The 115343-nt window shown below is 69.7% G+C and carries 92 protein-coding genes and 1 riboswitch (2 of these 93 running past the window's edge); of the genes, 18 read left to right on the forward strand and 74 right to left on the reverse strand.

Features of this window, described 5'->3' with window-relative positions; genetic code table 11:
• Positions 1-287, forward strand: partial view of a LysR family transcriptional regulator gene (locus BM013_RS13845; RefSeq protein ID WP_093127920.1) — the 3' end only. Its footprint begins 631 nt before the window's first position; only the last 287 of its 918 coding nucleotides appear in the window; the start codon falls outside the window, past its left edge; the stop codon is at positions 285-287.
• A gap of 6 nt (positions 288-293) precedes the next feature.
• On the opposite strand, the gene BM013_RS13850 is transcribed toward BM013_RS13845, so the two are convergent.
• The 3 genes from BM013_RS13850 to alr are packed head-to-tail and all read right to left on the reverse strand — an operon-like array spanning position 294 to position 2839.
• Positions 294-911, reverse strand: coding sequence for a hypothetical protein (locus tag BM013_RS13850; protein WP_093127922.1), 618 nt, complete (start codon positions 909-911; stop codon positions 294-296).
• Between the two features lie 16 nt (positions 912-927).
• Complete coding sequence (locus tag BM013_RS13855; protein WP_093127925.1) at positions 928-1710, reverse strand: hypothetical protein; 783 nt, start codon at positions 1708-1710, stop codon at positions 928-930.
• 28 nt (positions 1711-1738) lie between these two features.
• The gene (gene alr / locus BM013_RS13860; protein ID WP_093128125.1) at positions 1739-2839 is read right to left on the reverse strand and encodes an alanine racemase; all 1101 of its coding nucleotides are present in this window, start codon (positions 2837-2839) and stop codon (positions 1739-1741) included.
• A 179-nt stretch (positions 2840-3018) separates the two neighbouring features.
• On the opposite strand from alr, the gene lplT reads away from it, so the two are divergent.
• The 3 genes from lplT (at position 3019) to BM013_RS13875 (ending at position 5796) form a co-directional block, all read left to right on the forward strand.
• The gene (lplT, locus tag BM013_RS13865) at positions 3019-4323 is read left to right on the forward strand and encodes a lysophospholipid transporter LplT (protein WP_093127927.1); all 1305 of its coding nucleotides are present in this window, start codon (positions 3019-3021) and stop codon (positions 4321-4323) included.
• A gap of 72 nt (positions 4324-4395) precedes the next feature.
• Positions 4396-5295 (forward strand): DMT family transporter, encoded by a 900-nt coding sequence (locus BM013_RS13870; RefSeq protein ID WP_093127929.1) that lies wholly within the window; start codon positions 4396-4398, stop codon positions 5293-5295.
• Between the two features lie 9 nt (positions 5296-5304).
• Entirely contained in the window at positions 5305-5796 is a 492-nt protein-coding gene (locus BM013_RS13875) for a glutathione peroxidase (protein WP_093127932.1), read from the forward strand.
• 22 nt (positions 5797-5818) lie between these two features.
• On the opposite strand, the gene BM013_RS13880 is transcribed toward BM013_RS13875, so the two are convergent.
• The 3 genes from BM013_RS13880 to BM013_RS13890 all read right to left on the reverse strand — a co-directional run bounded on the left by BM013_RS13880 (position 5819) and on the right by BM013_RS13890 (position 10325).
• On the reverse strand, positions 5819-6283 hold the full coding sequence (locus BM013_RS13880) for a hypothetical protein (RefSeq protein WP_093127934.1): 465 nt from the start codon (positions 6281-6283) through the stop codon (positions 5819-5821).
• A gap of 5 nt (positions 6284-6288) precedes the next feature.
• Positions 6289-7230 carry an OmpA family protein gene (locus BM013_RS13885; protein ID WP_256221492.1) on the reverse strand — a complete coding sequence of 314 codons (942 nt, stop codon included), beginning with the start codon at positions 7228-7230 and terminating at the stop codon, positions 6289-6291.
• Positions 7231-7295: 65 nt separating this feature from the next.
• A complete protein-coding gene (locus tag BM013_RS13890; protein WP_093127936.1) occupies positions 7296-10325 on the reverse strand; it encodes an ESPR-type extended signal peptide-containing protein in 3030 nt (1009 codons plus the stop codon).
• Between the two features lie 274 nt (positions 10326-10599).
• Between BM013_RS13890 and BM013_RS13895 the strand changes: the two genes are divergently transcribed.
• From BM013_RS13895 to BM013_RS13905, 3 genes are all read left to right on the forward strand, one after another.
• The gene (locus tag BM013_RS13895; RefSeq protein WP_093127939.1) at positions 10600-11358 is read left to right on the forward strand and encodes a response regulator transcription factor; all 759 of its coding nucleotides are present in this window, start codon (positions 10600-10602) and stop codon (positions 11356-11358) included.
• Entirely contained in the window at positions 11358-12740 is a 1383-nt protein-coding gene (locus BM013_RS13900; protein WP_093127941.1) for a FecR family protein, read from the forward strand. Before BM013_RS13895 ends, BM013_RS13900 begins: the two co-directional genes overlap by 1 nt.
• Before the next feature lie 62 nt (positions 12741-12802).
• Entirely contained in the window at positions 12803-15244 is a 2442-nt protein-coding gene (locus tag BM013_RS13905) for a CHASE2 domain-containing protein (RefSeq protein WP_093127944.1), read from the forward strand.
• 46 nt (positions 15245-15290) lie between these two features.
• Here the strand turns inward: BM013_RS13905 and BM013_RS13910 are convergent, their stop codons facing one another.
• The 9 genes from BM013_RS13910 to BM013_RS13950 form a co-directional block, all read right to left on the reverse strand.
• Positions 15291-15737 (reverse strand): hypothetical protein, encoded by a 447-nt coding sequence (locus BM013_RS13910; protein WP_093127946.1) that lies wholly within the window; start codon positions 15735-15737, stop codon positions 15291-15293.
• A gap of 89 nt (positions 15738-15826) precedes the next feature.
• On the reverse strand, positions 15827-17059 hold the full coding sequence (gene glcF, locus BM013_RS13915; protein WP_093127947.1) for a glycolate oxidase subunit GlcF: 1233 nt from the start codon (positions 17057-17059) through the stop codon (positions 15827-15829).
• A gap of 20 nt (positions 17060-17079) precedes the next feature.
• Complete coding sequence (gene glcE, locus BM013_RS13920; RefSeq protein WP_371280052.1) at positions 17080-18249, reverse strand: glycolate oxidase subunit GlcE; 1170 nt, start codon at positions 18247-18249, stop codon at positions 17080-17082.
• Entirely contained in the window at positions 18249-19751 is a 1503-nt protein-coding gene (locus tag BM013_RS13925) for an FAD-linked oxidase C-terminal domain-containing protein (RefSeq protein WP_093127949.1), read from the reverse strand. Before BM013_RS13925 ends, glcE begins: the two co-directional genes overlap by 1 nt.
• Before the next feature lie 162 nt (positions 19752-19913).
• A complete protein-coding gene (locus tag BM013_RS13930) occupies positions 19914-20798 on the reverse strand; it encodes a LysR substrate-binding domain-containing protein (protein ID WP_093127950.1) in 885 nt (294 codons plus the stop codon).
• 16 nt (positions 20799-20814) lie between these two features.
• Complete coding sequence (locus BM013_RS13935) at positions 20815-21747, reverse strand: SMP-30/gluconolactonase/LRE family protein (RefSeq protein ID WP_093127951.1); 933 nt, start codon at positions 21745-21747, stop codon at positions 20815-20817.
• 198 nt (positions 21748-21945) lie between these two features.
• A complete protein-coding gene (locus tag BM013_RS13940) occupies positions 21946-23388 on the reverse strand; it encodes an ammonium transporter (RefSeq protein WP_093127953.1) in 1443 nt (480 codons plus the stop codon).
• Between the two features lie 29 nt (positions 23389-23417).
• Positions 23418-23756, reverse strand: coding sequence for a P-II family nitrogen regulator (gene glnK, locus BM013_RS13945; protein WP_007833403.1), 339 nt, complete (start codon positions 23754-23756; stop codon positions 23418-23420).
• 67 nt (positions 23757-23823) lie between these two features.
• The gene (locus tag BM013_RS13950) at positions 23824-24696 is read right to left on the reverse strand and encodes a TorF family putative porin (protein WP_093127954.1); all 873 of its coding nucleotides are present in this window, start codon (positions 24694-24696) and stop codon (positions 23824-23826) included.
• Between the two features lie 219 nt (positions 24697-24915).
• On the opposite strand from BM013_RS13950, the gene BM013_RS13955 reads away from it, so the two are divergent.
• A complete protein-coding gene (locus tag BM013_RS13955; RefSeq protein ID WP_093127956.1) occupies positions 24916-26478 on the forward strand; it encodes a YifB family Mg chelatase-like AAA ATPase in 1563 nt (520 codons plus the stop codon).
• Between the two features lie 9 nt (positions 26479-26487).
• Here BM013_RS13955 and BM013_RS13960 read toward each other — a convergent pair whose 3' ends face one another.
• From BM013_RS13960 to tssJ, 8 genes are all read right to left on the reverse strand, one after another.
• On the reverse strand, positions 26488-29040 hold the full coding sequence (locus tag BM013_RS13960) for a P-loop NTPase fold protein (protein WP_093127957.1): 2553 nt from the start codon (positions 29038-29040) through the stop codon (positions 26488-26490).
• 24 nt (positions 29041-29064) lie between these two features.
• Positions 29065-31689 (reverse strand): hypothetical protein, encoded by a 2625-nt coding sequence (locus BM013_RS13965; protein ID WP_143098274.1) that lies wholly within the window; start codon positions 31687-31689, stop codon positions 29065-29067.
• 117 nt (positions 31690-31806) lie between these two features.
• Positions 31807-33861 carry a serine/threonine protein kinase gene (locus BM013_RS13970; protein ID WP_093127961.1) on the reverse strand — a complete coding sequence of 685 codons (2055 nt, stop codon included), beginning with the start codon at positions 33859-33861 and terminating at the stop codon, positions 31807-31809.
• Positions 33862-33919: 58 nt separating this feature from the next.
• Positions 33920-34633 (reverse strand): type VI secretion system-associated protein TagF, encoded by a 714-nt coding sequence (gene tagF, locus BM013_RS13975; RefSeq protein WP_093127962.1) that lies wholly within the window; start codon positions 34631-34633, stop codon positions 33920-33922.
• A 1-nt stretch (position 34634) separates the two neighbouring features.
• Positions 34635-38303, reverse strand: coding sequence for a type VI secretion system membrane subunit TssM (gene tssM, locus BM013_RS13980; protein ID WP_093127963.1), 3669 nt, complete (start codon positions 38301-38303; stop codon positions 34635-34637).
• Complete coding sequence (locus BM013_RS13985; protein ID WP_093127965.1) at positions 38303-39688, reverse strand: DotU family type VI secretion system protein; 1386 nt, start codon at positions 39686-39688, stop codon at positions 38303-38305. Before BM013_RS13985 ends, tssM begins: the two co-directional genes overlap by 1 nt.
• Positions 39689-39696: 8 nt before the next feature.
• On the reverse strand, positions 39697-41076 hold the full coding sequence (gene tssK / locus BM013_RS13990; protein ID WP_093127966.1) for a type VI secretion system baseplate subunit TssK: 1380 nt from the start codon (positions 41074-41076) through the stop codon (positions 39697-39699).
• Positions 41077-41239: 163 nt separating this feature from the next.
• Positions 41240-41758, reverse strand: a complete 519-nt coding sequence (gene tssJ / locus BM013_RS13995; RefSeq protein ID WP_093127967.1) for a type VI secretion system lipoprotein TssJ — start codon at positions 41756-41758, stop codon at positions 41240-41242.
• Between the two features lie 130 nt (positions 41759-41888).
• Between tssJ and BM013_RS14000 the strand changes: the two genes are divergently transcribed.
• The 3 genes from BM013_RS14000 (at position 41889) to BM013_RS14010 (ending at position 45394) form a co-directional block, all read left to right on the forward strand.
• A complete protein-coding gene (locus BM013_RS14000; RefSeq protein ID WP_093127968.1) occupies positions 41889-42296 on the forward strand; it encodes a TssQ family T6SS-associated lipoprotein in 408 nt (135 codons plus the stop codon).
• 127 nt (positions 42297-42423) lie between these two features.
• Positions 42424-44580 (forward strand): type VI secretion system-associated FHA domain protein TagH, encoded by a 2157-nt coding sequence (gene tagH / locus BM013_RS14005; RefSeq protein ID WP_093127969.1) that lies wholly within the window; start codon positions 42424-42426, stop codon positions 44578-44580.
• Positions 44573-45394: a PP2C family protein-serine/threonine phosphatase gene (locus BM013_RS14010; RefSeq protein ID WP_256221493.1), complete on the forward strand. Its 822-nt coding sequence runs from the start codon at positions 44573-44575 to the stop codon at positions 45392-45394. The genes tagH and BM013_RS14010 overlap by 8 nt, the downstream gene beginning before the upstream one ends.
• Before the next feature lie 13 nt (positions 45395-45407).
• On the opposite strand, the gene BM013_RS14015 is transcribed toward BM013_RS14010, so the two are convergent.
• The 28 genes from BM013_RS14015 to BM013_RS14150 all read right to left on the reverse strand — a co-directional run bounded on the left by BM013_RS14015 (position 45408) and on the right by BM013_RS14150 (position 80986).
• Positions 45408-45788 carry a DUF4150 domain-containing protein gene (locus BM013_RS14015; protein ID WP_093127971.1) on the reverse strand — a complete coding sequence of 127 codons (381 nt, stop codon included), beginning with the start codon at positions 45786-45788 and terminating at the stop codon, positions 45408-45410.
• A gap of 15 nt (positions 45789-45803) precedes the next feature.
• Positions 45804-46466: a DUF3540 domain-containing protein gene (locus tag BM013_RS14020; protein WP_093127972.1), complete on the reverse strand. Its 663-nt coding sequence runs from the start codon at positions 46464-46466 to the stop codon at positions 45804-45806.
• Positions 46467-46521: 55 nt separating this feature from the next.
• On the reverse strand, positions 46522-47571 hold the full coding sequence (locus BM013_RS14025) for a pentapeptide repeat-containing protein (protein WP_093127974.1): 1050 nt from the start codon (positions 47569-47571) through the stop codon (positions 46522-46524).
• Positions 47572-47590: 19 nt separating this feature from the next.
• The gene (locus BM013_RS14030) at positions 47591-50209 is read right to left on the reverse strand and encodes a DUF2169 family type VI secretion system accessory protein (protein ID WP_093127975.1); all 2619 of its coding nucleotides are present in this window, start codon (positions 50207-50209) and stop codon (positions 47591-47593) included.
• A 7-nt stretch (positions 50210-50216) separates the two neighbouring features.
• Entirely contained in the window at positions 50217-50579 is a 363-nt protein-coding gene (locus BM013_RS14035) for a hypothetical protein (RefSeq protein WP_143098275.1), read from the reverse strand.
• Between the two features lie 71 nt (positions 50580-50650).
• Complete coding sequence (locus BM013_RS14040; RefSeq protein WP_093127978.1) at positions 50651-53020, reverse strand: type VI secretion system Vgr family protein; 2370 nt, start codon at positions 53018-53020, stop codon at positions 50651-50653.
• A 32-nt stretch (positions 53021-53052) separates the two neighbouring features.
• On the reverse strand, positions 53053-55809 hold the full coding sequence (tssH, locus tag BM013_RS14045; RefSeq protein ID WP_093127980.1) for a type VI secretion system ATPase TssH: 2757 nt from the start codon (positions 55807-55809) through the stop codon (positions 53053-53055).
• Entirely contained in the window at positions 55806-57020 is a 1215-nt protein-coding gene (tssG, locus tag BM013_RS14050; RefSeq protein ID WP_093127981.1) for a type VI secretion system baseplate subunit TssG, read from the reverse strand. Before tssG ends, tssH begins: the two co-directional genes overlap by 4 nt.
• Positions 57017-58909, reverse strand: a complete 1893-nt coding sequence (tssF, locus tag BM013_RS14055) for a type VI secretion system baseplate subunit TssF (RefSeq protein ID WP_093127982.1) — start codon at positions 58907-58909, stop codon at positions 57017-57019. The genes tssG and tssF overlap by 4 nt, the downstream gene beginning before the upstream one ends.
• A 142-nt stretch (positions 58910-59051) precedes the next feature.
• Positions 59052-59579: a type VI secretion system baseplate subunit TssE gene (gene tssE, locus BM013_RS14060; RefSeq protein WP_093128130.1), complete on the reverse strand. Its 528-nt coding sequence runs from the start codon at positions 59577-59579 to the stop codon at positions 59052-59054.
• 8 nt (positions 59580-59587) lie between these two features.
• A complete protein-coding gene (locus BM013_RS14065) occupies positions 59588-60415 on the reverse strand; it encodes a type VI secretion system accessory protein TagJ (protein ID WP_256221494.1) in 828 nt (275 codons plus the stop codon).
• A gap of 160 nt (positions 60416-60575) precedes the next feature.
• Positions 60576-61058 carry an Hcp family type VI secretion system effector gene (locus BM013_RS14070; RefSeq protein WP_093127985.1) on the reverse strand — a complete coding sequence of 161 codons (483 nt, stop codon included), beginning with the start codon at positions 61056-61058 and terminating at the stop codon, positions 60576-60578.
• 47 nt (positions 61059-61105) lie between these two features.
• Positions 61106-62614 carry a type VI secretion system contractile sheath large subunit gene (tssC, locus tag BM013_RS14075; protein WP_093127987.1) on the reverse strand — a complete coding sequence of 503 codons (1509 nt, stop codon included), beginning with the start codon at positions 62612-62614 and terminating at the stop codon, positions 61106-61108.
• A 37-nt stretch (positions 62615-62651) separates the two neighbouring features.
• A complete protein-coding gene (gene tssB, locus BM013_RS14080; protein WP_093127988.1) occupies positions 62652-63221 on the reverse strand; it encodes a type VI secretion system contractile sheath small subunit in 570 nt (189 codons plus the stop codon).
• 81 nt (positions 63222-63302) lie between these two features.
• Positions 63303-64400, reverse strand: coding sequence for a type VI secretion system protein TssA (gene tssA / locus BM013_RS14085; protein WP_093127990.1), 1098 nt, complete (start codon positions 64398-64400; stop codon positions 63303-63305).
• 150 nt (positions 64401-64550) lie between these two features.
• Positions 64551-65732 (reverse strand): fumarylacetoacetate hydrolase family protein, encoded by a 1182-nt coding sequence (locus BM013_RS14090; protein WP_093127991.1) that lies wholly within the window; start codon positions 65730-65732, stop codon positions 64551-64553.
• 90 nt (positions 65733-65822) lie between these two features.
• The gene (locus BM013_RS14095; RefSeq protein ID WP_093127993.1) at positions 65823-69587 is read right to left on the reverse strand and encodes a molybdopterin cofactor-binding domain-containing protein; all 3765 of its coding nucleotides are present in this window, start codon (positions 69585-69587) and stop codon (positions 65823-65825) included.
• A 154-nt stretch (positions 69588-69741) separates the two neighbouring features.
• Complete coding sequence (locus BM013_RS14100; RefSeq protein WP_093127994.1) at positions 69742-70242, reverse strand: (2Fe-2S)-binding protein; 501 nt, start codon at positions 70240-70242, stop codon at positions 69742-69744.
• Complete coding sequence (locus BM013_RS14105; protein ID WP_256219898.1) at positions 70220-71380, reverse strand: ABC transporter substrate-binding protein; 1161 nt, start codon at positions 71378-71380, stop codon at positions 70220-70222. The genes BM013_RS14100 and BM013_RS14105 overlap by 23 nt, the downstream gene beginning before the upstream one ends.
• A 73-nt stretch (positions 71381-71453) precedes the next feature.
• On the reverse strand, positions 71454-72179 hold the full coding sequence (gene pncA / locus BM013_RS14110) for a bifunctional nicotinamidase/pyrazinamidase (RefSeq protein WP_093127997.1): 726 nt from the start codon (positions 72177-72179) through the stop codon (positions 71454-71456).
• A 37-nt stretch (positions 72180-72216) separates the two neighbouring features.
• Positions 72217-72948: an ABC transporter ATP-binding protein gene (locus tag BM013_RS14115; protein WP_093127998.1), complete on the reverse strand. Its 732-nt coding sequence runs from the start codon at positions 72946-72948 to the stop codon at positions 72217-72219.
• Positions 72945-73766: an ABC transporter ATP-binding protein gene (locus BM013_RS14120; RefSeq protein ID WP_093128000.1), complete on the reverse strand. Its 822-nt coding sequence runs from the start codon at positions 73764-73766 to the stop codon at positions 72945-72947. Before BM013_RS14120 ends, BM013_RS14115 begins: the two co-directional genes overlap by 4 nt.
• Positions 73763-75700 carry an ABC transporter permease gene (locus tag BM013_RS14125; RefSeq protein WP_093128001.1) on the reverse strand — a complete coding sequence of 646 codons (1938 nt, stop codon included), beginning with the start codon at positions 75698-75700 and terminating at the stop codon, positions 73763-73765. The genes BM013_RS14120 and BM013_RS14125 overlap by 4 nt, the downstream gene beginning before the upstream one ends.
• 159 nt (positions 75701-75859) lie before the next feature.
• Entirely contained in the window at positions 75860-77065 is a 1206-nt protein-coding gene (locus BM013_RS14130; protein WP_093128002.1) for an ABC transporter substrate-binding protein, read from the reverse strand.
• Between the two features lie 66 nt (positions 77066-77131).
• A complete protein-coding gene (locus BM013_RS14135; RefSeq protein WP_093128004.1) occupies positions 77132-77716 on the reverse strand; it encodes an amino acid synthesis family protein in 585 nt (194 codons plus the stop codon).
• Between the two features lie 61 nt (positions 77717-77777).
• Positions 77778-78422 (reverse strand): amino acid synthesis family protein, encoded by a 645-nt coding sequence (locus tag BM013_RS14140; RefSeq protein WP_093128005.1) that lies wholly within the window; start codon positions 78420-78422, stop codon positions 77778-77780.
• A gap of 21 nt (positions 78423-78443) precedes the next feature.
• Entirely contained in the window at positions 78444-79361 is a 918-nt protein-coding gene (locus BM013_RS14145; RefSeq protein ID WP_093128007.1) for a UPF0280 family protein, read from the reverse strand.
• A 2-nt stretch (positions 79362-79363) separates the two neighbouring features.
• On the reverse strand, positions 79364-80986 hold the full coding sequence (locus BM013_RS14150) for a 6-hydroxynicotinate reductase (protein ID WP_093128008.1): 1623 nt from the start codon (positions 80984-80986) through the stop codon (positions 79364-79366).
• A gap of 338 nt (positions 80987-81324) precedes the next feature.
• On the opposite strand from BM013_RS14150, the gene BM013_RS14155 reads away from it, so the two are divergent.
• From BM013_RS14155 to BM013_RS14165, 3 genes are read left to right on the forward strand one after another with little or no spacing between them, the layout of a single operon-like run.
• Positions 81325-82098 carry a ferredoxin--NADP reductase gene (locus BM013_RS14155; protein ID WP_093128010.1) on the forward strand — a complete coding sequence of 258 codons (774 nt, stop codon included), beginning with the start codon at positions 81325-81327 and terminating at the stop codon, positions 82096-82098.
• 19 nt (positions 82099-82117) lie between these two features.
• A complete protein-coding gene (locus tag BM013_RS14160; RefSeq protein WP_093128011.1) occupies positions 82118-82882 on the forward strand; it encodes a TetR/AcrR family transcriptional regulator in 765 nt (254 codons plus the stop codon).
• Positions 82828-84027, forward strand: coding sequence for an amidohydrolase family protein (locus BM013_RS14165; protein ID WP_093128013.1), 1200 nt, complete (start codon positions 82828-82830; stop codon positions 84025-84027). The genes BM013_RS14160 and BM013_RS14165 overlap by 55 nt, the downstream gene beginning before the upstream one ends.
• Before the next feature lie 23 nt (positions 84028-84050).
• Here the strand turns inward: BM013_RS14165 and BM013_RS14170 are convergent, their stop codons facing one another.
• Genes BM013_RS14170 through metH form a run of 4 tightly spaced genes read right to left on the reverse strand, consistent with a single transcriptional unit; the run spans position 84051 to position 90193 of the window.
• On the reverse strand, positions 84051-84461 hold the full coding sequence (locus tag BM013_RS14170; RefSeq protein ID WP_093128014.1) for a GtrA family protein: 411 nt from the start codon (positions 84459-84461) through the stop codon (positions 84051-84053).
• On the reverse strand, positions 84458-85447 hold the full coding sequence (locus BM013_RS14175; RefSeq protein ID WP_093128016.1) for a glycosyltransferase: 990 nt from the start codon (positions 85445-85447) through the stop codon (positions 84458-84460). Before BM013_RS14175 ends, BM013_RS14170 begins: the two co-directional genes overlap by 4 nt.
• Positions 85444-87333, reverse strand: a complete 1890-nt coding sequence (locus BM013_RS14180) for an ArnT family glycosyltransferase (RefSeq protein ID WP_093128017.1) — start codon at positions 87331-87333, stop codon at positions 85444-85446. The genes BM013_RS14175 and BM013_RS14180 overlap by 4 nt, the downstream gene beginning before the upstream one ends.
• A 52-nt stretch (positions 87334-87385) precedes the next feature.
• Entirely contained in the window at positions 87386-90193 is a 2808-nt protein-coding gene (metH, locus tag BM013_RS14185) for a methionine synthase (RefSeq protein WP_093128019.1), read from the reverse strand.
• A 22-nt stretch (positions 90194-90215) separates the two neighbouring features.
• A riboswitch (S-adenosyl-L-homocysteine riboswitch) is annotated at positions 90216-90291 on the reverse strand.
• Between the two features lie 199 nt (positions 90292-90490).
• Here metH and BM013_RS14190 point away from each other — a divergent pair.
• Both BM013_RS14190 and BM013_RS14195 read left to right on the forward strand, forming a co-directional pair.
• Positions 90491-91447 (forward strand): esterase/lipase family protein, encoded by a 957-nt coding sequence (locus BM013_RS14190; RefSeq protein ID WP_256221495.1) that lies wholly within the window; start codon positions 90491-90493, stop codon positions 91445-91447.
• An 11-nt stretch (positions 91448-91458) separates the two neighbouring features.
• Positions 91459-92400 (forward strand): lipase secretion chaperone, encoded by a 942-nt coding sequence (locus BM013_RS14195; protein WP_093128022.1) that lies wholly within the window; start codon positions 91459-91461, stop codon positions 92398-92400.
• 23 nt (positions 92401-92423) lie between these two features.
• On the opposite strand, the gene BM013_RS14200 is transcribed toward BM013_RS14195, so the two are convergent.
• Positions 92424-92861, reverse strand: coding sequence for a PACE efflux transporter (locus BM013_RS14200; protein ID WP_093128024.1), 438 nt, complete (start codon positions 92859-92861; stop codon positions 92424-92426).
• A 101-nt stretch (positions 92862-92962) separates the two neighbouring features.
• Between BM013_RS14200 and BM013_RS14205 the strand changes: the two genes are divergently transcribed.
• A complete protein-coding gene (locus tag BM013_RS14205) occupies positions 92963-93886 on the forward strand; it encodes a LysR family transcriptional regulator (protein ID WP_093128025.1) in 924 nt (307 codons plus the stop codon).
• Positions 93887-93904: 18 nt separating this feature from the next.
• Here BM013_RS14205 and BM013_RS14210 read toward each other — a convergent pair whose 3' ends face one another.
• The 16 genes from BM013_RS14210 to BM013_RS14285 all read right to left on the reverse strand — a co-directional run bounded on the left by BM013_RS14210 (position 93905) and on the right by BM013_RS14285 (position 110256).
• Positions 93905-94633, reverse strand: a complete 729-nt coding sequence (locus BM013_RS14210) for an SH3 domain-containing protein (RefSeq protein WP_093128027.1) — start codon at positions 94631-94633, stop codon at positions 93905-93907.
• Between the two features lie 224 nt (positions 94634-94857).
• On the reverse strand, positions 94858-95910 hold the full coding sequence (locus BM013_RS14215; protein ID WP_093128029.1) for a homocysteine S-methyltransferase family protein: 1053 nt from the start codon (positions 95908-95910) through the stop codon (positions 94858-94860).
• Between the two features lie 95 nt (positions 95911-96005).
• Positions 96006-96830 (reverse strand): N-formylglutamate deformylase, encoded by an 825-nt coding sequence (hutG, locus tag BM013_RS14220; RefSeq protein WP_093128031.1) that lies wholly within the window; start codon positions 96828-96830, stop codon positions 96006-96008.
• Between the two features lie 7 nt (positions 96831-96837).
• A complete protein-coding gene (locus BM013_RS14225) occupies positions 96838-98220 on the reverse strand; it encodes a formimidoylglutamate deiminase (protein WP_093128032.1) in 1383 nt (460 codons plus the stop codon).
• On the reverse strand, positions 98217-99452 hold the full coding sequence (gene hutI, locus BM013_RS14230) for an imidazolonepropionase (protein WP_093128034.1): 1236 nt from the start codon (positions 99450-99452) through the stop codon (positions 98217-98219). Before hutI ends, BM013_RS14225 begins: the two co-directional genes overlap by 4 nt.
• 48 nt (positions 99453-99500) lie before the next feature.
• Positions 99501-100082: a HutD/Ves family protein gene (locus BM013_RS14235; RefSeq protein ID WP_093128035.1), complete on the reverse strand. Its 582-nt coding sequence runs from the start codon at positions 100080-100082 to the stop codon at positions 99501-99503.
• A gap of 151 nt (positions 100083-100233) precedes the next feature.
• A complete protein-coding gene (locus BM013_RS14240; RefSeq protein WP_093128037.1) occupies positions 100234-100902 on the reverse strand; it encodes an amino acid ABC transporter permease in 669 nt (222 codons plus the stop codon).
• A 15-nt stretch (positions 100903-100917) separates the two neighbouring features.
• Entirely contained in the window at positions 100918-101670 is a 753-nt protein-coding gene (locus BM013_RS14245; RefSeq protein WP_093128039.1) for a transporter substrate-binding domain-containing protein, read from the reverse strand.
• A gap of 47 nt (positions 101671-101717) precedes the next feature.
• Entirely contained in the window at positions 101718-102461 is a 744-nt protein-coding gene (locus BM013_RS14250; protein WP_093128041.1) for an IclR family transcriptional regulator, read from the reverse strand.
• 144 nt (positions 102462-102605) lie between these two features.
• Positions 102606-103442 carry a phytanoyl-CoA dioxygenase family protein gene (locus BM013_RS14255; protein WP_093128131.1) on the reverse strand — a complete coding sequence of 279 codons (837 nt, stop codon included), beginning with the start codon at positions 103440-103442 and terminating at the stop codon, positions 102606-102608.
• Positions 103443-103468: 26 nt separating this feature from the next.
• The gene (gene hutU, locus BM013_RS14260) at positions 103469-105196 is read right to left on the reverse strand and encodes a urocanate hydratase (RefSeq protein WP_093128043.1); all 1728 of its coding nucleotides are present in this window, start codon (positions 105194-105196) and stop codon (positions 103469-103471) included.
• 28 nt (positions 105197-105224) lie between these two features.
• Positions 105225-106784: a histidine ammonia-lyase gene (hutH, locus tag BM013_RS14265; protein WP_093128044.1), complete on the reverse strand. Its 1560-nt coding sequence runs from the start codon at positions 106782-106784 to the stop codon at positions 105225-105227.
• A 60-nt stretch (positions 106785-106844) separates the two neighbouring features.
• Positions 106845-107582, reverse strand: coding sequence for a histidine utilization repressor (hutC, locus tag BM013_RS14270; protein ID WP_093128046.1), 738 nt, complete (start codon positions 107580-107582; stop codon positions 106845-106847).
• Between the two features lie 7 nt (positions 107583-107589).
• Complete coding sequence (locus BM013_RS14275; RefSeq protein WP_256221496.1) at positions 107590-108399, reverse strand: ABC transporter ATP-binding protein; 810 nt, start codon at positions 108397-108399, stop codon at positions 107590-107592.
• A complete protein-coding gene (locus BM013_RS14280; protein WP_177225473.1) occupies positions 108396-109307 on the reverse strand; it encodes an ABC transporter permease in 912 nt (303 codons plus the stop codon). The genes BM013_RS14275 and BM013_RS14280 overlap by 4 nt, the downstream gene beginning before the upstream one ends.
• Positions 109288-110256: an ABC transporter substrate-binding protein gene (locus BM013_RS14285; protein ID WP_093128049.1), complete on the reverse strand. Its 969-nt coding sequence runs from the start codon at positions 110254-110256 to the stop codon at positions 109288-109290. The genes BM013_RS14280 and BM013_RS14285 overlap by 20 nt, the downstream gene beginning before the upstream one ends.
• Before the next feature lie 309 nt (positions 110257-110565).
• Here BM013_RS14285 and recQ point away from each other — a divergent pair, with 309 nt between their 5' ends.
• A complete protein-coding gene (gene recQ / locus BM013_RS14290) occupies positions 110566-112458 on the forward strand; it encodes a DNA helicase RecQ (RefSeq protein WP_093128051.1) in 1893 nt (630 codons plus the stop codon).
• Between the two features lie 57 nt (positions 112459-112515).
• Here the strand turns inward: recQ and BM013_RS14295 are convergent, their stop codons facing one another.
• Complete coding sequence (locus BM013_RS14295) at positions 112516-113718, reverse strand: nucleoside hydrolase (protein ID WP_093128053.1); 1203 nt, start codon at positions 113716-113718, stop codon at positions 112516-112518.
• 182 nt (positions 113719-113900) lie between these two features.
• A protein-coding gene (locus BM013_RS14300) for a S41 family peptidase (RefSeq protein WP_093128054.1) crosses the window boundary here: on the reverse strand, positions 113901-115343 show its 3' portion. It continues 183 nt past the right edge of the window; 1443 of the gene's 1626 nt are visible here — the last part of the coding sequence; its start codon lies off the right edge, out of view; its stop codon occupies positions 113901-113903.

Raw genomic sequence — 115343 nt, forward strand, 5'->3', positions numbered from 1 at the left:
AGGACGGGGAGCCGGACGCCGAGGTCATCGTACGCGGGCGCTACATCTCCAACCACAGCGAGGTGCGGCTCGAAGCCGCGCTGGCCGACCTGGGCGTGGCCTGCGTGCCGGCGTTCATGGCGCGCGAGGCGCTCGATGCGGGCGAGGTGGTGCGCGTGCTGGCCGGCTGGGCGTTCCAGGGCAACTACCACGGGCATGCGTACATCCTGTACCCGCCGAACCGCTTTACCGCGCCCAAGTGCCGGGTACTGGTCGACCACCTGCGCGAGGCGCTGGCAGGCGGCTGAAGCCGTTCAGCCGCGCAGGGCTTCGGCGCGCAGCAGCAGGTCGTTGGCTTCCTGCGCGTTGCGCTTGTCGAGCCGCGCGGCCCACGCCCTGAAGTGATCGAGCTCGCCCAGTGCGGCGTCGAGCGCCAGCACGTTGCGCCACTGCATCTTGCCACCCAGGCACCAGCTGTCGTCGCCGGCCACCGCGTCCCTGGCGGCCGCCATGCCCGCGAAGCGCTCGAAGAAGGGCACGGCCATGCCGCGGACCGCGGTGGCCATCTCGGACACCAGGGTGGCGTCGGGCGGCGTGCCGATGTGGACGCTCCAGTTGCCGCGGCCCGGCCCGGGCATCGGCAGGTTCTTCATGGACGCGCGGTTCAGCGAGTACTGCACGATGTGCGGGCCGGCCTGCAGCCCGAGCTGCTTCGCCACGGCCTTCGCGGTGCCGTAGCTGCAGCCGAAGTGAAAGGCGACGTCGACAAAGGGCGAGTGGCGCATCGCGCCGCCCAGGGTGACGAGGTTCTCGCCCGCTTCGGTGGCCGCGCGCAGTTCGAGCGCGGACTTGTAGAAGCGGTAGCCGGGCCCGAGGGCCTCGGCGAGTTCGGCGCCCAGCGCCTGCAGGTATTTCTTCGCGTCGCCCGACATGCAGCGCGTGGCCCCTTCAGTGCGTCTTCAGCAGCACGCGCACCGCCTCGGGCAGCGAGTGGACCTGCGGCATGAAGTGGTCGAGCAGCGCGCCCAGCGCCACCGCGCAGACCACCGCGCCCAGCAGCGGCTTCCAGGTGAGCCGCACCGCCGCCATGAGCCAGCCTTCGCGCGCCACGCGCACCGCGGCGCGCGCCGACACGTACGAGAACGCCACCTCGATCGCCACCGCCAGCAGCGCGTCCCAACTGAAGTACAGCAGCACCAGCGAGCCCGCGCCCAGCACCACGGCCGTGCAGAGCAGGAAGATGGCGACCACCGGCACGACGATGACCGCGCCTTCGTCGGCGGCGCCCGCCACGTCGAGCGCGCCGCTGGCGATGTCGGTCAGGCCGCTGCCGCCCTCCCCGCCACCACCGCCGCCACTGCCACCACCGCCGCTGCTTTCACCGGAGTTCACGTGGCTGTGCGAGCCGCCACCGCTCCGCCCACTGCCGAAGTCCATGTCGGGCGCGTCGAGGTCGGCGTTCAGCTCGCGCCCCTCGACCAGCCGTTTGGCCCACCAGCGCAGCACCAGCAGGTAGCCCAGGTAGCCCACGCCCAGCGTGAGGAAGTAGCGCACCGCCAGCGAGTCGACGTGCAGCAGGTGCATCTGCAGCGCCGACACGCACCACATCAGCAGCAGCGTGAAGCTGCCGATCAGGATGCCGTGCGTGCGCAGGCTGTAGTTGCGGTGCAGGTCGCGCTCGACCTGCGTTTCCCAAAGGCGCACGGAGCGCCAGTTGGAGAGGACCTTCATTCGCCGGTCAGTCGCCCGTCATTCACCGTCATTCAACGTCGGCAGGCGCGAACGGCACGCGCTGCGCCACGGCGCACATGAGTTCGTAGCCGACGGTGCCCGCCGCGCGTGCCACCTCGTCGATGGGCAGCACCGCGCCGGTCTTCGCGGACTTGCCCCACAGCGTGACCTCGCTGCCGAACTTCGCGTCGGGCACGCCGGTGAGGTCGACGGTGATCATGTCCATGCTCACGCGCCCGACCATGCGGGTGCGCGCGCCGTTCACCAGCACCGGCGTGCCGGTGGTGCAGTGGCGCGGGTAGCCGTCGGCATAGCCGACCGCGGCGACGCCGATGGTGAGCGGGCCGTCGGCGGTGAAGCTGGAGCCGTAGCCGATGGTGTCGCCGGCCTTCAGCGTCTGCACCGAGATGAGCTGGGTCGCGAGTGTCTGGGTCGGCTGCAGCTGCCAGTGCGCCGCGTCGTGCTCGGGGAAATCGGGCGCGCTGCCGTACAACACGATGCCGGGGCGCACCCAGTCGCCGCGCGTGATGTCGGCGTGGCGCAGCGTGGCGGCGCTGTTGGCAATGGAGCGCTCGCCCGGCAGGTCGCGCGTGACGCGCTCGAAGGCCTCGACCTGGTGGGCGATGCCGCGCGTGCCGTCGGCGTCGCTGAAGTGGGTCATGAGCGAGATCTCGTCGACCTGCGTCAGCGCGTTCAGGCGGGTCCAGGCGGAGCCGAAGCGCTCGGGCGTGAAGCCCAGGCGGTTCATGCCCGAGTTCATCTTGAGGAACACGCGCTGCGGCTTGAGCGTCTTGTGGGCGGCGAGCATGTCGATCTGCTCGTCGCAGTGCACGGTGTGCCACAGGTCCAGCCGCGAGCACAGCTCCAGGTCGCGCGCATCGAACACGCCTTCCAGCAGCAGCACCGGGCCGCGCCAGCCGAGGGCGCGCACGCGCTCGGCCTCGGCCAGGTCGAGCAGCGCGAAGCCGTCGGCGCCGCGCAGGCCCTCATAGACCCGCTCGATGCCATGGCCATAGGCATTGGCTTTCACGACCGCCCAGACACGGGCGTCGAGGGCCGAGCGGCGCACCCGGTCGAGGTTGTGGCGGAGGGCGTCGGTGTGGACGGTGGCGAGAATGGGGCGCGGCATGGTGCTCAGCGAGGGTTCGGGGAAAATGCAGACCACGTTTTAGCATCTTCGGGAATGGGGTCGAACACCGTGGGGATGCCCAATTTGACGTCGCACCCCCGTGCTATAACCGCCCATTCGCCCACCACGCGACACTTTTTCACTACCGCCAGCAGACCCTCTGGCCAGCCAGCCCATCGATGAAGCGCGGTTTCTACACGATCATGTCGGCCCAGTTCTTTTCGTCACTGGCCGACCAAGCGCTTTTCGTTGTTGCCGTCGACCTCATGCGAAGTTCCGGCGCGCCCGAATGGCAGCGCGCCGCACTGGTGCCGATCTTCGCGGTCTTCTATGTGGTGCTGGCGCCGCTGGTAGGCGCCTTCGCCGACGCCTTGCCCAAAGGCAAGGTGATGTTCATCAGCAATGCCATCAAGGTGGTCGGCTGCCTGATGATGCTGTTCGGCTCGCACCCGCTGCTGTCCTATTCCATCGTGGGGCTGGGCGCCGCGGCGTACTCGCCGGCCAAGTACGGCATCCTGACCGAACTGCTCCCCGCTTCCCAGCTGGTGAAGGCCAACGGCTGGATCGAGGGGCTGACCATCGCCTCGATCCTGCTGGGCATCGTGCTCGGCGGCTCGCTGGTGGGGCATGCCGTTTCCAGCAAGCTGCTGGCCTTCGACTTCCCGTTCATCGACACGGGCATCGACTCGCCGGCCGAAGCCGCGATCTCGGTGCTGATCTTCGTCTACGTGCTGGCGGCCTGGTTCAACACCCGCATCCCGCACACCGGCGTGGAAATGCGCCCGCTGCGCTCCAACCCCGAGCACGGCATGGTGCGCAACATGGTCGCGCTGCTGCCCGACTTCTGGCACTGCAACTCGCGCCTGTGGCGTGACCGCCTCGGCCAGATCTCGCTGGCCACCACCACGCTGTTCTGGGGCGCGGGCGGCAACCTCAAGTACATCGTGCTGGCCTGGGCCTCGCTGGCGCTGGGCTACAACACCACCCAGGCCTCGGCGCTGACCGGCGTGGTGACCATCGGCACGGCCGTGGGCGCGGTGGTGGCGTCGATGCGCATGCGCCTGGACATGGCGACCCGCGTGATCCCCATGGGCATCGCGATGGGGCTGATGGTGATCTGCATGAACTTCATCGGCAACGTCTGGCTGGCGGTGCCGTTCCTGATCATCCTGGGCGGCCTGGGCGGCTTCCTGGTGGTGCCGATGAATGCGCTGCTGCAGCACCGCGGCCACAACCTGATGGGCGCCGGCCGCTCCATCGCCGTGCAGAACTTCAACGAGCAGGCCTGCATTCTCCTGCTGGGCGGCTTCTACAGCGTGTGCACCGGCCTGGGCCTGTCGGCCTACGGTGCCATCAGCGCCTTCGGCCTGGTGGTGGCGGGCTGCATGTGGCTCATCAAGCGCTGGCACGAGAACAACCTGAAGAAGTATCCTGAAGAGGTCGAGCACCTGCTGGCCATTGCCCGCAGCGACAAGCATCACTGACCTCGCGCGCCCGCGTTGGTGAAACGCCTGGCGCTTCCAACGCGTCCGGCCCCCACCCTTTTCCAACGCCCCATGCCCGCGCTCGCCCTGATCTTCAACGCCTTCGTCTGGGGCGTCTCGTGGTTTCCGTTCCGCCAGATCGCGAGCCACGGCCTGCATCCGCTGTGGACCACCTGCCTGATCTACCTGGCCATTGCCGTGCTGATGGGCCTGGTGCGCCGCAACGCCTGGAAGGGCTTCGCGGCGTACCCGATGCTGGTGGTGCTGGGCTTGGCGGCCGGCTTCACCAACGTGGGTTTCAACTGGGCCGTGACGCAGGGCGACGTGGTGCGCGTGGTGCTGCTGTTCTACCTGATGCCGCTGTGGAGCGTGCTGCTGGGCTGGCTGCTGCTGGGCGAGCGCCCGTCGGGCGGCGCGCTGGCGCGCGTGGCGCTGGCGCTCACCGGCGTGGTGGTGGTGCTGAAGGCGCCGGGCACCGACTGGCCCGTGCCCTCGAGCCTGCCCGACTGGCTGGGCGTGGCGGCGGGCTTCGGCTTCGCGGTGACCAACATCGCGCTGCGCCACCTGCGGCATGCGCCGGGCGAGTCGCGCGCGCTGGCCATGTTCTGCGGCTGCACCTTCCTGGCGGGCACCGCGGCGCTTACCGGCACCGCGATCGGCGCGATCGATTCACCGATGCTCGCGTCGCCGGGCTGGCTCGGCTGGGCCGCGCTGCTGGGCACCGGCTTCGTGATCGCCAACGTGTGCCTGCAGTACGGCGCGGCGCGGCTGGCGGCCGCCGCCACCTCGGTGATCATGCTGTCGGAGGTGCTGTTCGCCAGCATCTCGTCGGTGGCGCTGGGCGCGGCCACCATGGACCCGCGCATCCTCGTGGGCGGCGCGCTGATCGTGCTGGGCGCGGTGTGGTCGGCGTTTGCGCGAACGACCGTGCGCGGCGATGATCGCGCCTCCAGCGCCACTTCCGCTCACTGAGGACACCCCATGACCACCGTCTACGACTTCGAAGCCAACCAGATCGACGGCAAGCCGGTGAAGCTCTCGGCCTTCAAGGGCCAGGTGCTGCTGATCGTGAACACGGCCAGCAAGTGCGGCTTCACGCCGCAGTTCGCCGGGCTGGAGGCGCTGCACGAGAAGTACGCCGGCCAGGGCCTCACGGTGCTGGGCTTTCCGTCGAACCAGTTCGGCTCGCAGGACCCGGGCAGCAACGAGGAAATCGGCGCCTTCTGCACCAAGAACTACGGCGTGAGCTTTCCGATGATGGAGAAGATCGACGTCAACGGCGGCAACGCCGCGCCGCTGTACCAGTGGCTCACCAAGGAAAAGCCGGGCCTGCTGGGCAGCACGGCCATCAAGTGGAACTTCACCAAGTTCCTGGTCGGGCGTGACGGCACGGTGCTCAAGCGCTACGCGCCGCTGGACACGCCCGCCTCGCTCACGCGCGACGTGGAAGCCGCGCTGGCCGCCGCCGGCTGACACCTCGGCGACCTCGGCGACCTCAGCGCCGGTTCGCCGGCCCGGTGCCCGTCACGCGGCGCTCCCACAGGTCGAGGTCGTTCAGCCACCACAGCAGCGCCGGGTCTTCCACCGGCGAGGTCAGCAGCTGGTACACCGGCGGCGCGCGCATCGCCGCCGGCAGGCGGTGCAGGCATTCCATTTCCGACGGATGCACCACGTACAGCACCGGCAGCCGCCGGCCGGCCGCGTCGTTCACGTCGAACAGCGACGACACCGTCTTCAGCGCGCCGGCGTGCAGCCCCAGCACCACGGCGTCGAACTGGTGGCCCGCCTGGATCGCCTCGATCACGTCGCGCATTTCCTCGAACGCGACGTGGTCCGCGCCGACGTTCGACAGCGAGTTGCCGGTGCACAGGCGCTGCAGCGCGTCCGAGTCGACCAGGGCGACGCGGCAGACCAACTGAGTCCAGCCGTTCATCGCGTTCATGGCGTTCGTTGCGTTCATGGCATTCATTGCGCTCGCGCCCCCGCGGCGACGGCGATCTCCACGCGCCGGTTGGGCTGCAGGCAGCGCAGCAGGGCGGGCGATGCGAGCGTGCTGCGGGTGCCGCGGCAGTCGACCACCAGCGGCTCGCGCTTGCCCATGCCGACCGTGCGCACCCGCTTGCGCTCGATGCCTTGCTGCACCAGCAGGTCGCGCACGGTGTTGGCGCGCTCCAGCGAGAGCGCGTCGTCATAGGCATCGCTGCCGAGCCGGTCGGTGTGGCCTGTCACGACGATGGCATCCTGCGCGCCGGCGTCGCGGCGCAACTCGTCGGCCAGCCGCTCGAGGCGCGCGCGGCCCGCGGGCAGCAGGTCGGTGAGCGATGCGCCGTCGAAGCGGAACAGGCCGTCGGTCGCGAGGGTGCGCTTGCGCGGGGTGCCATCCGTTGTGGCGGCCACGGTGGGCACGGGCGCAACGGCAGCAGCGGCAGTGGGAATCGGCACCGCGGCCGGCGGTTGCGCCAGCAGCGCGCAATCGGGGTCCTTCCACCATCCGCCGGTGGACAGGCCTTCGCTGTCGAAGCGCACCATGTACTGGCAGGTCACGTACGCCGGGCTGTTGCTTGTGCCCATGCCCGGGCCTCTGCCCATGCCCGGGCCTCTGCCCATGCCGTTCCCCGTGCGGAAGTGGAAGAGGTAGTTCCACTCGCGCACGCCCCACAGGCTTTCGCTGAAATGCGGCCAGCCCAGCAGACCGCGCATCTGGTCCTTGCCCATGCCGGGGCGGATGCGGTCGAACACGCCGGCGCCGGGAAAGGCGCCCTGCTTCCACCGGGCACTGTCGGCCGCGGGAAAGTCCGCGGGCTTGGGCGCCGCCGGCTGCGCCGCCACGGCGCGCGCCTGGGCGCCCTGGTCGATGGCCGCGCCGGGCGTGGCGCAACCCTGCATCGCCGCCACGAAGGCAGCCATGGCCACCATGGCTGCGGCCCGCCTCGTCGTCGCGTTCGTCATCTGCTTGCGCATCGCTGCCCTGTTCAATTGAAGACCCACTCGGCGCCGACCGTGGCGGCCGCGCCCGCGCGGCTCACGCCCACGCCGCCGGTGAGGCTCCATGCGTTGTTCTCGGAGGTGCGGCGAAAGCTCACGCCCACCGCGCTTTCGCCCTTGAAGGTGCCGTAGCCGATGCGCATCACCGTCTTGCCGGGCACGTAGGTGCCGGGCATCTGCACCGCCATGGCGGCGGCCACGCCGGCGTAGGCGTTGCGCGCCACGGTGCGCAGGTCGCTGCCGAGCGCGTTGACGCGCGCGTCGGTGTAGGCCGTGCCGGCGGCGCTGCTCTGGTTGAGCTGCTGCACGTTGACGGCGTCGGTGGGCGCCACGCCGTTCGCCACGTTGTGCACCGCGACCGGCCCGCTGGCGCCGCCGTTGCCCATGGTCACGCTGGTGTAGTCGACCGTGCCGTCCACGTGGGTGTCGTAGCGCACCGCGCCTTGCTGCACGGCCTGCAGCTGGCGCACGTTCACCGCGTCGGTGGCCTGCGTGCCGCCGGCCACGTGGGTGATCTGCCGCTCGTTGCCCGCGGAGCCCACCGACACGCCGCCCTGCGTGGACAGCACCGAGACGCTGGAGAACAGCTCCTTCTGCCCGTTCATGCCCGCGCGGTCGGCCACGGCGCCGTTGCCCAGCGCCACGGCGTTGCCTGCCGCGGCGGTGGCGACCGCGTTGGCGCCCAGCGCGATGCTGCCCGCGCCGACGGCCTGCGCGGCGCTGCCCGTGGCAATGGCGCTCGCGCCCAGCGCGATGGCCTGCGGCCCGATGGCCACGCTTTCCGCGCCGGCGGCCTGCGAGTCGGCCGCCTGCGAATTGGCGTGGAAGTACTTGATGCCGCCGCCGCCCGTCTGGATGTTGTTGATGGCCTGGTTGGTCGCGTACAGCTGGCTGCCGTTCACCGCGTCGGTGCTGTTGGCGCCGAGCTGGCCGGCCGCCACGTTGGTGACCTGTCGCTCGGCACCCGCGCTGCCCACGCTCACCACGCCCACGGGGTTGGCGCCCGCGAAACTGTAGGCCTGGCCCTGGATGGTGGTTCCGGCCGTCGGCGTGGCGGCGGCGGTGGTTGCGCCGTTGCCCAGCGCCACGCTGTTGCCGGTGGTGGCGGTGGCGCCGGTGCCCACGGCCACGCTGTTGTTGGCGTTGACCACCGCGCCGGAACCGACCGCGGTGCTCTCGGTGCCGGTGGCGACCGGTGCCAGGTAGGTGGTGGTCTGCGAGCCCGTGACCCACTTGCTGCCGGCGATCACGACCTGGCTCGACACGGCCTGCAGCTGCGCGACGTTCACCGCGTCGGTGGGCGCCGTGCCCGCCGCCACGCCGGTGATCTGCCGGTACTGGCCGTTGGCCACGTCGCCGACCGAGACCGCGCCGAGCGTCAGGGCCATGGTGGCCAGGATGGACGCCTGCTGCGCCGCCGACGCGCCCAGCGGCACGAAGCCCGCCACGCCCGCGTCGGTGGACGCCACCGAGCCCAGGCCCAGCGCCACGCTGCCCACGCTGCTGGCCACCGTGCGCGAGCCGAGCGCCACCGAATCGGTGGCCTGCGCGCCTGCGCCGTAGCCGATGGCCACCGCCCGGTCGGTGCCCGCATAGGGCGTGGAGAAGGTGCCGATGCTGATGCTGTCGTTGGTGGTCGCGCCGCCGCCCGGGCCGGCATTGGTGCCGAGCGCCAGGTTGCCGTTGCCGCTGGCGCCCTGGCCCGCGTTGCTGCCGAAGGCGTAGTTGCTGTCGCCGCTGGAGTCGTTGCCCGCGTTGCTGCCGATGAAGGCGCTGTCGCGGCCCGCCACGTTGTTGCCCGCCGCGTAGCCGATGGCGACGATCCCCGCGGCGCTGTTGGTGCCGCTGTTGGCACCGGCGATGTAGCCGATGTAGACGTTCGCGAAGTTGCCGCCGCTTCCCGTCGTGCCCTGCCCCGCGCCGGTGCCCACCGACACGCTGCCCTGCCCGTAGGTCTGCGCGTCGCGCCCGATCGCGATCGACTCGATGGCCGGCACCTGCGCGCGCAGGCCGATGGCGATGCTGTTGCCGGCCGATGCGCTCGCACCGGAGCCCACGCTGACCGACTGCGCGCCGCTGGCGACCGCGCCGGTGCCGATGCCCAGCGCCGAGGCGCCCGTGGCCTTGGCGCCGTCGCCGACCGCCAGTGCGCTGTCGGCCTGCGCCTGCGCGTTGGCCCCCAGCGCCGTGGCGTTGATGCCGTTCGCGTTCGCGCTGTCGCCCGCCGCCAGGCTGCTCTTCTTCAGCGCCTGCGTGTTCGCGCCGAGCGCCGTGGCGTTGATGTCGCTGGCGCTCGCGCGGTCGCCGGCGGCCAGCGTGCTGGTGGCCACCGCGGTGGTGTTGGCGCCGATGGCGGTGGCGTTGGTGCCGAAGGCCTGCGCCACGTTGCCGATGGCCGTGCTGCTGACACCGCCCGCGGTGGCGACGGCGCCGACGGCGGTGGCGAACACCGCGGTGGCATTGGCCGTGTCGCCCAGCGCCACCGCGCTGACCCCGGAGGCGTTGGCGCCCGGGCCGACGGCCATGGCGTTGGCGCCCGTGGCGCCCGAGTTGGCCTGCGTGGAGTTGCCCACGGCGGTGCTGTTGACGTGGAAGTACGGCGTGTCGTCCACGCTCACCCAGCGCCCGCCCTTCCAGGTGACGAGCCCCGCCGACAGGCCGTTCGCGCCGCTGGAAGCCAGCGTGTTGAATACCACCATGCCCTCGACCGGCGTGTTGCCGGCCAGGGTCCAGGTGGCGGCGTCGGTCAGCGCCACGCGCGGCATCAGCAGGCCGCGCTGCGTGCTGTTGAGGTCCACCAGCGCGCCCGGCGCCGGGTTGGCGCCGGGCACGCCGGTGCCGTCGTTGATCTGGACCTGTGCCTGCGCGCCGCCCGCGGCGATCAGCAGCGCCCCAACCCCCATCCCCACCAGCGCGCGCACCCCGCGGGCCCCCTTGCCGCGGCTCCCCGCAACCTCGGAAACGGCGACCCACGTACCCGCCTGCTCGCTCCATACGGAGCGATACGTCTCGTTCATTCGGCAATCCCTCGGCTTCGAACCACAACCGCCCGTGAACCATCTTTTCTTGGGCCGGGCGGGGGCGGTTTCCGCACGGCTGTGGCTCTGCACAGGCGGCGGATGATGTCGAGGGGGTCCCCGGCGCGAGGGGCGGCTGCGAGGTTTGGTCAGGTTTCAGGAAACCTTTTCCGTCTATTTGTGAATTTCTTTACTACAACGTCAGCAACCGTGAACGCCGCCCCAAGCGCTGGCGCTTAGATTCGTTGGACTCCCGCCGCCAACGAACGCACGCATGCGCATCGCCATCCTCGAAGACGACCCCGGCCAGCTGTCGCACCTCGTGCGCACCCTGGAACAGCTGCTCACGGTCGGCGACACCACGGTGGCCTGCATCGCCTTCTCGGACGGCGCGATGCTGCAGAACGTGCTGCGCCGCGAGAGCTTCGACCTGCTGGTGCTCGACTGGAACGTGCCCGGGCTGGAAGGCGTGCAGCTGCTGAAGTGGCTGCGCACCTGGCAGGCCGACCGGGTGCCCGCGCTGATGCTGAGTTCGCGCACGGCGGAGCAGGACGTGGTGCAGGCACTGGGCTTCGGTGCCGACGACTACATCGTGAAGCCGTTCCGCCCGCTGGAACTGGGCGCGCGCGTGCAGCGCCTGCTCGCGCGCCGCGCGCCGCTGCTGCAGGCCGACGCGCAGCGCTTCGGCCGCTGGGAGTTCGAGCGGCGCACGCACAGCGTGCTGGTGCACGGTGAGCACGGCGAACACGGCGAAAGTGCGCCGCCGCAGCGCCACGCGCTGAGCGACCGCGAATTCAAGCTCGCGCTGACGCTGTTCCAGCACTTGGGCGGCATCGTCTCGCGCGCCCACCTGCTGGAAAGCGCCGGCTACAGCACCGAGGAGCTGCCGTCGCGCACGCTCGACAGCCACATCTATCGCCTGCGCAGCAAGCTGGGCCTGGACGCCGAGCGGGGCCTGAGCCTGCGCACGGTGTACGGCCGCGGCTACCGGCTGGAGGCGCTGCAACCGCAAGCGCAAGAGGTGACCGCCTGATGGACTCCGCCGCGCGCCTTTCACCAGGTTCACCAGGTTCACCAAGTTCACCAGGCCTGGTGCTGCGCGCCGGGCTGCTGCTGGCCGGCGCCTGGTTCGCCGCATCCGCCACGCTGGCGCAGCAGGCCGCACCCGCCCCCATCGCCACGCCCCCCACCAACCTCACGCCGCACGTGGTCCAGCCCGGCGAAACGCTCTGGGGCATTTCCGGCCAGTACCTGCAGTCGCCGCAGCGCTGGCCCGAGGTGCAACAGCGCAACCAGGTCGGCGAGCCGCGGCTGCTGCAGCCGGGCCGGCTGCTCTACTTTGCCGACGGCCGCCTGGTGCCCGACGGCACGGCGGTGATCGCGGCGGTGGAAGGCCAGGCCTGGCGCCGCCGCCCCGGCGGCGCCGAGCAGCCGGTCACGCCCGGCATGGCGGTGCAGGCGGGCGACGTGCTGGCCACCGGCGGCGACGCCTTCGTCACGCTCGGCCTGCCGGGCGGCAGCCGCACCGTGCTGCCCTCGCGCAGCACGATCGAAGTGCAGGCGGTGGACGCGCGCACGGTGCGGCTGCGGCTGATCGAAGGCCGCGTCGAATCGCAGGTACGCAAGCAGCGGCCCGACCAGCAGTTCGAGATCCGCGCGCGGTCGATGGGGCTGGGCGTGCGCGGCACCCACTTCCGCGTGCGCGACGAAGGCGGGCAGATCACGGGCGAGGTGATCGAGGGCGAGGTGGTCGTGAGCCAGGACATCACCGCGAAGCACGAGCTGGTGCTGCGCGCGGGCCAGGGCGCGGTGCTGCCGGACAACGGCAGCGCCCAGGCGCAGGCGCTGCTGCCCGCACCGCAGCTCGCCCCGCAGACCGCCGCCGAGGCCGGCGCGCGGCGCGACCGCACGCTGCGCATCGTGCCGGTGGCCGGCGCGCAGACCTACCGGCTGCAGCTGGCGCGCGACGCCGGCTTCCTGCAACCGGTGCACGAACAGCGCGGCCCCGGCCCGGCGTTCACCGTGCCGCCGGCGGTTGCCGCGGGCCCGGTGCAGGTGCGGGTCACGGCCTTCGACGCCGGCGGGCTCGAAGGCCTGCCGGGCGACAGTGCCGTCTCGCTGCCCGCATCGCCGGCGGCCGGTGCCGGTGCCGGTGCCGTTGCCGTTGAGGGCACGGCCACGCCGATGCCCGACGGCCGCGTCGAGATCCGCTGGCCGGGCGTGCCGGGCCGGCGCTACAGCTTCGAACTCTCGCGCAGCGCGGACTTCGCCTTGCTGCTGGTCGACGCACCCGCCGTCCATGCCGCCGGCATGACGGTCGGACCGTTCGTGCAGGGCGGGCGCTACCACTGGCGGGTGCGCGAAGACGGCAGCGCGGCCGCGTTCACCGGCAGCTTCGACCTGCCGGCGCGTTGATCCGCCTGTCCGCCTGTCCGCCCATCCGCCGATCCGCTGATCTGCCGAGCCCCTCCGACGCGATGCGCGCGCGCCTGGTCATCGAACGCCTGCTGATGGCGCTGCTGCTGCCGCTCGTGCTGCTCGCGCTCGCGCAGCGGCCGGGGCTGCTGCAGCTCGATGCGTCCATCCACGACCGCATGCTGGCGATGGTGTCGCCCGAGGCGGCGCCGGACATCCTGATCGTCGCCATCGACGAACGCAGCCTGAACGAACTCGGCCGCTGGCCGTGGCCGCGCGACACGCATGCGCGCCTGCTCGAGCGGCTGGCCGCCGCCGCGCCGCGCGCCGTGCTGCTCGACCTGTTCCTGACCGAGCCCAGCGCCAACCCCGCCGACGACGCGCAGCTGGCGCGGGCGATGGGGCTGCTGCCGGTCTACCTGCCGCTGCTGCATGCGAGCCCGATCACGCCGACGCCAACGCCAACGCCAACGCCGAAGTCGACGTCGACTTCGACGTCGACTTCGAACGCGGCGAACGCCTGGCCCGGCTTCCTGCCCCCACTGCCCGCCTTCGCCGCGCAGGCCCGCGGCGTGGGCCATGCCGGCCTGACACCCGACGCGGACGGCGTCGCACGCACGCTGTACCTGCGCGAGGGCTTCGCGGGACGGCTGCAGCCGTACGTGGGCGCGCTGGTCGCGGGCCGCGTGCCGGCGGACACACCGGCGGGCGATGAGGGCCCGGAGAGCACGGCGCAGGGCCACTGGCTGCGCGAAGACCCGCTGCGCCTGATGTTCGCCGGCCCGCGCGGCAGCTACCGCACGGTGCCGTACGCGAGCGTGCTGCGCGGCGAGGTGCCGCCCGAGTTGCTGCGCGGCAAGCTGCTGCTGGTCGGCGCGACCGCGCCCGGCCTGGGCGACCAGGCGCTGACGCCCAGCGCGGGCTTTGGCGCAGGTTCTCGCGGCGTGCTGCCCGGCGTCGAGGTGCACGCCAACGCCATCGACGACCTGCTGCACGGGCGCAACGTCGGCGAGTTCTCCCCGGCGGTGCGCGCGCTGTGGACGGTGGCGCCGCTGTGGCTCGCGCTGTGGCTGCTCGTGCGCATGGCGCACCACGCGCTGCCGATCACCTTCGGCCTGGCCGCGGGCTGCCTGCTGGCCAGCGCCGCGGCCATGTCCGGCGGCCGCTGGTGGCTGCCGCCGGCGGCGCCGATGTTCGGCCTGTTCGTGCTGTACCTGCTGTGGAGCTGGCGCCGGCTGGAGTCGCAGTTCGCGTACTTCCGCGTGCGCGCGCAGGCGCTCGACGCGCTGCCCGCCGGCGCGTTCGAGGTGCTGCCCGCGCTCGCGCCCCCCGTGGCCGACCCCGTCGCGCGGCCCAAGCAGGCGCTCGACCGGGCCATCGCGCGCGTGAAGCGCATGCAGGTGCTGATGGACGAGGCGATGCACACCATGCCGGTGGCGATGCTGATCTGCGACGACGAGGGGCGCATCGGGTCGGGCAACGCGGCGGCGTTCCGGTTGCTGGGTGCGAGCGGCGATGGGAGCGGGACGCTGCAAGGCGCGTCGTTGCAGGCGCTGGTCGCGCCGCTGGCGGAGCCGACCGCGGCAACCGCCGGCCCTGCGGGCGCGCACTGGACCGACCGCCTGCGCGGCGAATACACGACGCCCCAGGCGCGCGTGTTCCGCCTCGAGGCCGCGCCCTTCGGCGGGCCCGCCGCGCAAGACCGCGCCTGGGTCATCGTGCTGCCCGAACTCACGGCCGAGCGCGAGGCGCAGCGCCAGCGCGACGAATGGCGCCGCTTCCTGTCGCACGACCTGCGCAGCCCGCAGGTGACCATCCTGAGCCTGCTGTCGATGCACGACGCCGCCACGCCGCCGGACGCCCTGCTGCGCGCCATCCGGCGCGAGGCCGAGCGCACGCTGTCGCTCGCCGAGGGCTTCATGGACTTCACCGAGGCCGAGTCGGACGACTACCGCTTCGCCGAGACGCACGTGGGCGCGTTGCTGCTCGATGCGCGCGACCAGGTGTGGCCCTACGCGCAGGCGAACGGCGTGCGCATCGAGGCGCAGCTCGGCGAAGCTGGCGAGACCGGTGGGGCCGGTGGGGCCGGTGGGGCCGGTGGGGCCGGTGGGACTGGCGACATGGTCGTGCGCGCCGACGGCTCGCTGCTGACCCGCGCCGTCGTCAACCTGCTGAACAACGCCGTGCGCCACAGCGCGCGCGGCAGCTGCGTGACGCTAGGGGTGGCGCGGGTCGAAGGCGCCCTGCGGATCACCGTGGCTGATCAGGGCACTGGCATGACGCCGCAGCAACTGCAATCCCTGCTGAACGCGCCGCGCGGCCAGCGGGCGACAGGCACGAAGGACGACAGCGCCGGCTCATCGCGGGGGGTGAGCGCCGCGCGCGGCATGGGCCTCGGGTTCTCCGTGGTGCGCGCGGTCGTGCACCGCCACGGCGGGCGCATTGAGGCGCGCAGCGCGCCCGGCGAAGGCAGCAGCTTCTGGCTGGTGCTGCCCGTGGCCTGAGGTCGAAAGCCGAGGGGGCCGGAAAGCGGAGGCCCGGGACTGGCTTCTAGAACCTGAACTCCGCCGTCTTAGCGCCGCCGCCGACCGTCACGGTCTGGCTCTTCACCGCGCCGCCGGCAGCGGCGGCGTCGATCACGTAACGCCCGTTGGGCACGTCGACCAGGCACACCGGGCCGGTGGCGCGGAAGGCCAGCGCGGCGGCGTTGTTGGCGTCGCCGCCCTTGATGGTCACGTCCACGTTGGCCATGTAGGCGCCGTCGGCGCGCGCGAACAGCAGCGCGAGCGGATGCTCCTTCATGGCCGAGCGCATGGCCGCCGACTCGTCGGAGCCGATGCCGCCGCACACATAGCGCGCAGAGCCCGCGCCCTGCCAGGGCGGCATGGCGCCCTGCGCCTGCGCAGGCACTGCGGCCATCGCGCCGGCCGCGCACGCGCAGGCCAGCAGCGCACGGCGCAGCGCGGGGGAAAAGAGGGGTGCGACAACAGGGGACATGGCACGGGCTCCTTGCAGATTCGGTGCGGCCATGATGCGCCGCTGCCCGCCGTTGCGCGAGTCGGACCAACCCCCTCCCGGTTGTGCGATCAGGCCGCGTCCAGCGCGGCGTCCAGCAGCTCGACCCAGTGCCGCACGGGCGTGTCGCCGCTGCCGCTTTGCAGGTGCGTGATGCAGCCGATGTTGGCCGACGCGATGGCCGCGGGCTGCAGCTGCTTCAGGTGGCCCAGCTTGCGGTCGCGCAGCGGGTACGCCAGCTCTGGCTGCAGCACCGAGTAAGTGCCCGCCGACCCGCAGCACAGGTGCGATTCGTTCATGGCCACGCGCACGTCGAAACCCAGCGCGCGCAGGTGGGTCTCGACGCCGCCGCGCAGCTTCTGGCCGTGCTGCAGCGTGCACGGCGGGTGGTAGGCCACCACGCCGGACGGCGCCTTCACGCGGGCCTTGAGCGCGGGCACCAGGTCGGGCAGCAGCTCGCTCAGGTCGCGCGTGAGTTCGCCGATGCGCGCGGCCTTCAGCGCGTAGGCCGCGTCGTGCTGCAGCAGGTGGCCGTACTCGCGCACGGTGACGCCGCAGCCCGAGGCGTTCATGACGATCGCCTCGACCTCGTTGCGCTCCACGAAGGGCCACCACGCGTCGATGTTGGCGCGCATCTGCGCCTTGCCGCCGTCCTGGTCGTCGAGGTGGAACTTCACCGCGCCGCAGCAACCGGCCGCTGGCGCGATCACCGCCTGGATGCCGGCCGCGTCGAGCACGCGCGCGGTGGCGCTGTTGATGTTCGGCATCATCGACGGCTGCACGCAGCCCGCGAGCATCAGCACCTTGCGCGCGTGCGTGGCGGTGGGCCAGGCGCCGGCCTCCTGCCTGGCGGGCACCTTGGCCTTGAGCGCCTCGGGCAGCAGGCCGCGCACCGCCTGGCCGACCTTCATGGCGGGGCCGAAGAGCGGGGACGGCAGGCCCTCCTTCAGCAGCCAGCGCTTTGCGGATTCGGCAGCGGGACGCGGCACTTTCCGGTCGACGATCTTGCGGCCGATGTCGACCAGATTGCCGTACTGCACGCCGCTCGGGCAGGTGCTTTCGCAGTTGCGGCAGGTCAGGCAGCGGTCCAGGTGCATCTGCGTGCTGCGCGTGGGCGCCTGGCCTTCGAGCACCTGCTTGATGAGGTAGATGCGCCCGCGCGGGCCGTCGAGCTCGTCGCCGAGCAGCTGGTAGGTCGGGCAGGTGGCGGTGCAGAAGCCGCAGTGCACGCACTTGCGCAGGATGGCTTCGGCCTCGCGGCCTTCGTCGGTGCCCTGGAATTCGGGAGCGAGCTCGGTTTGCATGTCGGTTCTTGTTCTTTGTCTTACGTGGGGGCGAGCAGGCGGCCACGGTTGAAGAGGCCGTGGGGGTCGAACTCGCGCATCAGCGCGCGCTGGATGCGTTCGACGGGCGCGCTCATGGCGTCGAAGCGCGGCACGCCGTCTTGCGCATCGGCATCGGCGTTCGCATTCGCATTCGCACTCATGGCCGGCCGCCGGAACAGCGTGGCGTGGCCACCCGCCGCGCGCGCGATCTCGCGGATGCGTGTGGCCTGTTCGGGCGCGGCCTTGTACCAGCGCTGGCCGCCGTGCCATTCGATCAGCGGCGCGGCGCCGTCGAGCGCGAGCACCGGCGCGGTCTGCGGCACCGACAGGCGCCACAGCGCGTCGGGGCCTTCGGCGGTGGCGAACCACGGCAGCTGCTGGTCGCGCAGCGATTGCCAGTCGGCCGCGGCGCGCGCGTTGTCCTTGCGCTCGCCGCCGAGGTGCGCGCATGCCGCTTCCACGGCCGCGACGGCGCCGCGAAGCCGCAGGTACAGCGCGCCCGCGCCGGCGTGTTCGAACCAGCAGCTCGCGTTCAAGGGCAGCGGCCGGCCGCCCCATTCGTTGAGCAGGCGCAGGGCGTCGGCCTGGCCGCACGCGAATTCGAGCGTGGCCTCGGCGGGCGGCACGGGCAGCACCTTGAGGCTGACCTCGGCGATCGCGCCCAGCGTGCCGAGCGAGCCCGCGAGCACGCGCGACACGTCGTAGCCCGCGACGTTCTTCATCACCTGGCCGCCGAAGGTCAGCACCTCGCCGCGGCCGTTGACCAGCGTGGCGCCGAGCACGTAGTCGCGCACCGCGCCGACGCTGGCGCGCGCGGGGCCGCTGAGGCCCGCGGCGACCATGCCGCCCACGGTGCCGGTGCCGGTGCCGGTGCCGTCGCCGTTCCCGTGGCCGCCGAAGCGCGGCGGCTCGAACGGCAGGCACTGCCCTTTCTCGGCCAGCGCGGCTTCGAGCTCGGCGAGCGGCGTGCCGGCACGCACGGTGACGACCAGTTCGCTCGGCTCGTAGCTCGTGATGCCGGTGAGCGCGCGCATGTCGAGCAGCTCGCCTTGGGGCGTTTCGCCGTAGAAATCCTTGGTGCCGCCGCCGCGGATGCACAGCGGCGTGGCGTCGGCGGCCGCGGCGCGGATGCGCTCGGCAAGGTCGTGGAGTGCGGTGTCCATGGCCATCAGAACCTCGGAAGATCAGGATGCTGCAGCTTGCCGCCGCGCACCACCTGCTTGCCGTATTCGGCGCAGCGCTGCAGCGTGGGAATCACCTTGCCGGGGTTCAGCATGCCCTCGGGATCGAAGGCCCGCTTGACCCCGAACATCTGCTCGTTCTCGCTCGCGGTGAACTGCACGCACATGCTGTTGAGCTTTTCCACGCCCACGCCGTGCTCGCCCGACACGGTGCCGCCCATGGCCACGCTGGTCTCCAGGATGTCGGCGCCGAAGAGCTCGCAGCGGTGCAGCTCGTCGGGGTCGTTGGCGTCGAACAGCACCAGCGGGTGCAGGTTGCCGTCGCCCGCGTGGAACACGTTGCAGCAGCGCAGGTTGTATTTCTTCTCCATCTCCTGGATGGCCAGCAGGATGTCGGCCAGCCGCTTGCGCGGAATGGTGGAGTCCAGGCACATGTAGTCGGGGCTGATGCGGCCCGAGGCGGGGAAGGCGTTCTTGCGCCCGCTCCAGAACTTCATGCGTTCCTCTTCGCTGTTGCTCACCGCGATGGCGGTGGCGCCGCAGCCGCGCAGCACGGCGGTCATGCGGCCGATTTCCTCTTCGACCTCCTCGGGCGTGCCGTCGGACTCGCACAGCAGGATGGCCGCCGCGTCGAGGTCGTAGCCCGCGCGCACGAAGTCTTCGACCGCGGCGGTCATGGGCTTGTCCATCATCTCCAGGCCCGCCGGAATGATGCCGGCCGCAATCACCGCGGCCACCGCGTCGCCGGCCTTTCGCACGTCGTCGAAGCTGGCCATGATGCAGCGCGCCAGCTGCGGCTTGGGCACCAGCTTGACGGTGACCTCGGTGGTCACGGCCAGCATGCCTTCGCTGCCGATGACCAGCGCGAGCAGGTCGAGCCCCGGCGCGTCGAGCGCGTCGCCGCCGAACTCCACGGGCTCGCCCTCGGCCGTGAAGCCGCGCACGCGCAGCACGTTGTGCAGCGTGAGGCCGTACTTCAGGCAATGCACGCCGCCCGAGTTCTCGGCCACGTTGCCGCCGATGGTGCAGGCGATCTGGCTCGACGGGTCGGGCGCGTAGTAGAGGTTGAACGGGGCCGACGCCTCGCTGATGGCGAGGTTGCGCACGCCGCACTGCACCACGGCCGTGCGGCTCACGGGGTCGATCTTCAGGATGCGGTTGAACTTGGCCAGCGACATCGTGACGCCCATGGTGTGCGGCATGGCGCCGCCCGACAGCCCGGTGCCCGCGCCGCGCGCCACCACGGGCACGCCCAGCCGGTGGCAGGTCTTGAGCACGGCGGCCACCTGCGCCTCGGTCTCGGGCAGCGCCACCACCAGCGGGCGGGCGCGGTAGGCGGTGAGACCGTCGCACTCGTAGGGCGTGGTGTCTTCGGCGTGCCAGATCAGCGCGTGAGCTGGCAGATGGGCTTGGAGCGCACGCACCACCTGGGACTGGCGCTCTGTTTTTTGTAGCGAATCTTGCTGCGTGGGGGTGAGCGGCGCATTCATGCGGCGACCTCTTTTCTTCTGTTCGCGGGGTGTCCCGGAGTATCTGGTGGCTCTGCGCACTCTACGGACATTGCGGCCGCCGCGGGTTGAAGGATTTTTGCCGGGTGCTTGAGAGAACTTCGCGCCCCGGCCCTCCCTGCCCGTCCCTGCCCTTCGCTTCCTCTATCTCAGGCTCTGCTCGAGCCAGTCGGCGAAGGCCGCGCACTCCCAGCGCTCGAGCGTGCCCGGCTGCCAGCAGATGTAGTGCCGGTGCGGCGAGGGCACGGCCTGCTCGGACAGCGCCACCAGCCGCCCCGACTCGAACCACGCCGCGCCCATCTTCTGACGCACCAGCGCCACGCCGAAGCCGCTGGCGGCCGCGTCGTACACCAGCCCCAGGTCGTTGAACTGCGAGCCCATGAGCGGCTCGGGCTGGTCGAGCCCGCAGCTCGCGAACCAGGTGCCCCAGGGTTCGAGCGGGCTGCGGATGAGCCGCGCGCTGGCGATCTCGGCCGCGGTGCGAAACCCCGTGAACGGCCCGAACTCGTTGAGGTAGCTCGGGCTGCAGGCGGGCACCACCTGCTCCTGGAGTACCAGGCGGTGCTCGCAGTCGGCGTAGCCGCCGGGGCCGTAGCGCACCTCGAGGTCGGCCTGCTCGGCCGTCACGTCGAGCAGCGGAATCGACACCTGCAGCACCAGCTCGATGTCGGGGTAGATGTTGCGAAACAGCTCCAGCCGCGGCATGAGGAACTGCCGGCTGAAGGTGGGCGTGACGGCAATGCGCAGCCGCGTGGCGCGCTGCGCGGCGTTGGCGCCGAGCGGCGTGGCCTGCAGCGCCGCGAGCCCCGTGCGCACGTTCGCCAGGTAGGCCGCGCCGTCGGCCGTGAGGCTGAAGTCGCTGCGCCCGAAGAGCTTGAAGCCGACGTGCGACTCGAGCTGCCGGATGCGGTGGCTCACCGCGCTGGGCGTCACGCAGAGCTCGTCGGCCGCGCGGCCCGCGTGCCGCAGCCGGGCCACGGCCTCGAAGGTCAGCAGGCACTGGATCGGCGGAATGTGCTGCAGGGCCATGTCCGGTGGCGGGCCCTCAGTCTTCGAAGAAGTTGACCGGCAGGCCGGGCGTGTCCACGCGCATCGAGATCACCGAGCCCGAGGCCGGGCGCTGTTCGATCTCGGCGGCGGGCCGGCCCTTGCGGGCGCTGGTGACGAACAGCGTCTTCAGGTCGTCGCCGCCGAAGCACGGCATGGTCGGGCACTGCACCGGAACAGGCAACGCGGCCACGATCTCGCCCGAAGGCGCGAAGCGCAGCAGCTGCGCGCCTTCGAACATCGCCACCCAGTAGTGGCCCTGCGCGTCGACGGTGGCGCCGTCGGGGCGGCCCTGGTAGCCCAGCGGCGCCCCGGTGGTCCAGCCCTCGCGCTTGGCGTCGAACTGGTGGAACACGCGGGCGTGCGAGAGCGAGTTGCCTTCGGCGTCCCAGTCCCACGCGCACACCACGTGCGCGGCGGTGTCGGCCCAGTAGAGCGTGCGCGCGTCGGGAGAAAACGCGAGCCCGTTGGCGGTGGTGGACTCGTTGGCCATCTGCGTGATGGTCGGCGAGATGCCGGTGCCGGTGCGCGCGTCGAGGCAGTAGAGCGCGGCGTTGGCGCGGTCCTTGGCCTCGTTGAGCGAGCCGCCCCAGAAGCGCCCGAGCGGGTCGCACTTGCCGTCGTTGAAGCGCATGGTGCGCACGTCGTGCTCCACGCGCGCCATGGCCACCAGCTCGCCGCCCCACGCGCGTGCGCGGTAGATACCGTCGCGCAGCGCGATCACGAGGCCGCCGCTGCGCGCGGGGGCCATGCAGCCGGGCTCGGTGGGCAAGGCCCAGCGCTCGACCGTGGCGGCCGAAGAGCCGACGTCGCCGCGCGTGCGCAGCACCGCGCGACCGGGAATGTCGAGCCAGTAGAGCGCGCGTTCTTCGGGGTGCCAGAACGGCGACTCGCCGAGCTCGCAGAGGCTGTCTTCGATGGTGGTCCACATGGTGTCGCGATTGTGCCCCCGGCCATGAAAGCGACGGGCAAAAAAAAGCCCGCTGGCGCCGGAGCGCTCGCGGGCTGAACATCCAAAGGAGACCTCGCTTGAAAAATCGTTACGAAGAATTCTTCTTGTAAATGTGCAGAAGGGGTGGGTGTTGTTGTCGATTGCGAGGCGGCCCGAAGGCAGCCCCGCAAAGGCAGATCAACGGTTGTAGGCGGTCTCGCCGTGCGAGGTGATGTCGAGGCCTTCGCGCTCTTCTTCTTCCGACACACGCAGGCCGATGGTCAGGTCGGCGATCTTGTAGGCAATGAAGGCCACCACGCCGGACCAGACGATCGTGAGCGCCACGCTCTTGATCTGGATCCACACCTGTGCGCCCATGGCGAAGGTGTCGGGCGTTGCGCCACCGGTGCCGCCGAGGCCCTTGGCTGCGAACACGCCGGTCAGGATGGCACCCAGGATGCCGCCCACGCCGTGCACGCCGAACACGTCGAACGCGTCGTCGGCGCCGAGCATGCGCTTCAGGCCGCCCACACCCCACAGGCAGACCAGGCCGGCCAGCAGGCCCAGCACGATCGAACCCATCGGGCCGACGAAACCGGCGGCAGGCGTGACAGCCACGAGGCCGGCCACGGCACCGGACGCAGCGCCCAGCATCGAGGCCTTGCCCTTGTGCAGGCTTTCACCCAGGATCCACGACAGGGCCGCGGCGGCGGTGGCGAGCACCGTGTTGATGAAGGCCAGGCCGGCAACGGCGTTGGCTGCACCGGCCGAGCCGGCGTTGAAGCCGAACCAGCCGACCCACAGCAGCGAGGCGCCGACCATGGTGAGCGTGAGCGAGTGAGGCGTGAACGCTTCCTTGCCGTAGCCGACGCGCTTGCCGACCATGTAGGCACCGACCAGGCCGGCCACACCGGCGTTGATGTGCACCACGGTGCCGCCGGCGAAGTCCAGCGCGCCGTCCTTGCCCAGCAGGCCGCCGCCCCACACGATGTGGGCGATCGGCACGTAGCTGAAGGTGAACCAGATCACCGAGAACAGCAGCACGGCCGAGAACTTGGCGCGCTCCGCGAAGGCGCCGACGATCAGCGCCACGGTGATGGCCGCGAAGGTGCCCTGGAAGGCGACGAACACGTATTCGGGAATCGTGGTCAGCGCGCCGAAGGTCTCCTGCGTGATGCCCTTCATGAAGATCTTGTCGAATCCTCCGAAGAAGTTGCCGTCACCCGAGAAGGCCAGGCTGTAGCCGTAGATGGCCCACAGGATGCTGATCAGCGAGAAGATCACGAAGACCTGCATCAGCACCGACAGCATGTTCTTCGAGCGGCCGAGGCCGCCGTAGAACAGCGCCAGGCCGGGGATGGTCATCAGGATCACGAGCAGCGTGGAGGTCAGCATCCAGGCGGTGTCGCCGGAGTCGATCTTCGGTGCCGGAGCAGCGGCAGGCGCCGCGGCTGCCGCAGCGGCGGGGGCCGCGTCGGCTGCAGCTGGTGCGGCCGGGGCCGCGGGAGCGGCTGGCGCCGCGGCAGCGGGTGCCGAAGCGGCAGGCGCTTCGGCCGGGGCAGCGGGCGTTTGTGCAAGGGCGGCGGTGCCGGCAGCCAGCACACTCAAACCGAACGCAAGAGAGACAAGCAGTTTTTTCATAATCGTTGTTCTTTCGGGCCTGGACTCGATCAGAGGGCTTCGCGGCCCGTTTCGCCGGTGCGGATGCGAACGACCTGTTCGAGGTTGTAGACAAAGATCTTGCCGTCGCCGATCTTGCCGGTGCGGGCAGCACCCTCGACGGCCTCGATCACGCGATCGACGAGGTCGTCGGAGACGGCCGCTTCGATCTTGACCTTGGGCAGGAAGTCGACCACGTACTCGGCGCCGCGGTAGAGCTCGGTGTGGCCTTTCTGGCGACCGAAACCCTTGACCTCGGTGACGGTGATCCCCTGCACGCCGATGGCCGACAGTGCTTCGCGCACCTCGTCGAGCTTGAACGGTTTGATGATGGCTGTGACCAGCTTCATGAGTTTTCTCCTTCGGATGGAAATGAAACGGTGCGGCAGCGTGGGCCGCACCTCGTTGTTCTGTGGCTTACAGCGTCTTCGTCAGCGTGAGGATGAAGCGCGCCTTGTTCGGCGAGTAGGTGGTCTGGCCGAAGGTGCCGAAGCCGTAGTCCACGCCCGGGTTGCTCACGGCGAGGTACGAGCTCTTCTTGTTCGCGCCCTGCACCGAGCCGGTCAGCGACAGGCCGTTGCCGAAGTCGTAGCTGGCACCGACGTTGTAGTCGACGTAGCTCTTGTAGCCCAGGCTGCGGATGTCGCTGGACATGTTCGTGTAGCCCACTGCTGCCTTCAGCGTGACCTTGGGCACGATTTCCTTGCTGTAGGCCAGGTTCAGGTAGCCGGTGTTGGTGCCCTTCAGGCCCGAGCCGGCCTTGTTGCCGGCGTAGCCGAAGTAGTCCTTCGACACGGTGTGCGAGTACTTGGCGGTGAACGAACCGAGGGTTTCGTTGGCGTAGGTGCCCGCGACATACAGCTCGGTGGTGTTGCCCGAGGAGTTGCCCGGGTAGATGTAGGTGAGCGCACCGACGTCCATGTCCAGCGGGCCGGCCTTGAACTTGTAGCCACCGTACAGGTCCATCTCGATGCTGTTGCCCTTGAGCCAGTTGACGCTGGAGTTCCAGCTGCCCACGTAGAAGCCGCTGTCGCCGAAGGCGTAGTCCAGGCCGCCCTGGATGGCCGGCTTGAAGCCCTTGGTCTTGGCGTAGTCGTTCTTGCCCAGCATGTCCTGGTCCTGGCCGCGGAACTTGTAGTTCGTGGTCAGCGAGATGTTCCCCGTGAGGTTCGGTGCGGGGGCGGGTGCGGCCGCTGCGGCGTCGGTCGTGGCCTGCGCCAGGGCGGCGCCCGAAGCCGTGAGGGCGGTGGCCAGAACGATCAGCGCCTTGGCGGCGGTACGGTGCGTCATCGGGTAACTCCTCGCAAGTGGTGTGTTGTTGGGACCTGGAAGGCTCAAAGCAGGGAGCGTGCCAAACTGCACAAATACGGCCGTGCAAGACGGCGGACGGCCCTTTCCGTGAGAGCCAAATCGTTACAACCCTCGTTGCGAGTGGTTGCAGTTGCACGAGGCGCTGCACCACGGCGGCGCGCCCACCAACGGCGCACCATCTTGGGGAGAGGGAGAAGAATGAGTCTGTCTTTGGTGCAAAGCCGCGCTTTGCTGGGGCTGGAAGCGGCCAGTGTCACGGTCGAGGTGCATCTGGCGAACGGCTTGCCCAGCTTCACGCTGGTCGGGCTGGCGGAAACCGAGGTCAAGGAGGCGCGCGAGCGGGTGCGCTCGGCCATCCAGAACGCGGGGCTGGAGTTTCCGAACAACAAGAGGATCACCGTCAATCTGGCACCGGCAGACCTTCCGAAGGACTCCGGCCGCTTCGACCTGCCCATTGCCCTGGGCATCCTCGCGGCCAGCGGGCAGATCGACAACGCCCGCCTCGCCGGCCACGAATTCGCCGGCGAACTCTCGCTGTCGGGCGAGCTGCGGCCCGTTCGCGGTGCATTGGCGATGGCGCTGGCGCTGCACACGCGCGGCGTGGCCACCAGGTTGGTGCTGCCCATGGACAGTGCGCAGGAGGCCGCGCTGGTGCCCGGCGGCGAGGTGTACGGCGCCGCGCACCTGCTGGACGTGGTGCGGCAGTTCGTTGCCGGCCACGACGCGGCGGCGCAGCAGGCAGAACCTGCCGCGGACGACAACCACGACGGCTGGGCACGCATCGAGGCCGCGGCCGGCGCGCCCGCGCCGCGCTATGCCGACCTGTGCGACGTCAAGGGCCACGCCGGCGCCAAGCGCGCGCTGGAGATCGCGGCGGCGGGCGGCCACAGCCTGTTGATGGTGGGCGAGCCGGGCTCGGGCAAGTCGATGCTCGCGCACCGCTTCGCGGGCCTGCTGCCGGCCATGAGCGTCGACGAGGCACTCGAAAGCGCCGCCGTCACCAGCCTCGGCGGGCGCTTCGCGGCCGAGCGGTGGATGTGCCGGCCGACCTCGGCGCCGCACCACACCTCGAGCGCGGTGGCGATGGTGGGTGGCGGCGCACCGCCGCGGCCCGGCGAGATTTCACGGGCGCACCACGGGGTGCTCTTTCTCGACGAGTTCCCCGAGTTCGCACGCTCCGCCCTCGAAGCGCTGCGCGAACCGCTGGAGACCGGCGCCATCACCATCTCGCGCGCCGCGCGCAGCGCCGAGTTCCCGGCGCGCTTCCAATTGATCGCGGCCATGAACCCGTGCCCCTGCGGCTACCTGGGCTCCGCGCTGAGGGCCTGCCGCTGCACGCCGGCCCAGGTGTTGCGCTACCAGGCCAAGCTCAGCGGCCCGCTGCTGGACCGCATCGACCTGCACATCGAGGTGCCCGCGGTGTCGGCGCAGCTGCTGCTCGACGCACCGCCGGGCGAGTCGACCGACAGCATCCGCGCGCGCGTGGTCGCTGCGCGCGCGCACGCGATGCAGCGCCAGGGGCATGCCAACCAGGCGCTGCAGGGCGGCGCCATCGACAGGCACGCCGCGCTCGACGCGGCGGCGCGCCAGTTCATGTTCAACGCGGCGAACAAGCTGGGCTGGTCGGCGCGCAGCACGCACCGTGCGCTCAAGGTGGCGCGCACCATCGCCGACCTGGCCGGGGCCGGCACGGTGCAGGGGGTTCATGTGGCGGAAGCCGTGCAGTACCGCCGGGCGCTCGGGCGCGTGCAGGGCAAATGAGGCGCTGCCTCAACGTCCGGTGAACGAATAGCGCTGCGCCGTGCGCGCATAGCGCTTGAGCGCATCGACCGCCCCGATGGCTTGCGGCCCCACCGCTCCCTGGTAGACGTTCAGCGCGCCTGACAGCAGCAGCGTCGCATCGGGCGGCGCCACCTCCATGGGCAGGCGGCTGCGCAGCGTTTCCACCGTCTCGCCCGGCACCGCGCCTTCGAGCAGCCGGGTCCACGCGGGCATCAGGTCGGGGCTGCCGGTGGCGACGGCCAGCAACGTCATCAGCGCGCGGTAGTCGCCCGAGGACAGCAGCGTCAGCCGCTCGCTCGTGAGCCCCGCCTTGACGAGGCGGTACACGTTCATGAAGCGCAGCACGCGACGGGGCGACAGGCCGATGAACGGCGCGAGCTCGTTCATGTAGCGCGACTCGTCGCCGTCGATCGACAGCGTGCGCGTGTCCAGCCGCTCCAGCGGCGGCGCCGCGGGCACGAGCACGGGCGGCACACCCGGCTGGTCGGACGGAATCAACCGGTGCTGCAGGAAACCGCGCGCGCCCTCGGCGTCGAGCGGGCGCACCCAGTAAGGCACCTGGAAGATCTTCTCCAGGTAGTCGGAAGCGCTGATGGCGTCGCGATCACGGGCGCGGTCGGCGGGGCCGGCGGGGTCGGCGCCGTCCTCGCGCCTGTCGGCGACCAGCAGCGCGGGGTACTGCGCCGCGAGCGACTTGCGGATCCACCGCACGTCGACCGCCACCAGCACCACGAACAGCTCGAAGGTCAGCAGCAGGTGCACCGCCTGCAGCACCTCGACGACCTTGTCGGGCGCGCAGCGGTCGAGGTCGTCGATGTACAGCACGATGCGCTCGAACGCCGGCGCCGGCGGCGCCGTGAACGCGGCGGACGCCACCAGCGTGCGGATCTCGTCGGGCGTGAGCACGCGCCTGTCCTTGCGCACGAGCGCCGCGATGCGCTTGCGAAAGGCCGCCTGTTCGCGCGCGATGGCCTCCGGCACCGGCGCCCCCACGGCGGCCACGCCGGCGGCCAGTTCCTCGAAGTCCTTGCGCACGCTGGCCACCAGGCTCAGGTGCCGGGCGTACTGCCCGTCGGCGGCGCGCGCCCGCACGAAGCGGATGAGCCGGCCCGCGCCGGTGCCCGATGCGTAGTCGAGCGTGGCGCGGGCCAGCCGGTCGCTCGACGCGTCGACCAGCGCCTTGGCTTCCTCGACGTCGGCCGTCGCGCGGGTGAGCGCGCTCTGCCGGTCCTTCACGGCCTGCGCCGGCGCCTGCAGCCGGGCCTCGACCACGGCGTCGAGCGCGGCCTTCGACTTCTCCAGGCGGCCCAGCGCGGCGCGCGAGATGCGCAGCACGCGCGCACCCAGCGCACTCAGGCCCGCCAGCGCGCCGCCGAGCGCCAGGATGCCTTCGTGCAGCCCGCCCAGCGAAGGCATCCGCTGCACCATCAGGCCGGTCGCGGCCATCACCACCAGCGGCGCGACGAACACGGCAAGCACGAACAGCCCGACGAAGCGCCACTTCTGGAACTGGTTGAGCAGGCTCGAGCCCAGCAGGCGCGCCCGCCCCGCTTCGTCGGCCAGCGCGCACGACAGGCGCTCCAGGTCGCGCGCGCCGTCTTCGATGCGGCCGAGCCCCAGCGTCTCCAGGCTGTTCTTGAAGGCCCGCACCTCGGCGGCGTCGGCGGCCGGGTCGCCCAGCGCCGCCTTGAACGCCTCCCAGTAGGCCTCCGCGGACACGGTGGCGGTGCGCCGCTGGGTGTTCAGCGCCAGCTCCGCCTGCTGCAGCCGCTCGATGGCGTCGCGCTGTTCGCGCCGGCGCCGCACCAGCTCTTCGGCCGCCTCCAGCGTCAGGGCGCGCGCGGTCGACAGGTTGCCCAGCGCGGCGTCGGCCTGCTGCGCGCCGCCCTTCTCTCGGATCCATCTGTCGAGCTCGGTGAACAGGTGGTCCACCAGGCTGGCCCAGAGGTTGGTCTCGGCGTAGTGCCATGCGTTGAAGCGCACCTGCACGATGTTCCGGTGGAAGGCCGTGTCCTCGGCCTCGGGCGCCTGCGGCGAGGTCTTGCCTTCGGCCAGCAGCGCGATGTGCGCGTGCACCAGCCGCATGAAGAACGACTTGCCGCTGCCCCAGTCGCCGAACACGCCGATGGCCAGCGGCGGCGAGAAGTCGCGCGCCGCCGCCAGGCGCGCGAAGGCCTTGGCCTCGTCGGACACGCCGAGCTGGTCGTCGAGCTTGGGTGCCCAGGGGTCGTCGCTGTGCGGGGTGGCGATGGCGACTTCGGGGTGGCCGGGGTCGAAGTTCGGCGTCGGCGTCGGCGTCGGCGATGGCGATCGCAGTGGTGGCGCCGGCGGAACCGCCACGGACTCCGGCGCATACGCCGACGGGCTTTCGGTGCGCACATAGGTTGGCGTCTCGAGCTCCGGCACGAATTCGCCGGACGACACCTGCTCCAGGTCGGCCTGCTTTCTCCTCGGCGCCGGTGCCTGCCGTGGCGCGGCCGGGGGCGGCATCGGCGAAGGCGGCGGCGGCGGTGTCGATGGCGGCATGCTGCTTTCGGTCATGGACGGCTCTTCCTGTTCAGCGCTTCAGCGCACCAGCGCGTCGATCCACCGCGCGACCAGCACCTGCTCCTGGTCGAAGTAGTGCGTGTGCGCGCCGCTGCCCAGGCACACGTCGTGTTCGGGGCCGGCCGTCACGGTCACCGGCGGCGACGGCTTGTACAGCGGCGGATCGGCCCACAGCCAGCGCCCCACGTAGTCGCCCGTGGCATAGGCGTTGACCCAGCGGCACACGCCCACGTCGCCGGCCCGGGCCTGCATCACCCACTCGTACAGGTGCGGAAAGCGCGCCGCATAGAGCTGGCGCAGCGGGCAGCCCGCGGTGAGCAGGTCGACCCGGCCCTCCAGCTGCGACCACAGCTTCACGACGCGGTCGTTCGGGCAGGCCTGCGCGAGCCAGCGCGCGCGGTGCTGCAGGTAGCGCAGCAGCTCCGCCGAGATCACCGTGCCCTGGCTGTGCGCCACGATCACCACGTGGTCGTAGCCCTGCGCCGCCACGCTCTCCAGCAGCGCGACATAGCGCGAGAAGATGCGCGCGCGCGGAATGGCGCTGCGCGGAAACTCGCGGAAGTGGTTGTCGACGTCCAGCGCCACGTCCAGCGGCAGCCGCACCCACGGCGCGTAGCGCGACAGCACGCCGCCGAAGGCCGACAGCGCCGCCGCCGCGGTGGCGGCGCTGAGCACCAGCGGCTTGAGCACGAATTCCGACAGCTCCCCCACGCCATGGGCCGCGGCGCCGACCCAGCCGTCGGGCTCGACGCCGAGCCGCGCCAGCGCCAGCAGCACGCCCACGCCGCAGGCCATGAGCACGCTCGCGATGGTCAGCCCCGTCACGAAGCCGTCGAGCCGCCGGTAGCCGCCCGTGAGCCAGCGGCCCAGCGCATGCGCGGTGCCCACGGTCTTGCGGACCTCGGCCAGCACGCTGGGCACCAGCACCACGCCGAGGTAGAGCGCCAGCGCCAGCGTGAGCCCGGCGGCCAGCGCGAAGGTCTCGGTGCTGCGCTGGTAGCGCAGGTGCAGAAAGCTCCCGCCGTTGAGAAAGCACAGCAGCCCGCTCTTGAACACCTGCGGGTCGTACGCGGTATGGGCCGCGCCGAGTTCCACGAAGGTGGTCATCAGCGCCCAGATGGCCATGGCCAGCGTCACGAAAGAGGCGATCGACACGAACAGCCCCAGCCGCCCCGTGGCCACGCTGGCGCGCGCGGCGTCGTCGTCGCGCGCCGCCAGCTGGCCGAACACGGCCCACGCAATGAGCAGCCCGCCGGCCAGCAGCCACCAGATGACGATGCCCAGCAGCACGTACTCGACGGTGCGCAGGCCGGCGCGCACCCAGTCGTCGAGGCTGCCGGCGCCGTTGCCTGCACCGTCGGGCCCGAACGAGGCCATGGCCACGTGCGCCAGCAGGGTCAGGGCCATGGCGCCCAGGAACACGAGCCCCGCCGCGCGCATCGCGGGAAAGCGGGTGTCGGCCACGCGCAGGCCGTAGTTGAAGAGCAGGCCCAGCAGCGCCAGCCACGTGAGGCCGATGAGCCAGTGCGCCCACGGCGCCGGCACCAGGCACAGCCCCAGCGCCGCCAGCACGGCCAGCGCCACGGCCCAGCTGCGCCTGAGCGGCCGCAGCACGTGCAGGTAGCAGTACCACCAGGCGGCCAGCCCCGGCAGCAGCAGCGCCAGCGCGATGTGGATCCGGCCCGCGTGCGGCGCGGCCAGGCCCAGCCCCGCGATCACCAGGCCGGCCAGCAGCAGCTGCAGGAACAGGTTGGCCAGCACGCCCGAGAACGCCCAGTCCAGCGCCATCTGCAGCCTGATGAGCCAGCCCCACGCGAAGGCGCCGCGCGTGCGGTGCTTGGCCGCATGCAGGCCCGCGCGGTCGACCGCGTCGCGCCCCAGCTGCGAGAGGCGGAACACCATGGTGAAGAGCTCGGTGACGATGCGCGGCAGCACGCCCGACAGCCGCGACAGGTCGGCCCAGTACATCTCGTGCACGTCCACGCGCCGCTCGATGCCCGAGGCGTTCTCGCGCCGCGTCATGCGGATGCGCGTGGCCTCGTAGGCCTCGTGGCCGGCGCCCTGCCACTTGAACAGCAGGTAGTCGCTGAAGGCGATGCCGGCGTCGGCGGACATGAGGCGCGCGGGGGCGGACTGCGGCCTTCCAGGTGCCGCGGTTGCGGTTGCAGCGGCTGCAGCACTTGCAGAGGTGGAGGCAGAGGCACTGGCGGCCTGCGTTGCCGCCGCGCCGGCCGGCGGCTGGCTGGCGGTGCTCCAGTTGTCGCGCAGGAAGTCGGAGCGCACCGACTGGCGCAGCGCCTTGCGCAGCGACACCGCGGGCGGCTTGTCGGTGCCCGCGGCGGCGGGCGACGCGTCCCGCGGCACCACGCGCTTGCGCGCTGCGCCCTGCCCGTGCGGGCCGCTCTCGACCATCGACAGCAGCGGCGGCACGGCCACGATGTAGCTGTCGCAATCGCCCCGGGTGTAGCGCGCCCGCGGCGCGCCGGCGTTGACCATCAGCGAGGCGATGGCGCGCGCCGTGTCGCCGGCCTTCTGGTCGGCCACGCCGTGGATGACGATGACGGCCACGCGCCCGGCACGGGGCGTGCCGGAGGATGGCGGTGCGGGCGGGTGTGCGGGCGGCTGTGCTGGCGGTGCGCTCATGCGTGCTCCTGCGGAGACGCATTGTTTTCCCGCGCCGCGGCGCCGCGCCATCCCGCAAACGCTGGGTGCGGCCTATCGCCTACGGCCTAGGACCTCGCCGGCCGCGAGGGCAAGGACTTACTTGAACTCGTGGCTCACGACCGGTGCCGACTTGCTGTCCTGCACCGTCACGCGCTGGCGGAACACCTCGAGATCGCCGTTGCGCACCTCGATGTTGTAGATGCCCGGGCGCAGCGGCAGCGACTTGAGCGGCGGGCTCACGCCGCGGTCCGCGCCGTCCACGAACACCTGGCCCCACGGGCGGATGTTGAAGTTCACGCGGCCCATGCCCGGCGGGGCGGCGGGCGTGGTGCCGGCCACCGGCGTGCCCGGCGGCAGGGCCGACGGGTCGACGGCGGCCACGGGCGGCGGCGGTGCGAGCCGGTTGATCTCGGCGATCGCGTTGCGGGCCTCGCGCGCATGCAGGCCGCGGCGGTAGCGGCGCAGGTAGGCCTCGTAGCCTTCGCGCGTGTTCTCGGTCTGCGCGAGGTTCCAGTCCTCCGTCTCGGCCGTGGCCAGCGCGGTTTCGGGCGGAATGGTGGTTGGCGGCGGGTTGACCGGCACGCTGTCGAGCGGAGTCAACGGGCCCGTGGAGGCCACGGGTGCGCTGGCCGGCTGGGCTGGTGTGGGCGATGGCGCAGCGCCAGCCACGGCCGTGCCGCCGGCCGCCGGCACGCCATCGGTTGCGCCCGGCGTGCCCACCGCGGCGGCGGTGCCCGTGCCCGGCGGCATGGCGGCGGGCGGTGAACTGGTGTTCGACATCGGCGCGCTCGGCGGCGGCACCGGCACCATCGCGGTCGAGGTGTCCTGCTTGGTCGCGGTCAGGCGCAGGCCGATCCAGCTGCCCACGGCCACCAGCGCCACGACCAGGCTGCCGACCAGCAGCCACGACAGGCCCGACGGCTTCTGCTTGTGCTTCGTCTTCTTCGGCGCGGAGGACGCCGAAGCCGGCGCCGCGGACGGTGACCCGGCCGCGGCGGTCTTCACCTTGGTCGAAGCCGCGACCACCACCGGTTCGGCCGCCGCGGCGGGCGGCGTTGCGAAGCTGGGCGCGCCCATCGGCTCCAGCGGCACCGGTGCCGAGGCGGGCGGGAAATGCTGCGGCGCGAGTTCCGGCGGCGGCGGCGCCGAAGGCACGGGCGCCGCGGGAATGATCACCGTCGGCGCGGCCATGCCGTTCACGTAGAAGTCGCCGAGCTTCATCAGCCCGAGCTCGGCCGCGAAGGCCGCCACGGTCTGCGTGCGGTCCTTGCTGTGCACGGCCAGCGTGTGGTCGACCGCGGCGCAGAACGCCGGGCTCAGGTCGGCGCGGCCCATCGACGACAGCGGCACGTAGGCGTCCTGCACGCTGCGCACCACGGCCGACGGCGGCGGGTGGCCCGTGACCGCGCGGTACAGCACCGCGCCCAGCGCGTACAGGTCGGTCCATGCGCCCTGCAGCAGCGTGTTGTCGTCGGCGTACTGCTCGATCGGCGAGTAGCCCGACTTCACCATCACCGCCACCTCGTCGACCAGGTCGGCGATCGACTTGCGCGCCGCGCCGAAGTCCAGCAGCACGGGCGAATCGTCGTGCTGCACGAAGATGTTGTCGGGCGCGATGTCGCGGTGGAAGCAGTGGCTGCGGTGCAGCGTCTCGAGCGCCCCCAGCAGCGGGCCCAGCATGCCGAGCAGCCAGGCCTCGGTGACCCGGCCCGGCTCGTCGTCGGCCAGGCGGCGAAGGGTGCGGCCCTTGTAGAGCTGGATCGCCATGTAGGCGGTGGAGTTGGCCTCCCAGAAGCGATGCACGCGCACCAGCGCCGGGTGGCTGAACTGCGCCAGCGTGCGCGCCTCGTTGATGAAGCTGCGCAGGCCGGCCTCGAAGGTGGCGGTGAGCCGCTCGGAGCGCACGTGCACGCTGTTGTCGCCCACGCGGCGCGCCAGCATCGACGGCATGTATTCCTTGATGGCCACCTCGCGCTGCAGCGAGTGGTCGTAGGCGCGGTAGACGATGCCGAAGCCGCCCTCGCCGATCACCTCGAGCAGCTCGAACTCGTCGAGCCGGTGGCCCACGCCCAGCGGGTGCGGGCGCTCCTGCGGCTCGGCGGGCAGCGTGCCCAGCCCCGAGCTCAACCCGGTACCGTACGTCGTCGTCATGCGCTTTCTCCTCCTGCAGGACCGTGGCTCTTGTGGGTCTTTCGAGTCATTCGACTTCTCACGCCCATGGCACATGCCCCTGCGAAAACAACTTTGAAAACAGCGGCGTGTTGAGCCCGCCGCCATGGGCCGCGGTGCGCAACGGCGACCCGTCGGCCTGGTTGGTCCACCAGTAGCTGGTGCTGCCGAAGGGGTCGAAACACAGTGGAAGCTCGGGCCAGCCCAGGCGCTGCTGGGCGCTCTCGCCACCGGCTGTAGGCCCGAGGATCGAGAGGATGTCGTCCGAGCCGCCGCTGGCCGTCTGGAAGCCCGCGCGGCCCGCGGCCAGCACCTGCGCGTCGAACTGGTCGGGCGCCACGCCGTGGCGGATCGCCTGCAGCAGCGCGCCGCCGCACTGCCAGTACCACGCCGCCGAGCCCTCCAGCACCGACGGGCGGTAGTTGCGCGCGGCCACCTGCAGCGTGACGCACACCGGGTAGTAGCGGCCCACGCGGTCGCAGCTCGGCGCGATGCAGCCGAACTGCACCGCGTCCACGCCGTGCGTGGCGGGAATCGCGAAGTTCCACACCGGCGCCACCGCGTAGTGGCGCGTCATGGCGTCGGGCCAGCGCTTGAAGCTGCCCAGGCCGTTCTGCATCCAGCGGTCCCACCAGGCCTGCAGCTCGCGCGGCATGCGGCGGTAGAGAAAGTCGCCGGCGGAGGGCAGCTTGCCGTACCAGCCGATCTGCTCGTCGACCGGCACCCAGGCCTGCGGGGGAATGCTGCTGTTCATCTCAGGATTTCCCCGGGCACGAGAAGCTGTTCATCTGCGGCAGGCGCAGCGGGTTGTAGACGCTGTTGGCCGTCACCGCCAGCACCACCTTCTTGCCCTGCAGGTCGAAGGTCGCGTTGAACGACTCGGGCGACTTGCCCGCGGAGATCGAGGCCTTGTCGAACAGCCGGTGCAGCGCCCACGGCCCTTCGGTCACGATGCCGCCGGCCGGCGTGCCGTTGGCCGTGGTCACCTGCAGGCGCACCTGGTTGCTGTTGCGCGGGCCTGGCCACTTGACGGTGCTGGGCGCCTGCGGGCCGTGCGCGTAGCGCACCGTCTGGCCGTCGACGTCGAGCGTGAACTGCGTGAGCGCGGCGTCCATGTCCTCGGGCCGGATGTCGAGCGTGAACGACGGCGTGCGCCCGCCCGCCATGCCCGAGAAGAACACGTCGCGGATGGCCTGCGCCTTCTGGAACGAATCGAGGTAGGCCGAGCGCCCCGCCGCCGCGCCGTCCACGCCGCGCTTGAAGGCCCACGGATTGACCGAGGTGTCGACCTGCGTGACGAGGTTCTTCTGGAAGAAGTCGTCCATCATCCCGCCCGGCGCGAACAGCTGCGCGAAGTCGCCCGAGGCCACGTCGCGGTTGGAGCCGCGCGTGAACGGGTAGCGCCCCCCGATGGCCTGGTTGCAGAACGAGCCGATGCTCGCGGCCGCCGTCTGCCCGATGTTCTGCCGCGTCACCGCCGCCGCCTTCGACGAGGCCGTGGCCGACAGGTCGTTCAGCATGCCCTGGAACGGCACCGGCAGCCGCCCCGCTTCGGCCTGCACCTTGGTCACGGCGTCGCTGGACGGCGGAATGTTGCCGCTGCGCAGCGCCGTGTCGGTGGCGGTGAGGAAGTTGTAGAGCTCGTTGATCAGCGCGGCCGTGGCGTCGATGGGGGCCTGCCCGCCCTGCTTGGGCGCGGTGACCATGCGGCGCAGCGGCTCGAAGTGGTTGTCCACCAGCGACTCGGGGCGGTCGAGTTGCGTGTTGCGGCGCTGGCTGCCGTCGGGCTGGCCGATGAGCTGCTCGATGCGCTCGCGCGTGCTCTGCACGCGGTTCTGCGCCTGGTCGAGCAGGCTGCGCGCGGCCTCGTCGTGGTTGCGCAGCAGGTCGGTCTCGCGCGCGGCGCCGCGGATGATGCGCGACATCGGCGACTCCGAGGTCGAGAGCACGCGCGTCATCTGGATGCTCTGCAGCAGCGAGCGGCTGTCGGCCAGGCGGATGTCGACCAGGTACTCGTCCCACACCTTGATGTAGTCGGTGAGGTAGAGCCGGCGCACCTCGCGCAGCAGCAGCTCGCGCGAGGTGATGTCGGCCATGCCGGGCGCGCGGATCTGCAGCACCCAGCGGTCTTCCTGCTCGAGCGACAGCGCGGTCTCGGCCACGCGCTTGTCGAAGATGTCCCAGTAGCCGCGGTAGGTGAACAGCGTGGGAATGCCGTCGGTCAGCGGCTTGCCGCTCGCGCGGCGGATCACCAGCGCCGACTCGGCCCCGCCCGCCTCGGCAATGGTGAAGGCGTTGGGCTGGCTGGTCTGCAGCAGGACGCGGCGCAGCCGCGCATACGAGCGTTGCGCCAGCGGCACGCCGGCCAGGCGCTCGCGCGTCTGCGTGACCAGGCGGTCGTCCTTGGCGAACGGCGAGGTCAGCACGCGTCCCACGAACAGCGCCTTCAGGTGCGACTCGAGATTGGCGCGCTGCTCGCGCGTGAGCGACGCGCCGATCTTGCGGTCCACGTCGGTCAGGAGCCACGCCTGAAGAAAGTCGGCGTCGTAGCGCTCGGCGTCGTACAGCATCAGGTACGCCTTGAGCGCCTCGTAGCTGTATTCGGCGTCGCCCTTCGCCGCCTCGCGCAGCGACTGCTCGATGCGCTGCGAGGCCTGCGGCAGCAGCACCGTCTCCAGCGCGCGCTGGTACACGCCGTCGGTGGCGGCCTGCAGCTTCTCGCCCTGGTAGAGGCCGAAGCGGTACGACATGGGCGGCTCGCCGATGTCGAAGCGGGTCGACCTGGGCAGGTCGCGCAGCTTGTCCAGGATGAGCAGCGAGCTCGCGATGTCGCCGCTGGAGTCGACCACCGTGGGCAGCTCGCCGCGCGCCGCCGCCTTGTTGAAGGCCTTGGCATTGCCGTCGACCTCGGCCACGTAGTCCTTGTTGTTGCGCCAGCTGTTCACGCACGCGCCCAGCAGCAGCACCAGCAGCACGCCGATCACGCTGTAGCCCGCGATGTCGATGGCGCGCTTGCGCCGGTACCAGCGCAGGTTGGTGCCGGCCACGCCCGCGTCGCGGAAGATCACCTGCTGCAGCAGTTCCTTCAGGAAGTAGCTCTTGCCCGGGCCCGGCGGCGGCGCCGGCGGCGCGTTGACCTGCAGGTAGCGCTTGATGGCGCCCATCACGCGGTCGAAGGCCGTGCCCTCCTGCGTGCCGCTGGTGAAGTACACGCCGCGCAGCATCGACGCGGCCTCGAACTTCGACGGGTTGAACACGTCCGCCAGGAAGGTGCCCAGGATGTCCTCGAAACTCGCGAACTGCTGCGGCAGCAGGTAGGCCTGCGCGCGGCGCATCGGGTCCGACTCGGCCGCCAGCAGCTCGGGCAGGCGCTCGTCCAGGCGCTGGTGCAGCAGCTTGTATTCCTGATGGAAGCGCTCGCGCAGGTCGCCGTTGACGGCGGCCGCGCTCTTGCCGTCCTTGCCGGCCTTCTTGCTCGCCGGGTTGCCCTGGATCGGGAAGGTGAAGCCCCACACCTGCTGCCGCTCGGCACGGCCCAGCGAGCCGAAGTATTCGTTGAAGCCCGCCAGCAGGTCGGTCTTGGTGACCAGCACGTACACCGGGAAGTCGATGCCCAGGTCGTTGCGCAGCTCCAGCAGCCGCTTGCGCAGCGCCATGGCGTGGCGCGCGCGCTGCGCGTCGTCGGCCAGCGGCAGGTCGGCGATGCTGATGGTCAGGATCGCACCGTTGATCGGCTGGCGCGGACGGAAGCGCTTCAGCAGGTCGATGAAGCCCTTCCACTCGCCCTCGTCGGTCTCGCGGTTGCTCTCGTGCGTGGTGTAGCGTCCCGCGGTGTCGATCAGCACCGCCTCGTTGGTGAACCACCAGTCGCAGTTGCGCGTGCCGCCGATGCCGCGCACCGCGGCCTTGCCGAGCTGGTCGGCCAGCGGAAAGTCGAGGTCGGAATTCACCAGCGCCGTGGTCTTGCCCGAGCCCGGCGCGCCGATGAAGATGTACCAGGGCAGCTGGTACAGGTACTGCCGGTCGAACAGCGCGAAGCGGCTCGCGGGCTTGCCGTCGGCGCCCGTGCTGAAGCGCATGTTCTTCAGGATGGCCGTGGCGTCGGTGAAGCCGCTCTGCAGCTCCTTGATCTCGGGCGCGTCCTCGGGCTTGGCTTCTTTCTCCTTCTTGGAGGGCGTGCGCAGCTGGTTGAGCAGCTGCGCGTTGAGCCGGCGCTCGCGCCACTTGCGGTAGATGACGCGCACCAGCCAGATCGCGAACATCAGCACGATGACGGCGATGCGCACGATCTCGTCTTCGAGCGGACGGTAGCGGCCCACGGCAATGGCCGGGCCGATGATCCAGATCAGGAACGCGACGGCGACCAGGCCCAGGAAGACCCAGAGGTCGCGGCTGATGAGGAAACGGAAGATGGCGCGCAGCATCAGCGGGCACCTCCGGCTTGCGGGGCGGGCGCGCCCGACGCACTGGACGAGCCACCGGCAACCGGCGCCACCAGCAGCGTCACTTCCACGCGGCGGTTGCGCGCGCGGTTGGCGGCGGAGTCGTTGGGCACGATCGGGTCGGCATCGCCGCGGCCTTCGGCGCGCAGGCGTTCGGGCCGTGCGATGCGCTGCGAGATCATCTTCTTCACCGCGTCGGCGCGGGCCTGCGAGAGTTGCCAGTTGGACGGGAAGCGCACGCTGCGAATCGGCTGGTCGTCGCTGAAGCCGCTCACCAGCACATTGCCTTCCACCGAATTGAGCGCATCGGCCACGCGCGCGAGCACCGGCGCGTAGCGGTCGAGCACGCGGTCGGAGCCCGAGGCGAACAGGCCGTCGCCGCGCAGCACCACCACGCTGCGGTCGGCCTCGTCGCGCACGGTCAGCAGGCCGTCGCGGATCTCGGGCTCGAGAAAGCGCTGCAGCCGCGGCTGCGGCGCGGGCATGACCACGGCGCGCGCGGTCTGCGGCAGCCGCACGGCGTTGACCGCCGCGAAGGCGCCGTCGGACGTGCCGGCCAGGTTGAAGGTGAGCAGCGCGAACGCCAGCACCAGCAGCACCGCGGCCACCGCGCCCACGGCCCACACCGGCAGCCAGTTGCGCGCGCGGCGCACCGGCGCGCTGGCGTCCTGCCAGTGCGGCGACAGCGGCACCGCGATCTCGCCGCGCGTCTGGCGAATGATCTGCAGCAGCCGCTGCTTGAGCGTCTCGAGCTGCGTGCGGCCGTTGTCGATGACGCGAAAGCGCCCCTCGAAGCCCATGGCCAGGCAGAAGTAGATGAGCTCGATCAGGTGCAGGTGCTGCTGCGGGTTCTGCACCAGGCGCGACAGCAGCTGGAAGAACTTTTCGCCGCCCCAGGTCTCGTTGTGGAACATCACCAGCAGGCTCTGCGACGACCAGATGCTGCCGCCCCACGGCGTGAGCGCGGCGGCCTCGTCGACCGCGGTGCACAGGCAATAGCGCGCGCCGATGATCACCTCGGGCGAGATGCCGGCCTGCTGCGCACGCGTCTCGAAACGGCGCACCTCGTCGACCAGGTGCTCGCGCAGCTGCGCCGGCGAAGGATGGTGGCCGGTGGCGCGGATCTGCGGGATCAGGTCGAGCAGCGGATTGGCCGCGGCCACCAGCGGGTTGTTGCCCGCGATGGCGGTGTCGCCCGCGTGCGGGCGCCGTGCGTCGTGCCACGCCGTGAAGGACTCGGGCTGTGCGCCGAGGCCGCGCTGGGAGAGGCCGTCGCCCATGCCATTCCCCACGCCATTCCCATTGGCACCGCCACCCGGGTTCGGCGGCACGAAGCCGCCCGGGCCCACGGCCATGTCGTTGTTCATAGGGTCCCTCACGGCCGAATGGCCCAGAACTCCATGGCCAGCCCCGGGAAGTCACCGGCCAGGTGCATCGCGACGCCGCCCGACTTCTCGAGCTGGCGCCACATGTCGCCGCTCTTGTCGAGTTCGAAGTAGTGGTAGCCCGCGTTGTACGGAATCTGCCGCGGCGCCACCGGCAGCGGGCGCACCACCACGCCGGGCAGTTGCAGCTGCACCAGGTCGCGGATGCGTTCGACCGAGCCGATCTTCACCTGCGTGGGGAAGCGCTGCTGGATGGCCTCGGCCGGCAGGTCGGCATGCACCGCGAGCACGAAGCCCGCGTTGCGCACCAGCACCGGGTCGGGCATGCGGCCCACGCGCACGCCGTGGCTGCGCTCCTCGAGCTCGATGGCGATCGCGCTCTGCTCGAGCACCGCCGACAGCGAACGCCGCAGCTCCTCGATCAGCGGGCGAATGCTCTCGTTGAGGTTGTCGTGGTCGTACACCGGCCACACCACCGGTCGGCGCGTGGGCGAGGTGTGCGTGGCCAGGTGGCAGGCCAGCTTGAGCCAGTCGACGAACAGCGCCTCGGGGTGCACCTGCACCGCCTGCTGCGCATGCCAGGTGAGCGCGAGATAGCGATTGACCAGCTCCAGCAGCAGAAAGTCGGACACCTCGCTCACGCCGCCGCGCCCCGGTTGCGACAGCCGCGAGGCCAGCGCCTCGGAGCGCTGCGTGAGCAGGCCGTGCAGTTCCGCGATCATGCTGCGCAGCATGGCGTGCGCGGAGGCGTCGAGCACCGGCGGAATGTAGTTGGCGTCGACCACCAGCTTGTGGTCGGTGCGCCGCTCGATCACGCGCACCGCGCCGATGGCTTGCCACTCGGCCGTGAGCGACGACGCGCGCGCAAGCCGCAGGCGCGGCGATGCAAGTTGCAGCGTGGCCGGCCCGAGGGCCACGGCATTGCCGTCGTTCACTTCGCGCTCGATCACGCCGAAGCGCGCGGCCGAGCCTTCGTCTTCCGCGAAGATGACTTCCTCGCTGCCTGGCCTGCGCAGCGGCAGCGCGAGCACGATGAGCTCGTCGGTGAGGTCGGTGGGCACTTCGTAGGGCAGCGGCGCGTCTTCGGCGCCGAACGAGAACGGCGTGCCGTCGGGCAGCACGCCCGCGCCGCCGAGCAGCGACACGCGGCCCAGCGCGTAGGCGTCGCGGTCGATCTCCAGGTGAAGCCATCCCCAGTAGGCGCCTTGCAGGCCGGCGGTGCGGCGCGTGATGTACTGCTCGACATAACGCTCCAGCTGCTGGAAGTGCTGCGGCCGCAGGTACATGCCCTCGGACCACACCACCCTGTTTGCCAACGCCTGCGGATGAGCGCCATTTCTTGCGGCGCCCGGATTGCGGACTGTCACCAAAGAACCTCCTGGGATTGCTCACTGGGAGCGCGGAGGTGCGTTGATGAACGACCTCCCGATCGACCGGTTTTTTTCTCTTCTGATGCTACACGGCGAGTCTTACGTTTTGCACCGCTTTTCGCGCGCGAAACGCTCGCACTTTGGTACTAGATAGCGCCGGAAATTAAGGACTTGGTAGCAACTCGATGCCTGTCTTGCGCACGGCGACCTGCACTGCCTGTTCGCTCGGCGAGAACTGCCACACCTTGTAGAGGTTCGTCTGCTTGGGTTCCTTCAGCGGCAGCACGATGCGCCAGCGCGCGGCCTCGAGCTTGCGATAGCCCGCGATGATGCCGATGGCACGTGAGTCGAGGCCCGCCTCGCGCTTGAACACACGTTCTTCGCCGCTGCGCATGATGGCCTGGTCCGCGTTCACGAGCTCGGTCATGAGCGTCTCGCGATCGCGGTCCTGTAGTGCAAAGTAGTCTGCGGTCTCGAAGTTACCGGAAGATTTCAGTTCGAAGACTTTGACGAGTATCGGAGCGGCCTGCCCGCGCCCGTCGGGGTTCACGCCGTCGTCGATCCTGATGGTGACCGCGTAGGGCGTGGGCATCGACTTGGCCGTCGATGCGCACCCACCGACAAGGCCTGCAAACAAAGGTGTCGTTGCAAGTGCGCCTTGTAGCAAGCTTCTTCTGTGCATTGAGATCTCCCCGTGATGTTCGCGACCTATATTATCGAAAGCATGCGCATTTACGATGGCGCATCGCGTGCTTGTCGCAACTGAGCGGCACACTATCTCGAACATTGCATTCAGCAGGTAGGAGAAAAGATTGAAGTCATGTCTGCCAGCTCTGGCGTTCACTCTTTTGGTGGTATCGGGTTGCACGACAACGCCGCCACCCGAACCGACACCGCAACCCGAACGCCTGAGCCAGCAGGTCGCGCGCACCACGCTCGAACGCGCGCAGCAGGCCTATGACGAAGGGGACTACGCCAAGGCCATCAGCACGCTGAAGAGCGGCGGCGTGTCGGTGTTCGATGCCGCGGAGCCTTCCATGCGGCTCGACGCGATGAAGCTCGAGGCCTTCAGCTATTGCGTGGCCAACCAGATCCCCGAGTGCCGCGCGCAGTTCCGCAAGATCCTGGACGCCTTCCCGACCTTCGACCTCAACGTGGCCGAGCGCAAGCATCCGGTGTGGGGTCCCGCGTTCGAGGCCGCCAAGCGAATGAAGCGCTGATGGTGCCAACGGCACCGATGGCGCTGATGACGCAGATGACGCGGACCGCGGCCGGCCCTGCGCGGCGCGGCGGCAACACGAAGAACAAATCGAACAAATCGAATAAGACGACGTACACGGAGGTGCCATGCGTTGGACAGTGATCGAACATGCCGGCAGTCCGGTGACGGCGGGCCCGTCGGCCCTGCTCGCGGCGCCGGGCGGAACGATCGGACGCAGCCCCGACAACCACCTCGTGCTGCCCGACGAGCAACGCCAGATCTCGCGCCTGCAGGCCACGGTGCGTTTCGACGAGGAAGGCGCGGCCGTGCTGCGCAACATGAGCGCGGTGCTGCCCATCAGCGTGAACGGCCAGACGCTGGCGCACGAACAGGAATCGCGCGTGGGCGACGGCGACCGCGTGACGATCGGCAGCTATGTGCTGGAGGCTGCGAGCGGGCAGCGCGCGGCGGCGCTTCAGGTGCAGGCCGCGCAGCCGCCTGTCGAACCACCACCGCCGCCAGCTCCGTCTTTTCCTCCTCCGCCACCACCGCCGCCTGCTGCATTGCATCCGCAGCCTTCCACGTACGCCGCGTCGGCGCCGGTGCAGGCGAACCCCATCGGCGACCTGCTGCCCGCAGCGGGCGGCTCCGATGTGTTCTCCGACCTGTTCGGCGAAGGCGCACTGCCCATCGGCGACGCGCAGCCCACCGTGGCCGTGCCGCCACCGGCGCGGCAGGCACCGGCACCTTCGCCGGCCTTCGCCGAGGCGCCAGCACCTTCACCTGCACTCCCGCCTGCGTTCCCACCGGCATTCCCTCCAGCTTTCCCTCCAGCTTTTCCTCCGGCGTTCCCCCCGGCCGCGGCGCCGGTCGACGATTTCGCCGCGCTGCTGGCCGCGCCCGCGCCCATGCAGCCGCCGCAGCACGCCCCCGCCATGCCGCCCAGGGCCAGCCACAGCAGCAGCAGCAATGCCGCATCGCAGATGCCTTCCGCGGCCGACTGGGACGCCATCCTCGCCAACGCGCCGCGCCGCGTGGACACCACGCCCGCGCCCATGCCCGACCCGATGGCGCACGAGCCTTTCGAGCTGCCTTCGCAGGCACGGCGCAATCCGGTCGATCCGCTGGCCGAGCTGAACCCGCAGGCGGCCGACGACATGTCGAACATCGCGTTGAAGCGCGGCGTCGATCCGCTCTCGTTCTTCGCGGCCGACGACAGCGCGCATTCACCGCTGGCCGATCCGCGTCCGACCGCGCTCACGCACCACGACCAGCTGCTGCCGGGCGAGGCGCATCCCGCGCTCGACCTGCTGCAGAACAACAAGCCGGCGGCGCAGGGCTACAGCCACTCGAACCATGCGCGCGAAGTGGCGGCACAGTTCCGTCCGCCGAACCCGGTCGCCGCGCCCGTGCCTGCACCGGCGCCTGCGACGGCGCCGGTGAAGGTCGAGGCCCCGCCACCTCCGCCGCCACCTCCGCCGCCACCACCTCCTCCACCCCCGCCTCCCGCACCACCGCCCGTCGTCGCCGCGCCGGTGGTTCCTCCGTCCGTGGCTGTTGAACTGCCAGCAGCCATTGCCGAGCCAGTTGTCGAGCCCGTTGTCGAGTCCATTCCCGAGCGCACTGCCGCACCCGTCGCCGCCCCGCCTGCTGCACCGGCCGCAGCGCCCACCCCAGCCGCACCGCAAGCCTCATCGTCGTCCGAAGCGCTGTTCAAGGCCTTCCTCGAAGGCGCGGGCGTGCCCGAGCTGGCCGGCCAGCAGCCGATGGACATCGAGGCCATGCAGCGCCTGGGCCGCATCATGCGGGCCTTCACCGACGGCACCATCGAGCTGCTGTCCTCGCGCGCGATGCTCAAGCGCGAGGTGCGCGCCGAGATCACCATGATCGTGGACGAGGAGAACAACCCGTTCAAGATCCTGCCCAACGGCCGCGCCGTGCTGATGCAGATGTTCGGCGCGCGCATGCCCGGCTTCCTGCCCCCCGAGGCCGCCGTGCACGACGCGCTGGGCGACCTGCAGTCGCACCAGCTCGGCATGGTGGCCGGCATGCGTGCCGCGCTGCTCACGCTGCTGAAGAGCTTCGACCCCGCCACGCTGAACCGCGAGACGCCGCACGACGGTGGCCTCGGCGAGAAGCTGCTGCCGGGCGGCCGCGAGGCGCGCCTGTGGCGGCGCCTGCAGGCGCTGCACACCGAGACCACCGCGGCCGTGGAAGACGACTTCCAGGCGGTGTTCGGCCGTGCCTTCCAGCAGGCCTACGACAAGGAGATGGAACGCCTGAAGGAGGCCCGCCGTGCCTGACACCATGGACCGAGCCATCCGCTCCTTCGCCGTGCCCATCTCGACCTCGCAGTTCTCCTGCGTGGGCGAGCGCAGCGGCAACCAGGACGCCATCGGCTACCACCTCGAGGAACGCAACGCCTGCTTCGTGGTGAGCGACGGCGTGGGCGGCAACGCGGGCGGCGAGCTGGCCTCGCGCATCGCGGTGGACACCGCGCTCAACACCTTCGTGGACGACCCTTCGCTGGGCGCCGACAGCATCCAGCGCTGCGTGAAGTCGGCGAACGACGCCATCCTGGCCAAGCAGCGCGAGCTCGCCGACCAGAGCCGCATGAGCGCGACCTTCGTGTCGCTGTTCGTCGACCGCGACACCAACCAGGCCTGCTGGGCCCACGTGGGCGACAGCCGCCTCTACTGGTTCCGCCGCGGCGCGCTGATGCAGCGCACCGAGGACCACAGCCTGTCGGAGCGCTCGGGCGACGCCGCCGCGAGCCAGCACAGCGGCGAGCGCCTGGTGAAGACCAACCTGCTGTACCGCGCGCTCGGCGCGCGCGCCACGGCCGAGGCCACCATCACCGCGCCGCAGCGGCTGGCCGACGGCGACGCGTTCCTGCTGTGCACCGACGGGCTCTGGCAGCTGATCTCGCAGCAGGTGATGGAGCGCTCGCTGCAGCTGGCCGACAGCGCGGAAGAGTGGCTCGCGCTGCTGCGCCGCGCGGCCGAGGCCAAGGCCGACGAGTCGCAGGACAACTACTCGGCGCTGGCCGTGTGGGTGGGGTTTCCGCAGCAGGTGACGCTGGCGGGAGCGGCGGCGCCGCAGCGCGCCGCGGTCTAGGCGCCCGGCAGGATCAGGCCGACAGGATCACGACCTTGAACTGGCTCGGCACGATCCGGGCTCCCACCATGTTGCAGCGGTTCTGCGTGGTGAGGCTGGTCATGCGCGTGGCCGGCGTGCCCTTGATGATGGTCTTGAAGGACCCGGTCACATGGCGCGCCTGCTGCATGAAGGTCTGCGAGACCACGCCTCCGAGTGCGCCGGGCTGATCGCCCAGCGTGATGGGAATGGTGGTCGCCATGTTGTGCGCCGGCATGGCCATGATCAGGACGTTCCACGCATTGGGCAATGCCATGAAGCCCATGCCCATGTTCGGAAACGGAATCGGCACCGGCGTGCGGCAGACGTCGGGAAACGCCAGGTCCATGCCCATCAGCTGACAGTTGGCAAACACGATAGGGCTCCTTGTTCAACCCATGTGGATCTGCGACGCATCGACCTTGACCAGGTCGGTGCCCGTCACCAGCGTGTGCCGGGCATGGATGCGCACCGACTGTTCGGCCTCCACGTCCATCTGCCCGACACGCACCTGCTCCGTGTCGTCCACGATGCGAAAGGCGTTGCGCGCCATCTGCATCACGCGGTCGGCCACGGTCTCGAACACCTTGCCGAAGAAGCGGGCATGCCCCACCGTGGCATCGGCCTGCTGGCCGGTGTAGTGCATCTCGTCGACGCGGCATTGCGCGCGGTCCGCCTGGAGCTTCCACTGCGCGGCCTGCATGTCGAGGGCGCCCGTGGCGCGCAGCCGCACGTCGGCGGCACCTTCGATCGACACCGATCCCGTGGCCGATGCGAGCACCACGTCGCCCGGCGCGTCGATCCGGCTCACCGACGCGTCGGCCTGCTCGACGACGGCAATGAGCCAGACGCGCAGGCGGTCGGGGCCCGAGATCATCACCGTGTCGCCGGGCTGCGGCTGGAGCAGGCAGCTTGCGGCGCGGCGGCACGACCAGGCCGCGCCCGACTCGTCTTCGACACCGACCTGGCCGTCCGGCGCAACGGCCGTCACGCGGCCGAGCAGGTGGACCGGTTCCGAGGCGACCGGCGCGGGGCGCAGTGCAACGACGTTCATGGCGTGTTTCCTTTTTTTGTTCAGCACAAGTGAAAGAAAGTGGCAACGCTGTGGCTCATGGCATCCCGGACCAGGTTTCGGCCTTGTGAAGCTCGGGATCGTTTTCGATGATGCCACCGCGGGACGAGAAGCGGGCGCCCTCCTGCCGCGCGCGGTGCATGCGCGTGCGCATGAAGCGCGCGTCCCGCAGGTCGGCGTTCGAGAGATCGGCGTACGCGAAATCGGCGTCCTGCAACCGGGCTTCGCGAAAGCTCGCGCCCGCGCAGCGCGCACGATGAAACACGCACAGCGGCACGTGGGCCTGCTCGAAGTTCGCGCCCGCCAGCGTGGCGTCGGCCCAGATCGACTGTTCGAAATGGCCGCCGCTGCAGTTCGCGCCGCTCAGGTCGGCCTCGGGAAACATCGCATGCGCGGCGCGCACGCCGTCGAAGCGCGCATTGCGCAGCGAGGCGCCCTTGAAGTTGCTCTGCGTCAGTTCGGCGCCGGAGAAGTCCGCGTCGTCCAGCCGGCTGTCGGTGAACTGGCACAGCGCCAGGCGCAGGCCCGCGAAGCGCTGCGCGGTCATGTCGCAGTCGATGAACATGCAGCTTTCGCCGGCGGCCTGCGCGAACAGCGCGCTGCGCAGGTCGAGCTTGTGAAAGGTCACGAAGCTGAGCGACGCCTGCGAGAAGTCGGCCCTGTCCAGTGACGACTCCGCGAACGTGGCACGGTCGAAGCGCTGCGTGCGCAGGCGCGTGGCGCTCAGGCGGCTCCTGATGAAGCTGCACAGGTCGAGAACGGCCTCGCTCAGGTCGGCTTCGTCCAGGCCCGACTCGAAAAAGGAGGCACCGCCCGCATCGGCGTGCGCCAGCCGCGCGCCCGCCAGGTCGCAGCGCTGGAACTTCGCGCCCTGCAACCCGGCATGCGTCAGGTCGGCCTGCTGGAGCGCGCATCCCATCAACCGGCTGTCCTCCAGGTTCGCACCGGCCAGGCGCGCACCGGCGAGATTGACCCGCTCCAGCAACGCGCCGGACAGGTCGACGCCGCCAAGGTCGAGATTGCGAAGATCGGTGTCCACGATGGGTATGCCGTGTCGGATGTTGTCCTGCAGTTGGTCCAGCGTCATGTCTCGGTGGGCGTTCGCTTCAGGGCTGTGGCGCGTCGCGGCGGACCGGCCGCGTCTTCGCGTGGTGCGTGTAGGCCCCGTCGATGCGCGTGGCCGGGTCGACCAGCGTCTGCGAGACGTCGGCGCGAAACAGGTTCGCGCGGCTCAGGTCCGCCATCGGCAGCAGGCTCTTCGACAGGTTGGCATCGATCAGGTTGGCCCCGCGCAGCGTCGCACCGGTGAAATCGGTTCGCACGAAGAGGCTCTCGCCCGCCACCACGAGATCGAGATTGGCCTGGCGCAGGTCGCATTCGGAAAAGTCGCAGCCTTCCAGCCGCGCGCCCGACAGGTCGGCGCCGGGCAGCGCGGTGCCGCGAAGCCCGCACTGCCTGGCCTGCGCGCCGCGGAACACGGCGCCGGCAAAGGAGCTTTCGTGCGCGAAGCTGCAGGCCACGAGCGTCGCCATCGAGAAATCCAGGCCCTGGTCGCCGCGCGAGGCGGTGAAGCCGCACTGCTGCAGGCTGGCGCCCGCATACGACACGTCGGCCAGGGTGCACTTGATCCAGACCGTCTGCTTGAAGCGCGCCGCGTCGAAGCGGAGGTTCGACAGCGTCATCTCCATGAACACCACCTGCGCCCATTGCGAGCGGCTCAGGTCGCAGGCCTCGAAGCGGCTTTCGTGCAGGCTGGCCTGTTCGAAGCGCGCGTCCGACAGGTCGCAGCCCGAGAAGACCGTCTTCTGGCAGTTGGTGCGCAGCAGGCTGGCACCGGCCAGCACGGTGCGCGTGCAGTGCGCCCCACCCAGGTTGGCATGGTCCAGCCGGGCCCGCGCCATCGACGCGCCGTCCAGCCGTGCGCGGGCCATCACCGCGCGCGTGAAATTGCAGTCGTCGAGCAGCGCGCCTTCGAGGTTGGCGTCTTCCAGCAGCGCCTGCGTGAAGTCGGCGCCGCGCAGGTCCATGCCCGAGAGGTCGATGCCGGTGAAGTTCATGCGCGCGAAATGGCGCGCACCGGGCGGCGCGGCCTCGAGCCGGCGGCGCATCTTGCCGGAGCGGAATGAACGCGCCGCCGGTGCGGGCGCCGACAGGTGCGCGGCATGCAGATGGCCGTCGCGCATGCGCTCCAGCATGCCCTGCTTCACCGGCGCCGAAAACAGGGGCGTGGCGCCGCGTTCCTTGTCGATGTCCACCGCCGCACCCGTGGCCTCGGCCCGCCGTTCGGCGCGGCGGAAGTCGCGCAGCGCGTCGTGCAAGTCGAAACGGTGCGCCTGCGCGGACTCCTCCCGCACATCCTCGGCCACGAGCGGATCGGACAGCACGCGTGCCTTGAGCGCCCTGTCGTCGGCCTCCAGCTTCTCGCGCTGCGCAGCCATCTCCTTCTTCTTGCGCTCGCTGAACTCGGCCAGGTCGTCGATGTCCGTGGGCATCTCGTGCGGTTCGTCGGCGGGCAGGTACAGCGACGGGTCGAGTCCCTGCGCCTGCAGTTCGGCGCTGCGGCGTTCTCGCTCGCGCAAGGCGCCGGCGCGCATGTTGCTCGCCAGCGGGCCCGAACGGCGGTCGGGCAACTGCGCCGCGGGCCAGGGCCCGAACACGGAACGCGGCACCAGGTCGCTGTCGCGCAGCACATGGACCGCGGTGCGCGGATCGATGCGCCGCTGCAGCACCTCCTGGTAGTGCGACAGCGCCCGCGGCGCGTCGGCCAGCTCGAGCGCCGGCATGATGTGCTTCATGTCCGCGGCGTCGTCCTGCGCAATGTCGAAGCTGCCGTGCCAGATCAGCACCGCGCGCCGCAGGTGCGGCACGAACCACACCGTCGTCAGGCGCAGCGCCGCCTCGCAGAGCTCGCCGCCGTCCTCGTGGAAGCTGGAGAAGCAGCGCGCGCGCCAGTCGGGCAGGCGCCCGGCGAGCACCGCCTGCGTGGGGTGCATGTTCCAGATTTCGTAGGCCGCGCCGCTCGGCACCTCCTGCGCGCCGGCCCACCGCTGGTCGGGCGGTGCCGCGTTGAAATAGGCCCAGTCCATGTCGCTGGCAAAGCCGGGGAAGTCGTTCTGCAGCCATGCATCGCCATAGTCGGTGCCCATCAGCGCCATGCGCTGGGGCCAATGCGGCATCAAGGCGCCGAAGCCCGCGCTCGCCACCGGCTGGCCCGGCGCGACGCTGCCCCGGCCCGGCATCTCCACGTGCGGCAGCCGGCGCACCTTGAGGCCGTTGACGATCTCGTCGGCACTGCCCATGCCGAGCGGGTTCTGCGCCACGTCCGCGCCGCCGTAGGCATGGCTCCAGTCCACGCGCATGGATTCGAACGGCGCGGGCGGCGTGATGCGCCCGTCGAGCCAGTAGCGTTCGCCGAAGACGGTGAGCGTCTTGTCGATGCCGCCCACGTGCACGCGCACCGCGGCGGCCCTTTTTTCTTCCTGGTGCGCGGTGTAGCAGTGGCCGCTCACGAGCATCTCGGGCGTCGCCTTCGGCACGCCCAGGTCGAGCACGCCGCCGGGGTCGATCTCTTCGGCCATGGTCTGCCAGAGCTCCTGGTCGGCCATCAGCAGCGGGGTGTCCTCCAGGCTGGCCATGCCCATGACCGCCACGCCCAGCTTGTCGCCGCCCCGCCAACGGTAGGGCCGGGTCAGGATGCCGAGGCGGAAGGGCTTGATGGTCTTCACGGGCCTGTCACCGGATGGGCTGGTCGATCACCACGCGGCTGCGCTGCGTGGCGTCGACCTTCACGCGGATCTCCTTGCCGCGCGCGAACTCGGGGATCTGCACCGGCGAGATCGCCGCCAGCGTCTCGGCCTCGAAGGCGCCGAAGTCCGCCGTGCCGCGCACGGCCAGGCGAAGGCGCACGAGGATGTAGATGCGATGGTTGCGAAGGCCGGTGTCCTGCACCTCGAGCACCTCGGCCGTCGAGGCGATGCCAGGCCCCACCAGATGGGTCACCGCGCGGGCCTCGCGCGCACGCTGGCCCATGTACCTGCCCACGGCAAGCAGGATCGAGCCGAACACCACGATCACCACGACGGGGACCAGGAGCACGAGGAGATAGTTTTTGTCGTTGAACAATGCGTGTCACCGGGCCTGCGCGGACCTGCGCCCGCGCAGGGGACCTAGAAGAAGCTGAACAGCATGCCGATGCGCGAGGCCAGGCCGAAGGTGTTGATGTCCGCGCCCCAGTTGTCCTCCTTGAACGCAGCCTGCGTGCTGGTAAAGCCACCCAGCGACTCCTTGGCGCCGAAGAGTTCGAAGCCCGCGCCCGAGAAGTTGAGCGCCAGGCCCAGGTTGGAATTCGACACCCCCGACGAGAAACTGGTGGCGCCGTTCGCCACCACGCTGGCCCACGAGGACGCGCCCTTCACCGGCGCGTAGTCCCACTGGAAGGCGCTGTGCTTCAGGTAGAGGTGCGTGCCCTGGATGGTGATGGTGGCCGGCGCCGTGATGTCGATGTTGCCGGCCGTGGCGTCGATCTTGATGTTCTTCGCCTTGCCGATGTAGTCGCCGCCGCTCACGGTGCTGGTGTGGTTGCCCGTGATGTTCTCCGTCAGCGTCGACTGCAGGGTGTCGGTGGTGGCGCTGGTGACGGTGCGCGTCGACGTGCCGAAGACGGTCTCGATCACCGGCCCGATGGTGGTGTCGATCACCGGCCCGACCGTCAGTTCGCTGAACGGCCCGAGGTTGGTTTCCACCACGCCGCCGATGATCAGCTGGTTCTTTCCGCCCAGCACCGCGCGCTGCTGGCCACCGATGACGGTCTCGCTCGCGCCTTCGGTGATGGTGCGCGTCTCGCTGCCCGAGACCGACTCGACGGCACCGCCGGTGACGGTTCGCGTCTCGCCGCCGTCGATGGTCTCCACCGCGCCTTCGGTGATGTGGCGCTCCTCGCCCGACTTGTAGGTGGCCGACTCGTGCCCGGTGATCACCGTGGTGCGGGAGCCGCCCGTGTCGTGCGTCTCGTCGGCCTCGACCGACACGTCGAGGTTGCGCTCGGCATGCAGCGCCACGAACTCGGCGCCCATCTTGTCCTCGAACACCAGCGAGTTCGCCGTGGCCGCCGAACCGCCCGGCGTGGAGCGCGTGACCAGCCCGCTCTTGGTGTCCTCGCCCGGCAGCGAGAAGGGCGGCATGTGGCGCGGGTTGTACACGCGCCCTGTGATGATGGGGCGGTCGGCGTGGCCGCCGATGAAGTCGACGATCACCTCCTGCCCGATGCGCGGCGTGAACACCGTGCCGAAGCCGTCGCCCGCGAACACCTGCGACACGCGCACGAAGCACGAGCAGTTCTCGTTGCGCCGGCCGCTGCGGTCCCAGCGGAACTGCACCTTCACGCGGCCGTACTGGTCGGTCCAGATCTCCTCGCCCTCGGGGCCCACCACCACGGCCGTCTGCGGACCGCTGGTGCGCGGCACGTCCGTGACGCGGGGCGCGCGATACGGCAGCGACGTGGGCTGCACCGCGAAGCCGAAGCTGTACTCGCCCGGCTCGGCGCCCGTGGCGTAGCCGCCCTCGCGCAGCGCATACACCACCGACACGATCAGGTACTCGCGGTTGTCGTCCGGGCGCGGCGAACTCCGCATCGTGAACTTGTAGCCGGGCGCCATGCCGCGCACGGTGGCGTGGCCTTCGCTGCGGTCGCCCAGCGCCTGCACCTCCTCGAGCCGCACGCGCGCGTAGTGCTCGCCTTCGCCCGGATTCGTGAACTCGCCCAGCCACTCGTACATCTCGTAGTCGGCGTGATCGTGCGGTTGCGGCTGGGCGCGCACGGTCGTCAGGTCGCTGCCCGGCGTGCTGAAGTTGAAGTCGTCCACCGTGTAGCGGCCGGTGCGCACCTCGCCGGTCACGCGCCAGTCGTCGATCACCTCGATGTCCTGCGTCACGTCGCGGTCGGACGCGAAGCAGTCGATGGTTTCGTAGCCGGGCATCGGATCGTGCGCGCCGATGTCGTCCGCCAGCACCAGTGTGTGCTGGTTCTGCTCATGCTTGAAGTAGTAGTAGATGCCTTCCAGCTCCATGAGCCGGCTGACGAATGCGAAGTCGCTCTCGTTGTACTGCGCGCAATGCTCCCACTGCCGGTACGAGGCGGTGAGCTTCTTCTCGAAGGCGAAGTTGTAGTCGGCGAACACCTCCTCGAGCATCTCGACCACGGTCTTGTTCTGGAAGATGCGGTAGCCGCTCGTGCGCGTCAGGTACCAGAGCCAGGGGCGCACGGTGGCGCGGTAGACCGTGTGGCGCGAGGTGCGGCCCTCGCGTCCGATCATCGAGAAGCGCACCACCTGCCCGCTCAGGAAGCGCGGCGCGCCGGCCGTCTGGATCTCTAGCGACAGCGGCTTGCCCAACACCGACTGCATGTCGATCGTGGCGCTCGGGCTCAGCAGGTCGACCTCGAACTCGAACAGCTGCGACAGGCCTTCCGTGCCGTTCATCGAACGGAACATCAGCTGCTCTTCTCCAAGCGGCGTATGGGCTTTGACGACACGGTCCATGGGCTACTCCCTTTCTTGGCTTGCCTCTCGCATCAGCGTTCGGCCTCAGAAAATTCGTAATGAAAGTCGTCTCCGGCGGCGCTCAGCTGCACCGCGGCGAGCTTGCGCGCACTCACGGTGGCGCCGATGACTTCCTCGCTCAATCGCGGAAGGATGGTGTGCGTGAGGATCGCATCGATCATCCGTCCACCCGACTCTATGGCCGTACAGCGCCGCGCGACCAGTTCGACGGCGCTGTCGTTGTAAGCCAATGCAATGCCGTGGTTCGCCTGCAGGCGCGCCGCGATGCGATCGAGCTGGAGTCGGATGATGCGATGCAACGCCTCTGCGTGCAACGGGTAATAAGGCACTACAACCAGGCGGCCCAGCAGCGCGGGCGCGAACACTTTGAGCAGCGGCTCGCGCAGCGCGGTGGCCAGCGGTTCGGGGTCGGGGCGCAGGCTCGGGTCTTCGCACAGCTGCATGACCAGGTCGGTGCCGACGTTGGAGGTCATGATGATCACGGTGTTGCGAAAGTCGATGTGGCGGCCCTCGCCGTCTTCCATCCAGCCCTTGTCGAACACCTGGAAGAAGATCTCGTGCACGTCGGTGTGGGCCTTCTCGATCTCGTCGAGCAGCACCACGCTGTAGGGCCGGCGGCGCACGGCCTCGGTGAGCACGCCGCCTTCGCCGTAGCCCACGTAGCCGGGCGGCGCACCCTTCAGCGTGGAGACGGTGTGCGACTCCTGGAACTCGCTCATGTTGATGGTGACGAGGTTCTGCTCGCCGCCGTACAGCGCCTCCGACAGCGCCAGCGCGGTCTCGGTCTTGCCCACGCCCGAGGGGCCGCACAGCAGGAACACGCCGACCGGCTTGTTGGGGTTGTCCAGCCGCGCGCGTGCGGTGCGGATGCGCCGCGAGATGGTCTCCAGCGCATCGGGCTGCGCGACCACGCGCGCCGACAGGATCTCGCCGAGCTTGAGCACCGACTGCGCGTCGTCGCGCACCATGCGGCCGATGGGAATGCCGGTCCAGTCGGCCACCACGGTGGCGATGGCCTGCGCGTCCACCGCCGCGAGGATCAGCGGCGACTCGCCCTGCAGCTGCACGAGCTTGTCCTGCGCGTCGTCGAGTTCGGCGCGGATGTCTTCGGGCGGGCGCGCGGGTTCGACCGGTGGCACGTCGGCCTTGCTCTCTTCATCGGCCTCGCGCGCTTCATCGGACTCGCTCTTTCCATCGCCCGGTGCTTCAGCCTGCACCGGCACCGCCGCCGGCGACAGCAGCTTGCGCAATGCCACGATGCGCTCGACCAGCGCGCTTTCTTCCACGCGCCGTGCCTCCAGCAGCGCGAGCTCGGCCCGTGCCTGCGCGACCAGGGCCGCGATGTCTTCCACGCGCTGGTGCTCGCCCACGCCAATGGCGGCCTCGCGCCCCGCGATGCCCGACTCGATGTTCAGTACCTCGATGCGCCGCTGCAGGTCTTCGATGGCCGCGGGCAGCGCATGCTGGCTCAATGCCACGCGCGCGCACGCCGTGTCGAGCAGGCTCACGGCCTTGTCGGGCAGCTGGCGCGCGGGAATGTAGCGGTGCGACAGGCTCACGGCCGCCTCGAGCGCGGCGTCGAGAATGAGCACGCCGTGGTGCTTCTCCAGCTCGGCCGAGATGCCGCGCAGCATGATCACGGCCTTGGGCTCGCTGGGCTCGTGCACCTGGATGGTCTGGAAGCGCCGCGTGAGCGCCGGGTCTTTCTCGATGTACTTCTTGTACTCCGACCAGGTGGTGGCGCCGATGGTGCGCAGCCGTCCGCGCGCGAGCGCCGGCTTGAGCAGGTTGGCCGCGTCGCCGGTGCCGGCCGTGCCGCCCGCGCCCACCAGCGTGTGCACCTCGTCGACGAACAGCACGATGGGCTTGGGGCTCTTCTCGACCTCGTCGATCACCTGGCGCAGGCGCTGCTCGAACTCGCCCTTCACGCCCGCGCCGGCCTGCAGCAGCGTGGGGTCGAGCACCCACAGCGACACGTCCTTCAGCGAGGGCGGCACGTCGCCCGAGGCCAGGCGCGAAGCCAGCCCTTCGACCACCGCCGTCTTGCCCACGCCGGCCTCGCCGGTGAGCAGCGGGTTGTTCTGCCGGCGGCGCATGAGGATGTCGATGATCTGGCGGATCTCGTCGTCGCGGCCGTACACCGGGTCGAGCTCGCCCGCGCGCGCCTTGGCGGTGAGGTCGCTCGCGTACTTGGCCAGGGCCGAGCCGCCGGCCGCGGGGCCGTCGCCCTGGTGCGCAACGGCGGGTGCGCCTGCCATGGCACCGGCGCTGGGCGTGGCATCGAAGTCGTCTTCGGGCGAGCCTTCGGTCCAGGGCGCGAGCTGCGCCACCAGCACGTCGGGCACGATCTTGTCGAACTCGCGCGAGATGCCCGAGAGCACCTGCCGCAGGCCCGGCGTCTTGATGATGCCGGCCAGCAGGTAGGCGCCGCGGATCGAGGTGGCCTCGAAGCGCAGGCTGGCGTAGACCCATGCACGTTCGACCGCGTTGTCGACGTGCTCGGAGATGTCGCTGATCGACGTGGCGCCGTGCGGCAGCCGGTCGAGCGCGCGCACCATGTCCTGCTCGACCGCGTCGAGGTTCAGGCCCGCGCGCTTGATGATGCGCAGCATGTCGCTGTCCTGCAGCTGCAGGATCTGGTGCAGCCAGTGCACGAGTTCGACATACGCGTTGCCGCGCAGCTTGGCGAACGCGGTGGCGGTTTCCAATGCCTTGTAGAGCATCGGGTTGAGCTTGGAGAACAGAGAGACGCGGCGGATGTCGGTCATAAACCCATGGAAGAAGATGCGGATGCGGCAGCGGGTGCCGCCGATGCGGAACGGGAAAACAATGCTTCGGGCTGGAACACCATGTCGCCGGCGTCGGTGTCCGCCAGGCGCGTGCCGAGCCAGCTGCCCCAACCCAGGCGCTGGCTGCCGCCGAGCTGGGTGGGGCGCGCGTCCTGCTTCTTGAGCACCAGGCGCAGCTCCCACGCGAACTCGATGCCCACGTACTGGCGCACCCAGTCGACCACCTGCTGCAGCCGCTTGCTGCCGGGCAGGAACTCGCGGAACTCCTCCTGCGAGAGCGGCCCGAGCTCGAGGCGGAACTTGCTCTGCGCGTCGCGCACGGCCAGGCCGATGGTGGCGCCGCCGCCGAGCCGGTTGTTGCGCCCGAACAGGCCGAGCCGGCTGACCTCGCGCTCGTCGATCATCACCCAGTCGCTCACGAATTCCTCGACGCGCACGGGCACGTCGAAGTAGAGCTTGAGGATCTGGATCAGGCCCTCGGGGTTGCGCGTCTGGCGCACGAGATGGCCGGCCATGAAGGTGCGCGCATGGTCGGCGATGCGGTCGCGCTCCTTCAGGCCGGGCTGCCCCATGTTCATGAGGCTGGCCACGTAGTCGACGAAGCGGTGGCCGTCGGGGCGGTCCAGGCTGTTGACCGATTGGGCGTCGGCCCAGGCCCGGTAGAACAGCAGAATGAGCCGGTGATGGAACAGGTCGGCGAACGCGCTGAGGGTGTCGTCGGCGTGGTGGCGCTTGCGCTCGCGCGCGTACTCGGTCAGGTGCAGCGGCAGCGGGCCGTTGGGGCCGAACAGGCCGAAGCCGTAGATCGAGATGCGCGGCGGGCCGTCGCCGTCGACGTCCACGCCCGACACGTTCGACGGCGCGAACGCCATCGAGGGCTCCTGGCCCAGCCGCAGCGGCTCGTCGACCGGACGCGGCGCGCGGCCCAGCAGCGGGTGGCCGCCCTGCGCGTCGAGGCGGCGCAGCAGCATGAACAGGTCGTGCTCGAAGGGCTGCTCGACCAGCCGGGCCCAGAGCACGGGGTCGGCTTGCGGCACGCCGCGCGGCGGCGCGGCCGGCGTGCTGTCTTGCGCGTATGGTGCGTGTGGCGCATATGGCGCGGCGCCGCGGCGCTCGGCCGCGTCCACCGCCAGCTCGCCCTCTTCGGCCGGCGTGGCCTGCATGCCGTCGGTGAAGCCCGCTTCGCTCATACGGCGGGGCGGCGTCCCACGCGCGGCGTCCAGCGCGCGATCTCGCCGCGCTGCAGGCTCGACAGCGCGAACTCGGTGAACGCATTGAGCGACACGTGCCGGCTGAAGAACTGCTCCAGCACGGCGCCGAACAGGTAAGGGCTCGCGCCCGAGAAGGCGACCTCGTCGATCTTCAGCGCGATCTCCACGCCGCGGCCGAACACGATCGGGCCCGGCTCGGGCAGGCGGCGGAACACCGGCGCCAGCGCCATCGAGCGCACGCCCTGGATCTGTCGGCGCACCGACGGGTCGGCGAGGTTGCCGTACAGGTCGAGCATCTCGCGCAGCGCCGAGGCGCCCTGCGCGGCATCGACGTCGGTGAGGCTCAGGTAGTTCAGGCCCAGGTGGCTGATGAGGCGCCAGGTGAGCGCGCCTTCGGCCAGCGCGGGGTACGGCCGCGAAGGCCCGCGCAGGATGCGGATGGAGCGCACCGGCGCCGACACGCGCAGCGTGAAGTCCGACTCGAGCCCGGTCGGCAGCAGCAGCGGCAGGTCGCGGTTGGTGCACAGCGCGTCCAGCGTGATGTGGCGCAGCGTGTGCGGGAACGGCGCGTCTTGCTGGTCCACCAGCGACACGTAGACCTCGCTGCCGGTGTAGCTGGTGCGCGTGCCCTGCGCCCGCGCGCGGTCGGACACCAGGCGAGGCTCGCGGCGCAGCGAGAAGTAGGCGCCGAAGTCGCCGTCGTCGGCCGCGAACGAGCCGAGGAAGGGCCGGAACTCGCGCTCTTCCGAGCCGTTGGCCATGTGGCCGGTGACGCGCTCGACGGTGAAGATCTCGAAGTCGCGCGGCCGCGTGCGGTCGATCACCGCATGGTGCTCGTGCTGGCCCGGCCCCACCGGGATGCGGTCGCTGCGGCGCGGCACGAGGTTGATGATGGGCGTGCAGAACAGCGAGAAGTGCTTGGCGTCCACCAGCCGTTCAAGATCAGCGTCGGCGCGGTCGAGCAGGATCACGATCTCCATCGTGGTGCCGCCCATGGCCGAGGCCGCTGCACGCAGCTTGTTCACGCTGAAGAACAGGTAGCGGTCGGGGAACGCGAAGTACTCGTGCAGCAGGCGGTAGCCCTGGAACGAGCGCGCGTCGTAGGGCAGCAGCGCCTGGTCGGGGTCGAAGCCCTCGTGCTTGATGGCGTCGTCGCCCAGCGGCACGATGCGCGCACCACCGCCCGCACCACCACCCCCTGCACCAGGGCCGCTGCGGCACACGACGCCCACGCCGTGGTGCGTCGCGAGCTCGAGCACCCGCAGCGCATGCAGCTCGGCCCCCGACAGGAAGAACTCGAGCCGGTCCAGCGGCATGTCGGCAAAGCGCGCGCCGCCCACCGCCTCGAGCTTGATGGTGATGGCGCTCCTGGCCTGGCGCGCGACCACGGGCATGGCATGCGCGATGTCCGCGGGCACCGGGCCGATGCCGGCCTCGGCGATGCGGATGGGCCACAGCGTGACGGCGTGGCCGGTGCGGAACTCGCAGGCCGTCTGCTCGCCCTTGATCATGCGACCGCGCAGGATGGTGTGGCGCGGCAGTTCGTAGCCGGCCTTCAGCGAACCTTCGTTGAGGTTGCCGTCGATCTGCACCACGGCCATGGCGGGCAGCGGCGCCAGGAAGTTGGGGTACACCACCTCGAGCAGCCGCTGCGAGAAGCGCGGGAACTCCGCGTCCATCTTCAGCTGGATGCGCGCGGTGAGAAAGCTGAAGCCTTCGAGCAGGCGCTCCACATACGGGTCGCTGACCTCGATGCCGCGCATGCCCAGGCGCCCCGCGATCTTCGGGTAGCGCTGCGCGAACTCGGCACCGAGCTCGTGCATGTACGTGAGCTCGCGGTTGTAGTAGTCGAGGAGCTTGGCGTCCATCAGTGACTCTCCCCCAGGCTTCGCGCACTTCGTGTCACTGCTCCTGCCGCCTCACCGGGGGCAACACCCGTGGCCAGGCAAGGCCGGTTCCACGGTGTTCCTCGAATCGAAGACCGGGGAGTCACTGGAACGCCGCACCGCATCAAAGCCCTCCCGTCGGCCGCAGCACCATGTGCCCGCTTTCCAGGTCCAGCTCGGAGCGCAGGATGAACTCGATCGGGTACGGCACCGACCACAGCGTGCCGCGGATCTCCAGCGCGAGCAGGTTGTGGTGCTCGAGGTCGCCCGCGTCGGTCACGCACCGCACGTCGATGCTGTCCTTCATGATGCGCGGCTCGAAGTCGATGATGGCCGCGCGGATGGCGGCCTCGACGTCGGCGAAGTCGACCTCCGACATGCGTCCGCCGGCCCAGCCGCGCACGCCGTAGTTCAGCACCGAGCGGCGTGCGCGCGGCATGGCGTTGATGTCGTGGTCGGCGCCGAAGTTGGCGGTGTTCAGCAGCCACTGCAGGTCGCGCAGCACCGAGTCGCGCAGCAGCTTGCCGCTCATGAGGAACGCGCCCGCGCGCTCCTGGCGCGTCTGCGGCGTGGTGTCGGTCAGGCGGTCGAGCAGCACCGGCTGCAGCCGGTCGCGCGCAACGCTTTCCTGCTGGTCGCCGTCCATGTCCATCATCGCGCTCATGCGGCGTCGGCCTCCTGCGTGAATTCGACCAGCCGCAGGTCGAGCAGCGAATGGTCGCCGGCCTCGCTGATCAGCGTGCGCTGGCCCAGGCCCGCGTACTGCTCCTCGCCGGCCAGCGGCAGCCAGTCGGTGCGCCGGCCCAGCGTGGTCTCGTCGTCCAGGCCTTCGAGGCTGCCCGGGTAGCGCACGGGCACCAGCCCGTTGAGCGCGCGGCCGTCGTGCAGCTCGATCTCGGCGGGCGCCCACAGCAGGTCGACCAGGTGCTGCGGACGCGAGAACTTGATGCGGCGCACCTCGGGCAGCGGCAGCCAGGCGTAGCCCGACGGCGTGAGCAGCTCCAGCACGGGGCCGATGCGCACGTCGCCGTCGCACAGCCAGCCGAAGTCGCTGCGCTCCACGGGCTCGCCGTCCAGCGCCTGCACGGCGCGCGCATCGGAACGGTCGACGCTGGTCAGTGCGCCCTGCAGCGCGGGTGCGGCCTGGCGCGCGGTCTCGCGCAGCGCGGCTGCTTCCACGGCGCGCTCGGCGGGCAGTGCCGCGGCGGCGATCAGCTGCTCGACCCAGTCGGCGTTGCCGCCCAGGATGGCGGGCGCGCGTCCGCCGGACCAGAAATCGGTGCGATGGCGCTCACCTGCGAGCGCCATCGAACAGGTCACGCTCGCGGGCGTGAAGGTGGGGTCGAGCTTGGTGGCCAGCTTGAGCTGGTCTTCGGCGCGTTGCCACTCGCCGCGAAGCGCAAGGAAGTGGCACAGGGCAAGACGCAGGCTGGCGTTCTGGGGACTGGCGCGGATCTGCCGCTGTACCCATTCGGTGTGCTCGGCCACGGAGCGTTCTCCCAGCACTGCAAACCCATCTCCCATGAAGCTTCCTCGCTGACTGACTGGCACACGGCGCGAAAGGCCGGTGTGCGAAGGACGGCCGCGAAGGCCGTCGGGAAAACATCGCGGCCGGCCCGGGGGCCGGCCGCGCATCGGAAAAAGGAAATCAGGCTTCCTTGTTTTCCTTGATGTTCCAGCCCAGGACCGTCTCGGCGCCCTTGCCGCCCTTGTCGGTCTGTTCCCAGTACTGCTGCTTCACCTTCGCGGCCTGGAAGGCGTACTGCACGAACACGGCGTCGGAGCCTTGTTCGGCCGTGTACTGCACCGAGGTGACCAGCACTTCCTCGAGCGTGACGCGCGTGTATTCGATCTGCGAGCCGCCTGCCTTGCACACCGACACTTCGATCTTCGCCAGGTGCTTGCCGCTGGCGCAGTTCTTCATGACGGACGGTGCCGCCTTGTCGATGCGCGCGAGCACCTGCAGGTCATTGAAGCTCGCCTTGCCCACACCGCCGCCACCGCCGCTGACCATGTTTCCAGGCTGCGTCGCTCCCCAGGCAAACGACTTGATATCCGTCCAGTCCTTGTGGTTCGAGTCCTTGGATTCGCCGTTTGCGCCCTCGACGCGCATGAACATGTCTACTGCCATGATTAACCCCCAAAGTTATTTGTGCCCGGATTCGGGACACTGTTGAACTAGCTGCTGTCCTTCTTGTTGGATGGCAGCTTCGAAACCAGCCGCAACGACACCGTCAGCCCTTCGAGCTGATAGTGCGGCCGGAGAAAAAACTTGGCGGCGTAGTAGCCCGGGTTGTCCTCGATGGCTTCCACCTGGACCTCGGCCGCCGCCAGCGGCTTCATCGCCTTCGTGTCCTGCGACGACGTGCCGGGGCTGCCGTCGACGTAGTTCATGATCCAGTCGTTGAGCCAGCGCTCCATGTCCTCGCGCTCGCGGAACGAACCGATCTTGTCGCGCACGATGCACTTCAGGTAGTGCGCGAAACGGCAGCACGCGAACAGGTACGGCAGGCGTGCCGCCAGGTTGGCGTTGGCCGTGGCGTCGGCGTCGTAGTACTCGGCCGGCAGCTGCAGCGACTGCGCGCCGATGAAGGCCGCGAAGTCGGAGTTCTTGCGGTGCACCAGCGGCATGAAGCCGTTCTTGGCGAGCTCGGCCTCGCGCCGGTCGCTGATGGCGATCTCGGTCGGGCACTTCATGTCCACGCCGCCGTCGTCGGTGGGGAAGGTGTGGGTGGGCAGGTTCTCCACCGCGCCGCCCGACTCCACGCCGCGGATCGACGTGCACCAGCCGTACTGCTTGAACGAGCGGTTGATGTTCACGCCCATGGCGTAGGCCGAGTTGGCCCAGGTGTAGCGGTTGTGCGCGGCCGAGTCGGTCTCTTCCTCGAACTCGAATTCGTCCACCGGGTTGGTGCGCGCGCCGTAGGGCAGGCGCGCCAGGAAGCGCGGCATGGCCAGGCCGATGTAGCGCGCGTCTTCCGAGTCGCGCAGCGAGCGCCACGCGGTGTGCTCGGTGTTCTGGAAGATCTTGGTGAGGTCGCGCGGGTTCGACAGTTCCTGCCACGAGTCCATCTGCATCACCGTGGGCGACGCGCCCGCGATGAACGGGCAGTGCGCGGCGGCCGCGATCTTGGCCATCTCGGCGAGCATCTCGACGTCGGGCGGGCTGTGGTCGAAGTGGAAGTCGCCGATCAGCGCGCCGAAGGGCTCGCCGCCGAACTGGCCGTACTCGGCTTCGTAGATCTTCTTGAACAGCGGGCTCTGGTCCCAGCCGATGCCCTTGTGGCGCTTGAGCGAGCGCGCCACTTCGCGCTTGGAGGCGCACATCACGCGGATCTTCAGCTGCTCGTCGGTCTCGGTGTTGTTCACGAGGTAGTGCAGCCCGCGCCATGCGCCTTCGAGCTGCTGGAAGTCTTCGTGGTGCAGGATCTGGTTGATCTGCTCGGAGAGCTTGCGGTCGATCTCCGTGATGATGGCCTGCACCGTGCGGTAGGCGTCGTTGGAGATGGTGACGGTGCTTTCCAGCGCCTGCACGGCCAGCGTCTTGACGGCGTTTTCCACCGCCTCGCGGGCCTGGTCGGTCTTGGGCTTGAACTCGCGCTGCAGCAGGTCGGAGAACTCGTTGGGCGCAAGCGCCTCGACGGTGGCCTGCGCCTGCGCGGCGGTCTTCTGGGGTGCGGTGCTCATGATGGCTTTCCTTGGCTGCTCTTGCTGCTGCTCGCGCTCACTCGGAAGCGGTGCCGGAGGCACCCGACTTCTCGTTCGCGGCTTCCACGGCCTTGGCAACGGCCGGGTTCGGCGCCGTCGCCAGCGACTTCAGGAGCGCCGGGTTCTGCAGCGCCTGCGCGATGAGTTGCTCGGCGCCGTTCTTGCCGTCCATGTAGGACAGCAGGTTCGCCAGCTCGGTGCGGGCCTCGAGCAGCTGCTGCAGCGCGCCCACCTGGCGTGCGATGCGCGCGGGCGAGAAGTCGTCCAGGCTGTCGAAGGTGATGTCGACGTTCATCTGGCCGTCGCCCGTGAGCGTGTTGGGCACCTGGAAGGCCACGCGCGGCTTGATGGACTTCATGCGCTCGTCGAAGTTGTCGATGTCCACCGCCATGAACTCGCGCTCGGCGATGTCGGGCATCGGGTCCACCTGCTTGCCCGCGAGGTCGGCGATGACGCCCATCACGAAGGGCAGCTGGATCTTGCGTTCGCTGCCGTAGATCTCCACGTCGTACTCGATCTGCACGCGCGGCGCGCGGTTGCGCGCGATGAACTTCTGACCACTGTTTCTGACACGGTTGTCTGCCATAAAGCTTCCTCTTGAATCTGAAATGCGTGGGGGTCGCGCCCCTCTCCCTGCCGCGCCGGACAGTTGCCTGTTCGTCGCCGCTTATTCGCCGCTGGCCGCGCCGCTCAAAGGCCGCCCGGCAAGGCTCTCGATCTTTTGCAATCCCTCTGGCACGAGCTCTTCGATGATCTGGAAGAAATTGAGGTCCAGAAGCCGCTGTGCCCTTCTTATCAACATCGGTGCCGGATGACTGGGCTCCGCCCGCTCCAGGTAGTCGCAAGCTTTTTCCAACAAGACTTGCACATCATCACGATTGGATATTTCAATATCTTTAATAAGTACCGCGCGTAGGCCGATACCGCCATTTGAGGCGCCCGCGGCGGCGCCCTGCGCCACCGGCGCGGCCTGGTCCGTGCCTTGCGGATCGGCTCCAGAGTGGGATGGAATGGCTTCGCCCGCATCGGCCTGCGCCTGCTCGGGCAACAGCTGGACCACGCTGCGCAGCGACTTCTCCAGGCGCGTGAAGTCGGGCGCCCAGTTCTGTCCCAGCGCGCGTTCGCAGGTCTGGCGAATGCGTTGCAGGTACTCGAGCGCACCGCGCAGCGCCAGCACCGGCGCCGCGGACTTGTCCTGCGCGCGGCGCGCCGCGTCCTTCAGGCGGCCGATGCCGCCGGGGTAGTCGATCTGGTGGTCGGTCTTGCTCGAATCGAGCAGGGCCTCGACCTGCCGCAGGCTCATCAAGGTGCCTGCATCGTCGAGCAGCCGCGCATCGCGCACGCTGCGCCCGAGGCCTTCGGGTTCGGTCAGCGAGGCCAGCGCGTTCATGCGCGGCAGCGGGTCTTCGAAGCCGTCGTCGACGACGCGCGGATGCACGTCGTCCCAGAATTTCTGCAGCACCGCATCGACCAGCCGCAGGCCGTCGACATAGCCCGGCAGGCCGCGGTTCTCGGTCCATGCCAATGTGAGGGGCACCAGCACGCGAAGGTCTCGTGTGCGGGTGCAGAGCTGCTTGGCGAGGCGCTCCACGCGGGCCCAGTCGGGCGGTTCCGCGGGAATGATGGTGGAGCCGAATTGCTGCTCGCGCTTGCCCGTCGTCGCTTGGTGCAACGCCAGGAAATCGGGGTCGTATTCGAGGTCTTCACCGCACGCAAGCGGGCCGTCTACAGGCGACTGCAATAGTTCGATCTCGCTTTGCGACAACCTCTTCTCCCTAGTTAACCATTCGTCAACAACAGTTATCTTGAGGGGAACGCGAAGCGCGGTCAACAGCAACAGAGTGCAACGCAGAGGCTTTGAATCACAAAGAAGTACAACTCCTTTTATTCAATCAACAGAACGTCTACGGAACGTTTACAGCAGTCCACGTCCACCCAGGTTGCGCATCAACGCGCCGACACCAAAAGTCCACCGCGGCGCCTGGTCCGCGTGCACCACGCGGTTGACCAAGGCGCCGAGTTCGGGTGCGGCGATGCGCACGCGGTCTCCCACGACATGGGTGAATCCTTGCCCAGGCCCGTGACGGTCTTGTGTCGGCGCGAACATGGTTCCGAGAAACAACATGAAACCATCAGGGTAGGCGTGATGCTTGCCGATGGTCTGTGCGACGAGGTCGAGCGGGTCGCGGCTGATCTTCGACAGCGAACTGGAGCCCTCCAGCGTGAAGCCTTCGGGGCCCGTGACTTCGAGTGCCACGGTGATGCGGCGCACGTCGGCAATACCGAAGTTCTCATCGAACAGGCGAATGAAGGGGCCGATCGCGCACGAGGCGTTGTTGTCCTTCGCCTTGCCCAGCAGCAGTGCGCTGCGGCCTTCGAAGTCGCGCAGGTTGACGTCGTTGCCCAATGCGGCGCCCAGCGTCTCGCCGCGGCTGTTGACGGCGAGCACGACTTCGGGCTCGGGGTTGTTCCACACCGAGCCCGCGTGGATGCCCACGTCGGCGCCCGTGCCCACGGCCGCCAGCACCGGGGCCTTGGTGAAGATCTCGGCGTCGGGGCCGATGCCCACCTCGAGGTACTGCGACCACACGCCCTGTGCAATGAGCACCTCCTTCACCTTCATGGCCTCGGGCGAGCCGGGCACGATGTCCGCGAGGTTGTCGCCCAGCACGCCGCCGATGGCCGCGCGCGTGGCCTCGGCCCTGGAGGCATCGCCGCGTGCCTGTTCCTCGATGACCCGCTCCAGCAGGCTCGCAACGAAGGTCACGCCGCTGGCCTTGATGGCCTGCAGGTCGCAGGGGGCGAGCAGCCAGGGCTTGCCGGTGTCGCGTGCCGTCTCGTCGCTGTTGGCGATGGCCTCGTCGAGCGAGGCGATGCGCGGTGCGCTCTTCAGTGCGCGGCGAACGGCTTGGGCAGGCGCTTCGTCGCGTTCGAGCAGGTCGCTCATGGTGGGCGCGAGCGCCGACAGGTCGTGCAGGGCGCCTTCGTGCACCGCCACCAGCACCGGCCCCACGCCGGGTTGCCAGAGGCGTCCGACGAGGGTGGCGCGTTCGGCGTCGCGGGGCAGGTTGGAAGATGTCGAAAGATTCAATGGCATGGCGGGTGTCTCCGTGGATGTGTACTTCGCTACGGTGCATCGTAGCGGCGCATCCACGGCAACGCCCGGCCAGGGCCCTTGTCGTTGCGCTCAGTGCCCCGGCGTTGCCCGCACGCGCGCCACCTCGGCCGGCAGGTCCTTCCACGCCGGCTCCCGCGGTGCGAAGCGCGCGCGCATGTAGCCCGCGAGATCGGCGATCTGCCGGTCGTCGAGCGCCTCGCGGAACGCCGGCATGAAACCGATGTCGCGCGTGGCGGGCTCGCGCACGCCGTCGAGGATGGTGCGCAGCAGGTTGTCGGGCCTGGCGCTCGTGAGGTTGCTGTTGAGCGCGAGCGGCGTGTTCACGCCCAGCAGCGTGGGGCCGTTGCCGTCGTGGTGGCAGGCGGCGCAGGCGCTGTCGAACATGCGCTGCGCGGGGCCGAGCAACTGGCCCTGCGTGCGCGCCGCGTTGTCGACCGCCTGCTGTGCCACGGCCTGCGGCTGCGCCACCGGGGCCGGGTTGAAAGACCCCAGGTACGTGGCCATGGCGCGCACGTCTTCGTCGGGCACCTGCTGCAGCTCGCGCACCACCTCGGCCATCGGGCCGCCGGCGATGCCGTGGCGTTGCGTGCGGCCGTGGCGCAGGTAGCGGTAGAGCTCGTCGGCATCCCACGGCAGCGCCGACTTCGACAGCTGCGTGAGCGCGGGCGCCTCCCAGCCGTCGACCATCGCGCCCGAAAGAAAGGCCTCGCCGCCCTGCTCCGCGCCCAGCGCGTTGCGCGGCGTGTGGCAGGCGCCGCAATGGCCCAGGCCGTTGACCAGGTAGGCGCCACGGTTCCACTCCGCGCTTTGCGCGGCCACGGGCTGCAGCGGCGCGGGGTCGTGGAAGAGCGCGTTCCAGCCGGCCATCAGCGGGCGCATGCTGAACGGGAACTTGAGCTCGGACTTCGGCGTTTGCGCGCGCACCGCGGGCATCGACATGAAGTACGCATAGAGCGCCTGCAGGTCGTCGTCGCTGGTCTTGGCGAAGGCGGTGTAGGGGAAGGCCGGGTACAGGTAGTGGCCGTCGCGCGAGACGCCTTCGCGCATCGCGCGCTGGAAGGCGCTGAACGACCAGCGGCCCAGGCCGGTCTCCGCGTCGGGCGTGAGGTTGGTGGTGTAGAGCGTGCCGAAGGGCGTGTCCATCGCACGGCCGCCCGCGTTGGGTGCGCCGCCCGCTGCCGTGTGGCACACCGCGCAGTCGCCGGCCGCGGCGAGCACGCGGCCGCGTTCGATGGTCGATTGGCTGTACACCGGCGCGGTGAGCGACACCGGCGCGATGGCGGAACGCCAGCCGAGCAGGCCGGCGATGACGCCGATGCCACCGACCACGAGCGCGGCGCCGGTGGCCCAGAGGCCCTTCCTTCGGGGCCAGACTGCATTGCTCCTTCCCCCTCCGGGGGAAGGCTGGGATGGGGGCACGACGGCGTCACCACTCGCAGGCTGCCGGCCCTCACCCCCACCCTCTCCCGGAGGCAGAGGGGGCAAATCCGAAGTCAACGGACTCAACCCGGCCAGCACCGTCTCCGGCGTGAACGGCGGCGACCTGAAGCGCACGCCCGTCGCATCGAAGATCGCGTTCGCGATCGCCGCCGTGCCCGGCACCGACGACGACTCGCCCGCGCCCAGCGACGGTTCGCCGGGCCGCGGCATGTGCATCACCTCGATCACCGGCACTTCGCGGAAATTGATGATCGGGTAGCTGCCCCACTCGCGGCTCGCGACCACGCCCGAAGGCAGCACGCCCGGCAGCAGCGCGCCGCCGGCGGGTGCATCGCCTTGCTGTTGCTGCTGCGGCGCGAACTGCACGCGCTCCTTCAGCGCACGGCTGGTGGTCTGGATCACGTTGCCGTGCACCTGGTGCTCGACGCCGGCGGGGTTGATCATCAAGCCCGCGTCGTGCCCCACCACCACGCGGCGCACATGCACCTCGCCGGTCTTGCGGTTCACCTCGACGTCGGCCACCCATGCGGCCCACGCCGCGCCGAAGCCCGGCCACTTGCTGTGGATGTAGCGCGCGTACGCGAAGCCCTGGCCGAAGAGGATGTCGCCGCCTTCGCCGAGCCCGCCGTCGGCGTTCTCCTGCGGCCCGGTGCGCATGCGCCAGCCGGCCTTCTGCGCGGTGGCCTGCACCAGCTCGATGGCGCGCAGGTCTTCCAGGTGCCGCAGGCGGAACTGCACCGGGTCCACACCCGCGGCGGTGGCGAGCTCGTCGATGTACGACTCGTGCGCGAACGAACTCGGCAGCGCCGACACGCCGCGCAGCCACGAGGCGCGCACGATCGGCGCCATGTCGTTCACCTTCACGCGCAGGTTGTCGTAGCTGTAGGGCGGCCGCGCGGTGCGGTCGCCCATCTCGTAGGCCTGCGCCACCGGCTCGATGGTGCGCGTGAGCAGCAGCGCCAGCGTGGGCGCGCCGTTCGACGGGTAGGAGGTTTCGAAGTCGTAGGCGGCCACGCGGCCGTCGGCCATCAGGCCGCCGTCGATCTCCATGAGCTGCGCGGCGCCCTTGGGCTCCCACGCATGCTCCTGCTCGCGCGTGAGCTGCACGCGCACCGGCGCGCCGACCGCGCGCGCGAGCAGCGCGGCATCGGCGGCCACGTCGTCGGCGCCGTTGCGGCCGTAGCAGCCCGCGGCCTCCATGCGGACCACGTCGACCTGCACGTCCTCCACGCCCATGAGCCTGGCCAGGTCGACACGCAGCACGTGCGGGTTCTGCGAGCCGGCCCAGCAACGCAGCTGCATGCCGCTGCCGTCGTCGGGCTGCCAGTCGGCCAGCGCGCACGACGGGCCGATGGACGCATGCATCTGGTACGGCCACACGTAGGTGCGCTGCATCGGTTGCGCGGCGGCGGCGATGGCGCCGTCCACGTCGCCTTCGTCGACCAGCAGGCGCTGCGTCGAGGGGTTGTCGCGCAGGGCCTGCGCCACGTCGCTCAGGTCGGGCATGCCGGGCCACGGCTTCCACGTGACGCGCAGTTCGCGCAGCGCCTGTTCGGCGTGCTCCTCGCGCTCGGCGACGATGCCGACGAAGTCGCGCACGACGACCACGGCGCGGATGCCGGGGATGTGCGCAATGGACGATTCATCGACCGCCTCCAGCGTGTTGCCGATGAACTCGCCGTGGTCCGCGCCCGCGTACGGCGGGCGCACCACGCGCCCGTGCAGCATGCCGGGCACGCGCATGTCGTGCACGAAGACGAGTTCGCCCGCGAGCTTGGCCGGGATGTCCACGCGCGCCTGCCGCGTGCCGACCACGCGATAGTCGGCCGGGTCCTTGGGCTGCGCCTTGGTGTCGAGGCGCAGCACGGTGCGCTGGCCGGCCACCAGCTCGGCGTAGTTGACCTGGTAGTCTGGCGTTTCGGTGACGCGCACCACGCCGTTGCGCACCTGCAGTGCCTCGCATGGCACGCCGAGCTTTTCCGCAGCGCGTGCCAGCAGCCAGCCGCGCGCCTGGGCGGCGGCCAGGCGCAAGGGCTGCGAATGGATCTGGATGGAGGCGCTCGCGATGGTCGCGCCCTGGTTGGGCACGCGCGCGGTGTCGCCGAGCATCACGCGCACGCAGGGCATGCCGAGGTCGAGTTCCTCGGCCACGATCTGGCCGAGCGCGGTCTGGATGCCGGTGCCCAGGTCGACGTGGCCGTTGAGCGCGGAGGCACTGCCGTCGTCCCATACGGCCAGCAGGACCTCGTCGCCTTCGATCGGGTTGCCGGCGACCAGCGCGGGCTGGCCCTTGACGGGCGGCGGCGCGGGCGGCGCCTCGCGCACCACGAGCAGCACGCCGTCGGCCGAGAGGAACTCGGCGCGGGTCTGGGGAAGGTCGGCGCGGCGGGTCATGGCCTTTGCGTTCCTTGCCGCTCTTGCTCCCTCTCCCTTCGGGAGAGGGTTGGGGTGAGGGCCAGCGGCGGTAGCGAAGGCCGTGCTTTTGCACAAGCACCTGCCCTCACCCTGACCCTCTCCCGCGAGCGGGAGAGGGGACAACGCGGGGCATTCATGGCATCGCTCCCGCGCGCATGCGCACCGCGGCGCGCTGCACCGCGTCGAGAATTTCAATGTGCGTGCCGCAGCGGCACAGGTTGCCCGACAGCTCCGCGCGAATGCGCGCCTCGCTGGCCTGCGGGTCGCGTGCCAGCAGCGCCGCCGCCTGCATCACCATGCCGTTGAGGCAGTAGCCGCACTGCGCGGCCTGTGCGTCTTCGAACGCGGCCTGCACCGGGTGCCAGCTGCCGCGCGCGCCGAGCCCTTCGAGCGTGGTGACCGCGCGGTGCGCCACGCCGTGCGCAGGAATCACGCAGGCGCGCGCCGCCACGCCGTCGACATGCACGGTGCATGCGCCGCACTGCCCCAGCCCGCAGCCGTACTTGGGGCCGTTCAGCCCCAGGTCGTTGCGCAACACATGAAGCAGCGTCGCCTCGCGCGGCACGCCCTCCAACGATCGCGCCTGGCCGTTGACCTGCAGGTGCAGCGGCTCAGCGCCGCAACTGGCCGTCACGGGTGTACATCTCCAGGTCCACGAAGGTCGAGCCGTTGTGGTTCTTCGCGCTGTACTCGATGGGGAAGTCGCCCATGCGCGTGCTGCCGATGCTTTCCAGACCGGCAATGAAGCTGTCGCGCGTGAGCGTCTTGCCGCCGCGGCGCAGGCCTTCGACCATCACGCGCGCGACGATGTAGCCCTCCAGCGCGGTGTAGCTGTCGATCTTCTCGCCGAACTCCGCGCGGTCGCGCTGGTAGTCGGCCACGATGGGCACGCGCTGCGCCTGCGGCGGCGGCACGATGCTGGCCGTGACCAGGCCCGCGAGCTTGCCGTCGAGCCGCTTGGCGGAGCCGGCCGCGTCGGTGATGCCGACCGACAGCGTGTACAGCGGCGCGCCGCCGGCGCCCGCGCGGTAGTCGCGCATGAACACCTCGACCATGCGGCCCGCCATGATCATCACGACCGCGCCCGGCTTGGCTTCCGCCAGGCCGGTGACGACGGTCTTCGCGTCTTCCGCCGTGATGGCCAGCGGGAAGGTCTTGACCACCTTCACCTTGTGGTCGGCCGCCAGCTCCTCGCAGGTGGCGAGGTTCGACTTGCCGAAGGCGCTGTCCTGGTAGACCACCGCGATCGACTGGATGCCGATGGTCGAGAGGTGGCTGATGATCTTGCGCAGCTCCAGGTCGTAGCCCGCGCGCACGTGGAACAGGTAGCGGTTGACCTTGGTGCGGAACGAGCTGGTGCCCACCAGCGGCGCGAACATCGGCACGCCCGCCTTCTCGGCCAGCGGCATCGCGGCGGCCAGGTTGCCGGTGGCCACGTAGCCGGTGAGCGCGAAGACCTTGTCCTCGTCGATCAGCTTGGCCGTGTTGACGGCGGTCTTGGCCGGATCGTAGGCATCGTCGTAGGTGACGAGTTCGATCTTGCGGCCGTTGATGCCGCCCGACTTGTTGACGCGGTCGAAGTACAGCTTGATGCCCGCGCGGTAGTCGACGCCGAAGTCCTTGGCCGGACCGCTGAACACGGCCGACTGGCCGATGCGGATGGTGGTGTCGCTCACACCGTTGTCCGCGCGTGCCTGCCGCAGCAGGCCGGGGCCGAGGGCCAGGGCCGCGCCGCCCGCCACCATGGCGCGCCTTGAGATCGAAAGCTTCATGCGTCGTTGTTCTCTGGGTTCTCGTGGGTCTTGCTGCTGTTGCCGCTGCTGCTGTCGCTGATGTCGCGGCTGTTCAAGCGGCCTGGATGTCGGCGGACTGGATGCGCTTGACGCCCTTGGCCGCCATCTGCTTCCACGCCGCGGCCAGCGAGCCGTTGAGGTCGATGCCGCGCGTGGCGTCCTCGATCACGTAGGCGTCGAAGCCGGCCTTGCGCGCGTCCATCGCGGTCCAGGCCACGCAGAAGTCGGTGGCCAGGCCGGTGACGTACACCGTCTTGATGCCGCGCGCCTTCAGGTAGCCGGCCAGGCCCGTGGCCGTCTTGTGGTCGGCTTCCTCGAAGGCCGAGTAGCTGTCCATGTCCTTGTGGAAGCCCTTGCGGATCACGAGCTGCGCGGTCGGCACCTTCAGCTCCTTGCCGAGCGCGGCGTCGTCGGTGCCCTGCACGCAGTGGTCGGGCCACAGCACCTGCGTGCCGTAGCTGAGCTTGGTGGTCTCGAAGGGCTTCTTGCCGCTGTAGGTGCTCGCGAACGACGCATGGCCGGCCGTGTGCCAGTCCTGTGTGACGACGATGTTCTCGAACGCGGGCGCCAGTGCGTTGATCACCGGAATGACTTCGTTGCCGCCCTTCACCGCCAGCGTGCCGCCGTCGAGAAAGCAGTTCTGCACGTCGACCACGATCAGCGCCGCCTTGGCGCCGGGCTTGATCTTGCCGGCCGCGAAGGCGTTGAAACCGAGGCTGCCGAGACCGCCGGCCAGCCCGAGGGCGGCGGCGGATTTCACGAGGGTTCTGCGATGCATGGCGTGGACTCCGGTGGGTTGAAGAAGAACAACAAGCTCAGACGCTGAGGTAGGCGCGGCGCACTTCGTCGTTGGCCGCAAGCTCGGCCATGGTGGCGTGGTAGCGGATCTGCCCCTTCTCGAGCACATAGGCGCGGTCGGACACCAGCTCGGCGAAGTGCATGTTCTGCTCGGACAGCAGGATGCTCACGCCCTGCGCCTTGAGCTCCAGGATCATGTTGGCCATCTGCTCGACGATCACCGGCGCCACGCCTTCGGAGGGTTCGTCGAGCAGCACCAGGTACGGGTTGCCCATGAGCGTGCGCGCCACGGTGAGCATCTGCTGCTCGCCGCCGCTCATGCGGCCGCCCGGACGGTTGGGCATTTCGCCCAGGTTGGGGAACAGCTTGAACAGGCGCTCGGGCGTCCACAGCGGCGCGTCGGTGCCGTCGGCCCAGCGGCGCGCGGGCTGCTTGCCGACCTCGAGGTTCTCGGTGACGGTGAGGTCGGTGAACACGCGCCGGTCTTCGGGCACGAAGCCCAGGCCCAGGCGCGCGGCCACGTGCGGCTCGCTCCTGGAGATGTCGTGGCCCAGGAAGCGCACCGCGCCGCGGCGCTTGGACAGCATGCCGATCAGCGTCTTCAGCGTGGTCGACTTGCCCGCGCCGTTGCGCCCCATGAGCGCGACCACTTCGCCGCGCCGCACTTCGAGATCGACGTCGTACAGGATCTGCGCGGCGCCATACCAGGCGCACACGGCCTTCGCTTCGAGCAACAGTTCTCCGCTCATGCGGCTTCTCCCAACGCGGCCGAGACCGCTGCAGCCTTCTCGGCGATTTTTTCGAATGTCTTGCCGCTGCCGAAGTACACCTCCTGCACCTTCGGGTGGTCACGGATCTCCAGCGGCTTGCCCTGCGCGATGAGGCGCCCGCGCGCCAGCACGATCATGCGGTCGGCGTACGCGAACACCACGTCCATGCTGTGCTCGGTGAAGAGCACCGCCAGGCCGCGCTGCACCACCAGCTCCTTGGTGAGCGCCATGAGCGAATTGCGCTCCTTGGGCGCCATGCCCGCGGTGGGCTCGTCCATGAGCAGCAGCTTGGGCGCATTGGCCATGGCGATGGCCAGTTCCACGCGCTTGACGTCGCCGTAGGCAAGCTCGCTGCAGGGCCGGTCGGCCTGCGCCTTCATGCCGACCTGGTCGAGCAGCACCAGCGCCTCGTCGCGCTTGTGGTCGGCGGCGCGCCGCCACATGGAGAACAGCTTGCCGTCGTGCGAGAGCATCGCCATCTGCACGTTCTCGGCGACGGTGAGCGAGGCGAAGGTCTCGGCGATCTGGAACGTGCGGCCCACGCCCTTGCGCCAGATCGCGCGCGGCTTCTGGCCGACGAGCTCGTGGCCGTCGAACAGGATCGAGCCCTGGTCGGCCTTGAGCTGGCCGTTGACCATGTTGAAGGTGGTGGACTTGCCGGCGCCGTTCGGGCCGATGAGGGCGAGCAGCTCGCCGGCTTGCAGCTCGAAGCTGATGCCGTCGACCGCCTTGACGCCGCCGAAGGACTTGCCGAGGTTCTCGACCTTGAGCAGGGGGGTGTGGGAGGTGGTGGTCATGCCTTGGCCTCCTTCGCCTCGGCGGCAACCGCCGGCGCTGCATCGGGCTTGGTCCGGCGCAGCAGGCGTTCGGTCAGCTGCTTCGCGAAGCCCGCGATGCCCTGCGGGAACAGCAGCACGAGGATCAGGATGATGGCGCCCAGCGTGGCGCGCCAGTAGTCGGTGTTGCGCGCCACGGTGTCGTGCAGCCAGCTGAAGGTGACGGCACCGACGACCGGCCCCGCCAGCGTCTGGATACCCCCCAGCAGCACCATCACCAACCCATCCACGGACTTGTCGACACTGAGGCTCTCCGGCGAAATGCTCCCCTTGGAGAACGCATAGAGCGACCCAGCCAGCCCCGCCGCCGCACCTGCGATGACAAACGCAGTCCACTGCATGCGCTTCACGTCGATGCCGATCGCATCCGCGCGCAGCACCGAATCGCGCCCCGCGCGCAGCGCATAGCCGAAGGGCGAGAACAGCACGCGGCGCAGCAGCAGGATGCCGGCGGCCACCAGCACCAGCGTGAGCCAGTAGTACGCACGCTTGTCCGACAGCCACTCCGACGGCCACACGCCCGTGAGCCCGTTGCTGCCACCGGTGAAGGAGTCCCACTGGTAGACGATGGCCCAGGTGATCTGCGCGAAGGCCAGCGTGAGCATCGCCAGGTACACGCCCGACAGCCGCACCGCGAACCAGCCGTAGACGAAGGCGCCGATGGCCGCGACCACCGGGGCCACGATGAGCGCCACCTCCATCGGCAGCCCGCTCGCACGCACCAGCAGCGCGGCGCCGTAGGCCCCCAGGCCGAAGTAGGCCGCGTGGCCGAACGAGTGCATGCCGGCCGGGCCCATGATGAAGTGCAGGCTCGCGGCGAACAGCGCGGCAATCAGCAGGTCGATCATCAGCACCGTGGTGTAGGGCGAATCGGCCGTGAGCAGCGGCATGGCCATGAGCACCACGCCCAGCGCGGCCACCAGCCACAGGTAGCCCTTGCTCGCGCGGCGCAGCGGCTCCTCGGCCATGCCCACGTAGCGGCTCGGCGCCTGCGGCCGGCCGAACAGGCCCCACGGACGCCACACCAGCACCACGGCCATGACGATGAAGTCGACCACCAGCGTGAGCTTGGAGAAGGACACGCTGTAGCCGAAGATGTCCACCACGCCGAGCCAGATGCACACGGCCTTGATCTCGGAGATGAGCAGGGCCGCCGCATAGGCGCCCGGAATGGAGCCCATGCCGCCCACCACCACGACCACGAAGGCCGCGCCGATGGTGTTGAGGTCCATCGCCAGCGTGGCCGGTTCGCGCGGCAGCTGCAGCGCGCCGCCCAGGCCCGCGAGCATGGCGCCGAGGCCGAACACCGCGGTGAAGAGCCAGGCCTGGTTCACGCCCAGCGCGCTGACCATCTCGCGGTCTTGCGTGGCGGCGCGCACCAGCGTGCCCCAGCGGGTGCGCGTGAGCAGCAGCCACATCAAGCCGAGCACGACCGGGCCGACCACGATCAGGAACAGGTCGTAGGTCGGGAACTGGCGGCCCAGGATCTCGACCGAGCCCGACAGGCCCGGCGCACGCGGGCCGAGCAGCTCGTCAGGGCCCCAGAAATAGAGCACCGCGTCCTTGATGACCAGCACCAGGGCGAAGGTGGCCAGCAGCTGGAACAGCTCCGGCGACTTGTAGATGCGGCGCAGCAGCACCATCTCGATCAGCGCGCCGAGGATGCCGACCGCGATCGCGGACAGCACCACGGCAGGCCAGAAGGCCATGCCGCCGCCGAGCTTCTCGACCAGCGTGTAGGCCAGGTAGATGCCGACCATGAAGAAGGAGCCATGCGCAAAGTTGACGATGCGCGTGACGCCGAAGATCAGCGACAGGCCGGCCCCCACGAGGAACAGCGACGAAGCCGACGACAGCCCGGTGAGGAACTGAAGCAGCAATGACGAAAGACTCATCCGAAGGCCCTTTGGTGGCGGTTTTCATTCATGGGGGAAGCGCCCGCATTCGATGTGTGGCTCGGCGGCTGGCGCCGTCGTGCCCCACCCCTCCCCTCCCCCGCAGGGGTAGGGAGAGAGCCGGCGACACGACATGCGCGCAGCCTGGGGGCGAGCCGATCAGTCTGCGGCGCGGGACTTCTTGACGTCTGCAGCCGAAGGCTGGAACTTGGCGCCGTCGAAGTAGGTGTAGTCGACCATCACGCCCTTGCCGTTCTCGTTCTTCGTCTTGCCGACGAAGGCGCCCATGGTGGACTGGTGGTCTTCGGCGCGGTAGCTGATCTTGCCGAACGGCGTGTCGACCTGCAGGCCCTTGAAGGCTTCGACCAGCTTCGGCGTTTCGGTGCCCTTGGCCTTGGCGATGCCGGCCGCGACCGACTTGATCATGCTGTAGCCCACCACCGAGCCCAGGCGCGGGTAGTCGTTGTACTTGGCGTGGTACGCGAGGAAGAAGGCCTTGTGCTCGGGCGTCTGGATGCCATACCAGGGGTAGCCGGTGACGATCCAGCCGTTGGGCGTTTCGTCCTTCAGCGGGTCGAGGTACTCGGGCTCGCCGGTCAGCACGCTGACGACCGAGCGGTCCTTGAACAGGCCGCGCGTGTTGCCTTCGCGCACGAACTTCGACAGGTCGGCACCGAACAGCACGTTGAAGATCGCGTCGGGCTTGGCGTCGGCCAGGGCCTGCGCCACGGCGCCGGCATCGACCTTGCCCAGCGGCGGCGCCTGTTCGGCGACGAACTCGACGTCGGGCTGCGCGGCCTTCAGCAGCGTCTTGAAGGCGGCCACGGCCGACTGGCCGTATTCGTAGTTGGGGTACACGACGGCCCAGCGCTTCTTCTTGAGCTTGGCGGCCTCGGGCACGAGCATGGCGGCCTGCATGTAGGTGCCGGGGCGCAGGCGGTAGGTGTACTCGTTGCCGCCCTGCCAGGTCATCTTGTCGGTCAGCGGCTCGCCGGCCAGGAAGAAGATCTTCTTCTGCTTGGCGAAGTCGGCCACGGCCAGGCCGGTGTTCGACAGGAAGGTGCCGGTGAGCACGTCGATCTTCTCGCGCGCCACCAGCTCTTCGGCCACACGCACGGCGTCGCCGGGGTTGGCGTTGTCGTCGCGCGTGATGAGCTCGACCTTGCGGCCGTTGACGCCGCCCTTGGCGTTGATCTCTTCGACCGCCAGCTCCATGCCCTTCTTGTAGGGCTCGAGGAAGGCGGGCTGCGACTTGTAGCTGTTGACCTCGCCGATCTTGATCACACCCTGCGCGTGCGCGGGAACGAGAGCAGTGGTCAGCGCGGCGAGGGCCGCGGCGCTGAAGACGTGACGCAATGGGTTCATGGAAACAACTCCTTGGGATCGAAAGAGAAAAGAAAACACCGTGAGTGAGCGAGTGCGAAGGCGGCTTCAGCGAAGGCCGTCTTCGCCCTTGATTTCATGCGCCTGCAGGCCGCCGATGCGCGGCAGCGGACGGCCGCTGTCGGTGACGGCAACCGCCACCACGATTTCGTTGGCGCGCGGCGCGTCGGACACGCGGGCCTCGATGGCGTCGAAGTGGCTGCGCACGAAGGCCGCGTCCTTGTGGCCCAGCGGCACGTCGATGGCGGTGCCCAGCGTGCCCTGCTTCTTGGCCGAAGGCACGAGCGCCGCACCCTTCTCGACCGCCACGCGCAGCGGCGCGCCCAGCTTGGGATGCAGGATGGCCGCGGCGTGCTCGAGCTCGCCGCGCTCGCCGACGATGGCGGCCTTGCCGTAGCTCTGCGCCTGGCCGGGCTCGATGCCCAGCGCCTTCACGGCCTTCTGGCCCAGCAGCGCGCCGAGCTCCTCGCCGATGGCGATGAGCTCGTCGAGGTTCTCGCTGTAGCGCCCGGCGTACGGGTTCTCGATGACGGCGATGGCGACGGCGCGGCGCGTGGGCGGCGTGACGTCCCGGCCCATTTCCTTGCGGGTTTCATCGACCTGGATGACGAGCTTGCGGATGTTGGCGGTCATGTTCTGTGTGTTCCTTGTCTTGTCTCTGTGCAGTGCGGTGCGTGCCTGTTTGCTCGGCGGCTCAGCGCAGGCCGTCCCACTTGGCGATGTCCTTGGCCAGCAGGCCGCCGACGCGCGCATGGATGCGGTAGCCGGTGCTCATCGCGAGGATGAACACGATCTCGTCGGCCGCCGGCGCACCGGGCACGCGCACCTCGATGGCGTCGAACTGCCCGCGCACGTAGCTGGCGTTGATGTTGGTCAGCGGCACGTCGAGCGCTGCGCCGGGCGGGCCGACCTTCTTGGTGGACGGCACGATCGACAACGCATTGCCGGGCTGGCCGGTCTTCTTTTCTTCGACCGTGCCCGCCGTGTAGGCCGCGCGGTCGCCCTTCCAGCCGAGCAGCTCGCGCATGGCGTAGCCGCCGGGCACATGCCACAGCGCGCCGTGCTCGAGCTCGCCGTCGGCACCGACGATGGCGCCCTTGCCGTAGGTGGCGATCTGCTCGAGCGGCACGTCCATGGCGGCGTGCAGCCGGTGCGCCATGTCGACGCCCACGGGGTCGAGCAGCGCCATCATCGGCAGGATGTCGGGCTCGTAGCGGCCCGCGAACGGATTGGTCAGCACGGCGCCGATGGCACCGCGCACCAACGGCGTGTCGGCACGGGGCCCGAACTCGTGGTGGATGTGCTCGACCTGGGTGAAGACGCGTCGGATTTCGATCATGAAGAAGAACCTTGCTTTTCGTTAAGCAAATACTGAACCAACTGATTTCGGCAGCTCCGTCTTGAGCGCCTTCGAGCATAAGGGCTCGACAAGTCGCCACTGCCCCTGACAAACGAGTAGAGCGGCCCACACGAGCCCGCCTTTTTGCAGGACCTTGGCGCACACCGCGCCCGTATCGAGTGCGCTGCGCACCTGCGCGGACGCGAGCGCGGGCACGTCGACGGTGACGAGGGTGTCGCCCAGGTCGCTGTTGTCCTTGCACTCGCTCGCGGGGCGCCGCGCGATGGCGTCGTCGTCCACGTCGACCGCGTTGGCGATCACGGTGGCGGCCGCATCGGCCTGCGCCGCGGTGGGGGCCAGCACCGTCACGCTGTCGGCGATGCCCAGCGAGAAACTGCGACCGCGCCAGCCGCTGGTGGCCACGCCGCGCACGGGCTGGTCGGCGCGCAGCTCGAACTGGCCGTCGGTGGTGAGGAGGCCGCTCTTGCCTTCGATGCTCTCGCGCCAGTCGAAGCGCGCGATGTCGGCGAACACGCCCACGCGCGCCGACTGGCCGGGCGCGAGATGCAGCGCGATGTCGCCGCCGTTGTTGATCCACGCGCGCTCGATGCCGGGGCGCTCGTAGAACGCGATGAGCTCCTGCGCCACCGAACCGGCAACGGCCGCCATCGGCGTGATGAAGGTCGGCGAGAACGCGGCGCACGCGTCCCACATGCGGCGCGCCACCACGCTGCGCGGGCGCATCCGGTCCGTCACCGGCAGGCGCAGCAGCGGCAGTTCGAGCACCAGCTCGTCGAGCACGTGGACGAAGCGCGCCCACGCCGCGTCGTGCGCGGCCGCGACGGCGTACGGGTCGCCATGCGCCTCGGCCACGATGTCGATCGGGCCGTGGTTGAAGTGCCAGCGGCTGCTGTCGAGCGCGCTGCGTTGGGCGGTCATGGTCAGCCCAGCATGGGGGTGTGGCCGAGCGGCCACGGGTTGGCGTCGTCCATCGCCAGCCATTGGCGCGCGAGCGGTGCGCCGTCTTCCTGCCACGCGCCGCGCGCGAGCGCCTGCTCGAGCGGGAAGATGTGCTCCATGTGGCCGCCGAGCGCGGCGTAGTCGTCGCGCCGCATGCTGAACTCGATGGGCGCGACGATGGCCGGCGTGGGCACGGTGCCGAAGCTGTTGTCGGGCATGCGCATGACGTCGGCCATCACGGTGATGCCGCCGCCGGGCCACACATAGGCCGGCGCGCCGCCGCAGGTGACGTTGACCAGCGCGCGCTTGATGGCACGCGTGAGCAGCACCGGGTTCTCGGTGACGCCGGCGCGCAGGCTGCCGCCCGCACCACCGAGGAACAGCACGGTGCACAGCGATGGTTCGCAGTTCTCGCCGATGCGCTCCACGATGCGCCTCACCTCGGCGGGCATCGGCTGCTCCACGGGCTGCAGCGCGTCGTCGAGCACGTACCACTGTGCGTGCTCGCCGGTGGTCGAGGTCATGAGCAGGCGCAGGCCGGGGCGGGCCACGCCCTCTTCCCAGCCTTCGATGATGGACAGCGGATCGGCGATGTCGGTGCCGCCCCAGCCGTTGCCGGGGTTGGCCACCTGGAAGTAGCGCCCGGGCGTCGACTTGCGACCCAGCATGTGGATGCCCGAGGGCGGCATGTCGAGGCAGCGGCCGGCCTGGTGCTCGGTGAGCACGCCGGTGATGTGGTCGTCGACCACCACCACCTCGTCGGCCACGCCCGCGAACTGGCGCGCGAAGATGCCGACCGCCGCGGAGCCGCAGCCCACGCGCATGCGCTGCTCTTCCACGCCGTTGACGATGGGCGCCTTGCCGGCCTGGATCACGAGGGTGGAGCCGCCGTCGATGGTGCACTCCACCGCCTTCTTGTTGCCCAGCAGCTGCATCAGCTCGGCCGTCATGCGGCCTTCCTTCTTGCTGCCGCCGGTGAGGTGGTGCACGCCGCCCAGCGAGAGCATCTGCGAGCCGTACTCGGCCGTGGTGACGTGGCCCACCACCTCGCCGCGGTAGCGCACGTTGGCCTGCTCGGAGCCGAGGAAGCGGTCGGTGTCGATCTTCACCTTGAAGCTGCAGTAGCTGAAGATGCCTTCGGTCACCACCGTGACCATGTCCACGCCCTTGGCCTTGGAGGCCACGATGAAGGGGGCGGGCTTGTAGTCGGGGTAGGTGGTGGAGGAGCCCACGCCGGTGACGAACACCTCGTCGGCGTGCAGCAGGTCGCCGTTCCAGTCGGGCGCATTGGCGACGGCCTCGGCCGTGGCGGGCTCGGCGCCGGGACGGTCGAAGGCCACCAGCGCCGGCGCCTCGCTCTCGATCGTGCGGCGCAGCAGCACCACCGGGTCGACGCGCACCAGCACGCCTTCGCGGTTGGCGTAGCGGTCGCATGCGCCGGTGCGCCCGTCGGAGATCTGGCACAGAACCGGGCAGGCGTTGCACTCGACCTTGGCCGTGCTCATGCGGTCGTTGCGCGGCGGCGCCTTGCCGAAGGTGCTGGCGTCGGCCAGCACGGGCATGTCGATGCCGGGGAGGCCATCTGTCTTGGTGTGTTCAGTCATCGGGGCGATCTCGTGGGGCGTGTCAGGCATGTGTGAGGAGCGAATCCGGTGCGGGGGTCTTTGTCTTTTTTCTTTGCAACAAACGTGCCGTGCGAGCGCTTGTGCACCGACTTCCGTTTGTGTAGCATTCCCTACACTTTCATGTTGCGTTCACTACATTCGAGATCAATGTAGCAAACGGGCCCGATGCTTGCAATGGTGTTTTCTCGCGATGTTCATCGGGGTTTTTCCGACCAACGACAATGGAGGGTTCGCAGCCGGCCGACGTTTCATGCCCCAAGGGCGTGCATGCCGGCTCAGCCAGCCCCCCTTGTTTCCAACCTACTCTTGAGTTCCGTATGAGTGCATTCAGCGAAGAACGCGTCCTGAGCGTCCACCACTGGACCGACCGCCTGTTCACCTTCACCACCACGCGCGACCCCGCGCTGCGCTTCTCGAACGGTCATTTCACGATGATCGGCCTGAAGGTCAACAACAAGCCCCTGCTGCGCGCGTACAGCATCGTGAGCCCGAACTACGAGGAGCATCTCGAGTTCCTGAGCATCAAGGTGGAAGAAGGCCCGCTGACCTCGAAGCTGCAGCACATCCAGGTGGGCGACACCGTGATCGTGGGCCGCAAGCCGACCGGCACGCTGCTGATCGACTACACGCTGCCGGCCAAGCGCCTGTACCTGTTCGGCACGGGCACCGGCCTCGCACCGTTCATGAGCATCATCCGTGACCCGGACACCTACGAGAAGTTCGAGCAGGTCATCCTGGTGCACGGCGTGCGCCAGGTCGACGAGCTGGCCTACCACGACCTCGTGACCGACCACCTGCCCAAGCACGAAGTGCTGGGCGAGATGATCGAGAAGCAGCTGCTGTACTACCCCACGGTCACGCGCGAGGAATTCCGCAACCAGGGCCGCATCACCGACCTGATCGAGAGCAACAAGCTCACCGACGACCTCGGCCTGCCGCCGCTGAACGTCGAGGAAGACCGCGTCATGCTGTGCGGCAGTCCCGGCCTGCTGGTCGACCTGAAGCACATCCTGGAAAAGCGCGGCTTCAAGGAAGGCAACACCTCGACGCCGGGCGACTTCGTCGTCGAGCGCGCCTTCGCCGAGAAGTAAGCAGGACGTCGCGCGCACGATGGCCGACAGCCGCACCGCCGCCAAGCCCAAGCCTCAGCGCCGCACCGGCGTGCGCGAGGCGGCCGCCCAGGCCACGCGCGACAGCATCCTCAAATCGGCGACCAAGGTGTTCGCCAGGTACGGCTACGACGGCGGCAGCGTGGAGAAGATCTCCAAGGCCGCCAAGTCGTACGACCGCATGATCTATTACTACTTCGGCAGCAAGGAAGGCCTCTTCATTGCGGTGCTCGAAGGCATCTACAAGCGCATGGACGACGCCGAGGCCGCCATCGCGCTGGACGTGTCGCGGCCGGTGGAGGCGCTCACCGAAGTCATTCGCTTCGTGCTGGGCTACTACCGCAAGAACCCCGAATTCGTCACGCTGCTGAACACCGAGAACCTGCACAAGGGCCGGCACATTTCGAAGTCGCTGCGCGCCCGCGAATACTCGTCGCGCGCGGTGGCCATCATCGAGGAGATCCTTGCCAGCGGCGCCGCGCAGGGGCTGTTCCGCAAGGATCTGGTGGCGCGCGACATCTACCTGCTGATCGCGTCCACGGGTTATTTCTACACCTCCAACCGGCACACGCTCACCGCCTTCCTGGGTGAGCCGCTGGAGTCGCCGGAGGCGATCACGCACTGGGAAGATTTCGTGATCGAGACGCTGCTGCGCACGGTGCGCGCGGACGAGCCACAAGACAACACACCACCCCACGAGGACACATCGAAATGGCAGAAATCGCAGCCGGCGGCAAGTCGGGCAAGGTCGTCATCAAGAACATAGGGCTGCTGCTCTCGGGCGACATCGACAAGCCCATCCTGGACGCGGACACCATCGTGGTGAACGACGGGCTGATCGTCGCGGTCGGCAAGGAAAAGGACTGCGACCTCGAAGGCGCGCAGACCGTCATCGACGCGCGCAAGACCTGCGTGGCGCCCGGGCTGATCGACAGCCACGTGCACCCGGTGTTCGGCGACTGGACGCCGCGCCAGGGCCAGCTCGGCTGGATCGACTCCACCATGCACGGCGGCGTGACCACCATGATCTCCGCCGGCGAGGTGCACCTGCCCGGCCGCCCGAAGGACATCGTCGGACTGAAGGCGCTGGCCATCACGGCGCAGCGCTCGTTCGACAACTTCCGCCCCAACGGCGTGAAGGTGCTGGCCGGCGCGCCCGTGATCGAAAAGGGCATGGTCGAGAACGACTTCAAGGAACTCGCCGAAGCCGGCGTGGGCCTGCTGGGCGAAGTGGGCCTGGGCACGGTCAAGGCGGGCTACGAGGCCAAGGAAATGGTCGCCTGGGCGCGCAAGTACGGCATTCAGAGCACGATCCACACGGGCGGGCCGTCGGTGCCGGGCTCGGGCTACATCGACAAGGACACGGTGCTGGAGGCCGATGCCGACGTCATCGGCCACATCAACGGCGGCCACACCTCGCTGCCCGAGGCGCATGTGTGCGAGCTGTGCGAGAAGAGCACGCGCGCGATCGAGATCGTGCACAACGGCAACGAGAAGGTGGCCATCGCGGCGGCAAGGGCCGCGATCGAACTGAAGTGCCCCCACCGGGTCATCCTGGGCACGGACGGCCCCGCAGGCTCCGGCGTGCAGCCGCTGGGCATCCTGCGCATGGTGGCCTTCATCTCGGCCTTCGCCAACATTCCGGCCGAACAGGTGTTCTGCTTTGCCACGGGCAACACGGCGCGCATCCGCAAACTCAACTGCGGCCTGATCGAAGTGGGCCGAGACGCCGACTTCGTCTTCATGGACCGTGCGCAGCATTCGCCCGCCAAGGGCCTGCTCGAAAGCGTGCAGCTGGGCGACCTGCCGGGCGTGGGCATGGTGATGATCGACGGCATCGTGCGCTCGGGCCGCAGCCGCAACACGCCGCCCGCGACCGAGATTCCGGTGGTGGTGTCCGGCGCGCACTGAGCGCCGGCCGGGCACTGCGGCGCTCAGCCGCCGCGGTGCGAGCGAAAGACCAGGTAGCGCGCCGACAGGAAGTTGACGCTCATGCCCGCCACGCTGCCCACGGCCACGCCGAGGGCAGCCGCCCAGCGCCCCTCGACCCAGTGCAGGGTCAGCACATAGGCGCCGTAGTTGAGCACCGCGCCGCCGGCCATGGTGGCCAGGTAGCCCAGGTATTCACGCCAGACGGAGCGGCCGGCCGCCGCGCTCGCTGCACTCGCCGCGAAGGTGTAGCGCCGGTTGAAGGCCCAGGTGGTGGTGGCCGCCGCCAGGAACGACACCACCCGCGCCACGTACCAGCCCAGCAGCGGCGCCAGCAGGTACAGCACCACCACGTCGACCACGAGCCCGATCACGCCGACCACGGCGAACGACAGGAACTCGCGCCCGATCTTCATGGCGCGGCGGACGAAGCCCGCTCGCGCACGCCCGGAATGGCGAGGTAGCGCAGGCGCTTGGCCTCCTGGCGCCCCAGCGTGACGGTGTGCATGACGATGCCGCACACGAAGGACAGCATCGCGCCCAGCATCGCGCCCGTGGCCAGCACCGCCGTGGGGAGCCGGGGCACCAGGCCGGTGTGCATGTAGGTCATGAACAGCGGCACCACCAGCGCGATCGACAGCAGCACCAGCACCCCCGCGATGGTCGAGAAGAACTGCAGCGGCCGCTCGCTCACGAACAGCTTGCAGATGGTCTTCAGGATGCGCCAGCCGTCGCGGTAGGTCGACAGCTTGCTGACCGAGCCTTCGGGCCGCGTGCTGTAGGCCGTGCTTTCCTCGGCGTAGGGCATGCGCAGTTCGAGCGCGTGCACGGTGAGTTCGGTCTCGGTCTCGAAGCCGCGCGACAGCGCGGGAAACGACTTGGCATAGCGCCGCGAGAACACGCGGTAGCCCGAGAGCATGTCGGTGAGCGCGCCGCCGAACAGCTGCGCCACGGCGCCGGTGAGCATGCGGTTGCCCAGCCGGTGGCCGGCGCGGTAGGTGAGCGCGTCGTGGCCGTCGTCCACGCGGTTGCCCACCACCATGTCGAGGTTGTCGCCTACCAGCCGGTCGATGAGCCGGCGCGCGGCACCGGCGTCGTAGGTGGCGTCGCCGTCGACCATCACGTACACGTCGGCCTCCACGTCGGCGAACATGCGCCGCACCACGTTGCCCTTGCCGCGCAGCGCCACGTGCGTGACGGTGGCGCCGGCCGCGCGCGCGACGGCGGCGGTGTCGTCGCTGGAGTTGTTGTCGAAGACGTGGATCTGCGCCTCGGGCAGCGCGGCACGGAAGCCGGCCACCACCTGGGCGATGGCCAGCGCTTCGTTGTAGCAAGGGATGACGGCGGCAATGCGCAAGGCGCTGCGGCGGTCGCGGACGGCAAGGGCTTCGGTGTCGGTCATGGTGCTGCGGCGGGAAGGATACGGTAGACCCGGCTGCCGTCTTTCTCGTACTGCACCGCGAAGTACCTGTCGAAGTCGACACGCGCGCTGAACACCGGCACCACCGCGTTCGGCAGCACGATGGCGGTGAAGCCCAGGCCGCCGAGCTTGCGCGCCAGGTCGCCGCCCGACAGCGCGCCGAAATCGGTGTAGCGCCAGGGGCCGAGCGTGTCGCCCCAGATCGGGTTGGGGCCGTAGTAGATGGCCTCGTTCAAGGCAATCTGATAGACGCGGCCGGTGGCGTTGTGGCGCAGGTAGTCCATGACGGCATAGCCCGGCACATGCTGGCGCAGCACGGCCTCGCGCGCCTCGGGCGTGGTCGAGACCATGGCGACCTTCACCGCGGTCTGGCGCACCGCCACGGCGGCCAGCACGGCCAGCAGCAGCACGAGCACCCAGTCGCCCGCGCGGGCGCCGGAGCGCGCGGTGTCGCGGCTCATGGCGCCGGTGGCCACAGTGGCTGTAGCGGAGGCTGCAGAGGTTGCGGCATCGGACGCGGGCTTGTTCCCGCTCATGCGGCGCACGCCGGCCGCGGCCCAGCCGAACAGCACCTGCCAGCCGATGGCCGCGATGGCCGCCAGCAGCGGGAACGAGGCCGTGAGGTAGCGCGGGTAGCGCGAGGTCACGACCCACACGACCACCGAGTACAGGCAGAACCAGCCGGCGGCGCGCACCGCGGCCGAGCGCTTCCACAGCACGCTGAACGGCGCGAAGAACACGGCCCAGATCAGCGCGTTGGGCAGCTCGGCGTGCACGCGCACGTCGGCCACCTGCTGCACGTAGTCGGCCGGCGTCCACTCGGTGAAGCCGAACACGCGCGCGCCGATCGGGTTGAACGGGTCGCCGGTCATGATGGCGTTGCGCGCGTACCAGTAGATGCACGGGAGCAGGAAGCAGGCGAACACCAGCGCCCAGGCCTTGACCCGGCGCTCGTGGCGGATGACGAACAGCGTCACCAGCGGCAGGAAGATCAGCGCCTGGTACTTCGAGCCCGCGGCCAGGCCGAGGCAGAAGCCGGCCACGCCGAGCCAGTGCATGCCGCCATGAATCCCCTTGCCGACTTTGCCGGCCTTGCCCGGTTCGCCCGGCTCCGATTCGCGCCACCACCACAGCGCCACGCAGGCCGACAGCACGAACAGCGCCACGCCCATGTCGATCAGCGCGTTGGAGTAGTCGCCCAGCCCCAGCCAGATGGCCGCGCCGATGCAGCCCGTGAGCCGGCTGGCGTGCAGCACGCCCAGGCGGTAGACCATCACCACCGACAGCGCGCCCGCCAGCGCATTGAGGAAGTGCGGCAGCACGTCGTCGCCCACCTGCAGCGCGGCGGCGTAGAGCAGGTTGTAGTTGTACGGGAACCAGGGGTAGCGCAGCCACTCGTGGATGCCCAGCGAGCCCTGCTGCGCCACCTGGCGCGCGTAGGGCAGGTGGTACATGAGCTCGTCGAAGGCGATGGGCGGGGCCAGCGGGGCGACCAGCGCGGGCAGCGCCACCAGGGCCAGCGCGATCATCGCGACGCGCTCGACGTAGCGCCACGGCACGGCAACCTCGTTCGCGCGCATGGCACGCAGCTCGCGCCGCTCGCGCAGCCACGACGGCAGCTGCACCGCCGCGGCCACGAAGCCCGCCACGACCACCGTCACGGTCGCGGCGGTCTTGAAGGCGCCGAAGATGGCGAGCGCCTGGAACGCGCAGATGAAAAAGCCCACGCCCAGCGACACGGCCATGGCCGCCTCCAGCGCGGCGTCGCGGCGCGGCGGCGGCGCCAGGCGGCCCAGCAGGGCGCGGCCGAAACCCCAGCAGCTGAAGACAAAGACCGCCAATGCCGCGTAGTGCGCGGCTGCAAACATCAGCTTCTGAATAACAACTCCCGGGGCCGGTCGGCCACGCCGGCCGGCAGGTTCAAAGGTTCGGTGCCAGCAGGCGCTCGAGCTCGGCTTCGCTCTGCTTGCGCCGCGCGGCCTGGTCCTGCAGCTGGTCGTGCCCGATCTTGCCGACGTTGAAGTACGTCGCATCGGGGTGACCCAGGTAGAAACCACTGACGCTGGCGGCGGGCATCATAGCGAGGCTTTCCGTCAGGGTCATGCCAATGTCCGCGCAACCCAGAAGGTCGAACATCGGGCCCTTCACGCTGTGGTCGGGGCAGGCCGGGTAGCCCGGCGCCGGGCGGATGCCGCGGTATTTCTCCGCGATCATGTCGTCGTTGCTCAGGCCTTCCTCGGGCGCGTAGCCCCACAGGTCGGTGCGCACGCGGTGGTGCATCGCCTCGGCAAAGGCCTCGGCCAGCCGGTCGGCCAGGGCCTTGAGCATGATGGCCGAGTAGTCGTCGAGGTCGTCGATGAAGTACTTCTCCTTCTTCTCGACGCCCAGCCCGGCCGTGACGGCGAACATGCCCACGTAGTCCTTCAGGCCGCTGTCCTTGGGCGCGACGAAGTCCGACAGGCAGCGGCTCGGGCGCATCACGCCGTCGATCTGCTGCTTCTCGGTCTGCTGGCGCATGCCGTACCAGGTGAGCGCCACTTCGCTGCGGCTTTCGTCGGTGTACAGCTCGATGTCGTCGTCGTTCACGGTGTTGGCCGGCCAGAAGCCGATCACGCCGCTGGCGCTGAGCCAGCGCCCTTCGATGAGGCGCTTGAGCATGCGCTGGCCGTCGGCGTACACGCGCACGGCCTCGGTGCCGACGATCTCGTCCTTCAGGATGGCTGGGAACGGGCCCGCCAGGTCCCAGGTCTGGAAGAACGGGCCCCAGTCGATGTACTTGGCCAGCTCCGTGAGGTCGAAGTTCTTGAACAGGCGCCGGCCGATGAACTTGGGCACCGGCGGCAGGTGGCTCGCGAAGTCGACCGGGGTCTTGTTGGCGCGCGCCTTGGCCAGCGGCCACAGCGGCACCTGCTTCTTGTTGGCGTGCTGCGTGCGCACCTTGTCGTAGTCGGCGTTGATCTCGTCGATGTACGTGGCGGCCTGGTCGGAGAGCAGGCTCTGCGCCACGCTCACGCTGCGCGAGGCGTCGGGCACGTAGACCACGGGGCCTTCGTAGTGCGGCGCGATCTTCACGGCCGTGTGCACGCGGCTGGTGGTGGCGCCGCCGATCATGAGCGGGATCTTCTTGATGCGGAAATGGTCGTCGCGTTGCATCTCGCCGGCCACGTACTGCATTTCTTCCAGGCTCGGCGTGATCAGGCCGCTCAGGCCCACGATGTCCGCGCCCTCGACCTTGGCACGCGCCAGGATCTCGTGGCACGGGACCATCACGCCCATGTTCACCACTTCGAAGTTGTTGCACTGGAGCACGACGGTGACGATGTTCTTGCCGATGTCGTGCACGTCGCCCTTCACGGTGGCGATGATGATCTTGCCCTTGGTGCGCACATCGCGCCCCGCGGCCTCGTCGCGCAGCTTTTCTTCCTCGATGTAGGGCAGCAGGTGGGCCACGGCCGACTTCATGACGCGCGCCGACTTGACCACCTGCGGCAGGAACATCTTGCCGGCGCCGAACAGGTCGCCCACGATGTTCATGCCGTCCATGAGCGGGCCTTCGATCACGTGCAGCGGGCGGCCGCCCTTGGCCAGGATCTGCTGGTAGGCCTCTTCGGTGTCCTCGACGATGAAGTCGGTGATGCCGTGCACCATGGCGTGCGACAGGCGCTGGTTGACGTGCACCGGGTTGTCCGGCGTGCCACGCCACTCGAGGCGCTTGCTCTCGTCTTTCGCGCCGCTCTTGGCGGTCTCGGCCACTTCGACCAGGCGCTCGCCCGCGTCGGGCCGGCGGTTGAGCACCACGTCTTCCACGCGCTCGCGCAGCGTGGGCTCCAGGTCGTCGTACACACCGACCATGCCGGCGTTGACGATGCCCATGTCCATGCCCGCCTGGATCGCGTGGTACAGGAACACGGTGTGGATGGCCTCGCGCATCGGGTCGTTGCCGCGGAAGCTGAAGCTCACGTTGCTCACGCCGCCCGACACCTTGGCGCCCGGCAGGTTCTGCTTGATCCAGCGCACGGCGTTGATGAAGTCGACCGCGTAGTTGTCGTGCTCCTCGATGCCGGTGGCGATGGCGAAGATGTTCGGGTCGAAGATGATGTCTTCGGGCGGGAAGCCCACCTCGTCGACCAGGATGCGGTAGGCCCGTTCGCAGATCTCGACCTTGCGCGCGTAGGTGTCGGCCTGGCCCTTCTCGTCGAAAGCCATGACCACCGCGGCGGCGCCGTAGCGCTTGACCAGCTTGGCCTCGTGCTTGAACTTGTCCACGCCCTCCTTCATGGAGATGGAGTTGACGATGCCCTTGCCCTGGATGCAGCGCAGGCCGGCCTCGATGACGTCCCACTTCGAGCTGTCGACCATCACCGGCACGCGCGCGATGTCGGGCTCGCTGGCAATCAGGTTCAGGAAGCGGACCATGGCGGCCTTGCTGTCGAGCATGGCCTCGTCCATGTTGATGTCGATCACCTGCGCGCCGTTCTCCACCTGCTGGCGCGCGACGGCCAGGGCGTCTTCGAACTGGCCGTTCAGGACCATGCGCGCGAAGGCCTTGGAGCCGGTGACGTTGGTGCGCTCGCCGATGTTGACGAACAGCGTGCCCGCGCCGATGGCGACCGGTTCGAGACCGGAGAGCTTCATGGGGGGCGGAGCGGCCTGGGCGCCGGAAGCGCCGAAAGCGCTGGGAGCGCCGGAAGAGGAATCTGGGGTGGCTGGAGCGGAAATCTGGGACATGGCCTCACCTGCGGAAGAGTCGAACAGGCGAGCGTCGTTGTCGCCCCAAGCCTGACGGCGGGCCTGTGAGGCCCACCGCTGCAACGCTCCTTGGGAAGTCGCGCATTTTAGGGCGATTCGAAACCTGCCGGGGGGAAACCCCAGTTTCCATTCCCGCCTCGATCCACAGAATGCGGCCACCGTTTCCGAACGAACGTTCGTTTTTTTAACCAACGCGAAAGCGACGAAAGGGAGTGCCGAATGGCCAAGACGTGGAACGTGGTTCTTTGCTGCGCAATGGCAGCCGCAGCGACTCTGGTGACACCCGCGGCCCGGTCGGCCGCCAGCGGCAGCTCGACACTGGTCACGGCACGCGCCACGTCCAGCGAGGCGAAGACGAAATACCCCATCGTGCTGGTCCACGGCCTGCTCGGCTTCGACAACCTGCTGGGCGTCGACTACTTCTACGGCATTCCCGATGCGCTGGCCGGCGCGGGTGCCCGGGTCTACGTGGCCCAGATGTCGGGCACCAACACCTCCGAGATCCGCGGCGAGCAGCTGCTGCAGGAGCTCAAGACCATCCGCGCGATGGAGAAGAACCCCACGCTCAAGTTCAACCTGATCGGCCATTCGCAGGGCGCGCCCACGGTGCGCTACGTGGCCGCCGTGGCACCCGACATGGTCGCCTCGGTCACCTCGGTGGGCGGCGCCAACGGCGGCTCGAAGGTGGCCGATCTGCTGGCGAAGCTGCCCGAAGGCGGCATCGGCCAGACCGTGGTGGTGAAGGCCGTGGGCCTGCTCACGAGCGTGATCGGCTTTCTCTCGGGCAAGGACCCGGGCCAGCTGCCCGAGGTGCCGCTGAACGCGCTGGCCTCGCTGACCACCGCGGGCGGCGCGGCCTTCGACGCCAGCTTTCCGCAGGGCCGGCCCGCGCCGGGCGCCTCGTGCGACGTGAAGAGCGGCGCGGCGCTGGTCAACGGGGTGCGCTACTACTCGTGGTCGGGCGTGTCGACCGGCTTCAACCTGTTCGACCTGAGCGACGCGCCGCTGTCGGCGCTGGGCACCCTCGCCTTCTTCGGCGAGGCCAACGACGGCCTGCTCGCCACCTGCACCACCCGCCTGGGCACGCACCTGGGCGACTACCGCCAGAACCACCTCGACGAGGTCAACCAGGTGCTCGGCAACACCTACGGCAGCCAGTTCCCGTACTACGAGAAGAAGGTGCCGGCGATCTTCAAGGAACAGGCCGCGCGGCTGAAGAGCGCGGGGCTCTGAGCGCATTGGCCTTGGCATCTCGCACGCGCTGGACGCTGTGGGCCGCGGGCGGCGCGCTGCTGCTCGCCGTGGGCGGCGGCTGGCTGGCGGCCGGCTCCGACGTGGCCGACCTTCCGGCCCCCATGCCGGAAACACAGGGCACCGCAGCTGCCGCCGCGCCGAGCCCCGAACCCCGGCCGCTCGCGGCACCCGCCGCGCCGGACGCGCTGCTGAGCAGCGGCCTTATCGCCATCTTCGACCAGGTGCTCTCCGAGGCCCAGGCCGACAGCAAGGCCACGCTCATGGCCCGCGCCCCCGCCCTGCTGGCCAGGCACCTGCGCGAAGACTGGCGCGTGCGCGCCCTGGGGCTGCTGGAACGCTACGTCGACATGCACGAGGCGCTGGTGACGCTGCCGCCGCCCGCGCCCGGCGACCCCGCGCAGCTGCGCCGCAGCCTGGAGGCGCGCGAGGCGCTGCGCCGCCAGTACTTCAGGCCCGAGGAAATCGAAGGCCTGTTCGGCGACCAGATCCGGCAGGACCGCTTCATGACGGAAAAGCTGGAGGCGCTCGCCAACACCGCCCTCACGCCCGAGCAGCGCACCGCCGCGCTGGCGCAGAGCGAGCAGGCCTGGCTCTCGCCGGAGCAGCGCGAGGTGCGCCGCGAGGCCGTGGCGCACGGCGACGTGATGCGCCAGACCGAGGCGCTGGACGCGCGCGGCGCGAGCCCGCAGGAGCGCTTTGCCGCGCGCAGCGAGGTCTACGGGCATGAAGTGGCCAGCAACCTCGCGGCGCTCGACCAGCAGAACCAGGAATGGAACGCCCGGATCGACCGCTACGCGCGCGCCTCCGAGGCCGAGCAGGCCCGGCTGCGCGAGACGCTGTTCAACGACACCGAGCGCCTGCGCCTGAACGGCGCCCTGGCGATGCGCGCCGCCGGCGCACGCAAGCCTGCAGCGACCGGCAATGGCAGTTAAGTAAGCGCAGGCTTACGTGGTTTTTATGCCGGTTGTGCTTCGCCCGTGGCGGAGGCGGGCAGGCCGAACACGCGGTCGAAGACCCAGTTGAAGACGAAGGTGTAGACCAGGAAGAACACCACCAGGCCCAGGTCCATCACCAGCGCCTGCCACAGCGACACGCCCAGGCCCCAGGCGAACATGGGCACCAGGAAGGCGATCAGCCCGCCCTCGAAACCGATGGCGTGGGCGATGCGGCGGCGCACGCTGCGCCCGCGCACGGCCTGGCGCGATTCCCAGCGCTCGAACAGCGCATTGAAGACCAGGTTCCAGATCACCGCGATGACCGACGCGCCCACCGCCAGCACGCCCGAATGGCCCAGGCCGGCGTCCGTCATCAGCGCCAGGCCGGCGCTGGCCGCGACGATGGCGATGCCTTCATAAAGGCTGATGTAAACGATTCGACGCTGAATGCCCTGCATGACGCTTCTCTTTGGTTGTTGACTGCGATGACTGGACTTTATGTGTCCCTTGCTGATATAAAAAGTTAACTTGTTTCAGTTTTATTGATAGATCGACCGCCATGGCCTTCTCCAGCGACAACGTCGAAGTCTTCCTGGCCGTGATCGACCACGGCTCCTTCTCGGCCGCGGCGCGGGCTTTGCGCAAGGTGCCGTCGGCCGTCAGCATGGCCATCGCCAACCTCGAGGCCGAGCTCGACCTGCCGCTGTTCGACCGCAGCGGCCGCGAGCCCCAGCCCACGCCCGCGGCGCGTTCGCTGGAGCCGCAGGCCCGGCTGCTGGCGGCGCAGCTGCGGCAGCTGCAGGTGCAGGCGCTGGCACTCACGCAGGGACTGGAAGACCGGCTCACGCTGGCCATTGCGCCCGAGCTGCTGGCCGCGCCGTGGAGCGGCCCGCTGGCCGAGCTGGCGCGCGAGCACCCGCTGCTGCAGGTCGAGGTGCTGGCCGCGCCGCAGGCCGACGCGCTGGACCTGCTGCACAGCGGCCGCGCCCAGTTGGCGCTGGTGTTCGAGCGCCCGAGCCTGGATGGCCGCGAAGGCTTCCAGGAGGTCGGCAGCGACCTGATGGTGGCCGTCATCGCACCCGACCACCCCGTGCTGGCGACCAACGGCGGCCGGCTGCGCGAGGACCACCTGACCAACACCCGGCAGATCGTGGTGGCCGGGCGCGACCTGGCCACCAGCGACCCGCGCTTCGTGTTCGCGCGCCACGTCTGGCGCACCGACAACGCGCTGGCCGCGCTGAGCCTGATCACCGCCGGGCTGGGCTGGGGCTGGCTGCAGCGCAACTTCGCCAAGCCGCACGTGGCGGCGGGCGCGCTGATCGAGATTCCGTTCGAGAACCTCAGCAACGGGCTCGACCTGTGGGTCGACGTGGTGTGGTCGCGCGAGCGCCCGCTGGGGCTGGGCGCACAGCGCTTCGTCTCGCTGATCGCGCGCGACCGGCAGGCCGCGGGGACCTGCGGCGTCAAGACCGGCGGAATCTAGGCCGGGCGGGCAGCCGGTTCAGCGGCCATGCCCACCGCCGTGGCCGCCCCCATGGCCACCACCGCCGCCGTGGCCCCCATGCCCGCCACCACCACCACCGCCGCGCGGACGCCCGCCGCCGCCCGGGTGCGGATGCGGCATGCCCGGTGCGGGGCCGGGACGGAAACCGGGCTGCGGCCGCGGCGGCCTGAAGCCCGGGTCCGGTGGCGGGCGGAACCCCGGCGCGGGCGGCGGTCGGAACCCGGGGCCCGGCGGCCGGAACCCCGGCCCGGGTTGCCAGGGCCGCGGTTGCCAGCCCGGGCGCACCGGCGGCGGCGGACGCCAGCCCGCCATGGGCGGCGGCGGCCGGTTGCCCCACCAGCGCCGGTCGCCGTACCAGGGGCGGTCGCGGTAGTAGTCGGCCCAGTAGCTGCCGATGGCGAAGGCGACGATCGGCACGCCGATCACCGCGCCGTAGGTGGCCAGCGGCACGCGCTGGTCCTGGTAGGCGTAGTCGAGGTTGCGCGACCAGACCCAGCCGCGCCCGCCGTCGGGCAGCACCACGTCGCACCAGCCGTAGCCGCTGGTGCAGCCGACCACGTCCACCGGCTGGCCGGGCGCGAGCCGGGCCACCAGCGGGTAGTCGCCCGAGGGGCCGGCGCGCAGGTTGACGGCACCGCGGGTGAAGGCCTGCTGCGCCTGCGCCGCGAGCGGCAGGGCCAAGGCGAGCGCGCCGATACCGATCCAGCGCAGGGCGAATGTGTTCATGGCGAGGCTCCTTGCGCTCCAGCGTAGGCGGGGGGCCGAGAGCCTGTCAATCGGCCACCAGCGCGACCGCGCGTTCATGCATCGATTGCGACCGCGCGTTCATGCATCGATTGCGACCGCGCGTTCATGCATCGAGTGCGACCGCGCCATGACGCATCGAGCACGACCGCGCGGCCAGGCATCGGGCGCAACCGCGCGCCGACGCACCGAGCGCGACCTCGCGCCTACGCCGCTTCTTTGTAGAAGCCGGCGTTGTTGCCGCCGAGCGCGCGCCCGGCCATCGGCGCCACGGCCTGGCCGATGGCCGCGATGTGGTCCGGCGTGGTGCCGCAGCAGCCGCCCACGATGTTCACCAGCCCCTCGGCCGCGAACTCGTGCAGCAGGCGCGAGGTGACGTCGGGCGTCTCGTCGAAGCCGGTGTCGCTCATCGGATTGGGCAGGCCGGCGTTCGGGTAGCAGCTGATGAAGGTGTCGCCGGCCACGCGCGCCAGTTCCTGGATGTACGGGCGCATCAGCGCCGCGCCCAGCGCGCAGTTCAGGCCGATGGCCAGCGGCTGCGCATGGCGCACGCTGTGCCAGAAGGCGGTCACGGTCTGCCCGCTCAGGATGCGGCCCGAGGCGTCGGTCACCGTGCCGCTGATGATCAGCGGCAGGCGGTTGCCGCTGTTGTCGAAGTACTCGTCCACCGCGAACAGCGCGGCCTTGGCGTTGAGCGTGTCGAAGATGGTCTCGACCAGGATCACGTCGGCGCCGCCCTCGACCAGCGCCTCGGTCTGCTCGTAGTAGGCCGCGCGCAGCGACTCGAAGTCGACGTTGCGCGCGCCCGGGTCGTTCACGTCGGGGCTGATGCTGGCGGTCTTGGGCGTCGGGCCGAGGGCGCCGGCCACGAAGCGCGGCTTGTCGGGCGTGCTGTACTTGTCGCAGGCCGCGCGCGCCAGCTTGGCGGATTCGAGGTTCATCTCGCGCGCCAGGTGGGCCATCTTGTAGTCCTCCTGCGCGATGGTGGTCGCGCCGAAGGTGTTGGTCTCGATCAGGTCGGCGCCGGCCGCGAGGTAGGCCTCGTGGATGTCGCTGATCACGTCGGGGCGCGTGAGCGAGAGCAGTTCGTTGTTGCCCTTGACGTCGCGCTCGAAGTCCTTGAAACGCTCGCCGCGGTACTGTTCCTCGGTGAGCTTGAAGCGCTGGATCATCGTGCCCATGGCGCCGTCGAGGATGGCGATGCGCTTGGCGAGGATGCCGGCCAGGGCCTGGCCGCGGGTGTAGGTAACGGGCTTCATAGCCCCCGATTGTAGAAACCGCGGGCCGGCCCTGACACGCGTCAGCCTTTTCTCAGCCGTCAGCCTTTTCTCAGCCGTCGGCCCTTTCTCAGCCGTCAGCCCTTTCGCGGACCTTCCACGTACGCCAGCACCGCCTCCAGCATGCGCCGCACGTGCGGCTGCACCCCCGCGGCCACTTCGGGCAGGTAGTCGAAGGGCAGCTTTTCCTGCATGTAGCTCGACTGCGTCATCTCCAGCTGCACCGCCTGCACGCCGCCGGCCGGGCTGCCGTACTGGCGCGTGATGTGGCCGCCCTTGAAGCGGCCGTTGAGCACCGCGGTGTAGCCCGTGGCCGACTTGCCGATGCCCAGCAGCGTCTCGGCCAGCGCCGGGTCGCAGCTGATGCCGTTGCCGGTGCCCAGGTTCAGGTCGGGCAGCTTGCCTTCGAAGAAGCGCGGCAGCACCGAGCGGATGGAGTGCGCGTCCCACAGCGCCACGGTGCCGTGCACGGCCTTCATGCGCTCGAGCTCGGCCTGCAGCTGGCGGTGGTACGGCTGCCAGATGGCGTCGCGGCGCTGGGCGACTTCCTCGTCGCCCGGCACGTCGGCGGCGTCGGCATACACCGGCGTGTCGTCGAAGGTGTCGACCGGACACAGGCCGGTGACGCTCTGGCCGGGGTACAGGCTGGCGCCGTCCGGCGGACGGTTCAGGTCGACCACGTAGCGCGAGTGCGTGGCCGCGAGCACCGAGGCGCCCAGCGCGTCGGCGAAGTCGTAGAGCTGCTCGAGGTGCCAGTCGGTGTCGGGCACGTGGCGCGCTTCGTCGGTGAAGCGTGCGGCCAATGCGGGCGGCACATGGGTGCCGACGTGCGGCATCGAGATGAGCAGCGGGCGCGTGCCCTGGCGAAAGCGGAATGACGGTTCGGTGGTGGTGAAGGCCATGGTGGGGTCAATACTTGAGTAGTTGGGTGCGCGCGGCCACGAAGGCGGCCGCGGCTTCGCCGTGCAGCGCGTGGCGACCGGCCGAGACGCGCGCCCGGCCTGCCACCCACACGGCGCCGATGGCCGAGGTGCGGTGGCTCGCGAAGACGTGGGCCGAGAGCATATCGGGCGCCGACAGCCCCTGCAGCGCAAGGTGCGATGCGTCGAGCACCACGAAGTCGGCCTGCTGGCCCGCGGCCAGCCCGCCCACGGCGCGGGCGGCCGCCTGCGCGCCGCCCTGCACCGCCGCGAGCGTGAACGCAGTCGCCACATGCGGCTGCGCGGCCGTGGCGCCCACGTTGCGCTGGCGCTTGCCCAGGCGCTGGCTGTATTCGAGCATCAGCAGTTCCTCGGCGGCGTTGACGCTGGCGTGGCTGTCCGAGCCCACGCCCCACGCGCCGCCGTGGCCGCGCCACTTGGCGAAGTCGAAGATGCCGTCGCCCAGGTTGGCTTCGGTCGTCGGGCACAGGCCCGCCACCGCGCCGCTCTGGGCCGCGTATTCGTACTCGGCGTCGTTCATGTGCGTGGCGTGCACGAGGCACCAGCGCGCGTCGACCGGCGCATGGTCGAGCAGCCACTCGACCGGGCGCAGGCCGCTCCAGGCCACGCAGTCGTCCACCTCCTTGGTCTGCTCGGCGATGTGGATGTGGATGGGCGCGGTGCGGTCGATGGCGTCGAGCCCCGCCAGCGCGTCGCGCAGCGCCTCGGGCGGCACGGCGCGCAGCGAATGCGGCGCCAGGCCCAGCCGCGCGCCCTGCGCGTCGCACACGGGCTTGAGCGCTTCGAGCAGGCGCAGCATCGACTCGGTCGAGCGGATGAAGCGGCGCTGGCCGTCGGTGGGCGGCATGTCGCCGAAGCCGGCGGTCTGGTAGAGCACGGGCAGCAGCGTGAAGCCGATGCCGGTCTTCCGCGCGGCGCGCAGCAGGGCCAGGCTCAAGGTCGCGTCGTCGGCGTAGGGGCGGCCGTCCACGTCGTGGTGCACGTACTGGAACTCGCACACGCTGGTGTAGCCGGCCTCGAGCATCTCGGCGTAGAGCCAGGTCGCGATGGCTTCCATGTGCTGCGGGCCGAGGCGCGCGGCAAAGCGGTACATCAGCGTGCGCCAGCTCCAGAAGCTGTCGTGCTGCTCGGCACGGTGCTCGGTGAGGCCCGCGAAGGCGCGCTGGAAGGCGTGCGAATGCAGGTTGGGCATGCCGGGGATCAGCGGGCCTTCGGCGGCTGGCGTGCCGGCGGGGCGTGGCACGCCGGCCTGCACCTGCGTGAGCTGGCCCGCGTCGTTCCACGCCAGAAGAACGTCCTTGGCCCAGCCCTCGGGCAGCAGCGCGTCGGCGGCGAAAAGCGTGTGCGTCATGCGGCGGCTCCCACGGCGATGCGGCCTTGCCGCACCACGGTGCGCACCGGCCGCTGGCCGAACCAGTAGGCCAGCTCGGCCGCCTCGCGCACGTTCCACAGCACGAAGTTGGCCGGCATGCCGGGCGCGATGGCGCCGTGCGTGGCCTGCAGGCCCAGCGCGCGCGCCGCATGCACGGTGACGCCGTCGAGGGCCTCGGGCACGGCGAGGCGGAACAGTGTGCAAGCCATGTTGACCATCAGCAAGAGACTCAGGGCCGGCGAGGTGCCGGGGTTGTGATCGGTGGACACCGCCATCGGCACGCCCGCGGCGCGCAGCGCGTCGATGGGCGGCAGGTGCGTGTCGCGCAGCGTGTAGTACGCGCCGGGCAGCAGCACGGCCACGGTGCCCGACCGGCGCATCGCCGCGATGCCCTCGGCCGACAGGTGCTCGATGTGGTCGCACGAGAGCGCGCCGTAGCGCGCGGCCAGCGCCGCGCCGCCCATGTCCGACAGCTGCTCGGCATGCAGCTTCACCGGCAGGCCCAAGGCCTTCGCGGCCTGGAAGACCTGCTCGGTTTCGGCGAGCGAGAAGGCGATGCGCTCGCAGAACACGTCGACCGCATCGACGAGGCCTTCGGCCGCGAGCGCGGGCAGCATCTGGTTGCAGACGAGGTCGATGTAGTCGGCGCTTCCATTGGGCTGGCCCGCGTACTCGGGCGGCAGCGCGTGCGCGCCCAGGAAGGTGGTGCGCACCGTGACGCCGTAGGCTTCGCCCAGGCGCCGCGCCACGCGCAGCTGCTTGCGTTCGTGTTCCAGCGAAAGGCCGTAGCCCGACTTGATCTCGATGGCGCACACGCCGTCGGCCAGCAGCTGTTCGAGCCGCGCGGCGGCTTGCGCGAAGAGCGTGTCTTCGTCGGCCTCGCGCGTGGCGCGCACCGACGACACGATGCCGCCGCCGGCCTTGGCCACTTCCTCGTAGGTGGCGCCGGCGAGCCGCATCGCGAATTCATTGGCGCGCTGGCCGCCGTAGACCAGGTGCGTGTGGCAATCGACCAGGCCCGGCGTGACGAGCGCGCCGCCGCCGTCGTGCGGCGCAAGGCCCGCGAACTCGGCGGGCAATGCGCTGCGCGCGCCGACCCAGCGGATGGCGCCCTGCGCGACCACGATGGCGGCTTGCGCATCGGGGTCGGCGGCGAGCCGCAGGCCGGTCCAGAGGCCGTCGGCCGAAGGGTGTTCGTGGGCGGGGTTCATCTGTGTCTTTGCTGTCGTTGTTGTCGTTGTTGTTGTTGTTGTTTCAGCTCAGGCTGGCACGATGCGCACCGAGATCAATCGCGCATCGTTGCCGCCCGATCCCTCGGCCACCGCTTGCCACGCCTGTGGCGCATCGGCCCACTGCAGGCCTTCGCCTTCGCGCAAGGCTTGGTCGTTCAAGCGCCACGCGCCGCGCAGGGCCAGCAGCACACCGTGCGGCGCGGCCTCGAGGGCGCTCGCGCCGTCGAGCACCCGCACGTCGGCGCGCCACTGGCCGCGCCGCGTCATCACGTTGAAGTCGTTCGATGCGCCGCCGAACATCGTGCAGTCGATGGCCTCGTCGCCGCTGAAGGCGAAGGGCTGGTGCGGCACGTCGAGCAGGTGGTCGATGCGAGCGTCGTGCGTGAAGAGGCGCACGCCGTCGCCCTCCAGCAGCATGATGGTGCGGTCGATGCCCGCGAACACCGAGAACGGCCCCGCCGCCGCGATGTTGGCGATGCTCACGCGCCAGCCGAAACTGTCGAGCCCCGCGCCCTGCGGCCAGCTGGCGATTTCCTGGGTGGTGCCGCCGCCGTTTTTCCAGGGCATGACGGGCAGCGTGCTGCGGGAGAAATGCTGTACGCCGCTCATGGCGATCTCTTTTCTTGCTCCTTCCCTCTTTGGGGGAAGGCTGGGATGGGGGCAGCGCGCAGCGAGCGCTGTGAATGGGTGAAGGCCGTCGTGCCCCCACCCCTGCCCTCCCCCGGAAGGGGAGGGAGAAATGCAAATGCCGATGCGCCGCTCATCGCATCAACCCGCCTTGGCGCAGCCGCTGCTCGAAGTGGCGCAGCACCAGCGTCATCGTTCCCGTGAGCACGAAGTACACGAGCGCAATCGCCAGGTACACCTCCAGCGAGCGGTACGACACGCTGATGATCTTCTGCCCTTCATGCATCACGTCATGGATGGTCAGCAGCGACACCAGCGCCGAGTTCTTGATGAGCGCGATGAACTCGTTGCCCAGCGGCGGAATCATGCGCACCACCGCCTGCGGCAGCACGATCTGGCGCATGGCCGTGCCGGGCGTCATGCCCAGCGATTGCGCGGCCATGGTCTGGCCCTTGTCGATCGACTGGATCGCGCCGCGCACGATCTCCGACACGTACGCGCCCGAGTACACGCCCAGGCCCAGCACGCCGCACAGGAAGGCCGGCAGCAGGATGCCGAAGTGCGGCAGCCCGAAGAACAGGATGAACAGCTGCACCAGCAGCGGCGTGCCGCGAATGACGGCCACGTACGCGGTGCACACGCCGTAGATCCAGCGCCGCTTCGGGTTCAGCCGGCCGATGCCGACCAGCAGGCCCAGCACGCAGCCCAGCGCCAGCGCGCACGCGGTGATCTCCACCGTGACGAGCGCGCCGCGCAGCAGGTCGGGCCAGCCCGTCCAGACGGGCGAGAAATCGAGATCCATGGTGCTGCTTCGCGCTTACTTGGCCGTGGCGCTGAACCACTTCTTCACGATCTGGTCGTAGGTGCCGTCGGCCTTGAGCTTGTCGATGGCGCCGTTCACGGCCTTGGTGAGCTCTGGCGTGTCCTTGCGGATGGCCATGCCGTATTCCTCGGTGGTGATCTGCTCGGGCAGCACCTTCAGGCCGCCGCGCGTGCGCACGTACTGGTAGGCGGCGGGCTTGCCGGTCACGGCGGCGTCGGCGCGGCCGATGTCCACCAGGTTGAACATCTCCTGGTTCTTCTCGACTTCCAGCAGCTGCACCTGCGGGTACTTTTCCTTCGTGAAGGAAACCGACTTGGTGCCCACCTGCACGCTGACCTTCTTGCCGTTGATGTCGGCCGGCGTCTTGATGGCGGTGTTGCCGTCCTTCACCATCACGACCAGGCCGCCCGCGTAGTACGGCACGGTGAAGTCGACGACCTTCTTGCGTTCGTCGGTGATGTAGATGCCCGAGACGGCCATGTCGAAGCGCTTGGAGATCAGGCCCGGCACGAGGCCCTTGAAGTCGATGTCGATCCACTCGATCTTGCGGCCCAGCGTCTTGCCGACGGCTTCGACCAGCTCCACGTCGAAACCGGTGCGCTTGCCGTTCTCCACGAACTCCATGGGCGGGAAGGTGGCGTCGGTGGCGACGCGCAGCGGCTCGCCCTGTGCCATGGCATTGCCGGCAAGGCCGAGGAAGGCAAGGCTGGAAAGGGCGGCTGCGACGAAGGTGCGGCGGGTGTTCATGGTGAGGCTTTCGTGAGACTGAAGGGAAGGAAAAAGGCAGCGCGCGACTACTGCAGGGCGCGGGAGATGCGGGCCGCCGTGACGACGGTCATGTGGAGCAATGCAGCTTCCATGCCCTCGACGCGCGTGAGCGGCGCCATGAGCGTGATCGCGCCGCGCAGGCGCCGCCCCGATGCCAGCACCGGCGCGCTCGCGCCCCACACGCCGGCGTCGACCTCGCCGTGCGTCACGGCATGGCCGGCTTCGCGGATGGCATCGAGTTCGGCGGCACGCTCGGCGTGGCGCTCGGGGCTTTCGTCGAGGCCTTCGAGCAGGGCGTCGCGCTGGTCCGCCGGCAGGTGGGCCATCAGGCACTTGGCGCTGGCGCCGTCGCGCGCGGGCACGCTGCGGCCTCGGTCGAAGGAGCAGCGCAGCGACTGTTCGCTGTCGATCATCTCCAGGCACACGACGCGTTCGTTCACCAGAATGAGCAGCGCCACGCTTTCATGGCTTTGCCGGGCCAGCACCCGCATGTCGGCGCGCGCGGCCATCACGAGGTCGGAGTTGCCGTCGAAGCCGCTGGCGAGCTGCACGCTCACCGGGCCCGGCGAGTAGCGCCCGTCCGACTCCATCACGAAGCCCCAGCGCCGCAGCGTGGCGACCTGCCGGTACAGCGTGCTCTGCGACAGGCCGGTGGCCTGCACCAGCTCGGCCGCCGTCATCGCCGTCTTGCTCTGCGCCAGCACCGACAGCACGAACAGCGCGCGGTCGCTATGAGCGTTCTGGGCGGGAGCGTCGGTCGGAGGCGTCATCGGAAGCAGTCGCAGGGATGTCGAAAGTGGAGCCGGCGTGCAGTATCTTGCTCGCTGTTCTCACTTCCAAGCCTTTATTCCCAACGAGTGGGAATGGCTGCGTTTTTTCTTTCTACCTTCGTCTTACCCGAATGCGCGCCGGGCTCAGCCCACCAGCAGAGGAAAGCGTGCGTCGTCCATCGGCGCGCCCGCCGGCAAGGTGTCGGCCAGCCCGGGGAAATCGGGCGAGGTCTTCCAGCTGCGCGGCGCGTGGCGGATGTCGTCGCCCAGGAAGCGCACCGAGAACACGCGGCGCCGGTCCGGCCCCTCCACACCGGCCGCCGCATGCAGCGTGAGCATGTGGAAGCAGACGAAATCGCCGGGCTCGATGTTCCAGCCGACGATGGGAAAGCGCTCGCGCGCGCCCTCGATGTCCGGCAGGTCCTGCAGGCTGCCTTCGGGGAACCACTTGGCGTGGTTGTCCATGAAGGTGCGCGGCATGAGCCACGGCCCCTTGTGGGAGCCGGCCACGAACTCGAGCGTGGCGGCGCGCGACACCGGATCGACCGGAATCCACATGCTGACGTTCTGCTCGCCCTCGATGTTGTAGTACGGCTGGTCCTGGTGCCAGGGCGTGCGCTGGCGCGTGCCGGGCTCCTTCACGAGCAGGTGGTCGTGGTACAGCCGCACCGTGTTCGAGCCCATGAGCCGCTGCGCCAATGGCGCGAGCGGCGCCTCGAAGATGAAGCGGCGAAAGGCGTCGATGTCCTGCCAGTTGCAGAAGTCTTCAAAAAAGCGGCCCGGGTCGTCGGGCCGGCTCGCCACCTTGGCGCGCGGGCTGGGCGCCGCCAGGTTGGCCTCGATGCCGTCGCGCAGCAGCGCCAGTTCGTCGGCCGTGAGCAGCTGGCGGATGCAGACCGCGCCGTCGCGCTGGAACTGCGCGACCAGCGCGTCGTCCACACACGCATGCACGCGCGCCTGCACGCGGCGCCGCAATTCCATGGCGTCGGGGAGCGCGGCGCCCGCCATCACTTCACCATCGGCAGCTTCAGGCCCTTGGCCTTGGCCGTGGCCACCGCGATGTCGTAGCCCGCATCCGCATGGCGCATGACGCCGCTGGCCGGGTCGTTCCACAGCACGCGCTCGATGCGCTTGGCCGCCGCGTCGGTGCCGTCGGCAACGATCACCACGCCCGAGTGCTGCGAGTAGCCCATGCCCACGCCGCCGCCGTGGTGCAGGCTGACCCAGGTGGCGCCGCCCGCGGTGTTGAGCAGCGCGTTGAGCAGCGGCCAGTCGCTCACGGCGTCGGTGCCGTCCTTCATGGCTTCGGTCTCGCGGTTGGGGCTGGCGACCGAGCCGGTGTCCAGGTGGTCGCGGCCGATGACGATGGGCGCCTTCAGCTCGCCGTTCTTCACCATCTCGTTGAAGGCCAGGCCGGCGATGTGGCGCTCGCCCAGGCCCAGCCAGCAGATGCGCGCCGGCAGGCCCTGGAAGCTGATGCGCTCGCGCGCCATATCCAGCCAGCGGTGCGTGTGGGTGTTCTCGGGGAACAGCTCCTTGATCTTGGCGTCGGTCTTGTAGATGTCTTCCGGGTCACCCGAGAGCGCCACCCAGCGGAACGGGCCCTTGCCCTCGCAGAACAGCGGGCGGATGTAGGCGGGCACGAAGCCGGGGAAGTCGAAGGCGTTCTCCACGCCCTCGTCGAACGCGACCTGGCGGATGTTGTTGCCGTAGTCGACCGTGGGGATGCCCATGGCCTGGAAGTCGAGCATGGCCTGCACGTGCACGGCGCACGACTGGGCGGCGGCCTTCTTGAGCGCGTCGTGCTGCGAGGCGTCCTTCATCGCGGCTTGCCACTGCGGCACGCTCCAGCCCGAGGGCAGGTAGCCGTTGATCAGGTCGTGCGCGGAGGTCTGATCGGTCACGAGGTCGGGCTTCAGGCCGCCCGCCTTCGCGCGCTTCACGAGTTCCGGGAGGATGTCGGCGGCGTTGCCCAGCAGCGCGATCGACACGGCTTCCTTGGCGTCGCAGTGCTGCTTGATCAGCTCCAGGGCATGGTCGATGTCGCGCGCCTGCTTGTCGACATAGCGCGTGCGCAGGCGGAAGTCGATGCTCGACTGCTGGCACTCGATGTTGAGCGACACCGCGCCCGCCAGCGTGGCGGCCAGCGGCTGCGCGCCGCCCATGCCGCCCAGGCCGGCCGTGAGGATCCACTTGCCCGCGAGGCTGTTGTCGTAGTGCTGGCGGCCGGCTTCGACGAAGGTCTCGAAGGTGCCCTGCACGATGCCCTGGCTGCCGATGTAGATCCAGCTGCCCGCGGTCATCTGGCCGTACATGAACAGGCCCTGGCGGTCGAGCTCGTTGAAGTGCTCCCAGTTGGCCCACTTGGGCACGAGGTTGGAGTTGGCCAGCAGCACGCGCGGTGCGTTCTCGTGCGTCTTGAACACGCCCACGGGCTTGCCCGACTGGATGAGCAGCGTCTCGTCGTCGTTCAGTTCCTTCAGCGACGCCAGGATCTGGTCGTAGCAGGCCCAGTTGCGCGCGGCGCGGCCGATGCCGCCGTACACCACCAGGTCTTGCGGGCGCTCGGCCACCTCGGCGTCGAGGTTGTTCTGCAGCATGCGGAACGGGGCCTCGGTGAGCCAGCTCTTGCAGTTGAGTTCGCTGCCGCGCGGGGCGCGGATCACGCGGGTCGGGTCGTGGCGCGGATCGGCAGCTTCGGGGTTCTGCAGGGCGAATTTCTCGGGAGCGTTCATGGCGTGGTTCTCCTAATCGGGTGAGGTTTTACGAGTGACTGGGCAGGATGTCGAGCAGCGCGGCCGGCAGCTCGGCCGCCAGCGCCCACTGGCGCATGGCTTCGATGTCGGGGGCGAGGTAGCGGTCGCGCTCCAGGAACGCGACCTTCTGGCGGATGGCGGCGAACTCGGCCTCCACCAACGGGGAACTCTTGAGCCCGCGCTTCAGTTCGATGCCTTGTGCGGCGGCCATGGCCTCGATGCCGACCACCACGGCGGTGTTGTTCACCATATCGCCCAGGCGGCGGCCCGCGAAGGTGGCCATCGACACATGGTCTTCCTGGTTGGCCGAGGTGGGCAGGCTGTCGACGCTGGCGGGGTGCGCGAGCGACTTGTTCTCCGAAGCCAGGGCGGCAGCGGTGACCTGCGCGATCATGAAACCGGAGTTGAGGCCGCCGTCGCGCACCAGGAACGGCGGCAGGCCCGAGAGGCCCGTGTCGAGCAGCAGCGCGATGCGGCGTTCGGCGATGGCGCCCACTTCGCTGATGGCCAGCGCGATGATGTCGGCCGCGAAGGCGACGGGTTCGGCGTGGAAGTTGCCGCCGGAGATCACCTCGCCGGTGTCGACGAACACCAGCGGGTTGTCCGACGCGGCGTTGGCTTCGATGACCAGCACGCGCGAGGCATGCGCGAGGTTGTCGAGGCAGGCGCCCATCACCTGCGGGATGCAGCGCACCGAATACGGGTCCTGCACGCGGCCGCAGTCGGCGTGCGAGGGCACGATCTCGCTGCCGTCGAGCAGCGCGCGCACGGCGCCGGCCACGGCGATCTGGCCCAGCTGGCCGCGCGCGGCGTGGATGCGCGCGTCGAAGGGCTTGATCGACCCCTGGATGGCTTCGAGCGACAGCGCGCCCGACATCAGCGACGAGGCGAACACGTCTTCCGCGCCGAACAGGCCGAACAGCGCCAGCGCCGTCGACACCTGCGTGCCGTTGAGCAGCGCCAGGCCTTCCTTGGGGCCGAGCACGAAGGGTTCGAGGCCGATGCTGCGCATGGCTTCGGCGCCGCCGACCACCTTGCCGTCGGCCAGGGTCGCCTCGCCTTCGCCGATCAGCACGCAGGCCATGTGCGCGAGCGGCGCCAGGTCGCCCGACGCACCGACCGAGCCCTTGCACGGAATGCTCGGCACGACGCCCGCGTTGAACAGCGCCAGCAACGCATCGACCAGCGCGGGCCGCACGCCCGAGTGCCCGCGCGCCAGGCTCACGGCCTTGGTCGCGAGCACGATGCGCACCACCGGCGCGGCCAGCGGCTCGCCCGTGCCCACGCTGTGCGACAGCACGAGGTTGCGCTGCAGCTCGGCCAGGTGGTCGTTGCCGATGCGCGTGCTGGCCAGCTTGCCGAAGCCGGTGTTGATGCCATAGACCACCTGGTCGTTCTCCACGATGTGGCGCACGGCGGCTTCGGCGCGAAGCATGCCGTCGCGCACCGACGCATCGAGCGACAGCCGCACGCCACCGGCCTGGATGCGTCGCAGCATCGCCAGGTCGACCTTGCCGGGCGTGAGGGTCAAGAGGGCTGGGGAGGAAGTGGTGGATGTGCTTGTCATGTGAACCTGTCTATACAAGTAGGGGCGAGAGAAAACGATCGGTCTTCGTGGACGAAAAAATCAGCCGAAGGTGGCGTTGCCGTCGGCCTTGAAGCGGCTGCCCAGGCTGTAGCGCGAAGCGGGGTGCAGGCAGCGCACCCAGGTCACGGGGATGTTGCGTGTCCAGGTGCGGCGCGTGAGCAGCAGGCAGGGGTCGGTGGGCGCCATGGCGAGCCTGTCGGCCTGCTCCTGGTTGGGCAGCACGGCGTCGACCACGTGCTCGATCTGGTCGAAGGGCACGTTGCGCACCAGGTACTCGCTGGGCGGCATGGCGGCGAAGTCCTGCTCGAGGTAGTCGGGCACCACCTGCGGGTTGACGTAGCGCTCCTCCAGCTGCACGGGCGTGCCGTTTTCCAGGTGCAGGCACACGCTGTGGAACACCGAGGTGCCGGCGCGCATGTCGAGCCACGCGGCCACGTCGGGCGAGGCGGCCAGGCGCTCGACCTCGATCATGTCGCAGCGGTAGTCGTGCCCGCGCTGGCGGATCTCGCTGGCGATGTTGGCGATCTGCAGCAGCGTGGACTGCGGCTTGTTCTCGGCCACGAAGCTGCCGACACCGGCCACGCGCACGATGCGCCCCTGCTCCACCAGCTCGCGCAGCGCGCGGTTCACCGTCATGCGCGCCATGCCGAACTGGGCGACCAGTTCGTGCTCGGACGGCAGGCGGTGGCCGGGCGGCCACGTGCCGTCCTGGATCTTGCGGGAGATGTGATCCTTGACTTGCGCGTAGAGCGCGAGGGTCGGCAGGTCGCGTTTCATCTGGCTTTCAGTGCTCCGCCGCGGCCATCGATTCGGCGCGGATTTCTTCGGTCAGGCGCGCCTTGATGTCCATGAACTCCGGCGAGGTCTTGATGGTGTAGCTGCGCGGGTGCGGGAAGTCGACCGCGATCTCGGTCTTGATGCGACCGGGCCGCGCGCTGAACACCGCGACGCGGTTGGCCATGAAGATGGCCTCGTCGATGTCGTGCGTGACGAACAGCACCGTCTTCTGCGCCGATTCCCAGATGCCCAGCAGCAGCTCCTGCATGAGCACGCGGGTCTGGTTGTCGAGCGCGCCGAAGGGCTCGTCCAGCAGCAGCATCTTGGGGTCGTTGGCCAGCGCGCGCGCGATGGCCGTGCGCTGCTGCATGCCGCCGGAGAGCTGCTTGGGAAAGTGATGCTCGAAGCCGCGCAGGCCGACCTTGGCAATGAAGAACTCGCTGCGCGCCTTCTGGTCGGCCTCGCTCATGCCGCGCTCGCGCAGGCCGAAGCGGATGTTCTGCGCCACCGTGAGCCACGGGAACAGCGTGTAGCTCTGGAACACCACGCCGCGGTCGGCGCCGGGACCGTCGATGCGCTCGCCGTCGAGCAGCACCTGGCCGGTGGTCGGAAAGTCGAGCCCCGCCACGATGCGCAGCAGCGTCGACTTGCCGCAGCCCGAGGGGCCGAGGATGGTGACGAAGTCGTTCTCCTTCACCTCGAAGTCGATCGGCTGCAGCGCCTGCGTGCGCTGGCCTTTGGCGCCGGTGAAGACGCGCGACACGCCCTGGATGGAGAGCTGGTTCTGGCTCGGGTTCTGGCTAGGGTGGGGGCTCACAGCGTGCTCCATGCGAACAGGCGGCGGTTCAAGGCCTTGAAAGCGAAGTCGGACAGCAGGCCGATGACGCCGATCACGATGATGCCGAAGATGATCTGGCCGGTGTTCAGCAACGCCTGGCTGTCGGTGATCATGTGGCCGATGCCCGAGGAGGAGCCGATCAGCTCCGCCACGATCACGTAGGTCCAGGCCCAACCGAGCACCAGGCGCAGCGTTTCGGCGATGCCCGGCGCGGCGCCCGGAATGAGCACGCGCGCCACGATGCCGCGGCTGTTGGCGCCCAGCGTGTAGGCGGCCTCGACGAGGTCGCGCCGCGCGCCGCCCACCGTCACGGCCACCATCAGCACGATCTGGAAGAACGAGCCGATGAAGATCACCAGCAGCTTCTGCATCTCGCCCAGGCCGGCCCACAGGATCAGCAGCGGAATGAAGGCCGAGGCCGGCAGGTAGCGGCAGAAGGACACGAAAGGTTCGAAGAAGGCCTCCACGGCCTTCCAGGTGCCCATGGCGATGCCCAAGGGCACCGCGAACACGGCCGCCAGCAGGAAGCCGCCGAACACGCGCCACACGGTCATGCCGATGTCGCCCAGGAAACCGTACTCGGTGAACAGCAGCCAGCCCTCCTTGACCATGGTCGGCGGGCTCGCGAGGAAGGTCGGCGGCACGAAGCCGCCCAGCGTGGCAAGGGCCCACACCAGCACGAAGGCGACGAAGAAGGCGAGCCCCAGCAGCACGCGCGCACGCGTGCCGATGGGCTCGAGCGGCGCGAGGCCGCGCCGGCGTGCGGGCTTGAAGGAGGTGGCCTGCGCAGGCACCGCCGCCGCAGCGGCCGGAGTGACGGAAGCGACGGAAGCGACGGAAGCGGCGGGCGCCACCTGCGGCAGCGCCTTACTTGACGAAGCTTGCATCGAAGGTCGCGGCAAAGTCTTCGGGCGCCTTTCGGATCACGCCGGCTTCCAGAAGGATGGGGGCGGCTTCCTTCATGAAGCTGGTGAGCTCGCCCGCGAAGAACTTCTGGTTGGCCGCCTTGTCCTGCCAGCGCAGGAAGGCCGACGACTTGGCGAACTGCTCGCCGCTCTGCTTCACGGCCGAGCCCATGAGCTCGTTCGACTTCTCGGGCTCGGCCTTGATCATGTCGAGCGCCTCGAAGTACGACTTGGTGAGCGCGGCGGCGGCCTTGGCGTTGGCCTTGAGCCAGGTGGGCGCGCAGCCGACGGTGTCCATCACCATGGGGTAGTCGAGCGTGGTGGCCAGGATCTTGCCGGCGGCGGGGTTGGCGCGCACGGTCGAAAGATACGGCTCGTAGGTCATGGCGGCGTCGTTCTGGCCGGCCACGAAGGCTTGGGCGGAGGCTTGCGGCGACAGCGTGGTGGTCTTCACGTCCTTCAGCGTCATGCCGTTCTTGTTGAGCATCCAGGCCAGGCCGAAGTAAGGCGCGGTGCCGGGTGCGTCCACGCCGATGGTCTTGCCCTTGAGGTCGGAGAACTTGCTGACGTCGCCGCGCACCGCGAGGCCGTCGGCGCCGTAGGACTTGTCCATCTGGAAGATCTGCACGATGGGCACGCCGTTGGCATTCCAGGCCACGTGCGTTTCCACCGTGGTGGCCGCGCACTGGATCGCGCCGGAGGCCAGCGCCAGGTGGCGGTCCTTCTGCGGGATCATCTTGAGGTCGACGTCGAGCCCGTTCTTCTTGAAGATCCCCGCCTTGTCGGCCAGCGACAGCGGCGCGAAGCCGGTCCAGCCGGACATGCCGAGCGCAATCTTCGTTTCCTGGGCGGCGGCCGTCTGGGCCATGCCCGCTGCACATGCACCGGCTGCCAGCAGCGAAGCGACTTTCACAACTACCGTCTTGACCATGGGTACTCCTGGTTCTGTTCTTGAGAGATGGCTCGGCGGCGCGCCTCGGGGGCCGGGCTGCGCACGCCTCGCATTGTTGCCAAGCGCCCCAACTTGTATATACAGGATAACCCGAAAGGTCATTTTTGGTGCATTTCCTTGGGAAATGCACCGATTTGCTGTCTAGACAAGAAAGGCCACGGGACGGGGGCCACCATTGCAAACCTCGTGCCACAGTGATATCGGCGTGGCTGGGGGACAATCGGCGGCCCCGTTCTCCCCCTTCTCTTTCTGGCTCCCTCCGCCAACCTTCCGCCCTCCCCGCTGCCTGTGTCCTCTCTCGCTCCCCACCCCATCGACGCCTCCGGCAGCAGCGCACCCGCCGACATCCTCCACGAGGTCTTCGGCTACGCGCAGTTCCGCGGCGCCCAGCAGGACATCGTCGATCACGTGGTGGGCGGCGGCGACGCGCTGGTGCTGATGCCCACGGGCGGCGGCAAGTCGCTGTGCTACCAGATCCCGGCCATCGCGCGGCAGCGCGCGGGGCAAGGCGTGGCGATCGTGGTGTCGCCGCTGATCGCGCTGATGCACGACCAGGTGGGCGCGCTGCACGAGGCCGGCGTGAGCGCGGCCTTTCTCAATTCCACGCTCGACTGGGAGCAGACGCAGGACGTGGAGCGCCGCATGCTGCGCGGCGAGATCACGCTGCTGTACGCGGCGCCCGAGCGGGTGAACACGCCGCGCTTCCTGTCGCAGCTCGATTCGCTGAAGGAGCGCGGCAAGCTCTCGCTGTTCGCCATCGACGAGGCGCATTGCGTGAGCCAGTGGGGCCACGACTTCCGCCCCGAATACCGCGCGCTCACCGTGCTGCACGAGCGCTATGCCGGCGTGCCGCGCATCGCGCTCACGGCCACGGCCGACGCGCTCACGCGCGCCGACATCGTCGAGCGGCTGCAGCTGGAGGAGGCGCGCCAGTTCGTCTCGAGCTTCGACCGGCCGAACATCCGCTACACCATCGTCGAGAAGAAGGACGCCACCACGCAGTTGCTGCGCTTCATCGAGCGCGACCACGAAGGCGACGCCGGCGTGGTCTATTGCCAGTCGCGCAAGCGGGTGGAAGACGTGGCGGTGGCGCTGCGCGACGCGGGCATCAACGCGCTGCCGTACCACGCGGGCCTGGACGCCGCGGTGCGCCAGAAGCACCAGGACCGCTTCCTGCGCGAGGAAGGCATCGTGATGGTCGCGACCATCGCCTTCGGCATGGGCATCGACAAGCCCGACGTGCGCTTCGTGGGCCACCTGGACATGCCCAAGAACATCGAAGGCTACTACCAGGAAACCGGCCGTGGGGGCCGCGACGGCGCCGCCGCCGACGCCTGGATGGCCTACGGCCTGAACGACGTGGTGAACCAGCGCCGCATGATCGACGAGAGCCCCGCCGGCGAAGAGTTCAAGCAGGTGATGCGCGGCAAGCTCGACGCCCTGCTCTCGCTGGCCGAGGCCAGCGACTGCCGGCGCGTGCGCCTGCTGGGCTACTTCGGCGAGCAGAGCACGCCCTGCGGCAATTGCGACAACTGCCTGAACCCGCCGCAGGTGTGGGACGGCACCGATGCCGCGCGCAAGCTGCTGAGCACGGTCTACCGCGTGCAGCAGCTCAACGGCATCAGCTTTGGCGCCGGCCACATCATGGACATCCTGCGCGGCAAGTCGACCGAGAAGGTGAAGCAGTTCGGCCACGAACGCATCAGCACCTTCGGCATTGGCGCGGAGTTCAGCGAGGTGGCGCTGCGCGGCGTGCTGCGCCAGCTGATCGCCACCGGCGCGCTGGCGGTCGACGCGGAGGCGTTCAACACGCTGAAGCTCACCGAAGGCTCGCGCGCGGTGCTCAAAGGGGAGACCACGGTGACGCTGCGCGAGTCGGTGTCGTCACCGGCGGAGCGCAAGTCGCGGCGCGAGAAGACCGTCAAGGGCGCGCCCTCGCCGGCGGCCGCCAAGCTCGACGACACCGGCAAGAAGCGCTTCGAGGCGCTCAAGGCCTGGCGCGCCGAAGTGGCGAAGGAGCACAACCTGCCGGCCTACGTGATCTTCCACGACGCCACGCTGGCGTCCATTGCCGAGCGCGCGCCGGCCACGCTCGAGGACCTGCAGGGCATCAGCGGCATCGGCACCAAGAAGCTCGAGGCCTACGGCGCCGAGGTGCTGCGGGTCTGCGAGGCTTTCTAGCTTCCGGCTTGCCCAGTCCGTCCGATTCGGCCGACTCGCCCAGTCCGCCCGGTCCGGTCAGTTGGCCAGGGGCAGCACCACCGGCACCGGCCGCGTGAGCAGGTCCACGTACAGCTCGAAGAAGCGCGCGTTGTCGAACTTCTGCACCACCGTCATCTTCTGCAGCGTCGCACCGGCCGGCTGCGAGGCGTAGCCGATGGAGCGGCCGTTGTCGGGGGCGCCGGGCTTGGCGACCACGTCGACGTAGCGCTGCGCGGTCTGCGTGGCGTAGTTGGGGTCGATCAGGTACGCCAGCGTGAGCGTGTCCCAGATGTTCTGCGTGTAGCTGGGGTTGGTCTCGAAGCCGTTCTTGCCGTCGAAGCCGTAGCCGTTGAGCTTCTGGAACACGTCGGTCACGGCCGTGGGCCTGGCCGGGTGCGCGATGCGGTCGTAGATGGGCTTGGTGAGGAACACGGTGTCGGTCACGTCCAGCGGCACCACCACCTGCGGGATGGGCAGGCGCACCACGAACTGGGCGGCGTCGGGGTCGAACCACCAGTTGAACTCGGCCGCCTTGGTGGTGTTGCCCGGCACGTCGACCGCGCCGCCCATGTAGATGATCTTCTTGATGAGCGGGACGATCTCGGGGTTCTGCTTCACCGCCAGCGCGATGTTGGTGAGCGGGCCGATGGCCAGGATGGTGATCTCGCCGGGGTTGGCCTTGACGGTGTCGACGATGAAGTCGACCGCGCTCTTGCGCTGCACCACGGTGTGCTGGGCGAAGCCGTCGGGCGAGGGCTTGAGGTCGGCGTCGGTCCTGGGCTCGGGGCCGCTCCAGGCGCCCAGGTAGCCGTCGCCGCCCGCGCCGGCCGCCATCTCGGCCTCGACATCGGCGAAGCTGTGGTTGAGCGCGTAGTTCGCTCCCACGTACACGCCGATGCGGTTGCCCACGCCGAGCCGTTCCACCGACATGAGTGCGTCGGCCACGCCCTGCCTGAGCCACTGGTTGCCCGAGACCACGCTGATGCCCATGACCTGGACCTTGCCCTGCGCCTGCAGCTGCGCGGCCATGACGCCGAGCTGGCCGTCGTCGCTCATGGTGTTGTAGTCGCTGTCGATGATGATCTTTTGCGTGGTGGCGCCTGATCCGTCCGAGCCGCCCGATCCACCGAATCCCACGCCGAATCCCGCGCCGAACCCGCCGCCCCCGTTGCCCCCGCCGCCACACCCCGCCAGCACCGTGATGACGACGACGAGCATCGCCACTGACCATTTGCGCATCTGCTTCTCCTGAAGGTAAGGGGTTGGTGTACAGCGGGTCCCGTGACGGATCCGATGGGATACCAAGGTTCGCGCAAAGGTTTGCGCAAACGTTTTCCTAACTCTACGGCGCGTTCAGCGGCGGTGGCAAGCGCCACCGCCTAGGGGTTTTCTAGGAGGTTTTGTCGAGAAAGGCGGGCGGCTCAGCCGGGGTCGGCCGCGGGCTCGAGCAGGCGGTTCTCGCGCAGCGGCGAGCGGTTGCCAAGGTACGGCTGCTCGGTCTCGAAGCCGGCCTGCGCCTTGTCCAAGCCCATGCCGGCCGCCTTGGTCGAGCCGGCCGGGCAGGCGCCCGTGCTGCGCAGCGTGAGCGCGGCGGCCAGGCGGGCTTCGGCGCTGTCGCCGAGCGGGTGGCCGAAGTCGTCGGCCACGGTGCAGTTGGGCGCGAAGCCGTCGCTGTAGTCGCCGTAGCCCGCCTGGTTCGCGCCCTTGAACTGGATCGCGAAATAGGTGGTGCCGCAGTTGTCCTGCGGAATGAAGCCGTAGGGCTTGCCGCAGGTGGTGCCGCCCACCAGGTTGACCGTGACGCCCACGCCGCGCAGGCTGTTGATGACCGACTCGCTGGCCGAGCAGGTGTCGGGGCCGGTGAGCACCGTGACGCGCGACAGCCCCAGCGTGGGCAGCGGCTGGCCGGAGCGGCTGGTTGCGACGAACGGCGTGAGGGTCTGCGCGGCGGTCTGGCGAAACGGGTTCTTGTCGTTGTAGACGAGCTGCTCGAACACCTTGCCGGCCGTCACCGACGGCGAGGAGACCATGTAGGCCAGCCGGCTCGCAATGGCCAGCTGGCCGCCGCCGTTGTAGCGCATGTCGAGCACCAGGTCCTGGATGCCGGCGCCCTGCTTGAAGGTGTTCACCGCGTTGATGAGCAGCGCCTCGGAGGTGGTGATGTGGTCGTTGAAGAGCAGGTAGCCCACGTTGCCGCCGCTGACCGGTATGACTTTCACGTTCTGCACCGGCGTGCTGGTGACATTCGCCGCCGTCAGCTGAACGGTGGACTGCGTGCCCCCGGCGTCGAAGGTGAAGGTGTGCGCTTCACCGAGGGCCTTGGGCGAAAGGGCGCCGTTGATCGCGTTGACGTTGGCGGTGCCCGTGCTGCCCACGACGTCCACGCCGTCGACCGTGAGCAGCTTCGCGCCGCGCTGCAGCCCGGCGTTGGCGGCCGGCGAGCCCGGCTCGACGAAGGCGATGCGGATGTCGCGCGGCGGCGAACTGCGCACCGACGCCGTCTCCATGCCGTAGCCGGCCGACACGCCGCCCTGCGACAGCTGGCGGTACACCTCGGTGTCGTAGGTGAAGTGGAAGCGGTCCTTCGCGCGGCCCGAAGGCGTGGTGGCCGGCGTCTTGAGCACGTTGAACCAGGCGATCGGCGTGGCGTAGTCGCCTGCCTTGAGCGTGGTGGGCACCTCGGCGTACCAGAGGTAGGTTTCGTCGATCCAGCCGCGCACCCAGCTCTTTTCGTTGTCGAGCGTGCCTGCGCGGTCGGGGAAGGCGGTGCCGGTGGCGGGGTTGGTGCCGCCGCGCGGGGCGGCGCAGAGGCCGGCGACCGTCGACGAAGGCACGATGGCCTTGCCGCCGCTGCCGTCATCGCC

The sequence above is a fragment of the Variovorax sp. OK605 genome, from assembly GCF_900115445.1.
Taxonomy (GTDB): domain Bacteria; phylum Pseudomonadota; class Gammaproteobacteria; order Burkholderiales; family Burkholderiaceae_C; genus Variovorax.

Coding starts and splice junctions, on each gene's coding strand:
- BM013_RS13930 (WP_093127950.1), bottom strand. CDS start 20,798: ATGGCCCTGCAGCACATTCCGCCGATCCAGTGCCTGCTGACCTTCGAG.
- BM013_RS14200 (WP_093128024.1), bottom strand. CDS start 92,861: ATGCAGGGCATTCAGCGTCGAATCGTTTACATCAGCCTTTATGAAGGC.
- lplT (WP_093127927.1), top strand. CDS start 3,019: ATGAAGCGCGGTTTCTACACGATCATGTCGGCCCAGTTCTTTTCGTCA.
- BM013_RS14120 (WP_093128000.1), bottom strand. CDS start 73,766: ATGACCACCACCTCCCACACCCCCCTGCTCAAGGTCGAGAACCTCGGC.
- hutU (WP_093128043.1), bottom strand. CDS start 105,196: ATGAACGCTCCCGAGAAATTCGCCCTGCAGAACCCCGAAGCTGCCGAT.
- BM013_RS14145 (WP_093128007.1), bottom strand. CDS start 79,361: ATGACCGCCCAACGCAGCGCGCTCGACAGCAGCCGCTGGCACTTCAAC.
- BM013_RS14155 (WP_093128010.1), top strand. CDS start 81,325: ATGAGTGCATTCAGCGAAGAACGCGTCCTGAGCGTCCACCACTGGACC.
- hutH (WP_093128044.1), bottom strand. CDS start 106,784: ATGACAAGCACATCCACCACTTCCTCCCCAGCCCTCTTGACCCTCACG.
- BM013_RS13900 (WP_093127941.1), top strand. CDS start 11,358: ATGGACTCCGCCGCGCGCCTTTCACCAGGTTCACCAGGTTCACCAAGT.
- BM013_RS13890 (WP_093127936.1), bottom strand. CDS start 10,325: ATGAACGAGACGTATCGCTCCGTATGGAGCGAGCAGGCGGGTACGTGG.
- BM013_RS14125 (WP_093128001.1), bottom strand. CDS start 75,700: ATGAGTCTTTCGTCATTGCTGCTTCAGTTCCTCACCGGGCTGTCGTCG.
- BM013_RS14280 (WP_177225473.1), bottom strand. CDS start 109,307: ATGCAAGCTTCGTCAAGTAAGGCGCTGCCGCAGGTGGCGCCCGCCGCT.
- BM013_RS13885 (WP_256221492.1), bottom strand. CDS start 7,230: ATGGCTGCCTTCGTGGCGGCGATGCAGGGTTGCGCCACGCCCGGCGCG.
- BM013_RS13950 (WP_093127954.1), bottom strand. CDS start 24,696: ATGACGCACCGTACCGCCGCCAAGGCGCTGATCGTTCTGGCCACCGCC.
- hutI (WP_093128034.1), bottom strand. CDS start 99,452: ATGAACCCCGCCCACGAACACCCTTCGGCCGACGGCCTCTGGACCGGC.
- tssJ (WP_093127967.1), bottom strand. CDS start 41,758: ATGCACAGAAGAAGCTTGCTACAAGGCGCACTTGCAACGACACCTTTG.
- BM013_RS14205 (WP_093128025.1), top strand. CDS start 92,963: ATGGCCTTCTCCAGCGACAACGTCGAAGTCTTCCTGGCCGTGATCGAC.
- metH (WP_093128019.1), bottom strand. CDS start 90,193: ATGTCCCAGATTTCCGCTCCAGCCACCCCAGATTCCTCTTCCGGCGCT.
- tagH (WP_093127969.1), top strand. CDS start 42,424: ATGCGTTGGACAGTGATCGAACATGCCGGCAGTCCGGTGACGGCGGGC.
- BM013_RS14170 (WP_093128014.1), bottom strand. CDS start 84,461: ATGAAGATCGGGCGCGAGTTCCTGTCGTTCGCCGTGGTCGGCGTGATC.
- BM013_RS14180 (WP_093128017.1), bottom strand. CDS start 87,333: ATGTTTGCAGCCGCGCACTACGCGGCATTGGCGGTCTTTGTCTTCAGC.
- tssB (WP_093127988.1), bottom strand. CDS start 63,221: ATGGCAGACAACCGTGTCAGAAACAGTGGTCAGAAGTTCATCGCGCGC.
- BM013_RS14115 (WP_093127998.1), bottom strand. CDS start 72,948: ATGAGCGGAGAACTGTTGCTCGAAGCGAAGGCCGTGTGCGCCTGGTAT.
- tssG (WP_093127981.1), bottom strand. CDS start 57,020: ATGAGCGAAGCGGGCTTCACCGACGGCATGCAGGCCACGCCGGCCGAA.
- BM013_RS14240 (WP_093128037.1), bottom strand. CDS start 100,902: ATGGATCTCGATTTCTCGCCCGTCTGGACGGGCTGGCCCGACCTGCTG.
- BM013_RS14140 (WP_093128005.1), bottom strand. CDS start 78,422: ATGATCGAAATCCGACGCGTCTTCACCCAGGTCGAGCACATCCACCAC.
- BM013_RS13985 (WP_093127965.1), bottom strand. CDS start 39,688: ATGAACAACGACATGGCCGTGGGCCCGGGCGGCTTCGTGCCGCCGAAC.
- BM013_RS13855 (WP_093127925.1), bottom strand. CDS start 1,710: ATGAAGGTCCTCTCCAACTGGCGCTCCGTGCGCCTTTGGGAAACGCAG.
- BM013_RS13880 (WP_093127934.1), bottom strand. CDS start 6,283: ATGAACGCAACGAACGCCATGAACGCGATGAACGGCTGGACTCAGTTG.
- glcE (WP_371280052.1), bottom strand. CDS start 18,249: ATGGCCATGGACACCGCACTCCACGACCTTGCCGAGCGCATCCGCGCC.
- BM013_RS13910 (WP_093127946.1), bottom strand. CDS start 15,737: ATGTCCCCTGTTGTCGCACCCCTCTTTTCCCCCGCGCTGCGCCGTGCG.
- hutG (WP_093128031.1), bottom strand. CDS start 96,830: ATGGCCTTCACCACCACCGAACCGTCATTCCGCTTTCGCCAGGGCACG.
- tssE (WP_093128130.1), bottom strand. CDS start 59,579: ATGGACATGGACGGCGACCAGCAGGAAAGCGTTGCGCGCGACCGGCTG.
- BM013_RS14285 (WP_093128049.1), bottom strand. CDS start 110,256: ATGGTCAAGACGGTAGTTGTGAAAGTCGCTTCGCTGCTGGCAGCCGGT.
- BM013_RS14175 (WP_093128016.1), bottom strand. CDS start 85,447: ATGACCGACACCGAAGCCCTTGCCGTCCGCGACCGCCGCAGCGCCTTG.
- BM013_RS14160 (WP_093128011.1), top strand. CDS start 82,118: ATGGCCGACAGCCGCACCGCCGCCAAGCCCAAGCCTCAGCGCCGCACC.
- BM013_RS14025 (WP_093127974.1), bottom strand. CDS start 47,571: ATGACGCTGGACCAACTGCAGGACAACATCCGACACGGCATACCCATC.
- BM013_RS14165 (WP_093128013.1), top strand. CDS start 82,828: ATGGCAGAAATCGCAGCCGGCGGCAAGTCGGGCAAGGTCGTCATCAAG.
- BM013_RS13925 (WP_093127949.1), bottom strand. CDS start 19,751: ATGAATGCGCCGCTCACCCCCACGCAGCAAGATTCGCTACAAAAAACA.
- BM013_RS14225 (WP_093128032.1), bottom strand. CDS start 98,220: ATGACGCACACGCTTTTCGCCGCCGACGCGCTGCTGCCCGAGGGCTGG.
- BM013_RS13965 (WP_143098274.1), bottom strand. CDS start 31,689: ATGAGCGCACCGCCAGCACAGCCGCCCGCACACCCGCCCGCACCGCCA.
- BM013_RS13895 (WP_093127939.1), top strand. CDS start 10,600: ATGCGCATCGCCATCCTCGAAGACGACCCCGGCCAGCTGTCGCACCTC.
- pncA (WP_093127997.1), bottom strand. CDS start 72,179: ATGCATCGCAGAACCCTCGTGAAATCCGCCGCCGCCCTCGGGCTGGCC.
- BM013_RS14210 (WP_093128027.1), bottom strand. CDS start 94,633: ATGAACACATTCGCCCTGCGCTGGATCGGTATCGGCGCGCTCGCCTTG.
- BM013_RS13850 (WP_093127922.1), bottom strand. CDS start 911: ATGTCGGGCGACGCGAAGAAATACCTGCAGGCGCTGGGCGCCGAACTC.
- tagF (WP_093127962.1), bottom strand. CDS start 34,633: ATGAACAGCAGCATTCCCCCGCAGGCCTGGGTGCCGGTCGACGAGCAG.
- BM013_RS14130 (WP_093128002.1), bottom strand. CDS start 77,065: ATGAACCCATTGCGTCACGTCTTCAGCGCCGCGGCCCTCGCCGCGCTG.
- BM013_RS14150 (WP_093128008.1), bottom strand. CDS start 80,986: ATGACTGAACACACCAAGACAGATGGCCTCCCCGGCATCGACATGCCC.
- BM013_RS13875 (WP_093127932.1), top strand. CDS start 5,305: ATGACCACCGTCTACGACTTCGAAGCCAACCAGATCGACGGCAAGCCG.
- tssC (WP_093127987.1), bottom strand. CDS start 62,614: ATGAGCACCGCACCCCAGAAGACCGCCGCGCAGGCGCAGGCCACCGTC.
- BM013_RS14250 (WP_093128041.1), bottom strand. CDS start 102,461: ATGACGCCTCCGACCGACGCTCCCGCCCAGAACGCTCATAGCGACCGC.
- glcF (WP_093127947.1), bottom strand. CDS start 17,059: ATGCAAACCGAGCTCGCTCCCGAATTCCAGGGCACCGACGAAGGCCGC.
- alr (WP_093128125.1), bottom strand. CDS start 2,839: ATGCCGCGCCCCATTCTCGCCACCGTCCACACCGACGCCCTCCGCCAC.
- BM013_RS14070 (WP_093127985.1), bottom strand. CDS start 61,058: ATGGCAGTAGACATGTTCATGCGCGTCGAGGGCGCAAACGGCGAATCC.
- BM013_RS14040 (WP_093127978.1), bottom strand. CDS start 53,020: ATGGACCGTGTCGTCAAAGCCCATACGCCGCTTGGAGAAGAGCAGCTG.
- BM013_RS13940 (WP_093127953.1), bottom strand. CDS start 23,388: ATGAAAAAACTGCTTGTCTCTCTTGCGTTCGGTTTGAGTGTGCTGGCT.
- BM013_RS14215 (WP_093128029.1), bottom strand. CDS start 95,910: ATGAAGCCCGTTACCTACACCCGCGGCCAGGCCCTGGCCGGCATCCTC.
- BM013_RS14090 (WP_093127991.1), bottom strand. CDS start 65,732: ATGCCATTGAATCTTTCGACATCTTCCAACCTGCCCCGCGACGCCGAA.
- BM013_RS13870 (WP_093127929.1), top strand. CDS start 4,396: ATGCCCGCGCTCGCCCTGATCTTCAACGCCTTCGTCTGGGGCGTCTCG.
- BM013_RS13955 (WP_093127956.1), top strand. CDS start 24,916: ATGAGTCTGTCTTTGGTGCAAAGCCGCGCTTTGCTGGGGCTGGAAGCG.
- BM013_RS14245 (WP_093128039.1), bottom strand. CDS start 101,670: ATGAACACCCGCCGCACCTTCGTCGCAGCCGCCCTTTCCAGCCTTGCC.
- BM013_RS13960 (WP_093127957.1), bottom strand. CDS start 29,040: ATGACCGAAAGCAGCATGCCGCCATCGACACCGCCGCCGCCGCCTTCG.
- hutC (WP_093128046.1), bottom strand. CDS start 107,582: ATGAAACGCGACCTGCCGACCCTCGCGCTCTACGCGCAAGTCAAGGAT.
- BM013_RS14095 (WP_093127993.1), bottom strand. CDS start 69,587: ATGACCCGCCGCGCCGACCTTCCCCAGACCCGCGCCGAGTTCCTCTCG.
- BM013_RS13935 (WP_093127951.1), bottom strand. CDS start 21,747: ATGTGGACCACCATCGAAGACAGCCTCTGCGAGCTCGGCGAGTCGCCG.
- glnK (WP_007833403.1), bottom strand. CDS start 23,756: ATGAAGCTGGTCACAGCCATCATCAAACCGTTCAAGCTCGACGAGGTG.
- tssF (WP_093127982.1), bottom strand. CDS start 58,909: ATGGACGCCAAGCTCCTCGACTACTACAACCGCGAGCTCACGTACATG.
- BM013_RS14235 (WP_093128035.1), bottom strand. CDS start 100,082: ATGAGCGGCGTACAGCATTTCTCCCGCAGCACGCTGCCCGTCATGCCC.
- BM013_RS14020 (WP_093127972.1), bottom strand. CDS start 46,466: ATGAACGTCGTTGCACTGCGCCCCGCGCCGGTCGCCTCGGAACCGGTC.
- tssM (WP_093127963.1), bottom strand. CDS start 38,303: ATGCTGCGCGCCATCTTCCGTTTCCTCATCAGCCGCGACCTCTGGGTC.
- BM013_RS14255 (WP_093128131.1), bottom strand. CDS start 103,442: ATGGAATTGCGGCGCCGCGTGCAGGCGCGCGTGCATGCGTGTGTGGAC.
- BM013_RS13970 (WP_093127961.1), bottom strand. CDS start 33,861: ATGACGACGACGTACGGTACCGGGTTGAGCTCGGGGCTGGGCACGCTG.
- BM013_RS13905 (WP_093127944.1), top strand. CDS start 12,803: ATGCGCGCGCGCCTGGTCATCGAACGCCTGCTGATGGCGCTGCTGCTG.
- BM013_RS14105 (WP_256219898.1), bottom strand. CDS start 71,380: ATGAAGCTTTCGATCTCAAGGCGCGCCATGGTGGCGGGCGGCGCGGCC.
- BM013_RS14135 (WP_093128004.1), bottom strand. CDS start 77,716: ATGACCGCCAACATCCGCAAGCTCGTCATCCAGGTCGATGAAACCCGC.
- tssH (WP_093127980.1), bottom strand. CDS start 55,809: ATGACCGACATCCGCCGCGTCTCTCTGTTCTCCAAGCTCAACCCGATG.
- BM013_RS14295 (WP_093128053.1), bottom strand. CDS start 113,718: ATGCGCAAATGGTCAGTGGCGATGCTCGTCGTCGTCATCACGGTGCTG.